Annotated in this window: 113 protein-coding genes, 2 tRNA genes, 1 other RNA gene and 1 pseudogene (2 of these 117 cut by a window edge); 57 read left to right on the top strand and 60 right to left on the bottom strand. The window is 56.6% G+C overall.

Annotation, left to right across the window (positions count from 1 at the left end):
• On the bottom strand, positions 1–657 hold the 5' portion of the coding sequence (gene hemA, locus E7738_RS03590; protein WP_394516110.1) for a glutamyl-tRNA reductase. The gene continues 600 nt to the left of window position 1, outside the view; only the first 657 of its 1,257 coding nucleotides appear in the window; its start codon is at positions 655–657; the stop codon falls past the left edge of the window.
• Between the two features lie 216 nt (positions 658–873).
• Here hemA and lolB point away from each other — a divergent pair, with 216 nt between their 5' ends.
• The 4 genes from lolB to E7738_RS03570 all read left to right on the top strand — a co-directional run bounded on the left by lolB (position 874) and on the right by E7738_RS03570 (position 4,834).
• Entirely contained in the window at positions 874–1,500 is a 627-nt protein-coding gene (gene lolB, locus E7738_RS03585) for a lipoprotein insertase outer membrane protein LolB (RefSeq protein ID WP_058757488.1), read from the top strand.
• A complete protein-coding gene (gene ispE / locus E7738_RS03580) occupies positions 1,497–2,354 on the top strand; it encodes a 4-(cytidine 5'-diphospho)-2-C-methyl-D-erythritol kinase (protein ID WP_058771206.1) in 858 nt (285 codons plus the stop codon). The genes lolB and ispE overlap by 4 nt, the downstream gene beginning before the upstream one ends.
• Before the next feature lie 137 nt (positions 2,355–2,491).
• A complete protein-coding gene (gene prs, locus E7738_RS03575; RefSeq protein WP_006118899.1) occupies positions 2,492–3,439 on the top strand; it encodes a ribose-phosphate diphosphokinase in 948 nt (315 codons plus the stop codon).
• Positions 3,440–3,664: 225 nt separating this feature from the next.
• Positions 3,665–4,834, top strand: coding sequence for a GGDEF domain-containing protein (locus E7738_RS03570; RefSeq protein WP_058771205.1), 1,170 nt, complete (start codon positions 3,665–3,667; stop codon positions 4,832–4,834).
• On the opposite strand, the gene ychH is transcribed toward E7738_RS03570, so the two are convergent.
• On the bottom strand, positions 4,831–5,109 hold the full coding sequence (gene ychH, locus E7738_RS03565) for a stress-induced protein YchH (RefSeq protein ID WP_021509933.1): 279 nt from the start codon (positions 5,107–5,109) through the stop codon (positions 4,831–4,833). The genes E7738_RS03570 and ychH overlap by 4 nt on opposite strands.
• Before the next feature lie 261 nt (positions 5,110–5,370).
• Between ychH and pth the strand changes: the two genes are divergently transcribed.
• The 3 genes from pth to E7738_RS03550 all read left to right on the top strand — a co-directional run bounded on the left by pth (position 5,371) and on the right by E7738_RS03550 (position 8,170).
• Positions 5,371–5,958 carry an aminoacyl-tRNA hydrolase gene (gene pth / locus E7738_RS03560; RefSeq protein WP_394516109.1) on the top strand — a complete coding sequence of 196 codons (588 nt, stop codon included), beginning with the start codon at positions 5,371–5,373 and terminating at the stop codon, positions 5,956–5,958.
• Between the two features lie 107 nt (positions 5,959–6,065).
• Complete coding sequence (gene ychF, locus E7738_RS03555) at positions 6,066–7,157, top strand: redox-regulated ATPase YchF (protein ID WP_021509931.1); 1,092 nt, start codon at positions 6,066–6,068, stop codon at positions 7,155–7,157.
• 398 nt (positions 7,158–7,555) lie between these two features.
• Positions 7,556–8,170, top strand: a complete 615-nt coding sequence (locus tag E7738_RS03550; protein WP_058757532.1) for a Fic/DOC family protein — start codon at positions 7,556–7,558, stop codon at positions 8,168–8,170.
• Here the strand turns inward: E7738_RS03550 and E7738_RS03545 are convergent.
• The 5 genes from E7738_RS03545 to uxuA all read right to left on the bottom strand — a co-directional run bounded on the left by E7738_RS03545 (position 8,167) and on the right by uxuA (position 13,588).
• Entirely contained in the window at positions 8,167–8,337 is a 171-nt protein-coding gene (locus tag E7738_RS03545; protein ID WP_260640202.1) for a hypothetical protein, read from the bottom strand. The genes E7738_RS03550 and E7738_RS03545 overlap by 4 nt on opposite strands.
• 260 nt (positions 8,338–8,597) lie before the next feature.
• Positions 8,598–9,374: a Uxu operon transcriptional regulator gene (gene uxuR / locus E7738_RS03540; RefSeq protein WP_031280188.1), complete on the bottom strand. Its 777-nt coding sequence runs from the start codon at positions 9,372–9,374 to the stop codon at positions 8,598–8,600.
• A gap of 74 nt (positions 9,375–9,448) precedes the next feature.
• Positions 9,449–10,867 carry a glucuronate isomerase gene (gene uxaC, locus E7738_RS03535; RefSeq protein WP_394516108.1) on the bottom strand — a complete coding sequence of 473 codons (1,419 nt, stop codon included), beginning with the start codon at positions 10,865–10,867 and terminating at the stop codon, positions 9,449–9,451.
• Positions 10,864–12,345, bottom strand: coding sequence for a fructuronate reductase (locus E7738_RS03530; RefSeq protein ID WP_394516107.1), 1,482 nt, complete (start codon positions 12,343–12,345; stop codon positions 10,864–10,866). The genes uxaC and E7738_RS03530 overlap by 4 nt, the downstream gene beginning before the upstream one ends.
• A 64-nt stretch (positions 12,346–12,409) precedes the next feature.
• Positions 12,410–13,588 carry a mannonate dehydratase gene (gene uxuA / locus E7738_RS03525; RefSeq protein WP_394516106.1) on the bottom strand — a complete coding sequence of 393 codons (1,179 nt, stop codon included), beginning with the start codon at positions 13,586–13,588 and terminating at the stop codon, positions 12,410–12,412.
• A 364-nt stretch (positions 13,589–13,952) separates the two neighbouring features.
• Between uxuA and E7738_RS03520 the strand changes: the two genes are divergently transcribed.
• The 5 genes from E7738_RS03520 (at position 13,953) to gap (ending at position 20,574) form a co-directional block, all read left to right on the top strand.
• Positions 13,953–15,254: an MFS transporter gene (locus E7738_RS03520; protein WP_021509925.1), complete on the top strand. Its 1,302-nt coding sequence runs from the start codon at positions 13,953–13,955 to the stop codon at positions 15,252–15,254.
• A gap of 11 nt (positions 15,255–15,265) precedes the next feature.
• Positions 15,266–17,659: a glycoside hydrolase family 31 protein gene (locus tag E7738_RS03515; protein ID WP_394516105.1), complete on the top strand. Its 2,394-nt coding sequence runs from the start codon at positions 15,266–15,268 to the stop codon at positions 17,657–17,659.
• 247 nt (positions 17,660–17,906) lie between these two features.
• Positions 17,907–18,158: a hypothetical protein gene (locus E7738_RS03510; protein WP_394516104.1), complete on the top strand. Its 252-nt coding sequence runs from the start codon at positions 17,907–17,909 to the stop codon at positions 18,156–18,158.
• A 347-nt stretch (positions 18,159–18,505) separates the two neighbouring features.
• Positions 18,506–19,486 carry a GlxA family transcriptional regulator gene (locus tag E7738_RS03505; RefSeq protein ID WP_059009576.1) on the top strand — a complete coding sequence of 327 codons (981 nt, stop codon included), beginning with the start codon at positions 18,506–18,508 and terminating at the stop codon, positions 19,484–19,486.
• Between the two features lie 77 nt (positions 19,487–19,563).
• Positions 19,564–20,574 carry a type I glyceraldehyde-3-phosphate dehydrogenase gene (gene gap, locus E7738_RS03500; RefSeq protein WP_394516103.1) on the top strand — a complete coding sequence of 337 codons (1,011 nt, stop codon included), beginning with the start codon at positions 19,564–19,566 and terminating at the stop codon, positions 20,572–20,574.
• A gap of 38 nt (positions 20,575–20,612) precedes the next feature.
• Here the strand turns inward: gap and E7738_RS03495 are convergent, their stop codons facing one another.
• On the bottom strand, positions 20,613–21,407 hold the full coding sequence (locus E7738_RS03495; protein ID WP_058757432.1) for a helix-turn-helix transcriptional regulator: 795 nt from the start codon (positions 21,405–21,407) through the stop codon (positions 20,613–20,615).
• An 86-nt stretch (positions 21,408–21,493) separates the two neighbouring features.
• On the opposite strand from E7738_RS03495, the gene E7738_RS03490 reads away from it, so the two are divergent.
• A complete protein-coding gene (locus E7738_RS03490) occupies positions 21,494–22,669 on the top strand; it encodes a YbfB/YjiJ family MFS transporter (protein WP_394516102.1) in 1,176 nt (391 codons plus the stop codon).
• Between the two features lie 5 nt (positions 22,670–22,674).
• Here the strand turns inward: E7738_RS03490 and phoA are convergent, their stop codons facing one another.
• The gene (gene phoA / locus E7738_RS03485) at positions 22,675–24,081 is read right to left on the bottom strand and encodes an alkaline phosphatase (protein ID WP_394516101.1); all 1,407 of its coding nucleotides are present in this window, start codon (positions 24,079–24,081) and stop codon (positions 22,675–22,677) included.
• A 245-nt stretch (positions 24,082–24,326) separates the two neighbouring features.
• On the opposite strand from phoA, the gene E7738_RS03480 reads away from it, so the two are divergent.
• Positions 24,327–24,414, top strand: a tRNA-Ser gene (locus E7738_RS03480).
• Positions 24,415–24,462: 48 nt separating this feature from the next.
• Positions 24,463–24,593, top strand: a non-coding RNA gene (locus E7738_RS03475) — RtT sRNA.
• Between the two features lie 253 nt (positions 24,594–24,846).
• On the opposite strand, the gene E7738_RS03470 is transcribed toward E7738_RS03475, so the two are convergent.
• The 3 genes and pseudogenes from E7738_RS03470 to E7738_RS03460 all read right to left on the bottom strand — a co-directional run bounded on the left by E7738_RS03470 (position 24,847) and on the right by E7738_RS03460 (position 27,310).
• Positions 24,847–25,251 (bottom strand): hypothetical protein, encoded by a 405-nt coding sequence (locus E7738_RS03470; protein ID WP_394516100.1) that lies wholly within the window; start codon positions 25,249–25,251, stop codon positions 24,847–24,849.
• Between the two features lie 138 nt (positions 25,252–25,389).
• Positions 25,390–26,700 carry a hypothetical protein gene (locus tag E7738_RS03465; RefSeq protein WP_394516099.1) on the bottom strand — a complete coding sequence of 437 codons (1,311 nt, stop codon included), beginning with the start codon at positions 26,698–26,700 and terminating at the stop codon, positions 25,390–25,392.
• Positions 26,701–26,759: 59 nt separating this feature from the next.
• Positions 26,760–27,310: pseudogene (locus E7738_RS03460) on the bottom strand (DUF6246 family protein).
• Between the two features lie 1,042 nt (positions 27,311–28,352).
• Here E7738_RS03460 and hxlB point away from each other — a divergent pair.
• Positions 28,353–28,913, top strand: coding sequence for a 6-phospho-3-hexuloisomerase (gene hxlB / locus E7738_RS03455; protein ID WP_241798915.1), 561 nt, complete (start codon positions 28,353–28,355; stop codon positions 28,911–28,913).
• A gap of 161 nt (positions 28,914–29,074) precedes the next feature.
• On the opposite strand, the gene E7738_RS03450 is transcribed toward hxlB, so the two are convergent.
• The 7 genes from E7738_RS03450 to putP form a co-directional block, all read right to left on the bottom strand.
• A complete protein-coding gene (locus E7738_RS03450; protein ID WP_021509915.1) occupies positions 29,075–29,212 on the bottom strand; it encodes a hypothetical protein in 138 nt (45 codons plus the stop codon).
• A gap of 199 nt (positions 29,213–29,411) precedes the next feature.
• Positions 29,412–30,416, bottom strand: a complete 1,005-nt coding sequence (locus E7738_RS03445) for an XdhC family protein (protein ID WP_241798914.1) — start codon at positions 30,414–30,416, stop codon at positions 29,412–29,414.
• 98 nt (positions 30,417–30,514) lie between these two features.
• Positions 30,515–31,303: a phosphate starvation-inducible protein PhoH gene (phoH, locus tag E7738_RS03440; protein ID WP_021509913.1), complete on the bottom strand. Its 789-nt coding sequence runs from the start codon at positions 31,301–31,303 to the stop codon at positions 30,515–30,517.
• 574 nt (positions 31,304–31,877) lie between these two features.
• Positions 31,878–33,158, bottom strand: coding sequence for an iron uptake transporter deferrochelatase/peroxidase subunit (gene efeB / locus E7738_RS03435; protein WP_241798913.1), 1,281 nt, complete (start codon positions 33,156–33,158; stop codon positions 31,878–31,880).
• A gap of 2 nt (positions 33,159–33,160) precedes the next feature.
• Positions 33,161–34,279 carry an iron uptake system protein EfeO gene (gene efeO / locus E7738_RS03430; protein WP_136547029.1) on the bottom strand — a complete coding sequence of 373 codons (1,119 nt, stop codon included), beginning with the start codon at positions 34,277–34,279 and terminating at the stop codon, positions 33,161–33,163.
• 51 nt (positions 34,280–34,330) lie between these two features.
• Positions 34,331–35,164, bottom strand: coding sequence for an iron uptake transporter permease EfeU (gene efeU / locus E7738_RS03425; RefSeq protein ID WP_021509909.1), 834 nt, complete (start codon positions 35,162–35,164; stop codon positions 34,331–34,333).
• Positions 35,165–35,420: 256 nt separating this feature from the next.
• The gene (putP, locus tag E7738_RS03420; RefSeq protein WP_394516098.1) at positions 35,421–36,905 is read right to left on the bottom strand and encodes a sodium/proline symporter PutP; all 1,485 of its coding nucleotides are present in this window, start codon (positions 36,903–36,905) and stop codon (positions 35,421–35,423) included.
• 445 nt (positions 36,906–37,350) lie between these two features.
• Between putP and putA the strand changes: the two genes are divergently transcribed.
• Positions 37,351–41,295, top strand: coding sequence for a trifunctional transcriptional regulator/proline dehydrogenase/L-glutamate gamma-semialdehyde dehydrogenase (putA, locus tag E7738_RS03415; RefSeq protein ID WP_394516327.1), 3,945 nt, complete (start codon positions 37,351–37,353; stop codon positions 41,293–41,295).
• A gap of 155 nt (positions 41,296–41,450) precedes the next feature.
• On the opposite strand, the gene E7738_RS03410 is transcribed toward putA, so the two are convergent.
• The 8 genes from E7738_RS03410 to E7738_RS03375 form a co-directional block, all read right to left on the bottom strand.
• Complete coding sequence (locus E7738_RS03410; RefSeq protein ID WP_058774543.1) at positions 41,451–42,533, bottom strand: acyltransferase family protein; 1,083 nt, start codon at positions 42,531–42,533, stop codon at positions 41,451–41,453.
• Between the two features lie 413 nt (positions 42,534–42,946).
• Entirely contained in the window at positions 42,947–43,699 is a 753-nt protein-coding gene (gene tcyN / locus E7738_RS03405; protein ID WP_058780700.1) for an L-cystine ABC transporter ATP-binding protein TcyN, read from the bottom strand.
• Positions 43,696–44,364, bottom strand: a complete 669-nt coding sequence (gene tcyL, locus E7738_RS03400; RefSeq protein ID WP_058757420.1) for a cystine ABC transporter permease — start codon at positions 44,362–44,364, stop codon at positions 43,696–43,698. The genes tcyN and tcyL overlap by 4 nt, the downstream gene beginning before the upstream one ends.
• Positions 44,364–45,164 carry a cystine ABC transporter substrate-binding protein gene (gene tcyJ, locus E7738_RS03395; RefSeq protein ID WP_394516097.1) on the bottom strand — a complete coding sequence of 267 codons (801 nt, stop codon included), beginning with the start codon at positions 45,162–45,164 and terminating at the stop codon, positions 44,364–44,366. The genes tcyL and tcyJ overlap by 1 nt, the downstream gene beginning before the upstream one ends.
• Before the next feature lie 150 nt (positions 45,165–45,314).
• Positions 45,315–46,301 (bottom strand): D-cysteine desulfhydrase, encoded by a 987-nt coding sequence (locus tag E7738_RS03390; RefSeq protein WP_238561864.1) that lies wholly within the window; start codon positions 46,299–46,301, stop codon positions 45,315–45,317.
• 131 nt (positions 46,302–46,432) lie between these two features.
• Positions 46,433–46,936 carry a flagella biosynthesis regulatory protein FliZ gene (gene fliZ / locus E7738_RS03385; protein ID WP_031280184.1) on the bottom strand — a complete coding sequence of 168 codons (504 nt, stop codon included), beginning with the start codon at positions 46,934–46,936 and terminating at the stop codon, positions 46,433–46,435.
• 49 nt (positions 46,937–46,985) lie between these two features.
• Positions 46,986–47,708: an RNA polymerase sigma factor FliA gene (locus E7738_RS03380; protein ID WP_021509900.1), complete on the bottom strand. Its 723-nt coding sequence runs from the start codon at positions 47,706–47,708 to the stop codon at positions 46,986–46,988.
• 143 nt (positions 47,709–47,851) lie between these two features.
• Positions 47,852–48,820 carry an HNH endonuclease signature motif containing protein gene (locus E7738_RS03375; RefSeq protein WP_021509899.1) on the bottom strand — a complete coding sequence of 323 codons (969 nt, stop codon included), beginning with the start codon at positions 48,818–48,820 and terminating at the stop codon, positions 47,852–47,854.
• 320 nt (positions 48,821–49,140) lie between these two features.
• Here E7738_RS03375 and rfbA point away from each other — a divergent pair, with 320 nt between their 5' ends.
• The 3 genes from rfbA to rfbD are packed head-to-tail and all read left to right on the top strand — an operon-like array spanning position 49,141 to position 51,423.
• Positions 49,141–50,007: a glucose-1-phosphate thymidylyltransferase RfbA gene (rfbA, locus tag E7738_RS03370; RefSeq protein ID WP_125310830.1), complete on the top strand. Its 867-nt coding sequence runs from the start codon at positions 49,141–49,143 to the stop codon at positions 50,005–50,007.
• A 1-nt stretch (position 50,008) separates the two neighbouring features.
• On the top strand, positions 50,009–50,557 hold the full coding sequence (rfbC, locus tag E7738_RS03365; protein ID WP_262264743.1) for a dTDP-4-dehydrorhamnose 3,5-epimerase: 549 nt from the start codon (positions 50,009–50,011) through the stop codon (positions 50,555–50,557).
• Positions 50,542–51,423, top strand: coding sequence for a dTDP-4-dehydrorhamnose reductase (gene rfbD, locus E7738_RS03360; RefSeq protein WP_166711594.1), 882 nt, complete (start codon positions 50,542–50,544; stop codon positions 51,421–51,423). Before rfbC ends, rfbD begins: the two co-directional genes overlap by 16 nt.
• Positions 51,424–51,455: 32 nt before the next feature.
• Here the strand turns inward: rfbD and E7738_RS03355 are convergent, their stop codons facing one another.
• From E7738_RS03355 to E7738_RS03335, 5 genes are all read right to left on the bottom strand, one after another.
• Positions 51,456–52,607, bottom strand: a complete 1,152-nt coding sequence (locus tag E7738_RS03355; RefSeq protein WP_021509895.1) for a DegT/DnrJ/EryC1/StrS family aminotransferase — start codon at positions 52,605–52,607, stop codon at positions 51,456–51,458.
• Positions 52,608–52,791: 184 nt separating this feature from the next.
• The gene (locus E7738_RS03350) at positions 52,792–56,304 is read right to left on the bottom strand and encodes a glycosyltransferase (RefSeq protein ID WP_394516096.1); all 3,513 of its coding nucleotides are present in this window, start codon (positions 56,302–56,304) and stop codon (positions 52,792–52,794) included.
• 170 nt (positions 56,305–56,474) lie between these two features.
• A complete protein-coding gene (locus E7738_RS03345) occupies positions 56,475–57,407 on the bottom strand; it encodes a flagellin N-terminal helical domain-containing protein (protein ID WP_058757414.1) in 933 nt (310 codons plus the stop codon).
• A 238-nt stretch (positions 57,408–57,645) separates the two neighbouring features.
• Positions 57,646–58,578: a flagellin N-terminal helical domain-containing protein gene (locus E7738_RS03340; protein ID WP_394516095.1), complete on the bottom strand. Its 933-nt coding sequence runs from the start codon at positions 58,576–58,578 to the stop codon at positions 57,646–57,648.
• A 199-nt stretch (positions 58,579–58,777) separates the two neighbouring features.
• On the bottom strand, positions 58,778–59,710 hold the full coding sequence (locus E7738_RS03335) for a flagellin N-terminal helical domain-containing protein (protein WP_058771164.1): 933 nt from the start codon (positions 59,708–59,710) through the stop codon (positions 58,778–58,780).
• Between the two features lie 235 nt (positions 59,711–59,945).
• Between E7738_RS03335 and fliD the strand changes: the two genes are divergently transcribed.
• The 4 genes from fliD to E7738_RS03315 all read left to right on the top strand — a co-directional run bounded on the left by fliD (position 59,946) and on the right by E7738_RS03315 (position 62,980).
• A complete protein-coding gene (fliD, locus tag E7738_RS03330; RefSeq protein WP_238561862.1) occupies positions 59,946–61,352 on the top strand; it encodes a flagellar filament capping protein FliD in 1,407 nt (468 codons plus the stop codon).
• A gap of 12 nt (positions 61,353–61,364) precedes the next feature.
• Positions 61,365–61,766, top strand: a complete 402-nt coding sequence (gene fliS, locus E7738_RS03325) for a flagellar export chaperone FliS (protein ID WP_021509889.1) — start codon at positions 61,365–61,367, stop codon at positions 61,764–61,766.
• A 2-nt stretch (positions 61,767–61,768) separates the two neighbouring features.
• A complete protein-coding gene (gene fliT, locus E7738_RS03320; protein ID WP_088516921.1) occupies positions 61,769–62,128 on the top strand; it encodes a flagella biosynthesis regulatory protein FliT in 360 nt (119 codons plus the stop codon).
• 177 nt (positions 62,129–62,305) lie between these two features.
• The gene (locus E7738_RS03315) at positions 62,306–62,980 is read left to right on the top strand and encodes a class I SAM-dependent methyltransferase (protein ID WP_058757411.1); all 675 of its coding nucleotides are present in this window, start codon (positions 62,306–62,308) and stop codon (positions 62,978–62,980) included.
• 69 nt (positions 62,981–63,049) lie between these two features.
• Here the strand turns inward: E7738_RS03315 and yedD are convergent, their stop codons facing one another.
• Positions 63,050–63,511, bottom strand: a complete 462-nt coding sequence (yedD, locus tag E7738_RS03310; protein ID WP_159377220.1) for a lipoprotein YedD — start codon at positions 63,509–63,511, stop codon at positions 63,050–63,052.
• A gap of 207 nt (positions 63,512–63,718) precedes the next feature.
• Here yedD and E7738_RS03305 point away from each other — a divergent pair, with 207 nt between their 5' ends.
• From E7738_RS03305 to E7738_RS03290, 4 genes are all read left to right on the top strand, one after another.
• A complete protein-coding gene (locus E7738_RS03305; protein WP_058771162.1) occupies positions 63,719–65,263 on the top strand; it encodes a methyl-accepting chemotaxis protein in 1,545 nt (514 codons plus the stop codon).
• Between the two features lie 9 nt (positions 65,264–65,272).
• Positions 65,273–66,565, top strand: coding sequence for an ABC transporter substrate-binding protein (locus E7738_RS03300; protein WP_394516094.1), 1,293 nt, complete (start codon positions 65,273–65,275; stop codon positions 66,563–66,565).
• A gap of 73 nt (positions 66,566–66,638) precedes the next feature.
• On the top strand, positions 66,639–66,962 hold the full coding sequence (locus E7738_RS03295; RefSeq protein WP_058776037.1) for a DUF6388 family protein: 324 nt from the start codon (positions 66,639–66,641) through the stop codon (positions 66,960–66,962).
• A 337-nt stretch (positions 66,963–67,299) separates the two neighbouring features.
• Positions 67,300–67,539, top strand: a complete 240-nt coding sequence (locus E7738_RS03290; protein ID WP_021509882.1) for a DinI-like family protein — start codon at positions 67,300–67,302, stop codon at positions 67,537–67,539.
• A 17-nt stretch (positions 67,540–67,556) separates the two neighbouring features.
• On the opposite strand, the gene E7738_RS03285 is transcribed toward E7738_RS03290, so the two are convergent.
• Positions 67,557–67,823 carry a hypothetical protein gene (locus tag E7738_RS03285; RefSeq protein ID WP_021509881.1) on the bottom strand — a complete coding sequence of 89 codons (267 nt, stop codon included), beginning with the start codon at positions 67,821–67,823 and terminating at the stop codon, positions 67,557–67,559.
• Positions 67,824–68,042: 219 nt separating this feature from the next.
• Between E7738_RS03285 and E7738_RS03280 the strand changes: the two genes are divergently transcribed.
• Positions 68,043–68,633 carry an acyltransferase gene (locus E7738_RS03280; RefSeq protein WP_233210692.1) on the top strand — a complete coding sequence of 197 codons (591 nt, stop codon included), beginning with the start codon at positions 68,043–68,045 and terminating at the stop codon, positions 68,631–68,633.
• 24 nt (positions 68,634–68,657) lie between these two features.
• Here E7738_RS03280 and E7738_RS03275 read toward each other — a convergent pair whose 3' ends face one another.
• The 3 genes from E7738_RS03275 to E7738_RS03265 form a co-directional block, all read right to left on the bottom strand.
• Positions 68,658–69,167: a hypothetical protein gene (locus E7738_RS03275; protein ID WP_394516093.1), complete on the bottom strand. Its 510-nt coding sequence runs from the start codon at positions 69,165–69,167 to the stop codon at positions 68,658–68,660.
• Between the two features lie 82 nt (positions 69,168–69,249).
• A complete protein-coding gene (locus tag E7738_RS03270) occupies positions 69,250–69,579 on the bottom strand; it encodes a hypothetical protein (protein ID WP_104093185.1) in 330 nt (109 codons plus the stop codon).
• Positions 69,560–69,949 carry a hypothetical protein gene (locus tag E7738_RS03265; protein WP_031280179.1) on the bottom strand — a complete coding sequence of 130 codons (390 nt, stop codon included), beginning with the start codon at positions 69,947–69,949 and terminating at the stop codon, positions 69,560–69,562. Before E7738_RS03265 ends, E7738_RS03270 begins: the two co-directional genes overlap by 20 nt.
• A gap of 141 nt (positions 69,950–70,090) precedes the next feature.
• Between E7738_RS03265 and E7738_RS03260 the strand changes: the two genes are divergently transcribed.
• Entirely contained in the window at positions 70,091–70,726 is a 636-nt protein-coding gene (locus tag E7738_RS03260) for a S24 family peptidase (protein WP_394516092.1), read from the top strand.
• A 57-nt stretch (positions 70,727–70,783) separates the two neighbouring features.
• On the opposite strand, the gene E7738_RS03255 is transcribed toward E7738_RS03260, so the two are convergent.
• Positions 70,784–71,032: a hypothetical protein gene (locus E7738_RS03255; protein WP_394516091.1), complete on the bottom strand. Its 249-nt coding sequence runs from the start codon at positions 71,030–71,032 to the stop codon at positions 70,784–70,786.
• 243 nt (positions 71,033–71,275) lie between these two features.
• Between E7738_RS03255 and E7738_RS03250 the strand changes: the two genes are divergently transcribed.
• On the top strand, positions 71,276–72,487 hold the full coding sequence (locus E7738_RS03250; RefSeq protein WP_058776032.1) for a diguanylate phosphodiesterase: 1,212 nt from the start codon (positions 71,276–71,278) through the stop codon (positions 72,485–72,487).
• A 36-nt stretch (positions 72,488–72,523) separates the two neighbouring features.
• Here the strand turns inward: E7738_RS03250 and E7738_RS03245 are convergent, their stop codons facing one another.
• Both E7738_RS03245 and E7738_RS03240 read right to left on the bottom strand, forming a co-directional pair.
• Complete coding sequence (locus E7738_RS03245; RefSeq protein WP_058771156.1) at positions 72,524–72,745, bottom strand: hypothetical protein; 222 nt, start codon at positions 72,743–72,745, stop codon at positions 72,524–72,526.
• Between the two features lie 241 nt (positions 72,746–72,986).
• Positions 72,987–73,250, bottom strand: a complete 264-nt coding sequence (locus E7738_RS03240) for a biofilm/acid-resistance regulator YmgB/AriR (protein ID WP_058757399.1) — start codon at positions 73,248–73,250, stop codon at positions 72,987–72,989.
• A 538-nt stretch (positions 73,251–73,788) separates the two neighbouring features.
• Here E7738_RS03240 and E7738_RS03235 point away from each other — a divergent pair.
• The 3 genes from E7738_RS03235 to E7738_RS03225 all read left to right on the top strand — a co-directional run bounded on the left by E7738_RS03235 (position 73,789) and on the right by E7738_RS03225 (position 74,603).
• Complete coding sequence (locus tag E7738_RS03235; RefSeq protein WP_058757398.1) at positions 73,789–73,989, top strand: hypothetical protein; 201 nt, start codon at positions 73,789–73,791, stop codon at positions 73,987–73,989.
• Between the two features lie 169 nt (positions 73,990–74,158).
• Positions 74,159–74,344: a hypothetical protein gene (locus E7738_RS03230; protein ID WP_058785645.1), complete on the top strand. Its 186-nt coding sequence runs from the start codon at positions 74,159–74,161 to the stop codon at positions 74,342–74,344.
• Between the two features lie 85 nt (positions 74,345–74,429).
• Positions 74,430–74,603 carry a hypothetical protein gene (locus tag E7738_RS03225; RefSeq protein ID WP_158251397.1) on the top strand — a complete coding sequence of 58 codons (174 nt, stop codon included), beginning with the start codon at positions 74,430–74,432 and terminating at the stop codon, positions 74,601–74,603.
• 45 nt (positions 74,604–74,648) lie between these two features.
• Here E7738_RS03225 and fliE read toward each other — a convergent pair whose 3' ends face one another.
• On the bottom strand, positions 74,649–74,960 hold the full coding sequence (gene fliE, locus E7738_RS03220; RefSeq protein ID WP_021509871.1) for a flagellar hook-basal body complex protein FliE: 312 nt from the start codon (positions 74,958–74,960) through the stop codon (positions 74,649–74,651).
• Positions 74,961–75,237: 277 nt separating this feature from the next.
• Between fliE and fliF the strand changes: the two genes are divergently transcribed.
• From fliF to E7738_RS03145, 15 genes are all read left to right on the top strand, one after another.
• Positions 75,238–76,956: a flagellar basal-body MS-ring/collar protein FliF gene (gene fliF / locus E7738_RS03215; protein ID WP_211725780.1), complete on the top strand. Its 1,719-nt coding sequence runs from the start codon at positions 75,238–75,240 to the stop codon at positions 76,954–76,956.
• On the top strand, positions 76,953–77,945 hold the full coding sequence (gene fliG / locus E7738_RS03210; RefSeq protein WP_021509869.1) for a flagellar motor switch protein FliG: 993 nt from the start codon (positions 76,953–76,955) through the stop codon (positions 77,943–77,945). Before fliF ends, fliG begins: the two co-directional genes overlap by 4 nt.
• Positions 77,938–78,642 (top strand): flagellar assembly protein FliH, encoded by a 705-nt coding sequence (gene fliH / locus E7738_RS03205; protein ID WP_021509868.1) that lies wholly within the window; start codon positions 77,938–77,940, stop codon positions 78,640–78,642. Before fliG ends, fliH begins: the two co-directional genes overlap by 8 nt.
• Entirely contained in the window at positions 78,642–79,997 is a 1,356-nt protein-coding gene (gene fliI / locus E7738_RS03200) for a flagellar protein export ATPase FliI (RefSeq protein ID WP_021509867.1), read from the top strand. The genes fliH and fliI overlap by 1 nt, the downstream gene beginning before the upstream one ends.
• Before the next feature lie 24 nt (positions 79,998–80,021).
• Positions 80,022–80,465: a flagellar export protein FliJ gene (fliJ, locus tag E7738_RS03195; RefSeq protein WP_021509866.1), complete on the top strand. Its 444-nt coding sequence runs from the start codon at positions 80,022–80,024 to the stop codon at positions 80,463–80,465.
• A complete protein-coding gene (locus E7738_RS03190) occupies positions 80,462–81,727 on the top strand; it encodes a flagellar hook-length control protein FliK (RefSeq protein WP_394516090.1) in 1,266 nt (421 codons plus the stop codon). Before fliJ ends, E7738_RS03190 begins: the two co-directional genes overlap by 4 nt.
• A gap of 130 nt (positions 81,728–81,857) precedes the next feature.
• The gene (gene fliL, locus E7738_RS03185; protein WP_021509864.1) at positions 81,858–82,343 is read left to right on the top strand and encodes a flagellar basal body-associated protein FliL; all 486 of its coding nucleotides are present in this window, start codon (positions 81,858–81,860) and stop codon (positions 82,341–82,343) included.
• A gap of 4 nt (positions 82,344–82,347) precedes the next feature.
• The gene (fliM, locus tag E7738_RS03180; RefSeq protein ID WP_021509863.1) at positions 82,348–83,355 is read left to right on the top strand and encodes a flagellar motor switch protein FliM; all 1,008 of its coding nucleotides are present in this window, start codon (positions 82,348–82,350) and stop codon (positions 83,353–83,355) included.
• Positions 83,348–83,758, top strand: coding sequence for a flagellar motor switch protein FliN (gene fliN, locus E7738_RS03175; RefSeq protein ID WP_127834278.1), 411 nt, complete (start codon positions 83,348–83,350; stop codon positions 83,756–83,758). The genes fliM and fliN overlap by 8 nt, the downstream gene beginning before the upstream one ends.
• Before the next feature lie 2 nt (positions 83,759–83,760).
• Positions 83,761–84,156: a flagellar biosynthetic protein FliO gene (fliO, locus tag E7738_RS03170; RefSeq protein ID WP_058757392.1), complete on the top strand. Its 396-nt coding sequence runs from the start codon at positions 83,761–83,763 to the stop codon at positions 84,154–84,156.
• Entirely contained in the window at positions 84,156–84,890 is a 735-nt protein-coding gene (gene fliP, locus E7738_RS03165; RefSeq protein ID WP_031280176.1) for a flagellar type III secretion system pore protein FliP, read from the top strand. Before fliO ends, fliP begins: the two co-directional genes overlap by 1 nt.
• A 41-nt stretch (positions 84,891–84,931) precedes the next feature.
• Positions 84,932–85,201 (top strand): flagellar biosynthesis protein FliQ, encoded by a 270-nt coding sequence (gene fliQ, locus E7738_RS03160; RefSeq protein WP_010618647.1) that lies wholly within the window; start codon positions 84,932–84,934, stop codon positions 85,199–85,201.
• Positions 85,201–85,989, top strand: a complete 789-nt coding sequence (gene fliR / locus E7738_RS03155; RefSeq protein WP_021509859.1) for a flagellar biosynthetic protein FliR — start codon at positions 85,201–85,203, stop codon at positions 85,987–85,989. Before fliQ ends, fliR begins: the two co-directional genes overlap by 1 nt.
• 627 nt (positions 85,990–86,616) lie before the next feature.
• Entirely contained in the window at positions 86,617–87,252 is a 636-nt protein-coding gene (gene rcsA, locus E7738_RS03150) for a transcriptional regulator RcsA (protein WP_021509858.1), read from the top strand.
• Between the two features lie 163 nt (positions 87,253–87,415).
• Positions 87,416–89,119, top strand: a complete 1,704-nt coding sequence (locus E7738_RS03145; RefSeq protein ID WP_021509857.1) for a methyl-accepting chemotaxis protein — start codon at positions 87,416–87,418, stop codon at positions 89,117–89,119.
• A 242-nt stretch (positions 89,120–89,361) separates the two neighbouring features.
• On the opposite strand, the gene dsrB is transcribed toward E7738_RS03145, so the two are convergent.
• Together dsrB and E7738_RS03135 are read right to left on the bottom strand one after the other, a co-directional pair.
• Entirely contained in the window at positions 89,362–89,559 is a 198-nt protein-coding gene (dsrB, locus tag E7738_RS03140) for a protein DsrB (protein WP_010618650.1), read from the bottom strand.
• Between the two features lie 67 nt (positions 89,560–89,626).
• Positions 89,627–89,785 carry a YqaE/Pmp3 family membrane protein gene (locus E7738_RS03135; protein ID WP_021509855.1) on the bottom strand — a complete coding sequence of 53 codons (159 nt, stop codon included), beginning with the start codon at positions 89,783–89,785 and terminating at the stop codon, positions 89,627–89,629.
• Between the two features lie 316 nt (positions 89,786–90,101).
• Here E7738_RS03135 and E7738_RS03130 point away from each other — a divergent pair, with 316 nt between their 5' ends.
• The 3 genes from E7738_RS03130 to E7738_RS03120 all read left to right on the top strand — a co-directional run bounded on the left by E7738_RS03130 (position 90,102) and on the right by E7738_RS03120 (position 92,739).
• Positions 90,102–90,335: a YodD family protein gene (locus E7738_RS03130; RefSeq protein WP_058757390.1), complete on the top strand. Its 234-nt coding sequence runs from the start codon at positions 90,102–90,104 to the stop codon at positions 90,333–90,335.
• A 359-nt stretch (positions 90,336–90,694) separates the two neighbouring features.
• The gene (locus tag E7738_RS03125) at positions 90,695–91,492 is read left to right on the top strand and encodes a mannosyl-3-phosphoglycerate phosphatase-related protein (RefSeq protein ID WP_104188850.1); all 798 of its coding nucleotides are present in this window, start codon (positions 90,695–90,697) and stop codon (positions 91,490–91,492) included.
• Between the two features lie 26 nt (positions 91,493–91,518).
• Positions 91,519–92,739 (top strand): glycosyltransferase family protein, encoded by a 1,221-nt coding sequence (locus tag E7738_RS03120; RefSeq protein ID WP_021509852.1) that lies wholly within the window; start codon positions 91,519–91,521, stop codon positions 92,737–92,739.
• On the opposite strand, the gene dgcQ is transcribed toward E7738_RS03120, so the two are convergent.
• The 6 genes from dgcQ to E7738_RS03090 all read right to left on the bottom strand — a co-directional run bounded on the left by dgcQ (position 92,736) and on the right by E7738_RS03090 (position 96,799).
• Positions 92,736–94,388 (bottom strand): cellulose biosynthesis regulator diguanylate cyclase DgcQ, encoded by a 1,653-nt coding sequence (gene dgcQ, locus E7738_RS03115; RefSeq protein ID WP_104188848.1) that lies wholly within the window; start codon positions 94,386–94,388, stop codon positions 92,736–92,738. The two genes, E7738_RS03120 and dgcQ, sit on opposite strands and share 4 nt — an antisense overlap.
• A gap of 133 nt (positions 94,389–94,521) precedes the next feature.
• Entirely contained in the window at positions 94,522–94,701 is a 180-nt protein-coding gene (locus E7738_RS03110; protein ID WP_010618657.1) for a YodC family protein, read from the bottom strand.
• A gap of 181 nt (positions 94,702–94,882) precedes the next feature.
• Entirely contained in the window at positions 94,883–95,017 is a 135-nt protein-coding gene (locus E7738_RS03105; RefSeq protein ID WP_254919505.1) for a hypothetical protein, read from the bottom strand.
• 36 nt (positions 95,018–95,053) lie between these two features.
• The gene (locus E7738_RS03100) at positions 95,054–95,965 is read right to left on the bottom strand and encodes a DUF808 domain-containing protein (RefSeq protein WP_058757386.1); all 912 of its coding nucleotides are present in this window, start codon (positions 95,963–95,965) and stop codon (positions 95,054–95,056) included.
• A gap of 11 nt (positions 95,966–95,976) precedes the next feature.
• Positions 95,977–96,252: a hypothetical protein gene (locus E7738_RS03095; RefSeq protein ID WP_021509848.1), complete on the bottom strand. Its 276-nt coding sequence runs from the start codon at positions 96,250–96,252 to the stop codon at positions 95,977–95,979.
• 70 nt (positions 96,253–96,322) lie between these two features.
• Complete coding sequence (locus tag E7738_RS03090) at positions 96,323–96,799, bottom strand: very short patch repair endonuclease (RefSeq protein ID WP_058757385.1); 477 nt, start codon at positions 96,797–96,799, stop codon at positions 96,323–96,325.
• 156 nt (positions 96,800–96,955) lie between these two features.
• Between E7738_RS03090 and dcm the strand changes: the two genes are divergently transcribed.
• Both dcm and E7738_RS03080 read left to right on the top strand, forming a co-directional pair.
• Positions 96,956–98,353 (top strand): DNA (cytosine-5-)-methyltransferase, encoded by a 1,398-nt coding sequence (dcm, locus tag E7738_RS03085; RefSeq protein ID WP_104188846.1) that lies wholly within the window; start codon positions 96,956–96,958, stop codon positions 98,351–98,353.
• Positions 98,354–98,503: 150 nt separating this feature from the next.
• Positions 98,504–100,087: a methyl-accepting chemotaxis protein gene (locus tag E7738_RS03080; RefSeq protein ID WP_394516089.1), complete on the top strand. Its 1,584-nt coding sequence runs from the start codon at positions 98,504–98,506 to the stop codon at positions 100,085–100,087.
• 40 nt (positions 100,088–100,127) lie between these two features.
• Here the strand turns inward: E7738_RS03080 and E7738_RS03075 are convergent, their stop codons facing one another.
• Positions 100,128–100,373, bottom strand: coding sequence for a hypothetical protein (locus tag E7738_RS03075; RefSeq protein WP_021509844.1), 246 nt, complete (start codon positions 100,371–100,373; stop codon positions 100,128–100,130).
• A gap of 70 nt (positions 100,374–100,443) precedes the next feature.
• The gene (locus E7738_RS03070; RefSeq protein WP_058757381.1) at positions 100,444–101,148 is read right to left on the bottom strand and encodes a phosphohydrolase; all 705 of its coding nucleotides are present in this window, start codon (positions 101,146–101,148) and stop codon (positions 100,444–100,446) included.
• A gap of 579 nt (positions 101,149–101,727) precedes the next feature.
• Between E7738_RS03070 and E7738_RS03065 the strand changes: the two genes are divergently transcribed.
• From E7738_RS03065 to E7738_RS03055, 3 genes are all read left to right on the top strand, one after another.
• Positions 101,728–102,408, top strand: a complete 681-nt coding sequence (locus E7738_RS03065; RefSeq protein WP_058771148.1) for an ASCH domain-containing protein — start codon at positions 101,728–101,730, stop codon at positions 102,406–102,408.
• A 238-nt stretch (positions 102,409–102,646) separates the two neighbouring features.
• Positions 102,647–103,423 carry a DgsA anti-repressor MtfA gene (gene mtfA / locus E7738_RS03060; protein WP_264443040.1) on the top strand — a complete coding sequence of 259 codons (777 nt, stop codon included), beginning with the start codon at positions 102,647–102,649 and terminating at the stop codon, positions 103,421–103,423.
• 103 nt (positions 103,424–103,526) lie between these two features.
• Positions 103,527–103,602 (top strand) — tRNA-Asn (locus E7738_RS03055).
• 57 nt (positions 103,603–103,659) lie between these two features.
• Here E7738_RS03055 and ybiX read toward each other — a convergent pair.
• From ybiX to E7738_RS03010, 9 genes are all read right to left on the bottom strand, one after another.
• Entirely contained in the window at positions 103,660–104,337 is a 678-nt protein-coding gene (ybiX, locus tag E7738_RS03050; protein ID WP_058771146.1) for a PKHD-type hydroxylase YbiX, read from the bottom strand.
• Positions 104,338–104,388: 51 nt separating this feature from the next.
• Positions 104,389–106,674, bottom strand: coding sequence for a catecholate siderophore receptor Fiu (locus tag E7738_RS03045; protein WP_264443033.1), 2,286 nt, complete (start codon positions 106,672–106,674; stop codon positions 104,389–104,391).
• A 348-nt stretch (positions 106,675–107,022) separates the two neighbouring features.
• Positions 107,023–107,190, bottom strand: coding sequence for a hypothetical protein (locus E7738_RS03040; protein WP_021313248.1), 168 nt, complete (start codon positions 107,188–107,190; stop codon positions 107,023–107,025).
• A 288-nt stretch (positions 107,191–107,478) separates the two neighbouring features.
• Complete coding sequence (locus E7738_RS03035) at positions 107,479–108,669, bottom strand: cytochrome c biogenesis protein/redoxin (RefSeq protein WP_394516088.1); 1,191 nt, start codon at positions 108,667–108,669, stop codon at positions 107,479–107,481.
• Between the two features lie 136 nt (positions 108,670–108,805).
• The gene (locus E7738_RS03030; protein WP_127834284.1) at positions 108,806–110,116 is read right to left on the bottom strand and encodes a sensor histidine kinase; all 1,311 of its coding nucleotides are present in this window, start codon (positions 110,114–110,116) and stop codon (positions 108,806–108,808) included.
• Positions 110,113–110,853 carry a response regulator gene (locus E7738_RS03025; protein WP_021509836.1) on the bottom strand — a complete coding sequence of 247 codons (741 nt, stop codon included), beginning with the start codon at positions 110,851–110,853 and terminating at the stop codon, positions 110,113–110,115. The genes E7738_RS03030 and E7738_RS03025 overlap by 4 nt, the downstream gene beginning before the upstream one ends.
• 73 nt (positions 110,854–110,926) lie before the next feature.
• Positions 110,927–111,922 carry an alpha/beta fold hydrolase gene (locus tag E7738_RS03020; RefSeq protein WP_283342671.1) on the bottom strand — a complete coding sequence of 332 codons (996 nt, stop codon included), beginning with the start codon at positions 111,920–111,922 and terminating at the stop codon, positions 110,927–110,929.
• 17 nt (positions 111,923–111,939) lie between these two features.
• Positions 111,940–112,392, bottom strand: coding sequence for a DUF6130 family protein (locus tag E7738_RS03015; RefSeq protein WP_159377232.1), 453 nt, complete (start codon positions 112,390–112,392; stop codon positions 111,940–111,942).
• A 236-nt stretch (positions 112,393–112,628) separates the two neighbouring features.
• On the bottom strand, positions 112,629–112,721 hold the end of the coding sequence (locus tag E7738_RS03010; RefSeq protein ID WP_264239954.1) for an aspartate/glutamate racemase family protein. The gene runs 654 nt beyond the window's last position; only the last 93 of its 747 coding nucleotides appear in the window; the start codon falls outside the window, past its right edge — the gene reads right to left on this strand; it ends in the stop codon at positions 112,629–112,631.

The raw sequence follows: 112,721 nt of genomic DNA, 5'->3' as shown, positions 1-112,721 counted from the left end.
CGCGCGTTCGCGCGTGCGGTTGGCGATCATCAGTTTACGCACGCTGTGTTCGCGCAGGTGACGCGCCACCAGTTCGATGGTTTCACCGGCACCAACCAGCAGCACGTTAACGCTGCTGAGTGATTCGAAAATCTGACGGGCTAAGGAGCAGGCAGCAAAGGCGACCGACACCGCGCTGGCGCCGATTTCGGTTTCGGTGCGCACGCGCTTGGCCACCGAGAAGGTTTTCTGGAACATGCGTTCCAGCTCGCTGCTCAGCGCATGGTCGCGCGAGGAGTCAGCATGGGCTTTTTTGACCTGACCGAGAATCTGTGGCTCGCCCAGCACCAGCGAGTCGAGTCCGCTGGCCACGCGCATCAGGTGGCTGACCGCCGCGTTGTCCTGATGCCAGTACAGGCTGTTGCGCACGTCATCTTCACGTAAGTCGTGATACTCGCACAACCAGCGCACCAGCTGCTCCTGCAGATCGGTCTGCTGCTCTACGCTGAGGTAGAGTTCCGTCCGGTTACAGGTAGAAAGCACCACCCCGCTCTGCACCATCGGCTGAGACAGCAAGCTGTTCAGCGCCTGGTCCAGCGTGTCTGGCGTGAACGACACACGTTCGCGCAGCGCAACAGGAGCGGTTTTGTGGTTGATTCCGAGAGCAAGCAGCGTCATGGTAATTCGGGTTGGGAAGTCCCAATAATTGTCAGGTTTTGTGCTGCGCATTCTACAAGATGCAACAGATCAAGAAAAGCCATACAAAGCCTATGACTGTAATAAGATTAAACTGATCGTGCGCAATTATCCTGACATCGCCATTGACGGCACAGAGACGGATGGTTAGCGTTACCGGTTACGACGTAAAAACGTGTCTGAGGAGACGACCACGTGATGCATTTGCCCCCGCGCCAGCTGTTGCGCCTTTTGCCCCTTGCCAGCGTGTTGCTGGCTGCCTGTAGCATCAATAAACCCCAGCAAGGTCCCGGTCCCAGCACGACATCACCGCAGTGGCAGCAACACCAGCAGGCGGTAGCGAAAATTACCCAGTACCAGACGCGCGGCGCTTTTGCCTATCTGTCGGATAAGCAGAAGGTTTACGCCCGCTTCAACTGGCAGCAAACAGCCGCAGACCGTTACCGTCTGCTGCTGACTAACCCGCTCGGCAGCACAGAACTGCAGCTCGACGCGCAGGGTTCGGTGGTGCAGATTGTCGATAACAAAGGCAAACGCTACGTCAGCAACGACGCGGAGAAGATGATTTCCCAGCTCACCGGCATGGATATTCCGCTGGCGAACCTGCGTCAGTGGATGATGGGGCTGCCAGGCGACGCCAGCGACTACCAGCTGAACAATAATTATCAGCTGCAAAGCCTGACCTACAGCCGCAACGGCCAGCAGTGGAAGGTGACTATCAGCGATTACGACAGCAAGGTGAACCCGCCGCTGCCGGCCAACCTCGAACTGACCGAAGGCGGTCAGCGCATCAAACTGCGCATGGATAGCTGGACCACACAATGATCACCACCTGGCCCGCGCCGGCAAAGCTCAACCTGTTTCTCTACATTACCGGCCGTCGTGCAGACGGCTACCACAATTTGCAGACGCTGTTTCAGTTTCTCGATGTTGGCGACACCCTGGAGATTACCCCGGATCACAGCGGCAGTATCACCCTGCTGACGCCGCTCGACGGTGTGGCCGATGAAGACAACCTGATCGTGCGGGCGGCGCTGGCGCTGCGCGCCGCAGCGGCGGACAAAGGCACGCTGCCGCCGCAGGCCGGTGCCCGGATCGCGCTGGAGAAGCGCCTGCCGATGGGCGGTGGTCTGGGCGGTGGCTCGTCTGATGCAGCGACGGTGCTGGTGGCGCTGAACCATCTGTGGCGCACCCAGCTCAGCGTGGATGAGCTGGCTACGCTTGGCCTGCGTCTCGGTGCCGATGTGCCGGTATTCGTGCGCGGCCACGCGGCGTTTGCCGAAGGGGTCGGCGAGCAATTGCAGCCCGCAAATCCTGCGGAAAAATGGTATCTGGTGGCGCATCCTGGTGTCAGCATCGCTACCCCGGATCTGTTTCGCGATCCTGAACTGACGCGCGATTCACCAATACGCACATTAGATGAACTGTTGCAGCGTCCTTTTCACAATGATTGTGAAGCGGTAGCAAGAAAACGTTTTCGTGAGGTTGATGCGCTGCTTTCCTGGCTGCTAGAATACGCGCCGTCGCGCCTGACAGGGACCGGCGCTTGTGTGTTTGCTGAATTTGACACCGAGTCCGCTGCTCGTCAGGTGCTGGAGCTTGCCCCGAAATGGATGTGCGGATTTGTGGCGCGTGGGCTTAATCTCTCGCCGTTACAGCGTACCCTTTCCGGGCTCTAAGCGTAAACGTGACAGTGTCACCCTGTTCCAGACACTGCACGTGACGCATTAACACACCCGTATGAACAGGCTCAAATGTATTCGCCGGTTATTTTTGAGCGGTTCATTCTCTGGACGCCAAGCCTGAGGTTCTTCTCGTGCCTGATATGAAGCTATTTGCTGGTAACGCCACCCCGGAACTAGCACAACGTATTGCCAACCGCCTTTACACCAGCCTCGGAGACGCCGCTGTCGGCCGTTTCAGCGATGGCGAAGTAAGTGTACAGATTAATGAAAATGTACGCGGTGGTGATATTTTCATCATCCAGTCCACCTGTGCCCCCACCAATGATAACTTGATGGAGCTGGTTGTGATGGTCGACGCACTGCGTCGGGCTTCTGCTGGTCGTATTACTGCTGTAATCCCTTACTTTGGCTATGCCCGTCAGGACCGCCGCGTGCGTTCTGCCCGCGTGCCAATTACCGCCAAAGTTGTGGCTGATTTCCTCTCCAGCGTCGGCGTGGACCGTGTACTGACGGTTGACCTGCACGCTGAACAGATCCAGGGCTTCTTTGATGTCCCGGTGGATAACGTGTTCGGTAGCCCGATTCTGCTGGAAGATATGCTGCAGATTGGTCTGGAAAACCCGATTGTGGTTTCGCCGGACATCGGTGGCGTAGTGCGCGCTCGCGCTATCGCCAAACTGCTCAACGACACCGACATGGCCATCATCGACAAACGTCGCCCGCGTGCGAACGTGTCGCAGGTGATGCACATCATCGGTGACGTTGCCGGTCGTGACTGCGTACTGGTCGACGATATGATCGACACCGGCGGTACGCTGTGCAAAGCGGCTGAAGCACTGAAAGAGCGCGGCGCGAAACGCGTGTTCGCTTACGCCACCCACCCAATCTTCTCTGGCAACGCGGTGGAAAATCTGCGCAAATCAGTGATTGATCAGGTGATTGTTTGCGACACTATTCCGCTGTCGGAAGAGATGAAGTCGCTGCCAAATGTGCGTACGCTGACGCTGTCTGGCATGCTGGCCGAAGCCATTCGTCGTATCAGCAACGAAGAATCGATTTCGGCGATGTTCGAACATTAATTGTTCGCGAAAAACCGGGCGCCCTGCCCGGTTTTTTATTGCCTGTGGGCGGAGTAACATCCCGATAAAGCCGCTTCCGCCGCCACTATTTGCGCGATAAATGGCCTCAAAATCCACCAATCTCCCCGCCTTCCACTCTTTTTATCAGACAAGCGCATCCGGGCTTTAGCGGTCCAGTGATTAGTGATATTTTTCACCACACTTTTGCTGAGAACTCCGACCACCATGCCACTCGACATTTATACGTTGTTTATTTGCGAGCTCTACGTGCTGGGGTTTCTGAGCATTATTTTGATTTTTGCCTGGGTCGGGGCGCAGTACGACCGGGTGCTGGGTTTTACCACCCTGACGCTAATACTGACGCTTGCCGCCGTGCTGCTCAGCAGCCTGCGCAGCGCCGGTTTGCACTTTTTGCCGGTGGCGGTCGGGAATGTCATCATGCTGCTGGCCTACGGCACCCTGCTCAACGCCTTTCGTACTTTTTGCCGCCTTCCGCTCGGTTTTTGCTGGATCACCGGCGCGCTACTGTGGGCCCTGCTTTGTGCCTTTCCGCAGTTCTATCACGGCCAGCCGAAACGCGTGCTGGTCATGTGCCTGCTGTGCATCATCTTTACTGCCGCGCTGATTCGTCTGCTGTGGCAGGCACGCGCCACGCTGACCGTCACTTTCTGGCCCGCGCAGATACTGCTGTGGATCCACTTACTGTTCCATATGGCGCGCATTTTCCTTGACGATGCGGTGGCCACCCCCGTTCCGGGTGCCATTGGCGGTTCCGGCTTTTCGGTGTATGTGATTCTGGAGTCGATCCTCTTCGTCATCGGCCTGACCTTCACCATTCTGGCGATGGTCAATGAGCGTACGCAGATCGCCCATAAGCTGGCGTCGCTGCACGATCCGCTTACCGGCGTCTGGAACCGGCGCGCACTGTTTGAAGCCGCAGAAAAACTGCTGCTGCGCCACGCACGTTTGCCGCAGCCTTATATTTACAGTGCTGTGCTATTCGACCTCGATCATTTCAAAAGCATCAACGATCGCTATGGCCATCAGCAGGGGGATCGGGTGCTGGTCGATTTTTGTCAGGTGGTAAAAGCGTTAATGCCGGTTGAAGGTCAGTTTGCCCGGCTGGGCGGTGAGGAGTTTGCCGCGTTGCTTCCTGGCGACAGTGAGCAGGCGCAGCGCATATGTGAGCGTATCCGGCTGGCGACACAGCTGTCGCTACCCAACGACATCGGCTATACGGTGAGCATTGGCTTTGCCACTGCCAGCCAGCGGCATCAGGCGTTTCCCGCCCTGCTGGCGCTGGCTGATGAAGCCTTGTATCGCGCTAAAGCCGCCGGACGTAACCGCGTCGAAGGTTATCAGACGCCGCAGGCGGCAATGGCGGAAGCCGGTTAGTGCGTTGAGTGGTGATCGCGACGGCAGCGTTTGTCACCGTAGTGACGCAGCCAGTAATAGCGGTCTTCCACCCTCTCCCGCCCGCTGACGCGTGCGCCGACCAGCCACAGTAGCGCACCCACGAAAATACTGAACATCGCTCCATGCGCGAGGAACTGTGGCAGGTTGACCGACGGTAGCTGGTTAATGATGGAATACCCCACCCCGAGCACCATGGTTAACAAGCCGAGACACATCAAACCATTACCGACGGTGCGGCAGTGTTGACGTTTCATGATTCACCTCCATCCTTTTCAGCAACGCAGAAAACAGCACGTTTGGTTAACTGGCCATAAGTTTAGGCAATGGCTGGCGGTTAAGATGCGTACAGGATCACACATCCTTCACAATGTCTGACAAAACTTTACCGCCAGCACCTTGATTTCGATAGAAATTGATTAGTCACCTTTGGTCATTAATCTGTCATTGCGCCCTTTGTCATCCCCGCCGGCAGGCAGTAAACTATCGCCCTTTCGCAGCGAGACAGGATAAACATCGTGAGCAGCATTAAACTGATTGTGGGGCTGGCCAATCCCGGCGCTGAATACGCGGCAACGCGCCATAACGCTGGCGCCTGGTATGTGGATTTACTTTGCTCGCGCCATAATCAGTCCCTCAAAGAGGAGCCGAAGTTTTTCGGCTACACCGCGCGCCTGTCGCTGGCCAGCGAGGATGTGCGCCTGCTGGTGCCCACCACCTTTATGAACCTGAGCGGCAAAGCGGTGGCGGCGATGGCAACGTTCTATCGCATTACGCCGGAAGAGATTCTGGTGGCACACGATGAAATGGACCTGCCGCCGGGCGTGGCGAAATTCAAACAGGGCGGCGGCCATGGCGGTCATAATGGCCTGAAAGACATCATCAGCAAGCTCGGTAATAACAACAATTTTCATCGCCTGCGCGTCGGTATCGGCCATCCGGGCGATCGTAACAAGGTCACCGGATTTGTGCTCGGCAAGGCACCGGCCAGCGAGCAGAAGCTGATTGACGAGGCGGTCGATGAAGCGGTGCGCTGCACCGAACTGTGGCTAAAAGAAGATAAGATTAAGGCGATGAACCGCCTGCACGCCTTCAAAGCCAGCTAAGCCAATTCCCGCGCCGCCGCAGGGAATTCTGTGTATAATGCGCGAAAATTTTTGAATCAGTCGGCGCTGTCTGCCAGCGCTGCACACTCAGTGAGAAAGGTAAGATCATGGGATTTAAATGCGGTATTGTGGGCCTGCCGAACGTCGGTAAATCCACCCTGTTCAACGCGCTGACCAAAGCGGGTATCGAAGCAGCCAACTTTCCGTTCTGCACCATCGAACCCAACACCGGCGTGGTGCCGATGCCTGACCTGCGCCTCGATCAGCTGAGCGAGATTGTTAAGCCACAGCGCGTGGTGCCGACCACCATGGAGTTCGTGGACATTGCTGGTCTGGTAAAAGGTGCGTCGAAAGGTGAAGGCCTGGGCAACCAGTTCCTGACTAACATCCGCGAAACTGAAGCCATCGGCCACGTGGTACGCTGCTTTGAAAACGACAACATCATCCACGTCTCCGGTAAAGTAAACCCGGCAGAAGATATTGATGTCATCAACACCGAGCTGGCGCTGTCGGATCTCGACACCTGCGAACGTGCCATTCAGCGCTGCCAGAAGAAAGCCAAAGGCGGCGACAAAGATGCTAAGGCGGAACTGGCCGCGCTGGAGAAGTGCCTGCCGCATCTGGAAAACGCCGGTATGCTGCGCTCGCTGGCGCTGGACGCCGATGAGAAAGCAGCCATCCGTTATCTCAGCTTTCTGACGCTGAAGCCGACCATGTACATCGCCAACGTCAATGAAGACGGTTTCGAGAACAACCCGTATCTCGACCAGGTGCGCGCCATTGCTGAAGCCGAAGGCTCAGTGGTGGTGCCGGTCTGTGCGGCAGTGGAATCGGACATCGCCGAGCTGGAAGATGAAGAGCGCGACGAATTCATGGCCGAACTGGGCCTGGAAGAGCCGGGCCTCAACCGCGTGATCCGCGCCGGTTATGCCCTGCTCAACCTGCAGACTTACTTCACCGCAGGCGTGAAAGAAGTGCGTGCCTGGACCATCCCGGTTGGCGCGACCGCACCGCAGGCAGCCGGTAAAATCCACACCGACTTCGAAAAAGGCTTTATCCGCGCTCAGACCATCGCGTTCGAAGATTTCATCACATACAAAGGTGAACAAGGCGCGAAAGAAGCCGGCAAAATGCGTTCAGAAGGTAAAGAGTACATCGTGAAAGATGGCGATGTGATGAACTTCCTGTTTAACGTCTAAATAAAATGTGTTGTCTCATGAGGTTTCACCGAGCCTCATCAAGAGCGCAATAACTATAAAATCCACGCAATTGCGTGGATTTTTTATTACATGCTTTTTACGGGCGGGGATAAATTGCCAGCGCCAGTCACATCGCACTCTTTACGGCGGCTGGTCAAAATCTCGGCTGCAGCGCTACTTATAGCTCCCCTTACCGAACCACATTACCTGTTTGATCGAAACGGGCAACCGGGCTGATGCTATTGAGGTACAGCCTGGCTGCAACCAACGGTACTCCCTGGATATACAGCAATTTAACTTATCCTGATGAACGAAAGGTTTCGAGGCAGGATTGGCTGATAAACCTGATGGACCTAAATATACTTACGCTTCGTTTGTCATTATTACAGAGCGCACTCATGAGCCGATACCATGTTGCTGGCAGTGAAGGTAAGTTTGAAAAAGACTCAGGCGAGCAGGTCATGGCCAATAAGCTGGGGCTCACCGATTCCACTGAGATGAACGAGGCAGAACTTGTTCTGTTAGAACAACTCTACCAGTCAGTTTTTGAAGAAAACTTTCCCGAAGGGAAACTTAACGTCGCGCTACTAAAAAGCTGGCATCGCCGCTGGCTGGGTAACATCTACGAATGGGCTGGACAAGAGAGAACGGTCAATATTAGCAAGGGTGGTTTTATGTTTGCGCCTTCAGCACAATTGCCAAAACTGCTGAACGAATACAACAAGTATCTTGCCCATTACACGCCCTGTAACGTCATGGAAGAAGAAGAACTCATCATTGCTATCGCCGTTACCCATGTCGAGCTGATACTTATACATCCCTTCAGAGAAGGAAACGGACGTTTGTCGCGGCTGTTAGCGGATGTCATGGCGGTTCAGGGAGGATACAAACCGCTGGATTATCAAAGCTGGGAGCAGAATAAAACCCAGTATATTTCGGCTATTCATGCTGGTATGTCAATGGACTACGCGCCAATGAAATACTGGGTCAGTCGGGCATTGAGAAGGCACTAAGCCAGGCGAAGATGCGCGAATTTTTTGCGCGCGGCTTCCAGTGAAGCCTCGACGCTAGCTGAAGACTGGCCGGTTTCAACAGCCGTTGACGTCGCTACTGAGCGAATGATGTCGGAGCGAGAAGGTTTAGCATAACCTGAATGCGCTTTTTTTCTGTTGTTGGTCATTAAGCCCTCTCTACATCAGTGCAGTTGCGTAAGACACCATAGCCTCAAGAGTATATCAAAGCTTTGAACCAACATCACGTTCCCTTCTGGCTCGGCAAGCTGATGTCCCATCAGGCTTCAAACAATCTCATGAGCCCGGTAAATAAACCCCACGCAAGGCGATGAATCGCGCCGCTCCGGCTATTGTGCGAATTGCGGTTTCATTGACTGAATGGCAGCAACGCGGCCGCGCGAATGATTACTGAAGCAGCTACGCCAGGCTAATTATCCGATCCGTTAGTGGCATACAGCGGCCATGACTCAAACAGGTAGCCGTCGAAATCAATATCATCCACATCGGAGAACTCCAGCAGCAGCTGCTTGACGTTTTCCAGGTGCTGCCACATCGCCTGTTTCGCGGCGCGCGCGTCTTTCTTGATTAAGGCGGCGAGGATCTTTTTATGATCGTCGAGCCACTTTTTGCGGTAGTTGGTGTTGATCAGATGCCGGTGCAGCTGGCTCCACATCACATTGTCTTCCCGCCACTGCCAGGATTGTTTGAACAGCTCCACCAGCATGCTGTTGTGCGTGGCTTCGGCAATCGCCAGATGAAAATTACGATCGCCGTTTTCACTGTCGTTCACCGCGCCTGACGCCAGTTCGCGCTCTTCCAGCGCCAGCGCCTGGCGCATTTTGATAATGTCTTCACGCGTCGCCTGTAACGCAGCGAATTCGGCGATATTACTCTCCAGCAGCTGGCGGGCCTGCAGCATCTCAAACGGCCCGGCCGCATTGCAGGCGGTTTGCGCAGCGGCACGCGGTGCCGGCGTGTCGTTGATCACGTAAATGCCTGCGCCACGCCGCACTTCAATTAACCCTTCCAGCTCCAGCATAATCAGCGCCTCACGCACCAGCGTGCGCGTAACGTTCAGCAGCATCGCCAGTTCACGCTCTGGCGGCAATCGCTCGCCAATCGCGTACTGTTTCTGCGTAATCATGTTGCGAAGCATCTCGCCCACTTCCTGATAGGGTCGCTGTGCTGAAGCTTGTGGTTTCATAACGCTCTTTTCTGCTGGTTCAGACATTAGGCCGCCAAATTTTCTACCCTGCACTATAACACAGGGCGTGATTTTCACCGTGGGTTAAGGCTGAAGTAGCGTCGGGCGTTATGGAAGCAGATATCCTGCAACATCGCGCCCAGCGCAGCTTCATCGTGCGGCACAATGCCGTCACGCACCCACTCGCCAAACAGATTACACAGAATGCGGCGGAAGTATTCGTGCCGCGTATAGGAGAGAAAACTGCGCGAATCGGTCAGCATGCCAACGAACTGACTGAGCAGCCCCATCTGCGCCAGCTGCTCCAGTTGCCGCAGCATGCCGTCACGCTGATCGTTGAACCACCAGCCAGAGCCGAACTGCATCTTGCCCGCCATCCCTGCGCCCTGAAAGTTACCCGCCATGGTAGCCAGCACTTCGTTGTCACGCGGATTGAGGCAGTAAAGAATGGTTTTTGGCAGCTGGTCATTGGTGTCCATCGCGTCCAGCAGGCGCGCCAGCGGCCAGGCAACAGGATGGTCGCCGATGGAGTCGAAACCGCTGTCCGGGCCGAGCTGACGGAACATGCGCGTGCTGTTATTGCGGATCGCACCGATATGTAACTGCATCGCCCAGCCACGGCGGGCATACTCCGCGCCCAGCCACACCAGCACAGCGGTACTGAACTGCGCAATCTCCAGCTCGCTCAGCGCCGCATTGCTGCGGCGTCTGGCGAGAATGCCATCCAGCACGCTGTCGGCTGGCACCGCAGCATAGCGCAGGGTTTCAATGCCGTGGTCGGCGGCACGGCAGCCATGGGCGGAAAAGTGGTCCAGTCGGCGCAGTAACGCCACACGCAGCGCATCAAAGCTGTCGATACTGACATCTGCGGCGGCTTCCAGCCGGGTCAGGTAATCGGTGAATCCTTCCAGTTCAATCTTGAACACCCGGTCCGGACGCCAGCTCGGTGCCACCTCAATATCAAAGCTGCTGTCTTCAGCTATCTGACGATGGTACTGCAGGGAGTCGATCGGATCGTCAGTGGTGCCCACCATACGCACGTTCATCTGGCGCATGATGCCGCGCGCGGAAAATTCAGGCGTGGCCAGCTTCTCCGCACACTCATGCCAGATGCGTGGTGCGGTTTCTGGTCCAAACAGCGTGTCTGTGATACCAAACGGCCGGCGCAGCTCCAGATGCGTCCAGTGATAGAGCGGATTGCCGAGCGTTTTTGGCACGGTCTGCGCCCAGGCCAGATATTTATCGTAATCGCTGGTAGTGTTACCGGTGATCAATGATTCCTCTACACCCGCCGCGCGCAGTGCGCGCCATTTGTAGTGATCGCCCTCCAGCCAGATTTGCCCGAGGTTGGCAAACTGTCGGTCTTCTGCAATCTCCTGCGGATTGAGGTGGCAGTGGTAATCATAGATCGGCATCTGCGCCGCCACGTCGTGATACAGGCGACGCGCCACCTCGCTGTGCAACAGAAAATCGTCATCCATAAAACGCTTCATTTGGCCTCCGGATTGAGGGATGCAACCGCGGCTCTGGCACCCTGCTGGCACAGGCGGTCATAGGTGTGTTGCAGGGCGGCAACAAAGGCCGGATTGGCGGGTAAGTCGTCCGCGAAAATCTCGTTAATGCCCAGCAGCGCCTGCACGCGGGCGGGCCCTGAAGGGAACTGCTGATTAATCCGCTCAAACTTAGCGACCAGCGGGTCAGCCACCGGGTAGCGCTCGCCCTTTTCGTCTTCGCCGAGGATATAACGCATCCAGCCCGCGATGCCGAGCAGCAGATGCCGGCAGTCACTGCCGTGGTGCAGATGATAACGCAGCGAATCCAGCATGCGCTGTGGCAGTTTCTGACTGCCATCGCTGGCAATTTGCGCCGTGCGATGGCGCAGCGACGGATTACTGAAGCGCTCAAGCAGTTGATGCGCATACGCGTTGAGATTGCTGCCTGCTGGCATCGTTAGCGTGGCACGCTGTTCAGTCAGCATCAGCGACAGCGCGGCCTGACGGTAAGCGGGCAGCTGCATGGTATCAGCGATAGTTTCACAACCGCCGAGGTAGCCAAGATACGCCAGAAACGAGTGCGTGCCATTCAGCAGACGCAGTTTCATCAACTCGTAGGGGGCGACATCCCGAACAAATTGCGCACCAACGCGCTGCCAGTCGGGACGTCCCGCCACGAAGTTATCTTCAATCACCCACTGACGAAACGGTTCGCAGGCGACACCGCAGGGATCGGCGATGCCCAGCAGCCCGGTAATCTCGCGCTGCGTCTCTTCCGTCACGGCCGGCACGATGCGGTCAACCATGGTGCAGGGAAATGTAACCTGTTGCTCAATCCATGCCGCCAGCGCCGCATCCTGCCGTTGTGCCAGACCGATGACCGCAGCCCGCGCGACGTGGCCGTTATCACGCAGATTGTCGCATGACAGCACGGTAAAAGGCGCTAACCCGGCTTCACGCCGCAAGCGCAGCGCCTCAACGATAAAGCCAATGGCGGATTTCGGCTGCCGGGGATGGGCCAGATCGTGCACGATCAGCGGATGGGTGCTGTCCAGTTCGCCGGTTGCGCCATGAGTGCAATAGCCTTTTTCGGTTATCGTCAGCGAGACGATGGCGGTTTCCGCGCGGGCAAGCGCGTTAAGAATGCCGTCACAACCGTCCAGCGCCGGGTGCAGCGCTGAATGCACGGAACCAATGATTTTGACGTCATGACGCGTCGCACCTTGCTCGGTGACGCTGTAGAGCAAATTCTGCTCGCGCAATTGTTCCACCAGCTTTCTGCCGCTGGCCGACATCAGGTTGACCTCGCAAATGCCCCAGTCGCTGTCGCTTATCTCCAGCAGATGGTGCTGATAGAGCGCCTGGTGCGCGCGATGAAACGCGCCGCAGCCGATGTGCACGATGCGCGGCACCAGCCGCTGCTGCTGCCATGCGGGCCGCGCCACTTTAATGCTGGCGTCGGCAAGGTTGTGTTGCATGTGAACTCCTCAGTGTCCGGCGCGACTGCGCGTCCGCCGGGCAAGCGGTACAGGGCGACCAGCGTCAGAAAAAGGCGCGGTGTATCGCCAGCTCAACGCCACGAATCTCAGCCAGACCTTTCAGCCGGCCAATCGCGGAATAACCCGGGTTAGTTTCCTTATGTAGATCGTCCAGCATCTGATGCCCGTGGTCGGGCCGCATCGGGATCAGGTCTTCCTGCCCCGCATTACGACGGCGCTGCTCCTCTTCGGCAATCGCTTTGATCACCGCAAACATATCGACATCACCGCCAAGGTGCGCGGCTTCGTAGAAAGTTTTGGGGTTGGCTTCACGCCGGGTTGAGCGCAGATGGGCAAAATAGATGCGCGGCCCAAAACGTTTCACCATGCCGGCTAAATCATTTTCCGCCAGCACGCCGTAGGAGCCGGTACACATCGTGAAGCCGTTGGCCGGACTGTCGATGGTGTCGATCATCCACTGCAGATCGTCGGCATTGGAGACGATACGCGGCAGGCCGAGGATCGGGCGCGGCGGATCGTCCGGATGTACCGCCATGCGGATACCGACCTCTTCAGCGACCGGGATAATGCCGCGCAAGAACGTGGCAAAGTGCTCGCGCAGCCGGGCTTTGTCGATGCCGTCATAGCGCGCCAGCTGAGCACGGAACTGCGCCAGCGTGTAGCCCTCTTCCGCGCCAGGTAATCCGGCGATGATGTTACGCGTCAGCCGCAGCTTGTGCTCTTCGCTCATGCTGGCGAAGCGCGCAGCGGCCTCGGCTATCTCGTCAGCGCTGTAATCATTTTCTGCGCCCTGGCGCTGCAGGATATGCAGCTCAAATACCGCAAATTCAATCTGATCGAAGCGCAGCGCTTTCGCGCCATCCGGCAGCTCGAACGCCAGATCGGTGCGCGTCCAGTCCAGAATCGGCATGAAGTTGTAGCACACGGTGTGGATGCCGCACTGCGCCAGATTGCGCAGCGACTGCTGATAGTTGCTGATCCACTGCTGGCACTGCCCGCTGCCGGTTTTGATCTCCTCATGGATCGGCACACTCTCCACTACCGACCAGACCAGCCCGGCCGCCTCAATCATCGCTTTGCGCTGCAAAATCTCCTCCACCGGCCACACCTCGCCGTTAGGGATGTGATGCAGGGCAGTCACAATGCCGGTAGCGCCCGCCTGTCGGGCATCGGCGAGTGAAACGGGATCGTCAGGGCCATACCAGCGCCAGGTCTGCTTCATGTCGTTCTCTCCTGCGGGCCTGAGCATCATCCTCAAAGCCCTTCCATTTTGGTTGACCAATTTTACAAGCGAAGCGCTTTATGAGTCATAAAAAGTGCCTGCGCAGCGTCAAATTCGGCTTTTCACCGCCGGAAGTCAACCTGATAAATGATTTTGGTTAACCAGATCACAAATACCGCATCAGGCTGGCGACCACCTGGCCTAACTGTGGTTCACTCCCGGCGGATAGGTAAAACAGGACGCATCACGCCACGCCCGGCAATCAAGGGCCAGGGGTTATGCGCTGGCCGGTATGGACTCCACCTCCGGCCAGGCAGTCACAGACGTTGCTCACACATGCTGTTAATAATGAATGGAGAATCCGATGAACCGCAGTTTGAATCCAGGGATTGCCGCAACCGGCACGAAACGCGTCATCCGTCATCTGCGCTGGTGGGTGCTGGTGCTGTTTCTGGCCGGCGTCACCGTCAACTACATTACCCGTAACTCGTTAGGCATTCTGGCCCCCGAGCTGAAAACCAGTCTCGGCATCACCACAGAACAATATTCATGGATAGTCGGCGCTTTTCAGCTGGCTTATACCTTCTTTCAACCGATCTGCGGCTGGCTGATTGACGTCATTGGCCTCAAACTCGGCTTCTTCATCTGCGCCACCATCTGGGCGCTGGCCTGTCTGTTCCATGCCGGCGCCGCCAGCTGGTTGCACCTGGCCATTTTGCGCTTTGTCATGGGCGGAGCTGAAGCGGCCGCCACGCCGGCTAACGCCAAAGTGATTGGTGAATGGTTCCCGAAAAAAGAGCGTCCGATCGCGGCCGGCTGGGCCGGCGTCGGCTTCTCGATTGGCGCCATGCTCGCACCTCCCATCATCTACTTTGCCCACGCCTCGTTCGGCTGGCAGGGCGCATTCCTGTTTACCGGCTGTCTGGCTCTGGGCTGGGTGGTGCTGTGGTGGCTGTTGTATCGCGATCCGGAACGTAACCCGAATCTCAGCAGCGATGAGCTGGCCTTTATTCGTCAGGATAATGAGCCACCGGCGGTCAAACTGCCCTTTTTCAAAGCCCTGAAAACCGTCTCCAGAAACAAGCGTTTTTACGGTATCGCCATTCCCGCTTTTATGGCTGAACCGGCATGGGGCGTGCTGAGCTTCTGGGTACCGCTCTATCTGGCAAAAGACCTGGGAATGGACCTGAAACAGATTGCCATGTTCGCCTGGCTGCCGTTCCTCGCGGCGGATCTCGGCAGTGCAGCCAGCGGCTACCTGACGCGCATCTATACCCGGCTGTTTGGCTTCAGGCAGGTAAATTCCGTTGTCGCCAGCTCGGTCACCGGCGCCTTTCTGATGCTGTCGCTGGCACTGGTGGCGATGACCAAAGACCCCTATGTCGCGATTGCCCTGATCTCAATTGGCGGTTTTGGTCATCAGATCATCTCCTGCATGTTAAGTGCGCTGGTGGTGGAAAAATTCGATAAGGGCCAGATGGCCACGGTGAATGGCATGCGCGGCTCATTTGCCTGGATCTCCAGCTTCCTGTTTTCGCTGGTGATTGGCGTGACGGCTGACAAAATCGGCTTTAACCCGCTGTTTGTCGCCATGGGCTTTTTTGACCTGATCGGTGCAGTCTTCCTGATTGCGTTTATTGCTGAGCGTCGTTCAGCGACCCAATGAAGTAGGTAACGATGAAAACCTTAAAAAACTGGTCTTTAGCCCATTCTGATCGTCACCATGTGGTGCTTAACGTCGATGGCAAACACCATCTGTGCCTGTACGTGCTGGAAAAAGGTCTGTTCCGCGTGGTGATCAAGCGCCACGGCAACTACAGTCTGGACCGCACCTGGAGCATTGCGCCGGAACAGGATGTTCCATGGGAAGGGCGTCCGCGCGACAGCCTGGCCGGGTTTAGCCTGCCCGGTTTTACGCTGGAGGAAGAAGCCAATTGTCTGACCATCAGTACCGACACGCTGCGCGTGATAGTGCGTCAGCCGCTGGCGCTGGAGTGGCAGTACCGTGATGCCGCAGGCGACTGGCAACTGCTGACCGGCGATCGCCCCACCAGCGCCTATCAGATCAACGCACACGGCGACGGCGTGGCGCACTATCAGCGCCGCATGGCGGACGACCGCTACTACGGTCTGGGCGAAAAAACTGGCGATCTGCAACGCAACGGCAAACGCTTTGAGATGCGTAATCTGGATGCTATGGGTTACAACGCCTCCTACACCGATCCGCTGTACAAACATGTGCCCTTCACCCTCACGCGGCGTAACGACGTCAGCTTTGGCCTGTTCTACGATAACCTCAGCACCAGCTGGTTCGATCTGGGTAACGAGCTGGATAACTATCACCAGCCGTATCGCCGCTGGCAGGCGGAGAGTGGCGATATCGATTACTACCTGTTTGTCGGTAAGCGGGTGCTGGATATCACCAAAACCTTCGTGCGCCTGACCGGCAAAACGCTGTTCGGCCCCAAATGGAGTCTGGGCTACAGCGGCTCGACCATGCACTACACCGATGCGCCGGACGCGCAAAACCAGCTGATGAACTTCATCCGCCTGTGTGAGGAGCACGCTATTCCGTGCGACTCCTTCCAGCTCTCTTCGGGTTATACCTCGATCAATAACAAGCGTTATGTGTTCAACTGGAACTACGACAAAGTGCCGCAGCCGGAAGCGATGAGCGAGGCATTTCACGATGCCGGGCTGCGCCTGGCGGCCAACATCAAACCCTGCCTGCTGCAGGATCACCCGCGCTATGAAGAAGTCGCGGCTCAGGGACTGTTTATCCGCGATTCGGAAGAAGATGTGCCAGAGCGCTCGGTGTTCTGGGATGATGAAGGATCGCACCTCGATTTCACCCATCCGCAAACGGTGGCCTGGTGGCAGGAGAACGTCACCCGTCAGCTGCTGGAAAAAGGCATCGACGCCACCTGGAATGATAACAACGAGTATGAAGTCTGGGACGGCGAAGCGCGCTGCCACGGCTTCGGTACGCCGATTGCCATCAAGCATATTCGCCCGGTGATGCCGCTGCTGATGATGCGCGCCTCGATGGAGGCGCAACAGCGCTTTGCCCCCGAACAGCGACCGTTCCTGATTTCGCGCTCCGGCTGCGCCGGGATGCAGCGCTACGTGCAAACCTGGAGCGGCGATAACCGCACCAACTGGACCTCGCTGCGCTACAACATTCGCATGGGCCTCGGCATGAGCCTGTCCGGCTTGTATAACGTCGGTCACGATGTCGGCGGCTTCTCGGGCGATAAACCCGACGCAGAACTCTTTGTGCGCTGGGTGCAGAATGGCGTCATGCATCCGCGCTTCACCATTCATTCGTGGAATGACGATCACACCGTGAATGAGCCGTGGATGTATCCTTCGGTCACGCCCGCGATTCGGGCGGCCATCGCGCTGCGCTATCGCCTGCTGCCGTATCTTTACACGCTGCTGTGGCAGGCGCATGCGGACGATGAACCGATGCTGCGCCCGACGTTCCTCGATCATGAACACGATGCCCAGACCTTTGCTGAGTGTGATGAATTCCTGCTCGGCCGCGATCTGCTGGTCGCCAGCGTGGTGGAACCCGGCCAGCGTGAACGCCGCCTGTGGCTGCCCGACAACCAGACCGGCTGGTATGATTTCGCCACGCAGCAGTGGTACAGCGGGGGTCAATGGATCACCTTGCCTGCGCCCCTGGAAACGCAGCCGCTGTTGGTGCGCGCAGGTGCGGCACTGCCACTCAGCGAGCGTATTGCTCACGTCGACGCCGCGGCAGACGATCGTCGCACGCTGCAGCTCTATCCGTTGCAGGGCAAAGGCGTGAGCCGCGGCGAACTGTTCGAAGATGATGGCGAATCCTGGGGTTATCAGCAGGGCAATGCGCTGTGGCTGCAATGGGAAATGCGTTGCGAAGCCACAGCCATTCACCTCACGCTGCGGCGCAAAGGTGACTATCAGCCGGCATGGCAAACGTTGCAGATTGCCCTGCCCGCCGGTGAACAGCGTGCGCTGTTTATCGACGGTGTCGCCGCAGACGCTGCGTCAGCCGACGTGACGCTGGCTCAGATTTCCCGCAGCTGATAAACCACAAGAGCGCACCGATGTCGGGTGCGCCTGATTACCTTCATCGCAGCCCGCTTTTCTCTCCCTCAGCAGCTTGCGCCACCACGATATCTGCCCGTTTTCTGTCCCGACGTTATCCCGCTAATAAATCTATCCGGTTTAAGCAATATTCAACTGTGGCGCGCTATTAGTCATTAAGACAACATTAACCGGATAATTCCCGACTTCTCAAAGGGCCTCTGTGATGAAAAGATTGCTGTTACCGATGATAGCTTTACTTGCCAGCCACGCCACCCTTGCCGCCGACGGTCAAATCACGTTCGTCGGCGCGATTGTTGAACCCTCCTGTGATTATGCCGTGACGCGCAGCGTCTCGCTGAACTGCACGCGCGAAGGGATTAAAAAGAGCGAAACCCTGCAGGTTAATGGTGCCGCGCGTGAATTACCTTACGCGCTGGGCACCGCGCACATTACCCGGGAGCGTGGTTTGACTTTTCTGCAGGTTGAATATAATTGATGGTTTTAAGTCTGATTTACTCAGCTGCTCATTATCGTAGTCATTATCACTGCCTGGCAAAGGAATGCTTTATAAAATAGAGTTTCTCTTAACCCATCCTGGCATTTCACTTCCAAAATAACAGGCACCTGATTAATCTGGCATTCAACGCTTCAGTCTGCAGATATTTTTAACTGCACGATGATGGATATAAGATCATTTGCGACATCATGATTTTATATAAATATAGCGCCTGAACCAACAGGCCGGAAACGCCCCGTCTGATGGCCGCGGCCGGGTATTCAGCTCGCGCGCCTGATAGCCCATAGCACATTGACTTCTTTCGTGGTGCAGGTACATTTTACGCCATGAAAACCTTTCTGATTATTGTCCCGGACGGCGGCATGCTGTTCGAAGCGGCGGGTATCGCCGACATCCTGATGCACGCCAACCTGCACCTGCCGGTGGGCGTGGCTGGCGCACGCTATCGCATCAGCATTGCGACCACGCAGCCGCACCAGGTGATCCACGGCCAGTCTGGCCTCAATCTGCTCGCCGACCTCAAACTGGCTGAACTCGATCCGCGCGAACGCTGGGACACCATCATGATTACCGGCCGCGGTGATAACCCCGAAGAACGCAACATGGTGGTGGACTGGATTAAGCTGGCTGCCCCGCAGGCGCGCCGCGTGGTGTCGATTTGCGGGGCGGCGATGCTGCTGGCGGAGGCGGGATTGCTGGATGGCCGGCGCGCCACCAGCCACTGGCGTCTGCTGGACACGCTGCAGGCCAGCTATCCGCGCGTGCAGGTTGAAGGCGGCCCGCTGTATATCCAGGACGGCCCAATCTGGACCTCTGGCGGCGTCAGCTCCGGCTTCGATCTGACGCTGGCGCTGGTAGAGGAAGATTTTGGTTTCAGCGTGGCGCGCGACATCGCGCAGGATATGGTGATGTATCTGCGTCGTCCCGGCGGCCAGATGCAGTTCAGCCGCTTTCACCTGCAGTCCGTCAGCGAGTCGGGGCCGATTGCTCAGTTGCAGAGCTGGATCGCCGCCCATCTGGCGGAAGACCTGTCGGTGGAGAAACTCGCAGCCCAGGTGGCGATGAGCCCGCGTAACTTTACCCGCGTGTTCAGCCGCGAAACCGGCGTTTCACCGGCGCGCTATGTGGCAGAAGCGCGGCTGGCGGCGGCGCGCGAGCGGCTGGAGCAGACGCGCGAGACGCTGGAACGCATCGCCATCGCCACCGGCTTTGGCAGCAGCATCAACCTGCGGCGCAGCTTCGAGCGCCAGCTGCATCTCACGCCTAACGAATATCGCCAGCGCTTTCACAGCCGCAAAATGGCGTAAAGTGATCCTTTTTTGTCGTTTACGCCAGTGCACGCCAGGCCTACAGTGACTGCAGTAACTTCACTAAGGAGTCAGTCATGATCAAGTTAGGCATTAACGGTTTTGGCCGTATCGGACGTAACGTATTCCGCGCCGCGCTGGGCAGCAGCGACATCGATATTGTGGCGATTAACGATCTCACCGACAGCAAAACGCTGGCGCATCTGCTGAAGCACGACTCCCTGCTGGGTCGGCTGCCGGCAGAAGTCAGCGCTGGCGACGGCGAGCTGCGCATTGATGGCAAACCAGTGCGAGTGTTCAGCGAGCGCGATCCGGCCAATATTCGCTGGCGTGACGTGGGCGTGGATATCGTCATCGAAGCCACCGGCTTTTTTACCGAGCGTGACAAGGCCGCGGTGCATATCACGCACGGCGGCGCCAAACGCGTGATCATCTCTGCGCCGGGCAAAAATGATGATTTGACGATTGTGATGGGCGTCAATGACCAGCGCTACGATCCGCAGCAGCACTTTGTAGTGAGCAACGGCAGCTGTACCACTAACGGCCTGGCGCCCGCCGCGCAGGTGCTGCATCAGGCGTTTGGTATTGAGCACGGTCTGATGAACACCACCCATGCCTACACCAACAGTCAGGCGCTGCACGACCAGCCAGAGAAAGATCTGCGCGGCGCGCGTGCGGCGGCGCTGTCGATTGTGCCCTACTCCAGCGGCGCGGCTAAAGCGCTCGGCCGGGTGATTCCGGAACTGGAAGGCCGCTTAACCGGTTACTCGCTGCGCGTGCCGGTGCCGGTGGTGTCGGTAGTGGATCTGACGGTGACGCTGAAACGCGACGTGACGGCCGAAGAGGTGAATGACGCCTTTAAAGCCGCTGCTGCTGCCGGTCCGCTGCAGGGTATCCTCGGCTACAGCGATGAGCCGCTGGTTTCCAGCGATTATCAGGGCGATGCGCGCTCATCGATCATCGACGGCTTATCGACGCTGGTGATTGGTGGCAACCTGGTGAAGATCCTTGCCTGGTACGATAACGAATGGGGCTTCTCCAACCGTCTGGTTGACCTCGCGCGCCTGATGGCACAGCGCGGTCTGTAATCTCCCCGGCGGCGTGCGCCCGACCTGCGCACGCCGCGCTAATGCGCCAGATAGAAGATCAGATGCATTCCCGGTGCCTGCTCAATTTGCAGCGAGGTAAAGGTATATGTCTGCATCCTGCCTTCGACATCAATCAGGGTTTTATTACCCGCGCCGATTTTCCCCACATCATGGTCATTCCACAGCGTGCGAAACCCGGCGCTGCGCGCCAGCAAATCCTCGATCACCACTTCGAATTCCTGCGCCTGATTGCTGGCGGCATAACCGGCGCGAAACGCCGACAGCGTATGGCGCGCCGCCTCTTCCCAGCCATGAATGCGCTGCTGGTAGGCTTCACTGATGAACATTAGCTTGAGCGAGTTGCGATCCGCCGGCGGCAGGGCCGCCCAGTCGACAATCAGCGACTGCGCCGCCGGATTCCAGTAGACAATATCCATGTTGGCGCGGCGCACAAACGCCGGATGCGGGTCCAGCGCATCCACCATCGCCCTCACCTCAGGCGGCAATTCATGGCTGAAGGGTTGCGAATGTGCGTTACCAAACACCAGCGCTTCAAGATACTCCTGCTCGGTGACCGAGAGCTGTAGCACTTTGCCGATGCGCTGCAGCGCGGCGGGCGAAATACTGATGTCGCGACCCTGCTCGAGCCAGGTGTACCAGCTGACGCTGACCGCTGCCAGCTGTGCCACTTCTTCGCGCCGCAGTCCGCTGACGCGCCGGTTTTGCCGGCTGAAGCCATAGATCTGCGGATCAATACGCGCGCGCTGGCGGGTAAGGAAGTTTTTTACATCTTCACCACGCGATTTGACGGCCTGGGTATGACCTGTAGTCATAGGATAAACCACCCCATTTTTCACTGACTGATTGACATTTACTATCACCGGACAGAGTAAGGTATCTCAGCGGAGTAAAGCAAAGTATGTCAGCAGATTCAGTTTCCGCCGGACGGCAAGCAGTCCGGCACACCCGGGTGAGCCTGATCACCATGCTCACCGGCATGGTGACCCTGATTGTGGTAATGGGTATCGGCCGTTTTTCACTCACGCCGCAGATCCCGCTGATGATCGCCAACGGTCACCTGACGCTCTCCAGCGCTGGTGTGCTGGCAGCGATGAATTACATCGGCTATCTGCTGGGCGCACTGCACGTGAGCCGCATCACCGCCCATCACGTGCGCTACCTGAAGGCCGGTTTGCTGGCCACCGCGCTGGTGACCCTGCTCTCCGGCTTTAGTCATGCCTGGGTGCTGCAGTGCCTGTTCCGTGTGGTGGCGGGTATCGGTGGTGCCTGGGCCCTGATTATCGTCACCTCCTGGACGCAGATGGTGCTGGCACAGCAGCAAGCCCCGCGCATGTCCGCCGCGGTATTTGCCGGCCCGGGAGCGGGCATCACCCTGAGCGGCGTGCTGGCGTGGCTTATCACCCGGTTACACCTGAATGACGATCGCGCCTGGCAATGCTATGGCGTGGTAGCGCTGGCTGGCGTGCTGCTGCTGTGGCGCGCGCTGCCCGCGTCGCTCCCCGCCCGGCAGCGGGAAAGTGCGCCGGCGGCACCGGGTAGTGCGGTAAAACGGCTATGGCTGGCCTATACGCTGGCCGGTTTCGGCTACATTTTACCCGCGACGTTTTTGTCACAAATGGCGCACAGCCTGTTTGCGCAGGGTCAGCTGGCAGCGCTTTTCTGGCCGCTGTTTGGACTTTGCGCAGTGGCTGGCGTGGTGCTGATTATGCTGTTTTCAGCGCGCCTGAATACGCGCCTCAGCCTGGCGTGGGTTATGATCCTGCAGGGGCTGGGCGTGGCAAGCGGCGTGCTCATCCCGGGCGTGAGCGGGCTGCTGATCTCAACGGTGATAGTCGGGCTGGGGTTTCTTTCGATTATGCAGCTGTCGATGCAGCTGGCGCGCGCCGTCTCCAATATCAGCGTGGCAAAAACCGTGGCGATATTGACGTCAGGCTATGCCACTGGCCAGCTAATCGGGCCGCTGATCTCCGCCGCCAGCGTGCAGATTTTTGCTTCCCTGCACCCCGCGCTGCTGCTGGCCGCTGGCGGACTGGTGCTGGGCGGACTGCTGGTGCTGCGCATCCGCCCGCACTGACGCGCTTACTTCAATGCCATCGCCTGCTTTAGCGTGAAGAACAGGTCGGTCTGATCGGTCAGGCCGACCACATTCGCCGCGTGCGGACCGTAGGCCGCGATGCGCAGCTGGGTGCCGGTGTGCTCCTGGGAATCCTCTTCCGAGTTACCGTAGCTGATGGTCATCACTGCGCCATCTTTGGTGTTGAGCGCCTGAGTCAGACCCGGCGCTTTAGTGCCGTTTTCGACGATCTGGCTGCTGTGCGCGTGATCGGCGGTGACCACCACCAGCGTATCGCCATGCTCGCGCGCATACGCCAGCGCCACCTGCACCGCCTCATCTAAATCGACGGTTTCACCAATCTGACCGCACGGGTTGGCGGCGTGATCCTGCTTATCAATCGACGCGCCCTCCACCTGCAGGAAGAAGCCGTTGTCGTTGTGGCTGAGCAGGTCGATGGCTTTTTGCGTCATCTGCGCCAGGGTTGGCATTGATGCCGGACGATCTTTGTTGACCTCACAGGTCACCACCGGTTTATCCAGATTACCGTGATAGCTGGCTTTCGGCCCCTGCCAGCGCACCGGCATGTTGCCCTCCGAGAACAGCCCCAGCAGTGGCGTCTGTTGATTCGCCTGCTGTACCGCATTCAGCGCGGCAAGATTATCGACCAGCTGGAACCCCCGTATTTCGGCCTGCTCGCGCAGGGTTTTGCCCTGATAGTCGCCCGCTTTAGCCCGCTCAGCGAAAGATTTGGCACCGCCGCCCAGCGTGACGTCGGGACGGGTTTGCAGCAGCTGCTCGCTGATCGATCCTTTCCCGCCCTGCTCCAGCGCGTTACCCGGACACAGCTCGCTGGTTTTTTCCGGGCCGTAGCATTTGCGCGAGGTAACGTGCGCCATCAGCGCGGCCGGCGTGGCATCCTGCAGTTCTGCGGTCGAGACGTTGCCGGTGGCTTTACCGGCTGCTTTGGCCAGCTCAAGCAGCGTAACCTGATCTGTGCCGTTGACATCGACGCCAATCGCGCCGTTATAGGTTTTCGTGCCGGTGGCCCAGGCGGTGGCCGACGCGGCAGAATCCGTTACGTAGTTTGGCTTGTGCGTTTTCTTGTCCAGCGAGTAATGGGTGTACTGGCCGGTGAGCGGCAGCGCATCAATACCGGGAAAGAAGCCGCCGGCCCCCATCGCCTGATTGCGCGCCGCGGTGATTTCGGAATCGCCCATGCCATCGCCAATCAGCAGGATGACATTCTTCGCCGTGCTATTGCTCAATGAGGCTTTCAGCGCCTCGGTCTGGTCACCGCTCAGGCGACGCGCGCCGCCGTGCTGGGTAATATCGCCAGTGGCTGCGCGTTGATAGCTGGTGCTCTCTGCCAGCGCGGACGGGGTGGTGAGTGAAGCCAGCAGAGAGAGCGTGAAAAGAGGCAAGCGTTTCATTTATCAGCATCCTTATCCGTAGATATAACCAAATGTTTCCGCCGACAAGTCTGCGACAGTGCGGTGACACTTTTGTGTCAGTTAAGGAATGTTTTGATGACAAAAGCGGCAAAGTGGAGAGGCTTAAGGCAATCTGCGCAGAGGTTAAGCGAATAGAAAAAAAGGAGAAAATAGCCCTTGACCCTTATCGCTGAACTCCCTATAGTAGCGCCCCGTTGACCCAGTGCGGTCAGCAAACAAAATGTGGTGAGGTGTCCGAGTGGCTGAAGGAGCACGCCTGGAAAGTGTGTATACGGCAACGTATCGGGGGTTCGAATCCCCCCCTCACCGCCATCATTCAGAGAAGAGCCTGTACGCAAGTACGGGCTTTTTTCTTTTATATTCTCCAGGCGTGGGGGGGGGATGAGAATCCCCGATGGGGGTTCGACAACTGGCGCATGCCAGTTGGACAGCGGAGCCTGCGACGCTGCCCGCAGGGTGAGCGAAGCGAATCAATCCCCCCCTCACCGCCATCATTCAGAGAAGAGCCTGAACGCAAGTACGGGCTTTTTTCTTTTATATTCTCCAGACGTGGGGGGATGAGAATCCCCGATGGGGGGTTCGACAACTGGCGCATGCCAGTTGGACAGCGGAGCCTGGGACGCTGCCCGCAGGGTGAGCGAAACGAATCAATCTGACGGTACGTGAAACTTGTAAGGGGGCTTGTTGGCCGCTGTAATGACCGCAACTATGGCCATTGCACCCAAAATCAGTTTCTTCATATCCTTATCCTTTTTGATGTAAGAAGTATCGACCTTTGACTTCGGAAAGGTTTATCGTCCCTCCCTTCCAACCTTCAGAGAGCATTTTCTCTTTCAGGGTAGTATCTCTTTCGGCCTGCTTATAACGCCGTAATAGAACACCTAATTGGTCATAGCCGACATTCGTTGGTCTGACGAAAGTTCTGGGATGAGGATACGGGCCAATGATCTGCTCGTATTCGTAAATCTGGTAATGGGCCTGCGCAATCAAAGCATCCATCACGATGTCCGAAATGCTGACCATGTATTCACAGGCGCTGATTGCAATCCTTAGATGCTTTTCATCACCACGCAGTCGGTAATGCGTTTTAACAGCCCCGGTTAGGGTAAAGTGCAAATCGACGACTTCTAAGAAGTTCTTTTTCAGCACCTAATCTCTGAACCATGCGACCTTTTGAGGAGCAAAACCCTGAAGCTTCATATCCCTATCCCCATAAGTAACAGTGGGGAAATCGTAGCATGGAGTAAACGCAAACCGCTCAACTTTACAGGTATGAGAGGTATAATTTCACGAACCAGCTAGGGAATCAGGGTGAGGTATCTCGTCCATTACTTCATCAGCGTCGCAATTGTCGATGAAAAAGTAAAGAGTTGAATCCACAATTTTTAAACGCCTAGTTCCTTGGTCATAATCAAAAAGCGGAGGGACGATATTTTGATTGGTTTGTAGGATAGATAGCCTTTTTAAGGTACCTGTAACGTCGGACGTCCTAACATTTTCAGGATGAGAATGAATCTCTCTTATTAATTCCTGAAGTGTTTTCCTTTCGATTCCGTCTTTTAGTTCTACATAACTACGACTTAAAAGAACTTGTACGAGATAATACTGTAGATACAAAGCTACTGCATCTTCGCTAGGCCTTCTACTCCTGCTGCCAGCAGCAATTGACTCAAGGCTTCTGACATGTCTAGATGAATACTCAGCAACTTTTGCAAATATAGCTGACTTTAAAATTTCTTCATCTGTTAACTCTTCAAATTCCAAGAGTACACTTTTAACTCCTGACAACTCACAAAATTTCTTGAGTAACTCTTGCACCACAGCGACACTACCATGAGCCTGATGAAAGATTTTATTCTTAATGGTGTCATCAATAGCAATATTTAGAGCTTTTTCCCCAGCCTCCGCAATTCTAGCAAAATCTGTTTCTTCCCATGGCTCCACTGGAACTTCGGCCATACGATCCTGCAAATCACCATTGAATTGTATTAGTCTGTTGTTCTCACGCCAAACGCCAAGTATTATGAAACGTATACCCATCTCTTCAAAGGTGCGCAAATCAAATGCCAGTTGCCCTTGAACCTCAACAGAAAGATAATGAAAATTTTCCAAAACTAAAAACTTTTCACCGCCACCTACAGATAAAAGCAACTCTCCAACATCCTGCGCCGCAGTTAAATTGAACTCAATTGGCCTTGTGGTAGTTTGAGTTTCTCTACCAGCCTTACCCTCCCCACCTAGCTCAACATCTGCTTTCGCCAAGAAAGGTAAAATAGCCGAAAATGTTGTTTTAGCTGATGCGGTAGCTTCTTTAGAATTGGTTGTAGACTTTTCTGTAGTAATCTCAATGCCGAACCCACGCAGAAACGCTCTGTAAATATCTTCTGCGCTGCTGGTAGGTCCACAGTGGTAGGTTGACCTCTGCTCCTCAGATAAATGCCTTTGTAATAGGGCAGTCTTACCTTGTTTAGATGAGCCATAAATAACAATTTGCTTTGTTGTTGCTAGTGCATCAGACAGAGCCTGATCAACCGCGTCACGTTCAATATAACTGGCTACCGGATCTTTTGAGACACCAAAAACATTATTTAAATGCATAAAAATCTCCTTTTTGATGCCGAAAACTATACCACGCTAAATATAATTTACATACATTGTTATATGGTGCGATTGTAAATTATTTCTCGCTTACCCTTCCTATTTATATAGTCATCAGCCACAGCGTCATACTCTTCTTTCGTAAAGCCCTTCGGCTCAGGAAACTTCGCAGCAAGCAGCATCTGAAACTCTGTCATGGTCAGCTGCTCCGCCTCCTCGCGCCTCATGCCGAGGTGGGTTCGCGCTGCGTTGATGTACTCGAAAGCATTGAATTCAGATGACGCCTGACCTCCTTCATGGCGCTGCAGTTTCCTTACCTTAGCCTTGCTGATGATTCCATGCTGTATGAGTGACTATGCAATCAGCACCATACCAGTGACTGGCATCAAGCCTTTACGGTAGACGAATAGCCACTTACCGGACTTTCCCGGCCTTAACTCGCCAATCAGGGTGCTGATATCTTCATCGCAGCACGCCGTCAGCACATTCATAGCAGCGTATACAACCTGCTTACTGGACTGCGGGCGGCTCAGATAACTCGCCAGGCAGGAATACCGCCAAAAGCAGCGACAGAGCGCCTCACCAGTGATGATTGCTCATCATTATGCAGGTCGAAGAAGGCCTAAACTATCTCCTGCGGGTCGCAGATTCGCATCATGTTTGCAAATGACGGTCTTAAGAAATAGTCATCCTCACCCACTGTAATCAGGCATTTGCCTATCTCTTTTGCCGGGGTCATAGTTTCTCCAGAATCATTATCAAGGGCAGTTGCAGCCGCCATTTGTAATGGTTACGAACCCGTAACTGTAACTGCGCAGATGACTACGATGGGCACCTGTCAAGGCCGACGATCAAAACCGGCAGCGAATAACGGTGTGATTTTCAGAAAAATGCACGTGTAGTGCACGTGAAAAAAGATCCTTTTGTGAAATCATTTAATATCAATTATTTACGAAGGAATAAACGCAGGTTCGTATCCCCCCTCACCGCCATTATTCAGAGAAGAGCCTGTACGCAAGTACGGGCTTTTTTCTTTTATATTCTCCAGGCGTGGGGGGATGAGAATCCCCGATTGGGGGTTCGACAACTGGCGCATGCCAGTTGGACAGCGGAGCCTGCGACGCTGCCCGCAGGGTGAGCGAAGCTCACCAATCCCCTCTACCATTTGTAACAAGACTTCAGGCGGACAAAACCGCTTGTGAATTGATTACAGAAACACAGACCTACAAAATCAGCAAAAAAATGCACGTGAAATGCACGTGCACTTTGATGCCATGAAAGCCTCTGACTATCGACAGAAGCTTTTTCACTTTTATTCTCCTTGCAGCACCGACCCCGCGATCTGGCGATTGCGCTACCCCATTTGATGCCACAATCCATCACAAATCTGCCCACCAACTCTGCACACTCACCGCTTTTGTGCCACAGGACGCATAATCGAAAGATCCCCTTTCGCTGCAATATCGCGTGGGCAGCGGACCGTGTACTCTTACCGGAAATTCTGCAGGGTATCCTTTTCATCCACTGATGATGTCTTTGAATTAAGAGGGAATGCACGATGACCAGACTGAAAAAGCACCGGCCCTGTTCCGGCCACTCTTTTCGCTGTTTAATGAGACGGACGAACGCTCACGTGACGGGAGAGCGTTAACATGGCCGTTCAGTCAAATGTCACCCATATTCTTACCGAACTCGCGCATAACGCCCGGCAGATAGATGAGAGCCAGGCGCAGGCATTGATCGCACAAATTCGCAGCGCGAAACACATTTTCCTGCAGGGTGCCGGGCGCAGCGGCATTGCTATCCGCGCGTTCGCTAACCGCCTGTTGCATCTGGGTTTCTCTGTCAGCATGGTGGGTGAAATCTCGTCACCCCACTCCAGACCAGGCGATTTATTGATTATTGGTTCTGGCAGTGGCGAAACCGCGAGCCTGAAAGCGCTGGCGCTGAACGCCGTTGAGCGCGGTGTCGATGTGGCGCTGATTACCCTGAAAGCAGATTCAGGCATCGGCAGACTGGCCAAATGCGTGTTGGTATTACCCGGCAACGTTAAAACCGATAACGCACGTAGCGCCGGACGATTCTCGCAGCCAATGGGCTCGGCCTTTGAGCAACTCTGCTTCATTACCTGTGACGCCATGGTGCTTGAAATCATGCATCAGTGCGGTGAAACCAGCGAGAGCATGTTCAGCCGCCATGCGGACTTCGAATAACAGCATAACGTGTTTCCCGAACGTCGCTGATTTATACGCGGCAAATCTGACACCGAAACCCTGTGTGGTGATACGGTATCGCCGCTGACACGGGTGTGCAGGTTAGATAATTTATTTTGTTTATATTTAAGCGTAATTGATTTCCCTAGTGCCGGACTTAGTTATTGATGTGGATAAGGCCACGCATGATCGAGGCCGGTTGATGACAGGATCCCCGTGACGGCCAGCCAGGCGATCACCAGCGCGAAGACAATAATTGCTGTAATTTCAATTGATTTAATCCAATGACGCTTAGCCATAAATACCCCTTCTCAGTTCAGGTGTTTGTACACGCTTCTCTGAAGATAAGGTGTTACCGGTAAAGCGCAAGCGTTGAACACATCATGAAACATAAAGCACAGCTTATTGATTATTTGCGGCGCGAAAATTTGGCATAGCCGTTTGCCCGTCTGCTGGCATCCTGGTGCATCCGGGTTTTTCGTGGGATGAGTGATGTGATCATTCAGACGCTGCGTGCACCGGGCTAAGCGCATCCGTTGCCGCTAACCCATTTTTGTGACGCACAATATCCGCCATGATTGCCAGCGCGATCTCCGCCGGGGTTTTGCTGCCGATATCCAGCCCAACCGGTGCGTGAATGCGCTGCAACTGCGCCGGCGTCAGCTCCGCAATCGCGCTCAGGCGCGCTTTGCGTTTTGCGCTGTTGCGCTGCGAGCCCATCGCACCGAGATAAAACGCCGGCAGATTAACCGCTTCCATCATGGTGAGATCGTCAATACGCGCATCATGCGTCAGCGAGAGGATCGCCGTAGCGGCATGGCAGCCCTCGCGTTCCAGATACACCGCCGGAAACTGCTGCACCAGTTTGACGTCCGGCGCCAGTTCGGCCGCCATATTGCTCAGCACCTCTTCACGGTGTTCACAGACGATGGTTTCGAATCCCAGCGCCAGCGCGAAGTTGGCACAGTAAACGGCGACGCTGGAGAGTCCGGCAAGGATCAGGCGCGGCGCGGCACTCAGGGTCAGAACGATTTCGCTGTCAGTGACCTGGGTATGGGTGCGCCGGGTATAAGGCGCCGGTTCGAGCGCGTGACACGGCTGCGGCAGCGTCAGGCGTTTGGTGATGGCTCGCGCGCCGGTCAGCGCATCCTCCAGCTGCTGTAAGTAGCCCAGCGTGGCGGCACCGGCAGGCAACCGTTCGACCAGAATATCCAGTACGCCGCCGCACGGCAGCGCGCGGTCAGGCATGTCGCCCCCCTCACCGTAGCGCACCAGTTGACTGGCGGCAGAGAACGCCTGCTGCTGAACGCGGGTGATAAAATTCTCCTCGACGCAGCCGCCGGAAAGGGAACCGCTGTAGCGCCCATCGGCGCGAATCACCATCATCGCGCCCGGCGGGCGCGGCGATGATCCGTACGTGCTGAGCACGGTACACAGCCACACCGGCTGCGCTTCCGCCCACTGCTGCGCCATCCTTACCACCTGCACATCAAGAGAGTGCATGACTTTCTCCGCTCATCGTTTCCGCCCTTTTTCGTCCCGTAAGCATAGCAATGAAAAACCCGGCCGCAGCCGGGTTGAGATTAGCTATTTTTTCAAGGTTAACTGTAAGCATGCAGCGTACGCTGGCACAGTGCCGAGCGAACGCAGTCGTCTTTACCGAAACGCACCACGCCAATCATCTCATCCTCTTCGAAGCGCGCCAGCGCATCGGCAAGGCCAGATTTGACGCTGGCGGGCAGGTCGCACTGGGTGACATCACCGTTGACAATGACCGTGACGTTTTCACCCAGGCGGGTCAGGAACATCTTCATCTGCGCAGCGGTGACGTTTTGCGCCTCATCCAGAATCACCACCGCATTCTCAAAGGTACGTCCGCGCATATAAGCGAAGGGCGCGATCTCTACCTTGGCGATTTCGGGTCGCAGGCAGTACTGCATAAAGGAAGCGCCGAGACGTTTAACCAGAACGTCGTAAACCGGTCGGAAATAGGGGGCAAATTTCTCGGAGATGTCTCCTGGCAGGAAACCGAGATCTTCATCCGCCTGTAAAACCGGGCGCGTCACAATGATCCTTTCGATGTCCTTATTGATCAGGGCCTCGGCTGCTTTCGCAGCGCTGATCCAGGTTTTACCGCAGCCGGCTTCACCGGTCGCGAATATCAGCTGTTTCGTTTCTATGGCATTAAGATAGTGCGCCTGAGCATCGTTTCTGGCCTCAATTGGTGACCGGTCACGCACATCGCGCGCCATGCCAATTGCATCCAGCCCACCCATCTGCACCAGCGAAGTGACCGATTCTTCTTCACGCTGACGATGACTGCGAGAGTCACTGCGAAGCACTCGGCGGGCTTCACGACGCGCTTTGATCACTGCTTTCTGTCTTCCCATAGTGGCACCTTACAGTTGGTTTCATTTATCGCGGCGGATCACCCGCGGCGATGATTTGAACGCTTTAGAGGTTTTGTTGGCTTCCTTGTAAGCCGTATCGAGCCAGTGAGAAAAGTGTGCAACAACGCCGAAACGCTGCCGCGCACCGGTAAACATCGGAAAAGAATTCGAAGGCGATAAAAGAAAAGTGAAGAGGATTCTCACGCGGGAGGCAATCCCCCGCAGCGTACTGCGCTAGCTGAAGTGTATTTAACTGTCCGTATAAGGACCGGGCCATGCGCGAACTCCAGTGGACTTAGCCACACAACTGACAACGCTATGACTAAAGTTCATCATATTTCCGCCGATTTGCAACACTATTTTTACTTTACGGCAAAGAAAACCCGCGTGGCGCTGCATCAGCCCGGTGCGCTTAAATTAAATTAATATTAATATTCAGTAAGATAGGTAATTCAGCACTTAACAAACTGTTTCAGAAAATTCGGACATGACAGCGAGACAGGAGAAATTTAAGGCGGGCTTAACAGCAGCGCCTGGCACCGCGAACGGCGAACAAGCGCTGTACATTAATTAATCAGGCTTCGAGCAACGGCTGCCCCAGATAATGATTTTTGTCCGCCACACCGGGCAAAACAAAAAAGTATCCGCCGCCGATGGGACGAATATATTCTTCCAGCGCTTCGCCGTTGAGTCGTTTCTGCACGGTAATAAAGCCTTTGCTTAAATCGTGCTGATAACAGACGAACAGCAGCCCCATATCCAGCTGCCCTGCCCCGGTAATCCCCGAGGAATAGCTGTAGCCGCGCCGCAGCATCAGGCTGCTGTTGGTTTGCGGCGTGCGCGGATTGGCGAGCCGGATATGCGCATCCAGCGCGATAATCTCGCCGTCCGGATCGCGGGCGTAATCCGGCACGTCATGCTCGTGCTGCATCCCCAGCGGCGCGCCGGACAACTTCTCACGACCAAAAATGGTTTGCTGCTCGCCCAGCGGCGTGCGGTCCCACATTTCAACGTGAAAACGGATGATGCGCACTGCCTGATAGCTGCCGCCGTGCGTCCACGCCGGTTCCTGCTGTTCTGGTGTCACCCACAGCAGCTGGTCCATCAACTGCGCATTATGCGTATCCGGATTGGCGGTACCATCTTTGAAACCCAGCAGGTTGATCGGCGTTTCGCGCCCTTTGCTGCGTGCAGCGTGATCGGCGATAAAGCCGTCGCGCCGCCAGCGCACCGCCAGCAGATCCGGCGTGTGCTTGATGATATCGCGCAGCGCGTGAATCACCGTATCCTGGGTATTGGCGCAGATCTGAATCAGCAGGTCGCCATGACACTGTGCGGCGTCGAGCGAATCGTTGGGAAAGCGTGTCATCGTCTGCAGCTGGCTGGGCTTATGCGCGGCCAGCCCGAAGCGCTCGTCGAACAGTGAATGCCCCACCGACAGCGTCAGGGTCAGGTTATCGGGCGCAATGTCCGCACCCAGGATGCCGGAGTCGAGCGGCGGCAGCTGCGGATTGGGCACCGCCGGCGCCGGTCCGCCGTGGGTGAGAAAGGCAAAGCGCTGCGTCAGCAGCCGCAGCAGGCGTTCCAGTTCAGCTTTATCACTGGCCAGCACATCAAACGCCACCAGCATCATAGATGCCTGCTGCGGCGTCAGGATGCCGGCCTGATGAGCGCCGTAAAACGGTTGCGCCTGCTGGCGCGCGTCGGGTGCAACCGTGCCAGGTGAGAAACTCTCTGCCGCGCTGGCGGCATGGAACGGACAGCCGCCGCCCAGTGCCGCCGCGCCACCCAGCATGCCTAATCCCTGTAACAGACGACGACGCGACGGTTGCGCCGCGTCATTTTTTTTACTCATGATTAATCAAGACCTAAAGTGCCGCGCAGCAGGGAGAGATCTTCCGCCAGCGTGGTGATGGGCCCTTTCAGCGCATTGCGGTCGCTGGTGGTCAGCTTTTCATAGGAGGCAAAACCGTCTTTGGTGCGGTATTTGCTGAGAATGCCATCCACCTTCTTAAAGTTCGCGTCCACTTTCGCCAGCAGCTGCGGATTGGCTTTTTGCAGCAGAGGACGCAGCAGATCAACGATTTTCTGTGCGCCGTCGATGTTGGCCTGAAAATCGGACAGATCGGTACGGCTGTAGCGATCTTCCTCACCGGAGATTTTGCTGGACGCCACCTCTTCAATCAGGCCTGCCGCGCCACCGACCACTTTCGCCGGCGGGAAGGCCAGCTCGCTGACGCGGGTTTGCAGATCCTGCACATCCTTATACAGCTGGTCAGCGAACGCGTCCGCGCCTTTGGTGGTATTGTCGGCGAACAGCAGTTTTTCCAGCCGGTGGAAGCCGGTAAATTTCGGATCTTCCGCTTTTTTCTCGAAGTCATCTTCACGCGCGTCAATGCTGCCGTCGAGGTCGGAGAACAGTTCGGCAATCGGCTCAATGCGCTCATAGTGCACGCGCGTCGGCGCATACAGCGCTTTGGCTTTTTCCACGTCACCGGCTTTTACCGCGTCGGTAAAGGCTTTGGTGCCGGCCACCAGCGCGCTCACCTCGCCCATCACGTAGACTTTGTAATCGGCAATCGGCCCGACCAGCTGCAGCACGTCTGGCTTGCCGCTGCTGGCGGTTTGGCTGTCACCGCTGACCACCAGCTTGCCTTTCGGATTGGTGAGCAGGCCGCAGGTCATGTCATATTCACCCGCTTCCAGGTTGGCGGTGAGCTTCTGGCTGAAGCCGGGCGCGATGTTTTCGCGCTCTTCCACCACCATCACGCCTTTAAGGATTTCCCACTCCAGCGCTTTCTGGCTGTTGTTTTTGATGATGAACTGGGTTTTACCGGCCTGCACGTTGAGCGACATCGGCTCGCACTGCTTGTCAGTGACCGTCACCGTGACCTGCGGTACGGCAGCGGCAGAAGCGGCACCGGACAGCGCCAGCATGGAGAGCAACAGCGCCTTACGGCGGAAGCGAATCGTCATAGTCATATCCCTGTTACATGAAGGTACAGGCGCACGCGCGCCTGCGAAAAGTTAGCGCACCGACCGTGCGGCGCTGGGTGCCGGACGCGCCGGGAAGAAAAACAGCAGCAGCGCCGGGATCAGGTAAATCAGCCATACCGCGACTTCGCTGACGCTCGGCGCTTCCTGATAACCCAGAATGCCTTCCAGCAGCGTGCCAAAGATCGAATGGGTCGAGAGCGTGTTGCTGAAGTCAAACGCGGTCGCCTGGAAGTGGTTCCACAGTCCCGCCTCGTGGAAGGCGCGGATCGCCCCCGCCGCCAGTCCGGCCGCCACCAGCAGGATGAACAGGCTGGTCCAGCGGAAGAAGTGCGCCATATTAAGCCGCACGCCGCCGTAGTAAATCAGCATGCCGAGCACGATGGCGGTCGCCAGACCCAGCACCGCGCCAATCGGCGGCGCATAACCGACATCCTGGGTGAAGGCCGCCAGCAGAAAGAACACCGACTCCAGCCCTTCACGCGCCACGGCGAGAAACACCATCAGCACCAGTGGCAATCCGCTGCCGCCCGGCTTCTGCAGCGCCTGATCGACGGATTTTTCCAGCGTGGCTTTGATATTGCGCGACACCTTACGCATCCAGAACACCATTGAGGTGAGGATCACCACGGCAATCACCGCCACGATGCCCTCGAACAGTTCCTGCTGTTTCTGCGGGAACTCACCGGTGGTTTCGTTGATGAAAATACCGAGCGCGAGACACAGCGCCGCAGCGATAAACACGCCGGCCCACATCGCAGGGAACCACTGGCTGCGCTGGGTGCGTTTGAGATAGCTGGCAATCAGGCTGACGATGAGTGCTGCCTCAAGACCTTCGCGCAGCATAATGAGAAAGGGAACGAACATCACCAACCTCTTGAATGTTAAGGAGGGTAAACCTTAGGTAAAAATACGTAAAGTGCGAACGATATCGATTATCATTATCGCGAATGAAAATACAAGTCACCGCGCGAAATTAATTTTGCTTTTGCGGGTCAGGGTGCGATGCGGGAAAGTCAGGGTGGAGTGACAGATTAGGCGATAAATCGCGCGCAGAGGACGTGACACTAACAGTGCGGGGAGCACGGCACACGCGCTCCCCGCTTTACTCAGGCCATCACCCTTATTTGGTGTTGTATTCCGCTTCGGCAGCAATAAAACGTTGCTGCGCTTCAGCCGACGGTTCGCGACCGGCCAGACTTACCAAGACAATCGCGATGCTGGCAAACAGGAAGCCCGGGATGATTTCATACAGATTGAGCCAGGCGTACTGCTTCCAGATCAGCACCGTGGCGGCACCGATAATCATGCCGGCCAGCGCGCCGTTGCGCGTCATGCGCTTCCAGCACACGCCGAACAGCACCACCGGACCGAATGCGGCACCAAAGCCTGCCCAGGCGTAGCTCACCAGGCCGAGCACGCGGTTCTCCGGGTTGGAGGCCAGCGCAATCGACACCAGCGCGATCACCAGCACCATTAAACGGCCAACCCATACCAGCTCTTTCTGGCTGGCATTTTTACGCAGGAAACCTTTATACAGGTCTTCGGTCAGTGCGCTCGAGCACACCAGCAGCTGACAGCTCAGGGTCGACATCACCGCCGCCAGAATAGCTGACAGCAGAATACCGGCGATCCACGGGTTGAACAGAATGCGCGCCAGCTCGATAAACACGCGCTCGCCGTTTTCGCTTACGCCCGCCGCCTGCTCCGGATGGTTCTGGAAATAGGCGATACCGAAGAAGCCCACCGCAACAGCACCGGCCAGGCACAGGATCATCCAGGCCATGCCGATGCGGCGCGCGGTGCGAATAGAACGGTGCGAGTCTGCGGCCATGAAGCGCGCCAGAATGTGCGGCTGGCCGAAGTAGCCGAGGCCCCAGCCGAGCAGTGAAATCACCGCCACGAAGTTGAGGCCCTTCAGCATATCGAGGTTTTCCAGGCTTTTCGCTTCAATCACGGCCAGCGAATCATCCAGGCCACCGACGGCGATAATCACAATCACCGGCGTCAGAATCAGGGCAAAAATCATCAGGCTGGCCTGTACGGTATCGGTCCAGCTCACCGCCAGGAAGCCACCCACCAGCGTATAAAGAATGGTTGCTGCCGCGCCAGCCCACAGCGCGGTTTCATAACTCATGCCGAAAGTGCTTTCAAACAGGCGCGCACCCGCCACGACGCCCGAGGCACAGTAAATGGTGAAGAAGATCAGGATTACCAGTGCCGAGATGACGCGCAGAATTTTGCTGTGGTCTTCGAAGCGGCTGGTGAAAAAGTCTGGCAGGGTTAAGGCGTTATTGTGATGCTCGGTCTGCACGCGCAGGCGACCCGCAACAATTTTCCAGTTCAGCCACGCGCCAATCGTCAGGCCGATGGCAATCCAGCTCTCAGAGATCCCGGAGAGAAAAATCGCGCCCGGCAGTCCCATCAGCAGCCAGCCGCTCATGTCCGAGGCCCCGGCTGACAGCGCGGTCACCACGCTGCCCAGGCTGCGACCGCCCAGAATATAGTCGTCAAAGTTTTTGGTTGAGCGGTACGCGATAAAACCAATCAACACCATCCCGAGGATGTAAATGATAAATGTCACCAGCATCGGTGTACTTACTGTCATCTGTCTCTCCACTTATTATTTGATCTCTTAAGAGAAATCTTTTTCCTGCGTTACCGGAACGGGATAACGTCAGGGCTTTACCGCATCCAGAGAAAGCGATTTCTCATAAGGCGCGGTATCCTGCCGCAAAGGTGCGACGCGCACAATGCATTTAACACAGCTGTTACCTGGGTTTCACCTGACTTTGCATTTTTCATGCTCACAGGTTGCGCCTGTTCACATTTTAAGTTGCACCTGATGTCAGCCAGGATGCGTTTTGTTGCGGTGGGTTGCAACTCTGGCGAGATTCTTGCAGCAAGTTCTGTGCCGCTTTTGCTGCGTTAACAAAAAAGGCGGTTAAAAACGTGCAACCGAGGTCACATTTAACACGGTTGCACAAAGTTGCAACATGAGTGATAGTGCAGCCCACGCTGAAGTTGATTCACACTTTGAGGACGAGGAAATCATGGGAACCACCACCATGGGGGTGAAGCTGGATGAAGCCACCCGCGATCGCATTAAACTGGCGGCGCAAAAGATTGACCGCACGCCGCACTGGCTGATCAAGCAGGCAATTTTTAACTATCTCGGCCAGCTGGAAGCGGGAGAAACGCTGGCGGAGATCCCGCTGCAGCTGAATGATGCCGCAGACGATGAGCGTGTGCCGGAAGAGAGCTTCCAGCCTTTCCTCGACTTCGCCGAACACATTTTGCCGCAGTCGGTCAGCCGCTCGGCCATCACCGCCGCGTGGCGTCGTCCGGAGACCGATGCGGTGCCGATGCTGCTGGAGCAGGCGCGTCTCCCTGCCCCGCTGGCAGAGAAAACCCACCAGCTGGCATACAGCCTGGCGGACAAGCTACGGCACCAAAAAGGGGCAACCGGACGCGCCGGCATGGTGCAAAGCCTGCTGCAGGAGTTCTCGCTCTCGTCGCAGGAAGGCGTGGCGCTGATGTGCCTGGCGGAAGCGCTGCTGCGTATTCCTGACAAGCCCACCCGCGATGCGCTGATCCGCGATAAAATCAGCAACGGCAACTGGCAGTCCCATCTGGGCCGCAGCCCGTCGATGTTCGTCAACGCCGCCACCTGGGGCCTGCTGTTTACCGGGCGTCTGGTCTCCACGCACAATGAAGCCAACCTGTCTAAATCGCTGAACCGCATCATCGGCAAGAGCGGTGAACCGCTGATCCGCAAAGGCGTGGATATGGCGATGCGCCTGATGGGCGAACAGTTCGTCACCGGCGAAACCATCGCCGAGGCGCTGGCCAACGCGCGCAAGCTGGAAGAGAAAGGCTTCCGCTATTCGTATGACATGCTGGGCGAAGCGGCACTCACCGCCAGCGATGCCAAAGCCTATCTGGTCTCTTATCAGCAGGCGATTCACGCGATTGGTAAAGCCTCCAACGGGCGCGGCATTTATGAAGGTCCGGGCATTTCCATCAAGCTGTCGGCGCTGCATCCGCGCTACAGCCGCGCGCAGTATGAGCGGGTGATGGAAGAGCTTTACCCGATCCTGAAATCGCTGACGCTGCTGGCGCGCTCGTATGACATCGGCATCAACATCGATGCCGAAGAAGCCGATCGCCTGGAGCTGTCGCTCGATCTGCTGGAAAAACTCTGTTTTGAGCCGGAGCTGGAAGGCTGGAACGGCATCGGTTTCGTGATTCAGGCTTATCAGAAGCGCTGCCCGTTTGTGATTGATGCGCTGGTGGATCTGGCGCAGCGCAGCCGCCGTCGTCTGATGATCCGTCTGGTGAAAGGCGCTTACTGGGATAGCGAAATCAAGCGCGCGCAGATGGAAGGCCTTGAAGGCTATCCGGTTTACACCCGCAAGGTGTACACCGACATCTCCTACCTCGCCTGTGCGCGTAAACTGCTGGCGGTGCCTAACCTGATTTATCCGCAGTTTGCCACCCACAACGCCCACACGCTGGCGGCGATCTACCAGCTGGCGGGCAACAACTACTATCCTGGCCAGTACGAGTTCCAGTGCCTGCACGGCATGGGCGAACCGCTGTACGAGCAGGTGGTGGGCAAAGTGGCCGACGGCAAGCTGAACCGGCCGTGCCGGATTTATGCGCCGGTCGGTACCCACGAAACGCTGCTGGCCTACCTGGTGCGTCGCCTGCTGGAAAACGGCGCCAATACCTCGTTCGTCAACCGCATCGCTGACAACACGCTGCCGATTGACGAGCTGGTGGCCGATCCGGTGGCTGCGGTGGAGAAAATGGGTGTCGCAGAAGGCGCCATTGGCCTGCCGCATCCGAAGATTCCGCTGCCGCGCGATCTGTATGGCGACAAGCGTGTTAACTCTGCCGGTCTGGATCTGGCCAACGAACACCGCCTGGCGTCGCTCTCCAGCGCCCTGCTCTCCAGCGCCAGCCAGCCGTGGCAGGCTCAGCCGATCATTGATGGCGAGCTGGGTAGCGGCAGCAGCCGCGCGGTGATCAACCCGGCCACGCCGGCGGATATCGTCGGCAGCGTGCGGGAAGCCACCCCTGAAGAGGTCTCCTGTGCGCTGGATGCCGCGGTCAATGCCGGACCAATCTGGTTCGCCACGCCGCCGCAGGAGCGTGCCGCGATTCTTGAACGTGCCGCCCAGACAATGGAAGACCAGATGCAGCAGCTGATTGGTTTGCTGGTGCGTGAGGCAGGTAAAACCTACAACAACGCCATTGCCGAAGTGCGCGAAGCGGTGGACTTCCTCTACTACTACGCCGGCATGGTGCGTGACGATTTCGATAACGAAACCCATCGCCCGCTCGGTCCGGTAGTGTGCATCAGCCCGTGGAACTTCCCGCTGGCGATCTTCACCGGCCAGATTGCCGCCGCCCTGGCGGCCGGCAACAGCGTGCTGGCAAAACCCGCCGAGCAGACGCCGCTGATTGCCGCGCAGGCGGTGCAGATCATGCTGGATGCCGGCGTACCGGCCGGCGTGCTGCAACTGCTGCCCGGCCAGGGCGAAACGGTGGGTGCGCAGCTGACCGGCGACGAGCGGGTGCGCGGCGTGATGTTCACCGGCTCAACCGCAGTCGCCACCCTGCTGCAGCGCAACCTGGCTGGCCGTCTCGATCCGCAGGGTCGCCCGACGCCGCTGATCGCCGAAACCGGCGGCATGAACGCCATGATCGTCGACTCTTCAGCGCTTACCGAACAGGTGGTGGTGGATATCGTGGCGTCCGCGTTTGACAGCGCCGGTCAGCGCTGCTCGGCGCTGCGTCTGCTGTGCATCCAGGACGATGTGGCGGACCACACGCTGAAGATGCTGCGTGGTGCCATGGCCGAATGCCGCATGGGCAATCCGGAGCGTCTGTCGACCGACGTCGGTCCGGTGATCGACGCTGAAGCCAAAGCCAACATCGAGCGCCATATCCAGGCGATGCGCAATAAAGGCTTTACCGTGTATCAGGCGGTGCAGGAGCATCCGCAGGACAGCAAAGAGTGGCACAGCGGCACCTTTATCAAACCGACGCTGATTGAGCTCGATCAGGTCAGCGATCTGGATAAAGAGGTGTTCGGTCCGGTGCTGCACGTGGTGCGCTTTGCGCGCAACAACCTGCCGCAGCTGATTGAGCAGATTAACGCCTCGGGCTATGGCCTGACGCTCGGCGTGCATACCCGAATCGATGAAACCATTGCGCAGGTGACGGCCGGGGCGAAAGTCGGCAACCTGTACGTTAACCGTAACATGGTTGGCGCGGTGGTTGGCGTGCAGCCGTTCGGTGGCGAAGGCCTGTCGGGCACCGGTCCGAAAGCCGGCGGTCCGCTCTATCTCTACCGCCTGCTGGCCCATCGTCCGGACGGTGCCCTGCGCATCACCTTTGATCGTCAGGATGCCGAACGGCCGGTGGACAGCAGCGTGCGCACCACGCTGCTGAGCGCGCATCAGGCATTGCAGAGCTGGGCACAGGATAAGCCGGAGCTGCTGGCGCTGTGTCAGCGTTACGATGCGCTGAGCCAGGCCGGGACCGTGCGACTGCTGCCAGGCCCGACCGGTGAGCGCAATACCTTTACGCTGCTGCCGCGCGATCGGGTACTGTGTATCGCGGACAATCAGCAGGATGCACTGATTCAGCTGGCGGCGGTCACCAGCGTCGGTAGCCAGGCACTGTGGCAGGATGACGAACTGCATCGGACGCTGCGCCAGTCGCTGCCGGCCGCGGTGCAGGCACGCATCACGCTGGCGAAAGATATGCTGGCGGCGGAGTTTGATGCGGTGATCTATCACGGCGATGCCGATCAGCTGCGCAGCCTGTGCGAACAGATTGCCGCCCGCGAAGGCGCGATTGTGTCAGTGCAGGGCTTTGCCCGCGGCGAGACCAATCTGCTGCTGGAACGTCTGCTGATTGAGCGCTCGCTGAGCGTCAATACCGCGGCCGCCGGCGGCAACGCCAGCCTGATGACCATTGGTTAAGTAAAGCAGGATCGCCATGGATGGCGTAATGGAGATCGGTGAAGGACACCGCAAGTTGCAATAAGGTCGTAGCGGCGCGATTCATTGTGCGATGAATCGCGCCGCTACGAAACGTTCCGTCGTTTTTGTACCATTTTAAAACTTACCTGCGCACATCACGCCACCGACTTACTGCGTTTCAAACCAATCAGCGTCGGGAACACAAACAGCGACTGCCCCAGCCCGCGGTTGGTCAGCGACCACACCGCCACCGAACACAGCGAACAGATGCCGACAATTGCCAGCGGATAGAAGCACGCCCACAGCAGCGCAAACCACGCCTGCTCAAACAGATGATGGCGCTGCGCAAACAGAATCGCTGACATGCCGAAGAACTCAATAAAAATGCGGTGGATAACGTAGATCTGCAGCGTGTTGCGGCCAATCCAGTTGAAGTAACGCATGCTGAAGTGCGCGTTGAGCCAGCGGCACGCCGCCACGCTCACCAGCACCGCGATGATGCACATGAACAGGCTCTTATCGAGGCCAAAAATCACGTGCAGGCCGGACAGTGCGGCCAGCGCGGCCCACGGCAGAAGGTTCTCGCGGCGCAGCTGACTCAGGCGCAACATCAGCGGGCTCCAGAACGCGCCCAGCAGGAAGAACAGGAAATACTGCGCCACGCTCTGCGGTCCCCAGTAGGGAATGATCTTCTCCACCGCCAGATAATTCAGCACCACCGCCGCCACCAGCAGCGCCACTTTGTGCTGACGGAAGATTTTGGCGCACAGGAAGTAGATCGCCAGACCGTACAGGTACCACGAGGTACTCATCGCCAGGAAAGTCAGCTTAAGGAACTCCAGCAGCGAACCGGCGTAAGCCGCGTTGAGGTTCTGCGAGATACGCTGGCCGGTGATTTCAGTCGAAATGCCGACAATCGACCACCACTGAATAAAGCCCCACAGCACATAGAGATAGAACAGATTGGTAATGCGGCTGGTAAATACCTGTTTCCACGGTCGGTTGAGAATGCCGTTGGTGGCAAGCAGGCCGGAGACGAAGAAAAAGGCGGGCATACGCAACGGTGATAACACCGTATTAAACTGCACCCATATTTCCGCCGGAATCCAGCCGGCGCTGAGATATTTAACCGTGCCTTCAAAGCCGGGTAATACGGTGTGGTAAAGTACCACCAGCAATATGCACACCCCTTTCAGGGTATTCACCCATGCAATATCTTCTTTTCTGGCGTTATTCATATTTTTGACTCCTGCTGCGGTGTAGGTCTTAAAGGAGAAAAATGAAGAAACAGGCAGTGAAGCCTTTATGGTTATTCAACGATTATTCAACAAGCAGCAGGGGCTGACTCTAGCGAAACTCCTAAAACTTTTTCGCTGGTCCTGATATAACAATACTTTACAGTACCAGAGATACATTGACCGCCCGACGGGTTAGCCGTGAACGACTGTTATTTAAGCCTTCATCCGGATCGTTATCCTCAGATTATGTGGTGAATGTGGCGGGGAAATTAAGAACATTCCGCACGCGGGAAAGCCAGCTATTAATTCTGTGGCACAGAAATAATTTTAATAATGCGTCAAAAAGGTAAGCGCGGCATTTAATATTTTGCTAGCGGGGAAATAATTCGGGCCAGCGAACCGGCCCGGAGAGATTATTGATTGAGAAACTTGTCGAGAAATTGCCGGGTGCGTGCCTGCTGCGGATTACTGAACAGCGCTTTCGCCGGGCCCTGCTCCACAATACGCCCCTGATCCATAAAGATGGCGCGATCGGCGACGTCACGCGCGAAGCTCATCTCATGCGTAACGATCACCATAGTGCGTTTCTCCTGCGCCAGCGCGCGGATGGTGCTGAGCACCTCGCCCACCAGTTCAGGATCCAGCGCCGAGGTTGGCTCATCGAACAGAATCACCTGCGGACGCATCGCCAGCGCCCGGGCAATTGCGACGCGCTGCTGCTGACCGCCGGAAAGCCGGCGTGGAAAACTCTCTTCCTTACCGTGCAGACCAACCTTCTCCAGCAGCGTGCGCGCGCGCGCAATGGCTTCCGCCTTCGCTTCGCCTTTGACGATTACCGGCCCTTCAATGATGTTCTCCAGCACCGAACGGTGCGGGAACAGATTGAAGTTCTGGAACACAAAGCCGACCTGCTGGCGCAGCTGCCGCACTTTATCCTTCTGCTTATGCAGGCCGAGGCTGGCGTCGATGCTGATGTCACCGACTTTGACCAGGCCGCTTTCCGGCACTTCCAGCAGATTAATACTGCGCAGCAGCGTGGTTTTGCCCGAGCCGCTCGGACCGATGATGGCCACCACTTCGCCGGGCGCGACATCGAGGTCGATGCCGTGCAGCACCGTCTGGCCGTGAAACTGTTTCACCAGCTGACGGACTTCAATTGCACTCATCTTGCCTCCCGATCCTGACGATTGACGTGCGCTTCCAGCCGGTTTTGCAGCGCCGACAGCACCGTAGCCATCACCCAGTAAATCAGCGAGGCCGCCAGATACATGGTGAACACTTCCAGCGTGCGCGAGGTGATCAGCTGCGCCTGCCGGAACAGCTCCGGCACCTGAATGGTGGCCGCCAGCGAGGTATCTTTCACCAGGCTGATAAAGCTGTTACCGAGCGGCGGCAGCGCGGTTCGCGCCGCCTGCGGCAGAATAACGCGACGCAGCGTCTGCCACGGCGTCATGCCGATACTGGCGGCCGCTTCCCACTGACCGCGCTCAATAGCCGCAATCGCGCCACGCAGCGATTCCGAGGCATAGGCCGCGGTGTTAAGTGACAAACCAATCATGGCTGACGGAATCGGGTCGAGCTCAATGCCAAACTGCGGCAGACCGTAGTAGATCATAAACAGCTGGGCGATCAGCGGCGTGCCGCGAAAGATCGACACATAGAAACGCGCCAGCCAGTTGACCGGCCAGAAGCGTGACAGGCGCATCAGCGCCAGCACGAAGCCGAGTATCAGGCCGAAGAACATCCCGCCGATACTCAGCTGCAGCGTGAACAGCGCGCCTTTCAGCAGAAAAGGTGCTGAATCCAGCACCAGCTGTAAACTTTCCTGCATTATTTCGTGACGTCCGCGCCGAACCACTTCTCAGACAGCTTGCTCAGCGAGCCATCTTTCTGCATGTCGCCAATCGCACCATCAATCGCTTTCAGCAGCGATTCATTGCCTTTGCGCAGCGCCACGCCCGCTTCCAGACGGGAGAACGCCGGGCCAGCCACCGCCATGGTATTGCCGGTTTTTTTCACCAGATCCAGCGCGGCTAAGCGGTCGACCAGAATGGCATCAACGCGGCCTGAACGCAGATCCTGATATTTGGTTGGGTCATCATCATAGGTACGGATATCCACGCCTTTGACGTTGTCGCGCAGCCACTGCTCATAGTTAGAACCGAGACCCACGCCGACTTTCTTGCCGGACAGATCTTCCGGTTTGGTGATGGAGCCCGCGTTCTTCTTCAGCGTCAGCGCCTGCACGCCGGAGATGGTGTACGGCGTGGAGAAGTCATACTTCTTCTTGCGCTCGTCGGAGATGGTCACCTGGTTGATCACCACGTCGATACGTTTGGAATCCAGCGAGGCCAGCATACCGTCCCATTTGGTCGGTTTGAGATCCGCTTTCACGCCGAGGTGTTTTGCCAGCTCCTGGGCAAACTCGACTTCAAAACCGGTCAGCTTGCCGTTTTCATCCTGGAAGCTGAACGGCGGATAGGTGCCTTCCAGCCCGACGCGCAGCTCACCTTTGCTCTTGACCTGCGCCAGCAAATCTTCTGCCGCAAAGCTTTTTACGTTCACGCCCGCCACCAGTGCGACCGCCATCATTCCCATCACCAGCTGGCGACGAATCGGAGAGAAAGCCATGTTTACCCCATTATTGTGATGTGTTGTGTGCTTATGGTTAATTAACGCTCATTTTGGGCGCGGCGTGCTTTATCTCGCAATAAAGGGTGCCGCTCCGGCATGTGCTCTTTGTAATAACCGCTGGATTATAAACCTTTTTTTGCTGCTGTCTCATACCGAAGGATGATAAGCAAATAACGCTGGTGCGCCGCCGGTATGCACAAACAGCAGCGGCCCTTCCCGGCGGAAACGGTTCTGGCTGATGCCATCAATCAGACCCGCCATCGCTTTGCCGGTGTAGACCGGGTCGAGCATAATGCCCTCCAGCCGCGCCAGCAGGCGCACCGCTTCCATGCCTTCGTCATTGGGTTCGCCGTAGCGTGGCGCAAAATAGTCATCCCACAGTGTTACCGGCGCACGCGCTTCCAGCTCCAGCTGCTGTGCCAGCGCGCTGCGAATGCGCTCCACCATCGGCAGCTGCGCCTCGACCTTGCGCGACACCGTCACGCCCACCAGCTCGCTATTCGGCAGCAGCTGTTCCAGACCGACCGCCAGCCCGGCATGCGTCCCGGCACTGCCCGACGCCACCACCACCGCAGCGAAATCCACCACGCCTTCGCTTTGATGGGCAATCTCCTGCGCGCATTCGACGTAGCCGAGCGCGCCAAGCGCATTCGAGCCGCCCACCGGCACAATGTAAGGCCGGAAGCCCTGCGCTTCCAGCCGTTCTGCCTGCTCTGCCAGCTGTTGCGGCGGATTGTGCAGCGCATCAACCATCACAACCTCGACATCCATCAGGTCCAGCAGCAGGCGGTTGCCGTTGCTCAGATAGTTGGCGGCGTCGGTGCCAATCGGGTTCTCCAGCAGCGCCACGCACTTCAGGCCCAGACGCGCCGCCACGGCTGCCGTCTGGCGCACGTGGTTGGACTGGATCGCGCCGGCGGTCAGCAGCACATCGGCGCCTTCACGCAGCGCATCGGCAGCGAGAAACTCCAGTTTACGCAGCTTGTTACCGCCCAGCGCCACCGGCGTGACGTCATCACGTTTAATAAAGATATCGCGTCCGAGGTAATCAGACAGGCGTGGCAAATGCTCTAACGGCGTCGGTGCGCCAAGCAGTTCAAGACGGGGAAACTGGTGCAGAAGATGTAAGGACAATGCAGCCTCCATTCGGGCAATGTGCAGTTATCCCTACAGTGTTGCAGAAGATGAGAAAAGTCGCATCCGGAATTGATCGCGACGCGCCCCGGTTGCTGGCATGCTCACCAGTAACCGGGGTTGAATCACCCTTAGCCGCGCTGCCAGCCTAAGAACTGGTCATATTTGCGCAGTGCAATACGGTAGTTATTGTTGCCCGCATCGGGCAGATCGTTTTGCAGACACTCATGCCAGCTGTTGCCCCGTAACCTTTCTGCCGGGAAATTTTTCGCTTTCAGCATGTCATCAAGACGACGCAGACGCACCACATATTCACGAATGGTACTGTGACTCATCTCGGTCTGCTCAAACAGATATTGTTTGAACGCCATGATATCGAAGTAATTCGGATGGGTATTACAAAAAATATCGCTGCAGAAACGGCACAGCGCCGTCAGTTCCGGCTGGAGTTTCATCCATACCTGATCGTCAATCATCTGGTCCATGCGTGCGATGGCCTCTTTATTGATGATCTGGCCGCGGAACACTAACGCCATACGGTCTAAAACTTTGCCACAGTGTGAACAGTTGCTTTGGCTGTGTTTGTAGTCTTTAAGGTAGCGACTTAACGGTCTGGCTTTAACTTTGGCTCCCATTGCTGAGTCCCCGGTTTTTTTATTTTTGGTTCCCCAGGAACTGAGTCTGTTAGCGCGCTCCCGTCAAACGGGCCCGCAGGCGTTTGATCGCCTGACTGTGCAACTGGCTGACGCGGGATTCCCCCACTTCCAGCACCGCGCCAATCTCTTTCAGGTTCAGTTCTTCCTGGTAGTACAGTGTGAGCACCAATTTTTCGCGTTCAGGCAACGCCTCAATCGCTTCAATCACGCGTTCACGCAGGTTTCCTTCCATTAACTGATGCAACGGGTTGGCTTCCTCATGCCCCTCCGTGACCAGTTCCGCACTGTCGCCGTGTTCTTCCCGATACTCGTCGTACGAGAAAAGCTGGCTGTTATTGGTATCCAGCAGAATCTGCCGGTACTCTTCCAGCGAAACATTCAACCGCTCAGCCACTTCCTGCTCGGTAGCCGCGCGCCCCAACGCTTGCTCTACCTGATGCATGGCGCCGGCCACCTCGCGCGCATTACGACGTACGCTGCGTGGTGCCCAGTCGCGGCTGCGCAGCTCATCCAGCATTGCGCCCCGGATACGCTGCACGGCGTAGGTGGTAAAGGCGGTGCCCTGCAGCGCGTCATAGCGCTCCACGGCATTCAGTAAGCCAATACCACCGGCCTGCAGCAGATCGTCAAGCTCAACGCTGGCTGGCAAACGCACCTGCAGGCGCAGCGCTTCATGCCGCACCAGAGGAACGTAGCGCTGCCAGAGCGAATGTTTATCCATCACGCCATCGGCGGTATAGAGATCGTTCACGTTGACTACCCTGCGTTAATAAAGTTATCGGCATGATTATCCAATTCTGTAGCGGTTTCGATTGGCAGAATAGGCAGGCAAAAGCGAGGTTATTTCAAATTTGTTATGGATGGCGGTGGATCGCACCGCCATTGTGCGCAGGTTCAGCGCAGATTACGCAGCCGCTGCCTTGTGCCAGGCGGGACGGCGTCCCACAGCGCACAGGTTTTGCCCTCAAGCGCCTGATAAAAAGGGCTAATGGACTCGTCGCATTCCAGCGCGGAATTAAACAGCACCTGACCGGTTTCTGCGTCAATGCTAATCATTTTGTTGATAAACAGCCGCTGCAGGTCGCTGCGCAGGAACAGGCCATTGTCGACGCTGTTATCCGCCAGAAAGCCCTCTTCATTCTCCTGGGTGTCGATATGGCAGGCTTCCACCCACGGCCAGCTGTGGCGCTCGGTTAAGCGCGTGCCGGTAATAATGCAGGCACCATAGCGCGCCTTCACCGCCGCGCTGAACTCCGCCTGGCTGGCGCGCTGGAACACTTTCGCCTTGACGCGCCGCCCCACTTCAGTACCCGGCATTACCGCGCTGGGCATTTTCTGCTGCGGCGTGCTGAGCACCACTAAAAACTGTATTTTGCGTGACAGTGGGAAACACGGATGCGCCTGCGGATCGAACAGCTGCCAGTACTCATCCTCTTCGGTCTGACGCATCAGCACCAGCTTGAAACCGCGGCTGTTGAGCAGGTTTTGCGCTTCCGCCGAGCGGGGATCGAGCATCGCGTAGACCCGGGTTTCGCCGATCACTTTCCAGCGTCCGCTTTTACGCGCTTCATCGTTACGACGAAAATAGAGAAACGCCTGCTGGTTTTTAAGGTAATGCTCGAAGCGGCGCAGGTAGTTTTTGCGCTCGTTATCGTCGGAGACGAACAGCAGATCCTCCAGCGGACTGTTCAGCTCCTCCTGCGCAAACAGCGCGCGGATCACCAGGTTGCGGTAGCTGGTTGACGGGCTGAGCAACCCGCGGGCGGTGAGTTCCTTCTCATCAGGATGCTGCTGCGCATAGCGCAGCGCGATCTCATCGAAGGTCAGTTGCTCACCCGGTAACAAGTCATAATTGAAGCGCATAGACACCCCAGAAACAGGAAAAATAGAGCGTAAAAATTGGAATGATTCTGAAGAGGGTTATCGGCAGTTCTCACCCAGGCTGTAACAGGATGGTTACTTTTTTGAGGTTATGATGCGCAAGGGGAAATCGTCTGCCGCACAACAGCCCAATTTGATTTAGCTCAGCAGGAAAGCCCACGCGCTGCTTTTCTCTCCTTCCGCTTATCCCCGGCAATGCCCGCTTTTTTATCGGTTATTCGCGCCATCAATTATTCCTGCGCGCTCGTATGCTCACAGCATGACTCTGTGGAGAGCAGAGACGCGTAATAAGGAAGGCAATGATGAAAGGTATAGTGCTGGCGGGCGGGACAGGTTCCCGCCTGCATCCTGTAACCTGCGGCGTATCGAAGCAGCTGTTACCGGTTTATGACAAACCGATGATTTACTATCCACTTTCGGTGCTGATGCTGGCAGGCATTCGTGACATCCTGGTGATTACTACCGCTGAAGATCTGGCGGGATTCCAGCGTTTGCTGGGCGACGGCAGCCATTTCGGCGTCAATCTGCAGTTCGCGGTGCAGCCATCGCCCGATGGCCTGGCGCAGGCGTTTATCATCGGTGAGTCTTTTATTGCCGGTGAGCGCTGCGCATTAGTGCTGGGCGATAACATTTTCTTTGGTCAAAGCTTTGGTAAAAAGCTCGAAGATGTGGTCGCGCGACCGCAGGGTGCTACGGTATTTGGCTACCAGGTGATGGACCCTGAGCGCTTCGGCGTGGTGGAATTTGATAAGCAGTTCCGCGCGCTGTCCATTGAAGAAAAACCGCTACAGCCAAAATCGAACTATGCCGTCACCGGCCTCTATTTTTACGATAAAAATGTCTGCGCCATGGCGCGGGAAGTTCGCCCTTCTCACCGCGGCGAACTGGAAATTACCACCCTCAATCAGATGTATCTCGACGATGGGTTGCTTAACGTTGAAGTGCTGGGACGTGGCTTTGCCTGGCTCGACACCGGTACCCACGAGAGCTTACTCGAAGCGTCACACTTCATTCATACCATTGAAAAGCGCCAGGGCTTCAAAATTGCCTGTCTGGAAGAGATTGCCTGGCGCAAGCGCTGGATCGGCAGCGAATCGCTGCTGCAGCGCGCCGCCTATCTCGGCAAAACGCAGTATGGTCACTATCTGAAGATGCTGGTGGAGGAGTGAGATGGAGGTCATCACCACGAAAATTGCTGATGTCAAAATTATCCAGCCTAAAGTGTTTGGCGATGCCCGCGGCTTCTTCCTCGAAACCTTTGAGAAGCGGCGTTATCAGCAACTGCTGGATATCGACCTGGATTTTGTGCAGGACAACTACTCCCGTTCGGCGCGTAACGTGCTGCGCGGGATGCATTTTCAGAAAACCCAGCCGCAAGGCAAGCTGGTGCGCGTGGTACGCGGCGCGGTGTTTGACGTTGCCGTCGATATCCGTGCGGATTCGCCCACCTTTGGCCAATGGACCGGGCTGGAGCTGTCTGAAGAGAACAAAACCCAGTTGTGGATCCCGCCGGGTCTGGCACACGGTTTTGTGGTGCTCTCCGAGGTCGCTGACTTCGAATATAAATGTACTGATTACTACAACCCACAGGATGAAGCCTGCCTGATGTGGAATGACGCTGAAATTGCGGTGCAATGGCCGGTAGCGACGCCTCTGCTATCGGTAAAAGATCAACAAGGACTCTCCCTGCAGGAGTTAGTGCAATGCGCGTTTTGTTAACCGGTGCTTATGGCCAGCTTGGCCGTTGTTTACTGGATCGGGTGCCGGCAGAGTGGGTGCTGCTAGCCTGTGGCTCTGCCGAGTTAGATATTACCGACCGCCCGGCGGTGGAACGGGTGGTGAAGAAATTCCGTCCCGATGTGATCATCAATGCCGCCGCATATACCGCGGTCGATAAGGCTGAAACCGACCGTATCCGCGCCATGAAGGTCAACGCCATCGGCCCGGAAAATCTCGCCATCGCCGCTCACCAGCAGGGCGCCCGCTTGATTCATCTCTCCACCGATTACGTGTTTGATGGCAGTAAAAAAACGCCTTATACCGAAAGCGATCTGCCCTGCCCGATTAATTTCTACGGCCTGAGCAAATGGGAGGGTGAGAAACGCGTATTCTCAGTGCTGCCGGACGCCGTAGTGATTCGCACCTCGTGGGTGTTCAGTGAGTACGGTGCAAACTTTGTCAAAACCATGCTGCGGCTGGCAGAAACCCGCAGCGAAATCAGCGTGGTGAACGATCAGTTCGGCTGCCCGACCTATGCCGGCGATCTGGCACAGGCGATTATCACCCTGGCATCCCGCGCGGAAGCCGCCGGCGTTTATCACTACTGTGGCGATGTGGCGGTCAGCTGGTGCGAATTCGCCCAGGCGATTTTTGTGGCCGCGCAGCGGGATGTGCTGGTGAAAGGGATTGGCAGTGCGCAATATCCGATGGCAGCGGCAAGGCCGGTAAATAGCGTACTGAATACCGTGCGGATAGCGGCGCTGGGGGTTGAAGCATCGGACTGGCAAAACCGCGTGCAATCCGCCTGCTTAGCCGGTGATTCAGCCATCGTTCAGCCCGTTCCTGACATCACCGCCCTGCAATAAATATAAAACAAGGCGTCTCAGACGCCTTGTTATTATCCCACCAGAGGTAACGCGCGGCTTGTTAGCTTTTGCTCAGCCAGGCGGTGAATGATTTGCACAATATTGTCAACTTCGGCCAATGCTAAGCCAGGATAGACCGGCAAACATAACACGCGCTGAGACATTTGTTGTGCAATCGGTAAGGCCGCTTCATCAGCGCTAGGTAATCCACGATACATTGGGAAACTGGTGATCAGCGGATAGAAATAACGGCGGGCAATAATGTTGTGCTCACGCAGATGGGCATAAAGCTCATCACGACTCAGCGGAAAATCTTCGGTTACCATCACCGGCAGATAAGAGTAGTTCCATTCAACATCAGCCGGAATATGCGGCAGCGTAATGCCATCGATTTCCGCGAGCAAATCATAGTAGTGCGCCTGAATACGCGCCCGCTCCGCTAATGCCTGGTCGATGTGCTTTAACTGCAGCAGGCCAAAGGCCGATTGCACCTCGTTCATCTTGCCGTTAATGCCGGTCGCCACAATGGTGGTTTCATCTGCAAAGCCAAAATTCTTCAGGTAATCGATGCGCTTTTTGGTTTTAGCATCCGGGCAAATAATTGCGCCACCTTCAATGGTATTGAAAACCTTCGTTGCGTGAAAACTTAAAATCGACAAGTCACCATAATTCAATATGCTGTTGCCGTTTTTACGGACGCCAAAGGCGTGAGCCGCATCGTAAATGACTTTCAGCCCGTACAGGTCAGCGATGCGCTGAATATTCTCCACGTCGCACGGATTGCCGTAGCAGTGCACCGGCATAATGGCTGTGGTTTGCGGTGTAATGGCCTGCTCTATTTTGGAGGCATCGATATTACAGCTTATCGGGTCGATATCGACAAACACCGGGGTTAACCCATTCCACAACAGAGAATGCGAGGTGGCGACAAAAGAATAAGGTGTGGTGATGACTTCACCGGTAATACGCAACGCCTGCAGTGCCGTCAGCAACGCCAGCGTGCCATTGGTAAATAAGCAGAGATGCTCAACACCTAAATAGCGTGCCAGCTCCTGTTCAAGTTGCTGATGGAAGGGCCCGCCGTTGGTCAGGACTTTATTCTGCCAGATCTGTTCAAGGTAAGGCATGAACTCTTCCAGCGGTGGCATAAGCGGGCTGGTTACATACACAGGTTTATTATTCATAATCGTTCACCTCAGCAGAGTGCCTTTTCACACCAACCCACTCTTGAAGGTTATCAGCCGGGTCATTCCCTGCAGAACAGGTATTCGCCTCAGCCAGTGATGAGGCGGTGAATGACCGCAGAGTGTGGTGTTATCCAGATAGATTGAAACTGCATTGACCCGCTGCGGTGCAGCAGGTCAAAAATTAACGCTTCAGCGTCCAGGCTTGTGACCAGCTTTGCAGGTTCTCGCCTTCCAGCATCCAGTCCTGGCGAATTTCCTGCTGCAGCCTGGCGCCCATTTGGGCACTCGCTGCGGGGTCCAGCAGATGCATATTGATGGCGTCCACCCAGTCTTTGTGGCGGTTCTTCACGCGCGTGACGGTTAAATCACCGCGATAACACGCCACATCACTGCAAATCACCGGAATGCCGCAGGCACCATATTCCATCAGGCGCAGATTACTTTTACAGGTGTTGAAAAAGTTATCTTCGACAGGCGCTAACGCCAGGTCGAGATTAAGCGAAGCCAGTTTGGCCGGATAACGCTCAATTTCTACGCCGTGGTGATATTCATGAATAAAAGGCCGCAGCTTTGGCGGGCACATGCCAAAAAACACCCATTCAACGTCATTAGCAAAATGGCGCACTACATCGACAATCATTTCCAGATCGCCGGTATGACTGGAGCCCCCGGCCCAGCCAACGCGTGGTTTTTTTCCCTGATTGCGCAGCGACTGCAGCTTGCCCCACCAGTCATGCGAAAGACGGTTTTTACGCACCACAATATCGTGGTGCATATCCGCGAACGCTTCGGCTAGGGGTTCGGTGGATACGACAAAGCGATCCATATAACTCAGGCTGCGCCGCATCAATTTTTTAACATCGTTGCCAAACTGTGAGCGATGATGATTTTTGAGCGGAATATTGGGCAGGTAGTCGTCGAGCTCATAAATTTTGAACGCCTGCGTATGCTTACTGACTTTCTCCAGCCATTCATGGAACTCGGCGTCAATCCGACGCTGGAAAATCAGGCTATCGGGCGCGAAGCGATTGAGCTCGGCAACATTTATCAGCGTGGAGGATAGTTTGCCATCCACCAGGCCGGCATCGCGCATCGCCTCATAGGGCTTGATGATGCGATAGTAACCACAACCGGCAAAATCAGCCATGAAAGGCATAACCACCGGCAATGGCCGCCACGAAAGCGGACGCCATGTCAGTTCGCTGTCGGAGGACACGCTAAAGTTGATGTTATTGAGCGTCAGGTTGGGGTTATACGCCGGATCCTGGGTCACGATGGCCTGCCATTTCTGCAGCTGACGATCTTCCTCCTGGCTTCGACTCTGCGTGTCGATCGTCAGTTCAGGATTAACCTGCCGCAGCATACGCACGTACGGTGTCCAGACCGTCATCAACCCGGCTTCGCGCACGCGCAGACAGAAGTCGACATCGTCGAAATGCTGCAGCGTCTCATCCAGCCCCTCAACGGCGCGAAACACCTCGGTACGCACCATCATCAGATCGCCTGACACCGCGCTGTAGTTCTGGTCGGCTTGCAAACGCGCCATGTGTCCCGCGGTTTCATGGCTCTCACCATAGAACGGCTCACCTACCAGGCCGTTAATCCCCAGCACATAACCGGCGTGGCGTACCTGGCCATTTGCGTAGATTTGCCGGGCGCCAACAATAGCGACTTCCGGACGTTGGGCATGGTTAAGCAGATTTTCCAGCCAGCTGTTATCAAGCATGGCCAAATCGCTACTCAGCAGCAGCAGGTAATCGCCTCTGGCCACAGCGGCGGCGGCATTGACCATTCTGGCGCGATGAAAACCGCCCTCAATCTGCAATGTGCGAATGCGTGCCGGGTCGATCTCAGCGATACCGCGCAGCCATTCGTCCTGGGCGGCACTTCCGCCCTGAGCAGAAACCAGGAGCAATTCATAATTCTGTGAGGCGGTTTTTTCCATCAGTGAGGTGACGCAACTTACCAGGTTCGGGAGGTGATTACTCACCAGAACGATGATGGAAACCGGGGCCGACTGCGGGTGACCATAATGCAGCTGATAAACATTATGTGGGCTCAGGCTGACATCGGCCTGTGCGTAGCCGCGGTGCTGCAGGTGGGTGCGGATGAGGGCGCGCTCTTCATCCACCGGCTGTCGTAATGAGGCGGTCTGCACTAACGGCTCAGCCAGATGCCCAATCACATTAAAAGGCTGGCTTTCGATGGTGCGCAGAATCACGTCCAGTTCAAAACAGCCCGGCCAGTGCGTGGCAAACCCGCCAGTCTGTTGCAAAAATTCGCGGCGGAACAGCCAGTGGCAGGCCATTCTCGATGGGTTACTGAGCAGCAGGTCAAGATTAAAGTCAGGGCGGAAGGATGCGCCAACCGGACGGCCATTGACCGGATACACCTCATCGGCATAAATCAACTGGCAATGACCGACCTCCGGCAGCACCGTTCCCAGCGCCTGCAAACCTGAGGTATACAGCTGACTGCCGGCCCGTAATACTATCAGCCAGTCGAAATGTCCCTCTTCGGTCAGCGTGTTGAGCGCAGCAACTACCTGATTGTCGCGCACATCAATACGCTGCACAGAGGCCGGAATAAACGATTGATACGGTGCCGCCAGCACCACCGGCTGCAGGCTCAGGCCGGCCACAGAGACATCCAGGCTGGCCTGTGTCAGCAGCCACTCGGTCTCAGTCGCGTCGCGAACATCAATCACCACGGCAATACGTGCGACCGGCTGACTGGCAAGATGCTGTGCAATCAGCTGTTGTTCGATGGGCCGCAGTGTGCGTTGACGGAACCACTCGGCAAAATGGCTCTCTACCCGCGCATTCTGCAGCGCCGTTGTCAGGTCAAACGGCTGGAAGTCCTGCTGGCTGCGCAGCGTGGCGTGACGGATCCAGCCCTGCGGCAGCTGCTCATCATACCAGCCCAGTTTTTTGATCTCTTCCGGAAAGCGCTGGTGAGACTGACTGGCTATATTGCCATCGAGGCGCGCTTCCTGACTGGTTTGCTCACGCGAGATACGAATCTGCGCCAGCACCTGCGGTAAATAGACCAGATGACCATGACGTAGCAAGCGCAGGTAAATCACCAGATCGGCAATGAACGGTAGCCCTTCATCGATCAACGCATGCAGCTCGCGCGGTTCGTCCACCAGCTTGCGCAGCGCCGCGCTGCGCACTAAAACGGCACTGGGTTCACCGATAAAGTTGTTCAGGAAATCAGCCTGCCAGCGGGCCATATCCTGACCATGAAAAATCGTGTCTTCTAATACCGGCGATACGCTGTAAATCTCGTCTGCCATCGCTTTACCGACGGAATCAATGCGATTACGTCTGGCTGTCGCCATCACCGCTTGCGGCACCTGCGACAGCGCCGCGACTAATTGCGACACGGCCTGCGGCAGAAGTACATCATCATCATAAAGGAATTTTACGTATTCGCCTTTGGCGCAACGTATTGCCTGACTGAGGTTGGCGATTTCGCCTAATGCGGGATGATGATGCTGGTAATAGATGGGAAATTTACTGTTTACCTGATACGCACTAACAATATCCTCGATTTTTGCATCAGGGCAATCATCGCCAATGATGATTTCACAATGAGGGTAATCCTGTGCTAATGCACTTTTCAGCGCCAGTTCAAACCAGGTGGCTTTATAAGCAGGAATGATTATGCTTACCAGTGCGTTCGCGTTCATTGTCGGTTGTATCCTCAGCCTCGGCGATAACTCACGTCTGTGTGACGTCTCTTTCAGCTCAGAATACGCGGCGCGCCTGGAAACAATCGCGCCATTATCCAGTAAAAAAGCGGTTAATCCCGCCCATAAAAAAGGCCCCCAGTTGGGGGCCTGATCTGCGTAAGAAAGAATTAACGCAGCAGAGATAGCATGGTCTGTGGCACCTGGTTGGCCTGCGCCAGCACCGAAGAACCTGCCTGCTGCAGGATCTGCGCGCGCGACATGTTCGACACTTCTGTCGCGTAGTCAGAATCCTGAATACGGCTGCGCGCAGCTGACAGGTTGTTCACGGTGTTGTTCAGGTTGGTGATGGTTGACTCAAAGCGGTTCTGTGAGGCACCCAGCAGGCTGCGCTGTGAGTCAACAGATTTGATGGCCGCATCAATGTCTGCCAGTGGCGTGGTGCCGGACGCTGCGCCAGACGCGCCGCCGGTGACTGCGCCTTTCAGCACGTCAAAACCAACGGCTTCAGTAGAGCGCGCGGTACCGTTAACGGTATCGCCTGAGGTCATCGCTCGGGTGTTCAGCGCGGTGCCGCTGGTGCCGGCTTTCGCCAGGTTATAACCATCGCTGGAGCTGATGGTGATGGCGATGGTTTCGCCATCTTTTGAACCCACCTGGAAGCTGTAGTCGGTAGAGCCGGAACCGGTGTTCAGCACTTTGATGCCGTTGAAGTCGGTCTGCGACGTTACGCGGTTGATCTCTTCCATACGCTGGTTAACTTCAGCCTGGATGGAGTCGATGTCTGAGGCCGAGTTCGAGCTGTTCTGCGCCTGCACGGTCAGGTCACGCACACGCTGCAGGTTGTTGTTGATCTCGGACAGCGCACCTTCAGCGGTCTGAGCCAGTGAGATACCGTCGTTGGCGTTACGGGCAGCAACGGTCAGACCGTTGATGTTAGAGGTGAAGCGGTTAGCAATCGCCTGACCTGCAGCGTCATCTTTTGCGCTGTTAATACGCAGACCAGAAGAGAGACGCTCAATAGCGGTACCCAGAGAAGCCTGAGACTTTGACAGGTTGTTCTGAGTCGTCAGCGACAATGTGTTGGTATTAATCACTGCCATAGCAAGTTTCCTTTATTAAGAGAGATAATTCAGCCCTTCAGGCCTGCGGTTCAACACCGTATTAAAGTTATCGACAGGCTGCGCAAAAACTTCACTCTTTTTAATATTGATTTTGTCGTCTTTGCAGACAAAAAATAGATGTTAATAATCAGAAAATTAGCAACGAGGCTGTGGCTACCCTCTTCCGGAAATAAAAAAACGGAGCCAGCTGGCTCCGTTGAAGTCTGCGCGTTTGCGATTAACGCAGCAGAGACAGCATGGTCTGTGGCACCTGGTTGGCCTGCGCCAGCACAGAAGAACCTGCCTGCTGCAGGATCTGCGCGCGCGACATGTTCGACACTTCGGTCGCGTAGTCAGAATCCTGAATACGGCTGCGTGCAGCTGACAGGTTGTTCACGGTGTTGTTCAGGTTGGTGATGGTTGACTCAAAGCGGTTCTGTGAGGCACCCAGCAGGCTGCGCTGTGAATCGACGGCTTTGATAGCGGAGTCGATGTCTGCCAGAGGCGTGCTACCGGTAGCTGCACCAGACGCGCCGCCGGTGACTGCGCCTTTCAGCACGTCAAAACCAACGGCTTCAGTAGAGCGCGCGGTACCGTTAACGGTATCGCCGGAAGCCATCGCACGGGTGTTCAGATCCGTACCGCTGGTGCCGGCTTTCGCCAGGTTGAATTTGTCGCTTGAGCTCAGGGTGATGGCGATGGTTTCGCCATCTTTCGCACCCACCTGGAAGCTGTAGTCGGTAGAGCCGGAACCGGTGTTCAGCACTTTGATGCCGTTGAAGTCGGTCTGCGACGTTACGCGGTTGATCTCTTCCATACGCTGGTTAACTTCAGCCTGGATGGAGTCGATGTCTGAGGCCGAGTTCGAGCTGTTCTGCGCCTGTACGGTCAGGTCACGCACACGCTGCAGGTTGTTGTTGATCTCGGACAGCGCGCCTTCAGCGGTCTGAGCCAGTGAGATACCGTCGTTGGCGTTACGGGCAGCAACGGTCAGGCCGTTGATGTTAGAGGTGAAGCGGTTAGCAATCGCCTGACCTGCAGCATCATCTTTGGCGCTGTTAATACGCAGACCAGAAGAGAGACGCTCAATAGCGGTACCCAGAGAAGCCTGTGACTTGGACAGGTTATTCTGCGTGGTCAGCGACAAGGTGTTAGTGTTAATGACTGCCATGATGTTTATTCCTTAACTGATGATGAATTCAGGTCGAAAACCCGTGGCGTTCTCGCCGTCGCCAAAATTTATCGGCAGCCGCTGCGTAAGCTTTAATGATGATTTCATTAAAATTAAGCGGTAAGTAACGATCGAAGAAAATCTCAGCAGCAGAAATAAAAAAGGGCCCCATGCGGGGCCCGGTCTGTGCGCGAGAGAATTAACGCAGCAGAGACAGCATAGTCTGTGGCACCTGGTTGGCCTGTGCCAGCACAGAAGAACCTGCCTGCTGCAGGATCTGCGCGCGCGACATGTTCGACACTTCTGTCGCGTAGTCAGAATCCTGAATACGGCTGCGCGCAGCTGACAGGTTGTTCACGGTGTTGTTCAGGTTGGTGATGGTGGACTCAAAGCGGTTCTGTGAGGCACCCAGCAGGCTGCGCTGTGAGTCAACAGATTTGATGGCCGCATCGATGTCTGCCAGTGGCGTGGTACCAGAAGCTGCACCAGATGCACCACCGGTCACTTTACCTTTGAGTACGTCAAAGCCAACAGCTTCAGTTGAACGCGTGGTACCGTTAACGGTATCGCCGGAAGCCATTGCACGGGTGTTCAGATCCGTACCGCTGGTGCCGGCTTTCGCCAGGTTGTAACCATCGCTGGCGCTGATGGTGATAGCGATGGTTTCGCCGTCTTTTGAACCCACCTGGAAGCTGTAGTCGGTTGAGCCGGAACCGGTGTTCAGCACTTTGATGCCGTTGAAGTCGGTCTGCGACGTTACGCGGTTGATCTCTTCCATACGCTGGTTAACTTCAGCCTGGATGGAGTCGATGTCTGAGGCCGAGTTCGAGCTGTTCTGCGCCTGCACGGTCAGGTCACGCACACGCTGCAGGTTGTTGTTGATCTCGGACAGCGCGCCTTCAGCGGTCTGAGCCAGTGAGATACCGTCGTTGGCGTTACGGGCAGCAACGGTCAGGCCGTTGATGTTGGAGGTGAAGCGGTTAGCAATCGCCTGACCTGCAGCATCATCTTTGGCGCTGTTAATACGCAGACCAGAAGAGAGACGCTCAATAGCGGTACCCAGAGAAGCCTGAGACTTGGACAGGTTGTTTTGCGTGGTCAGCGACAATGTGTTGGTATTGATAACGGCCATGATAAATTCCTTGAGTCAATGAGTTGAGATTCTATCGGGCTTTTGGCCCGGGGCCATTCAGCTTGCTTTGGTTATCGTCGGTACCTGAGAAAACCTTAGCTATTTTTTTAAACCCCGAAAACAGGCCCTTATCCCTTCTTTATTTGCCTCATTGTTTTTTTATATTTTGTCTAATATTTTTCCGCTCACTGCCGATACCCTCCTCAGTGATTATCCACCTATAAAGGATTACAACATGGCAAGTGTAAGTAACCTCAATGCTGGTAATAGCCTGGGTTTGAGCGATCTGTATGACCAGCTTGAAACGGCAGAAAAAGCCAACCTGACGCCAATTACAAATCAGCAAACCTCTTATAAAGCCAAGCTGACAGCATGGGGCGTCGTGCAAACGGCACTGGCGAAAGTCCAGACAGCTGCCGCTGCGCTCAAAGACACGTCTGCAATTGCCTCAACAAAAGTCAGTAGCACCAATACCGCGTTCACCGCCACGCTGGCCAATGATGCGGCGGCCGGTAACTTTTCGGTTGAAGTCACCCAACTGGCTAAAGCGCAGTCGCTGCTGTCGAAAAGCGCGACCAGTAAAGATGGCGATTTAGGCGATTCCAGCCTCGCCTCGCGCACCATCACCATTACGCAACCGGGTCAGAAAGACCCAATGACCATCACGCTGAGCAAAGATCAAACCAGCCTGACGGACATTAAAGATGCCATTAATAAACAGCAGGGCAGCGTTACCGCCAGTATCATCAAATCCGATGACAATACCTATTATCTGGCCCTGACCTCGCGTGATACCGGCACCACCAATGAGATGACAGTTTCTACCGATGACAGCGCCCTGGCGCAGTATATTGGTTTTACCAAAGGTGGCAGCAGCAATGGCATGACGGAGCAGGTAACCGCTGCCGACGCCAAACTGAGCATCAACGGCGTCGCCATCACCCGCAGCAGCAACACCATTACTGATGCGCCGGAAGGCGTCACGCTGAATCTGACCAAAACCAATACCGGCAGCCCGGAAACCTTATCCGTCACCAAGGATAATGCGCCGATGATCGCCGCAGTGCAGGCTTACGTTGACGCGTACAACTCGCTGCAGACCACCATCAGTAACCAGACCAAATATACCGCCGTGGATCAGGGCAGTACCTCGCAGGACTCCAGCAATGGCGATCTGTTAGGTGATGGCACGCTGCGTAACATTCAGACCAGCCTGCGCTCCAAGCTGTCCACCAGTGCCCAGAGCGGCGGCAGCATTTCCCTGCTGTCACAGATTGGCATTACCCAGGATGTAAATGGCAAGCTGACCGTCGACAGCACCAAACTGAACAAAGCGCTGGATGAAAAATCGGCGGATGTGGTCAGTTTCCTGTCCGGTGACGGCAAAACCACCGGCTTTGCGACGCAAACCAGTAACTATCTGGATCAGATTTTAGGCAGCAATGGCTCTGTACAGAATGCCACTGACGGCATCAATAAAACGCTGAAAAAACTGTCTGACGATTACGATCGGGTAAACGCACAGATTACCGCCACTATGGCGCGCTACAAGACCCAGTTCACGAACCTCAATACGCTGGTCTCATCCATGACCCAGACTCAGAACTATCTGACGCAGCAGTTCGCGAACATGAGCAGTTAACAGGAGTTAAATATGTACGCTAAATCGGGAACGCAGGCCTACGCACAGGTCGGTCTGGAAAGTGCCGTGTTAAGCGCCAGCCCACATCAGCTGGTGGTTTTACTGTTTGATGGCGCGCTCAGCGCCATGAAGAAAGCCACCATTCTGATGGATCAGGGCGACATTCCCGGTAAAGGCCAGGCGCTGTCGAAAGCCATTAATATCATTACTAATGGCTTACGCGCCGGGCTGAACCATGAAGCCGGTGGAGAGATTTCTGCCAATCTGGATAATCTTTACGAGTACATGACCCGCCGTCTGCTGGAAGCCAACCTGCACAACGATCCGGCAGCGATTGCGGAAGTCGAGCGCTTGCTGAGCAACATTGCCGACGCGTGGAAACAAATTGGTCCTCACGCCGTTCAGGAAGCGTAACCATGACTTCAGATAACGACCTGCTGCAGGGGTATCAGCGTTTGCTCAGCCTGAGTAATCAGATGTTGAAACAGGCGCGCCAGGGGCACTGGGATGATTTAGTGGCCAATGAGGCAGTTTACGTGAGCAGCGTTACGCACGTAGCGCGCGACCGCGATACCTCCGCCCTGCCTGCTGCGCTGCGTGTCCAGTTACGGCCCATGCTGAAGCAGGTGATGGACAATGAGCTTGAGATTAAGCAGTTGATGGCGACCCGCATGGAAGAACTGCGTTCGCTGGTCCAGCAAACCACGCAGCAACAGAAAGTCACCAACGCGTATGGTCGTTTTTCCAGTCAGGTGCTTTACCCCAGCGATTTATAATCCTCTCTGTCAGGGAGACGCTGTTCTCCCTGGATTCTTACCGCCCCGCCATGCTAAGCGTTTAATTACCCCCTTAAACTGAGCCTTATTACCGCCTTGAATGATGGCAACTGTGGCACATTTAACGCAGACCTTTTCAGCCTTGCCGGCTGCATTCTCTCTTTATAAGGCAACAACATGCTCGATATCGCGGATTTAAAAGTTTTTTTTCAGGAGCCTGAAATACAGCAGCTCATCGATGACACCTGGGATAAGGTCGGTGATGCTCTGGCACAGGCGCAGGCAGAATTACCGGCAGAGCTGGCCATGGCGCGCCGTGAACTCTCTTTCCATAGCCATGTAAAATGCCTGGGTTATCTTTGCTGGTTACTCGAGCATAATAATGTGGCGGGTGACATCATTGAAATCGGCGTGTGGAAAGGGAAATCGACGGCTTTCATGAATGAAATTTGCCAGCATAAACGTCGCATTATCAGCATCGATCCCATGGAGCTGGCAAATCAGGAAAGTGAGCTGCGCTTTTATCACGAAAAGCTGTTTCCCCAGGTTAATCTCATCCGTGGCTACTCTGAATTAAGTATTGAGCGGGTGCAGGCCCTTAATCCGCGTACCGTATTACTGCATATTGATGGCGGACACGAAGGCCGCCATGTATTGCTCGATTTCCTGTTATATTCGCCCACCCTGGTGCAAGGCGGCTTTATCGTCTTTGACGATTATCGCGATCACCAGTATTCACCGCAGGTCGGTCCTGCCGTGGATTTATTACGCGCGGGTGGCTATTTTAATGGTTTCGATGTGATTGGCAGTTTGCCCGGCTTTGAAAACAGCTATTTATTGCAGAAGCGATAACCGTTCCAGCCTGATGAAATGTCCTCTCCCGCAGTCGGGAGAGGAAGAAAAGCATTTCAGCTCTGTCCCTTATTTCTCTGCCGAGACCGGCCTGAGAATCTGCGGCTCAATATCCTGAATCACCGCATCGCCAGGGCGCTTTGCCACTTCGTCCAGCGCCTGCTGGCACTCGACGGTTGGGCGTTCCACTTTACGCAGCGTCAGGCCATCGTAGTGCAGCTCACCGTTCTCCAGCGAGAGCGGCATCACGCGCGCCTGACGGTTAACGTTAACCCAGTCATCATCCAGGCGCGTCAGCTTGCCTGGTTTGGCAATCACCCGCTGCCACTGGCGGCAGTCAAGGGTAGTGCCATCAGCGCTGACGATCAGGCTGGCCATAGCCTCGCTGCTGATCAGCTTGCTCTGCGGCCCCATCGTCTGCCAGTTACCCTGCAGTTCCAGCGGTGCCGGGGTTTTTACCGCTTCGTCATAACTGTTGATTTGCGCACAGCCGCTCAGCGCCAGCGCGGCCAGTACCATCCACTTTTTCATCTTCGGTCCCTACACTCGCATCAATGGCGGCTACGTTATAATGTTTTCCCGGCGTGACGCAAGGTATCTGCGGTGGAATCCCCCTTCTCTTTCTCCGGCGCCCTCAAGCTGTTCAACTCTTCGCCGATAACCTGATGTGAAGTCTAAAGCACCTGCACCCATAACAATATTGACGACTTACTCACCCTGGTTTCGGAGAACGCTGTTATGCGATTGACCCTTCGCGCACGTCTGGCTGCGATTGTCAGCCTGCTGTGCCTGTTACTGATTATTGCTGCCGTCTGGGGAATTATCGGCCTGCGCGCTGCCGATCAGCGCGCGCAAAATGCCTATCAGAACGAGCTGCTTCCGCTGCAATACTCCTCACGCCTGTACCGCATGGTGCAGGAGCAATCCGCTACCCTGTTCGATGCGCTGCGCTACTGGACCGACAGCAGTGAAGTGGAAAAACGCCTGGCGCGCATTGCGCAGTACGGTCAGCAAATCAACGCCGATCGCCATACCTGGCAGCAGCTGGCGTTTGATGCGCAGACCAAACCGCTGAGCCAGCGCTTCCTGACCCATCTCGACGGCTGGCAGGGTGCGCTGCATGAAGCCGGTGAGCTGCTGAAAGGCGGTAACCCGTCCGCCGCACTGGTGGTCATCGAAACCCGCCTGCGCAGCGGCAGCCAGTTGCTGCAGCAGGACATTGACCAGCTGGATGCGCTGATGCGGCAGCATGCGCAGACGGCCTGGCAGCAGGGCAACCGCGACTACCTGCTGGCACGCAATAGCCTGATCGCCATCCTGCTGTTGGGTCTGAGTCTGGCGCTGGTCTCCGGCTGGCTGCTGATCCGCTCGATTAACCGTTCCATCGCCCAGGCGCGCGAACTGGCGGATGCCATTGCCGGCGGCGAGCTCAATCACCGTATCGGTACGGTAACGCGCGATGAGATGGGTGAACTGATGCAGGCGCTGCTGCGCATGGATGTGCGGCTGGCGGAGATCGTGCGCGAGGTGGGCGAAAGTGCCCATGCACTGAGCGATGCGGCACGCCAGATGGCGGATGGCAACGACGACCTGTCGGAGCGCACCCACGCGCAGGCCAGTTCGCTGGAGCAGACTGCGGCCAGTATGGAGCAGATGACCGCCACGGTGAAACACAACGCGGACAACGCCGCGCAGGCCAATGAGCTGGCAAGCGATGTGCGCCATCAGGCCGAGCGCGGCAGCGGTGTACTGCGCGACGCGGTGAGTGCGATGGAGGAGATTGAATCCTCCAGCAAGCGCATCGCGGATATCAACCGCGTGATTGATGAAATCGCCTTCCAGACCAACCTGCTGGCACTGAATGCGGCGGTAGAAGCGGCGCGCGCCGGGGAACAGGGACGCGGCTTCGCGGTAGTGGCGTCAGAGGTGCGACAGCTGGCGCAGCGTTCGGCCGGTGCCGCACAGGAGATCAAGGCGCTGATCGATGCCAGCGTGGGTAAAGTCGAAGCCGGCAGCGCGCTGGTGCAGCGCTCTGGCGAGATGCTCAACGACATCAACCACGGCGTGGCGCGCATGGTGGATATCGTTGGTGAGATCGCTGTGGCCAGCCGCCAGCAATCCAGCGGCATTGAGCAGGTGAACACCGCAGTAATCCAGATGGACGGTGCCACCCAGCAGAATGCATCGCTGGTGCAGCAGGCCAGCGCGGCCAGCCAGACGGTGAGCCAGCATGCCGGTTTGCTGGTGGAAAAAATGGCGTTCTTCCGCCTGCAGCAGCCATAAGGAGCCGCCATGAAGCGTACCATAATTGCGCTGCTGGCCGCGCTGCCGCTGCTCAGCCAGGCCGCCACCACGCTCAATATCGCCACCATTGCCAATGGTGACATGACTATCATGCAGCAGCTGTCGAGCCGTTACGAACAGCAGCATCCGGACGTGAAACTGCAGTGGCACGTGATGGATGATGGCGCCCTGCGCCAGGCGGTGCTGGCAGCCATGAACAGCGGTGACGCAAAATTTGATGTGATTACCGTGGGTACCTATGAAGCGCCGCTGTGGGGTAAAAAAGGCTGGCTGGCGCCGCTTAATAACCTGCCGCCAGAGTATGACAGCGACGATCTGCTGACGCCGGTGCGCAAAGCACTGTCCTGGCAGCAAACGCTGTACGCGCTACCGTTTTACGGGGAAAGCAGCATGACCTATTACCGCAAAGATCTGTTTGCGGCGAAAGGGCTGACCATGCCGGACGATCCCGACTGGACCGACATCAAAAATTTCGCGGCGAAACTCACCGATCCTCAGCACGGTATCTATGGCCTGTGCCTGCGCGGCCAGCCCGGCTGGGGCGATAACGTGGCCCTGCTCACCACCATGGCCAACGCCTATGGTGCGCAGTGGTTTGACGATCGCTGGCAGCCGACGCTGAATTCGCCAGAGTGGCGCGAGGTATTGACCGATTATCTGGCGATGGTGAAACAGGACGGTCCGCCGGATACGGCCAGCAATAGCTTTGGCCAGATCCTGCATCTTACCGCACAGGGAAAATGCGCGATGTGGATCGACAGTACCGTCGCCGCCGGGCTGCTGATTAACCCGCAGATTTCGCTGGTAGCGGACAAGCTGGCGTTTGCGCCGGCGCCGGGCGGCATTACGCGCAACGGCTCGCACTGGCTGTGGTCGTGGGCGCTTGCGGTACCGGCTAACTCACCGCAGCGCGCTGCCGCCGTGGACTTCATCAGCTGGGCGACCTCGCGGCAGTATATTCAGCAGGTTGCGGATACCGTCGGCTGGGGAGCGGTGCCACCCGGCAGCCGCAACTCCACCTACCAGCAGCCAAACTACCAGCGCCTGGCGCCTTACGCCGCTCAGGTGCGCAGCGCGATTGAATCCGCCACCGTCGATCAACCGACATTGAACACCGTACCTTACACCGGTGTGCAGTACGTCAGTATTGCTGGCTTTGATCAGATGGGTAACGCCGTCGGGCAGAATCTGGCGGCGCTGCTGCAGGGCAAGCTGACGGTGGACCAAACGCTGGAAAAAAATCAGCAGGACGTGACGCGCCTGCAAGCCGCACAGCAGTAAACATTCGGGGTTCCTGACAAGTCGCCGTGTGCGGGTTACACTAACGCGCAATTTGACCGGCAGGAACCCCCGAATGAAAACCCCTGAAGAGTATTACGCCCTGGCCCGCAGCCTGTTTTTCACCGCCCACCCTGATTTTCAGTCCGCGCTGGATGAACTGAGTGAGAGTGATGCGCGCGCCGCCAATATGTCCCTGCGTGAACTGCGCGCGTGGCACGCCGAGCGCATCTATGCCGCGTTTCTGCGTCAGAAGAAGCTCGACGGCATTCTGTTCTCCATCCAGCTGGCGGAACCGGATAAAGCAGTTGCTGCACAAGCGATTGAAACCTATCTGAAATCTCACGCGGAAGCGTTAGGTATGACGTGGGAAGAGTTCTGTATTAAGAACGAGTTATAAGCGATGCACTGATAAAAAGGCGATCGGAGAGAAATTTCCGGGGAAAAAGTTGTACAAGATGGGAAAAGTTGTATAACTTAATACTCACGACGACTGTCGTCGATTGTCCTTGAACGAAAGGTGCTATTGCACCGCCTCTGGAGGTGTTGCTGGATTTCCACCTCCAGAGGTTCGATTTTTTGCGTAGGCCCTCTGCTTTTGCCCGCTTTGTTCCCCTGTCGTTGCATCTTTACGCCGCGCTGTTTCACCCGTATGAAAATAATTGCCGCCATGCCGCTTGTCACTGGTTTTATTTACAGTAATATGACGCTCCCACTTTGATTACTGGAATGCCCTGATGTTTGTGGAGCTGATTTACGACAAGCGCAACGTAGCCGGTTTACCGGGCGCGCGCGAAATGATTTTGCAGGAGCTGGAGAAACGCGTGCAGCGCGTCTTTCCGGATCTGGAGGTGCGGGTTAAGCCGATGGAGCGTAATGCCATCGAAACCGATATGAGTAAAAACGACAAGGCGACGATTGCGCGTATTGTTGAAGAGATGTTCGATGAAGCCGAGATGTGGCTGGTGGCCGATTAGGCCACCAGCTGCCGCGTTTAGCTTTCCTGCTCGCTGTGATTGATGGCGATTTCCAGATCCTGAATCGCCTGATCGATATCATCCAGCAGCTGTCCCTGCTTGTTGATCAGCGCATCGAAACGCGTGGCGTACTCTTTATCCTTATACTCCCCGGCATCAAAGGCCAGCCAGTGGCTGGAAAGCGTCTCAGTGTTGGTCTGCGCATAGTGACGCATCTCTTTTAGCTGTGAGGTGACATCACGCAGGTAGTCAGTTTTGGTTTTGATTGCCTCTGTATCACTCATGCTATTTTCCTTTTTGCTGATAAAGCCAGTTAAAATAACGCCTGAGCAATTAAAGTTAGCAGATAATAGCGAAGCCGCCTGCAGAATTATCTTAACTTAGTCTCCATTCGTGGCTGATTGCGATGAATTGACGTCAGATTTAGCGCTTTTCTTTCGCTACAGACTGTTGCCTTCGCACCTATAATGGCACCCCAGCCCCGATCATCCGGAGAATGCACTGTGTCGACTGAACCTTTCAATCCTGGTTATTACACCGAACATGAGCTGAACAGTTTCGGCTTTAAACACGTCGGCAGGCAGGTCATGGTGGCAAAAAACTGCACCATTATTGGCCTGCACAATATCACCCTTGGCGATCACGTGCGCATCGACGGATTCTCGACCCTCGTGGCTGCCGGCGATGGGTATCTGACGCTTGGCTCCTACATTCATATTGGCGGTTACTGCGCCGTACTGGCGGGTGCCGGTGTGGAAATGGCGGATTTCTCGGGGCTTTCGCAGGGCGTAAAAATCTACTCGAAAAGTGATGACTACAGTGGGGAATTCATGACCAATCCCACCGTGCCTGCCCACCTGACCGGCGTCACCTCGGGGAAAGTGGTGCTGGGCCGACATGTTATCGTCGGTTCGCAATCCATTATTATGCCAGGCCTTAGGCTGGCAGAGGGAACGGCGGTAGGCGCCAATTCACTGATAACGCGCGATACCGAAGCGTGGTCGATCTACTTCGGCTCGCCCGCTAAAAAGATTAATAGCCGGCAGCGAAATCCGCTGGAACTGGAAAGGCAGATCACGCGACCGAACGGGTGATCAGGGCATCCCTGCCCGTCTGAATTACAGATACTTCTTCGCCAGCGCAATCAGTTCATCCTTTGCGGCGCTGCCCAGCTTCAGCACGCTCTGTTCAACAAAGCTGAAAGCCTGGACAAAGTCCTTCACCCCGGCGCTGATATCCTGCGCCACCGCATCACTGGCGGCAGTAGCAGTAACTGGCGCGTCGGGGACAGCAACCGGTGCGGCGGCCTGCGCGTTGCGCACGCCAGGCGTGGCGGCCGCTGAGGCGCCTGCGCTGGCCGAGCCGTTCGCCAGCGTATCCTGCGTTGCCAGCTGCTGATCGAGATCGACCGGAGCATCCGCATGAAACGGTTGCTCAGCGCTGGCTGGCGCTGCCGGTTGCGCGGCTGGCGTTGCGGCTGCCGGCGGCGTTGCTGGCTGGGCAACGCTGTCAGCTGCGCTGTCAGCGGCAGCTGGCGCGCTGGCCGTTTCGTTGGCAAAACTCTCCAGCGGTGACAATTCCTGTTGCGCCGCAGCGCTGGTTGGGTTGATGACAGTTTGATCGCTCATAATTTTCTCCTTATTGCTAAATAAAGACCGCAGTTGATGCAAACGGACTGCGATCCGCTCGGTAATACGCATCAGGTCCTCCTTAGCGCCGCTGCTGTGGCGCGGTTTGCTGCCCGGCCGGCGGCGTGGAGGGCGTTGTGGTGTGGCTGGCGCTGCGCGGCGGCTGAGCATCCAGCTTTTTCTGCAGCTCAACCAGCTGGCTGGTCAGTTCGGCGACCTTTGCTTCGCGTCGATCGGAGATCGCCCGGTACTGCTGGCGAATCTCCTCCACGCGCCGGTTGGCGTCGTTATTGACGTAAAGAAACAGAATGGTCATCGCCACACACAGCAGCGATAACAGCATCAGCAGGCCACCCAGCATCAGATGACGGCGGTGGCTTCGCACCAGCAGTTCACTGTTTATCTGCACCATCGCGGTTCTCCTCCAGAGTGGTGATCAATTGATTAATCTGGCTGCGAAACTTATCGCTGTGCTCGGCTTCGGTGGTCGCCAGCAGGATACCGAGTGCGTTCTTAATCAAACGCAGATCGGTCTCCAGCGATGAGATACGCCGCAGGTTTTTGTCGTGACGGATACGCAGTTCATCGTTTTCCTGGCGCATCAGCGCATGGCTCTCCTTGAGAAGCAGCACCTGCTCTTTGTAGCTGGTGATGATCTCGCCGCCCGCGCGATTGCTGGTGACGATAGACGCGATCCCCGCCATCAGGGGTTTCCAGAACACCGCTGCCGCGCCACCGCCAAGCAGCAGTGCGCCTACGCTGGTGACCAAACTACTCTCCATGCCCTACCTCTCTCACCTGGCGAGGGTTAGCCGGACACCCCGCTGACCTCCCTCGCCAGTATCACGGCCAGCGGCATATTTAAGTTTACTTTAAATAATGATTTTAAGTATACTTAAGTCAAGCCTGGAGGAGTTGTCAAGATGATGAAAAAAGAATCTGGTGGTGAGCGCATTCGCCAGCGCCGTAAGGCACTGAAATTAACGCAGCAGGCGCTGGCCAATGGCATTGGCGTGTCGCACGTTGCGGTTTCGCAGTGGGAGAAAGAAGAGACGGTGCCGCGTGGTGAGCATCTGCTGCGGCTGGCGGAGTTGCTGCAGTGTAGCGCGGCGTGGATTATTGATGGCGACGGCCAGCCGTTTGCCAGTACGCACGCTTCCCCCGCTCTCACTGCCGTGCCGCTGGTCACGCTGGTGCAGGCCGCGGACTGGCTGAATGAGCAGCGACTGCAGTGGCAGCAGGAGGCCGTCCGCTTTCTTTACAGTGACGAAGCGCTGAGCGACAGTGCGCTGGCGGTTACGCTGGAAGATGACGCCATGAACCCGGCGTATCGCGCCGGCGACCGGTTGATTTTTGATCCGCAACGCGTGCCCCAGCCGGGCGATGTGGTGCTGGCGCGGGTTGACGACGTCGCGATGGTGCGAATTATTCGGATGCACGACGAGCAAATTTTCTCGTTACGGCCGCTGAACGAAGATTTTCCCGTGCAGCAGAGTCAGAAAAGTTCGCTGGAACTGATTGGCACGCTGGTGGAAATGCGGCGGCGCGGCAGCCGCTGAAGCAGCAAAAAACCCGCCACGCGGCGGGTCAAATCCAACAAAAGACTACGGCAAAAATCACAACGTGTCGGTGAGATGATCGACGATCACCCTTCCCTCGGTATCGGTTTGCGTTATACGGTAACTAACGCGATAAGAGCGACGGTTACTCAGTTTATCGAACAGCGCCACGCTGCCCTTTTGCTCACCGTTGGCACCGACAATGTGCCATTCGGTGACATCTTCCTGTCCCCGGTTATGCAGGCGTAACAAGCTCTGCTCAACTAAACGATCGCTTTCATCAATCTTCAAATAATCACGCAACATCTTTATCACCTCCGGTTAACCCGGCTAACGATACGCTTTTCATTTATCCTTTCAATCGAATTTATTTATCGTTAATCTCGCTGGCCAGCGGTTGAGTTAAAATTCCACCTGGCGTGCCCCGCCAGCCGCTTCGGTTAAGTGGAATTTAATAAAATAGTTAACGATTACGCGTCTCAGCGCTGGACAGAACCTGCCGTCTGGCTGTTAATGTAAGGCAAAATAACGATAGCGCCGGACAATCTCATGCTGACTACCATCCTTTACCGCAGCCATCTCTATGATCACGTTCCCATCAAAACGCTGGAGGATATGGTTGGCAAAGCCAATAAGAAAAACGAAGTTTCAGATGTCACCGGCATTCTGTTGTTTGATGGACGACATTTCTTCCAGCTGCTTGAAGGGCCCGATCAGGCCGTTCAGGGCATTTACGACCGTATCTGCCGCGACGCCCGCCATCACAATCTGGTGGAGCTGATGCATGACTTCGCGCCAGCCCGGCGCTTTGGTAACGTCGGAATGGAGCTGTTTGACCTGCGCGAGCATGACAAATCCAGCGTACTGCAGGCGGTGCTGGATAAAGGCACGTCGCGTTACCAGCTGACCTATGACGACCGTGCACTGCAGTTCCTGCGCACCTTCGTTGAGGCGCGGGAAAAAGAGAACTATTTCGAGATCCCGCCGGCGAATACCTGGGAATTTATCACTGATGCGGAAAGCCAGCGTCAGCTGGAGAGTCTGCACCATTATGTGCAGGATTGCCGGTTTGCGTTTCAGCCGATTGTTGATCCCTTCTCGCGGCGTATTACGGCCTATGAAGCACTGATTCGCACGCCGGACGGCGGTTCACCTCAGGAGTACTTCTCTGCGTTTGGCGGTGATGCGATTTACCATGCTGATATTCAGTCCAAAAGTCTGGCCTTCAACCTGGCGAAAAATCTCGGCCTCGGCGAGCAGACGCTGACCATCAATCTGCTGCCGATGTCACTGGTCACCGTCCCGAATGCGGTGGATTTCCTGCTGCAGGAAATCGCGGCCAACGGTCTGGTACCGGAGCAGATCGTGGTGGAAGTGACGGAGAATGAAATCATCTCGCGTGCTGAAGAATTTACGGCAGAAGTAAGAAAACTTAAGGCGGCCGGTATCAGCCTGGCGCTGGATGACTTTGGTGCCGGGTTTGCGGGGTTGTCGCTGCTGTCTAAATTCCAGCCGGATAAGATCAAAATCGATCGGGAAATCATCAGTGACGTGCACAAAAGCGGCCCAAAACAGGCGATTGTGCATGCCATTATTAAGTGCTGCGCTTCGCTGGAGATCGCGGTGATTGCTGAAGGCGTGGAGAAAGCCGAGGAGTGGATGTGGCTGGAAGCGGTCGGTGTCAGTCAATTCCAGGGCTATCTGTTTGCCCGCCCACAGTTTAATGGTTTCCCGGCAGTAGCCTGGCCGGAGATTAAGTAACCGGCAAAGCTGACCGCCGTAACGGCGGTCACAGGCTTAACACTCAGTCTCACGCGCCGGTTCTTCCAGCCGTTCACTGAGCACTACGTACTTCATCATCTCAAAGGTACGCTGCGTCATTGGCACCGCGCTGCACGGGCGAAACCAGCCAAACTGCTTCTGGTACAGCCACACTTCCGGATGACGCTCGCCATCTTTAATCCAGTAATAACCATCATTCATAGGTTTGCCCAGCGGCCTGCGCCGCGAATCAGACATTCATGCGTGCCCGATAAAGTGATACGCCCTCTGGCGTAATGAGTAACCCTGCTTGCATGAAAGCTTACTCCAGCTAAATACTGTAGCAGAGAATAGAGGCAATTGTGCATTTCACGCTGGGCTTATTCAGGCAGGAAACGAGACGCGAAGAGAATAAATGCCCCTAAGCTAAGGGGCGAAACAAACAGGCAACTAAACGTCCGTGTTTCGGCAATGGAGTGGAGTACGACAGACACAGGTTTCAGGAAGCGATATCGTCAGGCGTGCGCTGAACAATAAGTTCCAGTGCCTGGCGATAAATATCCAGCTGAACCACGTCATGTTCAGACTCTAATCGCTCCAGCAGCGCCAGAATAATATCTTTATTGCTCACGCGCAGTTTCACCGCCGCCAGCTGTTTGTAAATCAGCGCGATGACCTCTTTTTCACTGGCATATTCTGAACCCGCGTGCTGGAAATATTCTGACAATTGAGACTCTGCTGACGTCGATGCATTCTGTTTCATAACAAGCCTCATCGGGTAAGCTGCAGTGCAAACTGCAGTGATTAATCGGTTACTCAGGTTAAATTTTTGAATCAGCACAGGTAAAAAAGCAGCCTCTGAAAGTGGAAATCCACAACACCTTCAGAGGCGATGCAAAGCATCATTCGTTACGTGTGACTGACTGCCACAAGCGAGAAGTTATACAAAGATGGAAAACTTGTACAACAATTTAGTTAGCATTTCGTGTGGTCAGAGGAGATTTGCACAATAATTTTGCCATTCTCTTCAACAATAAATCACCATTTTTGCAGGAAAAATCATGCGGTTAACCTGAATAAAATATCAGGCACTGTGCTAAGCCTCTCTTTCTGCTCAACAAAATTATTTTTACTCCTTGCTGACGCGTGCACTTCTATACAGCCCCCATAAACTTGTACAACTTTGCAAAACTGTACAATTTAGCCGTTCTGCGTGTAGAGTGTGAAAACGATTACGGCCGCCAGAAACGGCCAGCGATCAGCTAAAATTCATCACAACAAAACCCCTACTGGAGAGAAAGATGAAACAACACGAAACCAACAAGGAGCGTAAAAACGAGGGCGAGGTACACAAGGGTTTACCGGAAGCCGCGCCGCATGCAGGTAATGCTTATGAGGAAGATGATCATCCAGCCCATGATGATGCTCGTGAGCACGGCGAAATCCCGCGTACACGCGATGACAGTCAGGATGACAAAAAAGATCCTTATCAGGATCAGTAAAATACCTTCGATGATATCTGGACCGACCCACCGGATGTTATTTTCGTGGCCGCTGACTGCTGGCGTTAATAAGCGAAGCGGCAACCGAGATTGATCATTGAGTTTAATTAAGACATTATTTTGCGGAAATTAGAGAAGGCGTGCCTTCATTCATTTCTGGAGAGCACTGATGGATACGGGTTTTTACTGGGTAGGCAGCAGCACAACTGAGCCTGAGGTATGGTACTGGGATGCTGGACGCGGTTTTTATCGCCCGATGGAGCCGATACCGCTTTCTCTGCCTCGTTTTAAATCTGCCGGTTTTAAACTTCTCAGTGGCAAACTGATGCCACCGGAAGAGGTGCAATCTGCTTAGGTTTTCGTCTGCAGGTGAGAATATTGTCAGTTACGCTGTTAAGCGCAGCGTAGCTGAACTATATTCCTGTGAGGAGGACATGATAATGCAGGAAGGATTTTATTGGGTGCAGCGCGGCGCAGAACAGCCAGAAGTCTGGTTTTTCTCAACCAGTGGAGAAGGTGCCTGGTTTGAACCCACCAAAAACGATGCCATCAGCAAGCAACGCTTCGCTGAACAGGGCTACAGGACGATCAGCGAAAAACTGTCACTGCCCTGACCCTGACGAAACCGCCTCTCTCAGGCGGTTTTTTATTGCGCGCCGCTAGACCTGCATGCTCATGATCTCGCTGTAGGCATTCACCAGCTTGTTACGCACCTGAATCCCCATCTGCATCGAAATCGACGATTTCTGCAGATCGACCATCACATCATTCAACTGGATGCCCGGTTTACCCAGCTCAAAATCCTGCGCCTGACTGCGCGCAGCGGTCTGGGTGGCGCTGATTTTATCCAGCGCGGCTTTCATGGTGGCACCAAAATCGAGCTGACTGGCGGACTCGGTCGGTTTGCCACTGGCCTGCAGTGACGTCAGCTGCAGCTGCTGCAGTACGCCATCAATTGCCTGAATTGACATTGCCTGTACCTCATAGATGAAGGGTTCTTTTTTTCACGGAGGAAAAGTTAACACACTGTCAATAGGACAAAGGCGCTAAATGACTGCAAAAAACCCGGCTTATCCAGCCATCGAAGTGACACGATTCATCAAATAATGCCAGGCATTAGATTGGAATTTCATTTTTTCCCCTACCCCGTCGGCCAGCTACACGGCATCAACGGGCGGGGATGCGTATCAGGGAGTCAGTTTTGTCACCTACATACACCCGGTCAATTATGTCAGGCAGGAATTGGTCATGAATGCGAGTGCAGCCGCCACACAGGATACAGCAAAGAAAGGCTTTAATGACCTTCTCGCCCGCCTGCGCGCAAATCCGCGTATTCCATTAATCGTTGCTGCCGCGGCCGCTATCGCCGTGGTTCTGGCGCTGGTGCTGTGGGCCAAAGCGCCCGACTATCGCGTTCTCTATAACAACCTCTCTGATGAGGATGGCGGCGCGATTGTTACCCAGCTCACCCAGATGAACATCCCTTACCAGTTCGCTGAAAACGGCGGCGCCCTGATGGTGCCCGCCGATAAAGTGCATGAGCTGCGTCTGCGCCTTGCCCAGCAGGGACTGCCGAAAGGGGGTTCGGTAGGCTTTGAACTGATGGATAAAGAGAAGTTTGGTATCAGCCAGTTCAGTGAGCAGATTAACTACCAGCGTGCGCTGGAAGGTGAGCTGGCGCGCACCATCGAAACGCTCGGACCGGTGAAGAGCGCGCGCGTGCATCTGGCGATGCCAAAACCGACGCTGTTCGTGCGCGAGCAAAAATCTCCGTCTGCCTCAGTAACGCTGAACCTGCAACCGGGCCGTGCGCTGGATGAAGGCCAGATTCAGGCGATTCAGCACATGGTCTCCAGCAGCGTGGCCGGTCTGCCACCAGGCAATGTGACCGTGGTCGATCAGGCGGGTCGCCTGCTGACGCGCTCCGACAGCGAAGGCCGCGATCTTAATGATGCCCAGCTGAAATACGCCTCCGAAGTGGAAGCACGCTATCAGCAGCGCATTGAAGCCATTCTGAATCCGATTCTCGGTCAGGGTAATGTGCATGCGCAGGTGACCGCGCAGATTAACTTTGACCGCAGCGAGCAGACGGACGAGAAGTATCAGCCGAATGCGAACCCGAATAACACGGCGATTCGCTCACGCCAGACCAGCACCAGCGATCAGAACGGCAGCCCGTATCCGGGCGGCGTGCCGGGTGCGCTGTCGAATCAGCCTGCGCCGGCCAATACCGCGCCGGTCACCAACCCGCAGCAGCAGAACAATAACAACGCTAACGGCCAGCAGAACAACAACGCGCAGAATGCCGGCACCTCGACCAGCACCGCGCAGAGCAGCGGCCCGAGCAGCTCCAGCCGCAACGATACGGTGAACTACGAGCTGGATCGCACCATTCGTCACACCAAACTCAACGTCGGTGACGTGCAGCGCCTGTCGGTCGCCGTGGTGGTCAACTACCGCGATGACGGCAAAGGCAAAGCGGTGGCGCTGAACGATCAGCAGATCAAGCAGATTGAAGATCTGACCCGCGAAGCGATGGGCTATTCGCAAACACGTGGCGACAGCGTCAACGTGGTGAACTCGCAGTTCAACACCACCGAGCCGACCGGCGGCGACCTGCCCTTCTGGCAGCAGCAGTCGTTCTTTGATCAGCTGATGACCGCCGGTCGCTGGCTGCTGGTGGCACTGGTTGCCTTCATCCTCTACCGCAAAATGGTGCGTCCGCAGCTGCTGCGTAAACGCGAAGCCGAGAAAGCCGCCGCCGAAGCCGCCGCTGCCCGTGCTGCCGCGCGTGAAGAAGAAGCCGCTTACAGCGTCCAGATCAATAAAGACGAGCTGGACCAGGAGCGCAAATCTAACAACCGCATGAGCGCCGAGGTGATGAGCCAGCGCATCCGCGATATGTCTGAAAACGATCCGCGCGTTGTGGCGCTGGTTATCCGCGAATGGATGAGTAACGAACTATGAGTCTGACCGGTACTGAAAAGAGCGCCATTCTGATGATGACCATTGGCGAAGAGCGTGCGGCCGAGGTGTTTAAACACCTCAACCAGCGTGAGGTACAGCACCTCAGCGCCGCGATGGCCAGCATGAAACAGATTTCGCACAAGCAGCTGACCGAAGTGCTGCGCGAGTTCGAAACCGATGCCGAACAGTTTGCTGCGCTGAGCCTCAACTCCAACGACTACCTGCGTTCGGTGTTGATCAAGGCGCTGGGCGAAGAGCGCGCCTCCAGCCTGCTGGAAGATATCCTCGAAACACGCGAAACCACCAGCGGCATGGAAACCCTCAACTTTATGGAGCCGCAGGCGGCGGCGGATCTGATCCGCGACGAGCACCCGCAGATTATCGCCACCATTCTGGTACACCTGAAGCGCGGCCAGGCGGCGGATATTCTGGCGCTGTTCGACGAGCGTCTGCGCCACGATGTGATGCTGCGTATCGCCACCTTCGGCGGCGTACAGCCAGCGGCGCTGGCAGAGCTGACCGAAGTGCTCAATGGCCTGCTGGATGGCACCAACCTCAAACGCGCGAAGATGGGCGGCGTGAGAACCGCAGCGGAAATCATCAACCTGATGAAAACCCAGCAGGAAGAAGCGGTTATCGAAGCAGTACGCGACTTCGATGGCGAGCTGGCGCAGAAGATCATCGACGAGATGTTCCTGTTCGAAAACCTGGTGGAAGTGGACGACCGCAGCATCCAGCGTCTGTTGCAGGAAGTGGAGTCCGAGCAGCTGCTGATTGCCCTGAAAGGCGCCGAGCAGCCGCTGCGCGAGAAATTCCTCAAAAACATGTCGGCGCGTGCCGCCGATATCCTGCGCGACGACCTCGCCAACCGTGGCCCGGTCCGTATGTCCGCGGTGGAGAACGAACAGAAAGCAATCCTGCTTATCGTGCGCCGTCTGGCGGAAGCAGGCGAGATGGTAATTGGTGGTGGCGAGGAAACCTATGTCTGATGCCTTTTCCGCCCGTGCATGGCAGCGCTGGCAGCCTGATGATTTAGGCGCACCGCAGCCGCCCGAACCTGAACTGCTGCTGGCAGAGGAGCCGGACAGCGACCTCGTGCTGAGCGAGGAAGATGAACAGCAGCAGCAGCTGGAACGTCTGCAGCAGCAGATGCGTAAAGATGCGCAGACGCAGGGCTACAGCGAAGGTTATCAGAAAGGCTTCGCCGAAGCGCAGCAAAACGGCTATGACGCCGGGTTCCAGCAGGGACTGGCCGATGCCCAGCAGCAGCAGGCTCCGTTACAGGCGCGTATGCAGCAGCTGGTCACCGAGTTTCATCACACGCTGGAAGCGCTGGATAGCGTGATTGCGTCGCGCCTGATGCAGCTGGCGCTGGAAGCGGCGCGCACGGTGATTGGCCAGGCGACGCAGGTGGATGGCAGCGCCCTGCTGCGCCAGATCCAGCAGCTGATTCAGCAGGAGCCAATGTTCAGCGGCAAACCGCAGCTGCGCGTGCACCCGGACGATCTGCAGCGCGTTGAGCAGACGTTGGGCCCAACGCTCGATTTACACGGCTGGCGTTTGCTGGCCGACAGTTCGCTGCATCCCGGCGGCTGTAAACTCAGCGCCGAAGACGGCGATCTGGATGCCAGCGTCGCCACGCGCTGGCAGGAGCTGTGCCGTCTGGCGGCACCGGGAGCATTCTGATGACGTCACGCCTTTCGCGCTGGCTGGGCGCGCTCGACAGTTTTGAAGACCGCATCAGTCAGGTGCAGACGGTGCGCCGCTACGGCCGCCTGACGCGCGCCACCGGTCTGGTGCTGGAAGCCACCGGCCTGCAGCTGCCGCTGGGCGCCACCTGCATTATTGAGCGCCACGACAACGGCACGATTACCGAAGTGGAAAGCGAAGTGGTCGGCTTCAACGGCCAGAAACTGTTTCTGATGCCGCTGGAAGAGGTCGATGGCATTCTGCCCGGCGCGCGCGTGTATGCCCGCGTGCACGGCGATCACAGCGGTAAACAGTTGCTGCTGGGGCCGGAGCTACTTGGTCGCGTGCTGGACGGCAGCGGCAAGCCGCTGGATGGCCTGCCCGCGCCGGAAACCGGCTACCGCGCGCCGCTGATCACCGCGCCGTTCAATCCGCTGCAGCGTACGCCGATCCACGATGTGCTGGATACCGGCGTGCGGGCAATCAACGCCCTGCTCACTGTGGGCCGCGGCCAGCGTATGGGGCTTTTTGCCGGCTCCGGCGTGGGGAAATCGGTGCTGCTCGGCATGATGGCGCGTTACACCAAAGCCGACGTCATCGTGGTGGGCCTGATTGGTGAACGTGGCCGCGAAGTTAAAGAGTTTATCGAGAACATTCTTGGCGCCGAAGGGCGCGCGCGCTCGGTGGTGATCGCCGCGCCGGCCGACGTTTCGCCACTGCTGCGTATGCAGGGGGCCGCTTATGCCACGCGCATCGCCGAAGATTTCCGCGATCGCGGTCAGCACGTGCTGCTGATCATGGACTCCCTCACCCGCTACGCCATGGCGCAGCGTGAGATCGCGCTGGCGATCGGCGAGCCGCCGGCCACCAAAGGCTATCCGCCATCGGTGTTCGCGAAGCTGCCGGCGCTGGTAGAACGCGCCGGCAACGGCATTCACGGCGGCGGTTCAATCACCGCGTTCTATACCGTACTGACCGAAGGCGACGACCAGCAGGACCCGATTGCCGACTCGGCACGCGCTATTCTCGACGGCCACATCGTGCTGTCGCGTCGCCTGGCGGAGGCCGGTCACTATCCGGCCATTGATATTGAAGCGTCGATCAGCCGTGCCATGACCTCGCTGATTGATGAAACCCACTATGCGCGCGTGCGCCAGTTCAAGCAGTTGCTCTCCAGCTTTCAGCGTAACCGCGATCTGGTGAGCGTCGGCGCTTATGCCGCAGGCAGCGATCCGATGCTGGACCGGGCCATTAAGCTCTATCCGCAGATGGAAGCTTTCCTGCAGCAGGGCATTTTTGAACGCAGCGATTATGACGATGCCTGTCTGCACCTGCAGGCGATGTTCGGCTAACGCCGCCCAACTTGAGGTAACGCGATGAAGACAGCCAATGCGATTGATACGCTGCGCGACCTGGCGGAGCAGGATCTGGAACAGGCGGTGATCCACCTCGGCGACATGCGTCGCGGTCAGCAGCAGGCCGATCAGCAGCTCAGCATGCTGCTCGATTACCAGGATGAGTACCGTAATAAGCTCAATCAGGATATGTCCGGCGGCATCGCCAGCACGCGCTGGAGCAATTATCACCAGTTTATTCAGACGCTGGAAAAAGCCATCGAACAGCATCGCCAGCAGCTTAATCAGTGGAACCAGCGGCTGGAACAGGCGCTGAGCAACTGGCGTGAAAAGCATAAGAAGCTGAATGCCTATCAGACGCTGATTACCCGCGCGGAAGAGAACGCATTACGACAGGAAAGCCGTCTCGATCAGAAACGGATGGATGAATTTGCCCAACGGGCCGCATTGAGGAAAGGCGAATGAACACGCTGCCAACACTGCTGACACAGCTTGCTAAAACCGGCAAAGCACAACCTTCATCGGCAGTGGACAATCTGTCCGCTGCTGACACCCTGCCGCAGGGATTTATTACTGAGCTGGGCAACCGCCTGCTGACGCTGGTTAAGCAGCAGGGAAATGGCGCGCAATCCGCTGATCTGGCGGCAGAAATTGACGCTAAAAACGTCACAAAAGCGTCATTAAGCGCCCTGCTGCAGGCACTGGACAAACCAGAGGCGTTAAACGCACTTTTACAGCCGGAAAACACTAAAGCCGGACTGAAATCAGCCGATGATAATGACAAGCGCGCAGCAAGTTCGTTAACTGCCAGCGACTTACAGAATGTGCAGGCGCTGTTTGCCATGTTGCCAGCGGTGGTCGAAAACCGCAGCAGCCCGCCAGCGGATAACAGCACCGCGCTGGAAACCCGGGGTGAGGCGCGCACCAGCTTAAACGCTGCGTTACTTAACAGTTCGCTGCAAAGTGTGCTGAAAGAGGAACAGGCGAAGCCGGATGGACAGCCATCTAAAGGCAGCGATGCGCTGACCAGCCTGACCGGTGTCAGCCATAGCCCGGTGCAGAGCGCGGCCGCCAGCGGCACGCCGGCCAGCAACAGCGGTATGACGCTGGATGAGAGTTTTCAGCAGGTGCTGAGCACGCTGAGCAAACCGGAAGAGCGGCGCGAGATGCCCAGCAGCCATGACAGCAGCGCGCCGGCCATCAGCAGCCCGCTGAGCAGTACAAGTCCGCTGGTCAGCACCACGGCCAGCACCAGCAGCGCGCCTTCCACGCCGATGCTGAATGCGCAGCTGGGCAGCAACGAGTGGCAGCAGGCGCTGAGTCAGCAGATTGTGATGTTCAGCCGTAACGGCCAGCAGAACGCCGAATTACGTCTGCATCCGGAAGACCTCGGCGCGATACAGATCAGCCTGACGCTGGATAAAGATCAGGCACAGTTAACAATGGTTTCCAGCCACAGCCATGTGAGGGCCGCGCTGGAAGCGGCGCTCCCACAGCTGCGTACGGCGCTGGCGGAGAGCGGCATTAACCTGGGACAGAGTAACGTCAACAGCGACGCCTTCGCACAGGGCCAGAGTTATCAGGGCCAGCAGGAAGGACGTCGCGACGGCCAGTACGGCAGCTTTACCCTCTCCCAGGACAGTGACAACGAGATAACGCCTATTGCCGTCCCGGCAGCCCTCCAGGCGCGCGCGACCGGCAACGGCGCTGTCGATATCTTTGCCTGACAGCGACTAAACGCTGAAGGTAAGCGTAAAACCCGCGTCTTTTCTTCCCATTGTTTGACTTAAGACGCGGGATAATCTGTCCAGGTAAGCCGAGAGGCTTGCCCATAATTCACAGGAAGTAACTGCAAACATGTCTGATAACGCGAAAGCTAAAGGCCGCAAACGTTCATTACTAATTCCGGTGTTACTGATTGTAACGCTGGCCGCTTGCAGCGTGGCAGGCTATGCAGTCTGGCGAATGATGAATAAACACGAGGGTGACAAGCCGGAGGCTGCCAAAGTGGAGCCACCGCCCGCCCCGGTATTTTTTGCAATGGATACGTTTACGGTTAACCTGGTCAATCCCGATAACGATCCCGATCGCGTGCTGTACGTAGGCTTTACCCTGCGTCTGCCGGATGAGGATACCCGTCGTCGGCTGAATGACTACCTGCCTGAGGTGCGCAGCCGTTTGCTGCTGCTGCTTTCACGTCAGAGCGCCAGCGCGCTGGCAACCGAGCAAGGCAAACAGGCCCTGGTTGAACAGATCAAACAGGTGCTGGCGCCACCGCTGGTAAAAGGTCAACCTGCGCAGGTAGTCAGTGACGTGCTGTTTACCGCCTTCATTTTGAGGTGACTTAATGGGCGATAGCATTCTCTCCCAGGCTGAGATTGACGCGCTGCTCAATGGCGACAGTGACAGTGCGGAAGTAGAGAACAGTTCCAAAGGGGCCGATGGCGATATCCGCCCCTATGATCCCAATACCCAGCGTCGCGTGGTGCGCGAGCGTCTGCAGGCGCTGGAGATCATCAATGAGCGTTTTGCCCGTCATTTCCGTATGGCGCTGTTCAACCTGCTGCGCCGCAGCCCGGATATCAGCGTTGGGGCAATCAAGATTCAGCCGTACCATGAGTTTGCCCGCAACCTGCCGGTGCCAACCAACCTGAACCTGATTCACCTGCAGCCGCTGCGGGGGACTGCGCTGGTGGTGTTCTCGCCGAGCCTGGTGTTTATCGCCGTGGATAACCTGTTTGGCGGCGACGGTCGTTTTCCGACCAAAGTGGAAGGCCGTGAGTTCACCCACACCGAGCAGCGCGTGATTCGCCGCATGCTCAAGCTGGCGCTGGAAGGCTACAGCGACGCATGGAAAGCCATTTATCCGCTGGAAGTGGAATATGTGCGTTCTGAAATGCAGGTGAAGTTCACCAACATCACCACCTCACCGAACGATATCGTGGTCAACACGCCGTTCCAGGTGGAGATTGGCAACCTGGTGGGTGAATTCAATATCTGTATTCCGTTTTCGATGATTGAGCCGCTGCGCGAGCTGCTGGTCAATCCACCGCTGGAGAACTCGCGTCAGGAAGATAACCACTGGCGCGACAATCTGGTGAAACAGGTGCAGCACTCGGAGCTGGAGCTGATTGCCCACTTCGCTGAAACGTCGCTGCGTCTGTCACGTATTTTGCAACTGAAACCTGGTGACGTCCTGCCCATTGAGAAGCCGGACCGCATCATTGCCCACGTCGACGGCGTACCGGTACTGACGAGCCAGTATGGCACGCTCAACGGCCAGTATGCGCTGCGTGTAGAACATCTGATTAACCCGATTTTGAATTCGCTGAATGAGGAACAGCCCAATGAGTGACAGCAAAAAACCGTCCGATGATATCTCTGCGGACGATCTGTGGGCTGAAGCGATGAACGAGCAGGCGGCGACCAGCAGTACAGCGGAGCCAGGCGATAACGTATTTAAGTCGCTTGAGGCCAGCGCCGCTAGCGGCTCGCTGCAGGACATCGATTTGATCATGGATATCCCGGTCAAACTGACCGTGGAACTGGGTCGTACCAAGATGACCATCAAAGAGCTGCTGCGCCTGACGCAGGGTTCGGTGGTGGCGCTTGACGGCCTGGCCGGCGAGCCGCTGGACATTCTGATCAACGGCTATCTGATCGCGCAGGGTGAAGTGGTAGTGGTGAACGACAAATATGGCGTGCGCATCACCGACATTATTACCCCGTCCGAACGTATGCGTCGTCTGAGCCGCTAATCATGTTAAAAAACGCGCAAACCGTGCAGCCCGCTCACGCCCAGCCGGTGGTGTCTACCAGTTCGGTCGTCGGGCAAGTCAGCAGCGTGCTGGCGGTGATCGTGCTGCTGATTCTTGCCTGCGGCTGGCTGGCAAAACGCCTCGGCTTTGCGCCGAAAGCGGTGAGCGGTCAGGCGCTGAAAGTCAGCGCCAGCGTGCAGGTTGGCCGTCAGGAGCGGGTGGTGATTGTTGATACCGCCGATGCGCGTTTAGTGCTGGGCGTCACCGCTCAGCAGATCACCCATCTGCACTCGCTGCCGCCGCTGCCACCGGAAGCATCCCTGCCCGTCAGCGCGGCGCCGCAGGATTTTCGTCAGCTGTTTCAGAACCTGGTTAAACGTCCCGGAAAACCCCAATGATGCGTCGATTGCTCCCTCTTCTGCCGCTGCTGATGCTGCTGGCACCGGCTGCCCATGCGCAGCTGCCGGGTTTGATCAGCCAGCCGCTGGCCAATGGCGGCCAGAGCTGGTCGCTGCCGGTGCAAACGCTGGTCTTCATTACCTCGCTGACCTTTATTCCGGCGGTGTTGCTGATGATGACCAGTTTCACCCGCATCATTATTGTGTTTGGTCTGCTGCGTAACGCACTGGGCACGCCATCCGCGCCGCCGAATCAGGTGATGCTGGGTCTCGCGCTGTTCCTGACTTTCTTTATCATGGCGCCGACCTTCGACAAGATTTACACCGATGCCTATCTGCCGTTCAGCCAGGACAAAATCAGCATGGACGTGGCGATCGACAAAGGTGCCCAGCCGCTGCGTGAGTTCATGCTGCGCCAGACGCGCGAAGCCGACCTGGCCCTGTTCGCCCGTCTCGCCAACAGCGCGCCGATTCAGGGGCCGGAAGCGGTGCCGATGCGCATTCTGCTGCCCGCCTATGTCACCAGCGAGCTGAAAACCGCTTTCCAGATTGGTTTCACCGTCTTTATTCCGTTTCTGATCATCGACCTGGTGGTCGCCAGCGTACTGATGGCGCTGGGGATGATGATGGTGCCGCCGGCCACGATTTCGCTGCCGTTTAAGCTGATGCTGTTCGTGCTGGTGGATGGCTGGCAGCTGCTGGTGGGATCGCTGGCGCAAAGTTTTTACTCCTGAGTGGCTTTCCGCCCTCACCTTTCTCTCGACAGGAGCGCAACATGACACCGGAATCGGTAATGGTAATGGGCCAGGAAGCGATGCGTATCGCCCTGATGATGGCCGCTCCGCTGCTGCTGGTGGCGATGGTGAGCGGTTTGCTGATCAGTATTCTGCAGGCGGCAACGCAGATTAACGAACAGACACTGTCGTTTATCCCGAAAATTCTTGCCGTTGCGGCCACCGCCGTGGTGGCCGGACCGTGGATGCTCAACCTGATGCTGGACTACATCCGTACCCTGTTCAGCAACCTGCCTTATATCATCGGCTAATGGTCACCCTCGACAGCAGCCAGCTGGTGCACTGGGTGGCGCAATTCTTCTGGCCGATGGTGCGTTTGCTGGCGCTGTTTGCCAGCGCGCCGCTGCTGAATGAACGTTCGATTCCAAAACGGGTCAAAATTGGACTGGCGGTAGTCACCACCTGGATTCTGATGCCGCTGCTGCCGCCGGTCGAAGTGACGCTGTTTACTCCGGCGGGCTTCTGGATGCTGGTGCAGCAGTTGCTGATTGGCGTGGGGATTGGTCTGACCATGCAGCTGGCTTTTTCTGCCGTGCGGCTGGCCGGTGAGATGATTGGTCTGCAGATGGGTCTCTCTTTTGCCACCCTGCTCGACCCGAACAGCCGGATCAACATGCCGCTGCTGGCCCGTTTTCTCGACATGCTGGCGATGCTGCTGTTCCTGACCTTCAACGGTCACCTGTGGTTGATCTCGTTACTGGTGGACAGTTTTCACACGTTGCCGATTAACGATCAGCCACTCAACGCCAACGCCTTCATGGCGCTGACCAAAGCCGCCAGCTTAATTTTCCTTAATGGCATGATGTTAGCGCTACCCCTAATAATTCTGCTCCTCACGCTAAACCTGGCACTAGGTTTGTTAAACCGCGTTTCACCTCAGCTGTCGGTTTTCGCCATCGGCTTCCCAATCACCTTAACGGTAGGGATCCTGAGTCTGGGTATGATGATGCCGTTGCTTGCACCTTTCTGTGAACATCTGTTCGGTGAAGTCTTTGATTTACTCGCGCAGTTTGTATCAGAACTTTCCCCTGCCCGTTGATTAACGATACTGTTAACCTTCTTATACGATAGTTAAGTAATCAAAAACATTCTGTGCATTTTTCGAACCATATTTTTCAGAAATCAACTGAGGATATTCTGATAAATGCGCATTTATGGTGAAAATTATTCTTATTAAACGGCGCTTCGCGTATTTTAGTCAGACGATTCCTAAGCCGGTTAAGCCGGTGAATCGGTTGATAAAATGCTCAAAGGGCTGTTTTTAAACAAAAAAAATATTACAGCGATTTTTCTTGTCTAAATCCCTTTTTTCCGGCATTGTCAACACTCGCTGAAACGTCACACTTTCGCGATTCAAATGTTTTTAAGAATTGTCCTATCAGATTTGTCTGTGACTTGCGCGATAGTGACAGGGCTCTCAAAACAGAGCGAAAGAAACACATAAACCAAATTCCCGGCGATTCCCACTATCGCGGGGACAAGAGTGACGTGGAAGTAACACAATAAACTTCGCAGAACGGGTCAGGGACGAGTCAAGATGGCGCAGGAATGCATTACGCCAGTCTGCCGAGCAGAATAAAAAAGTGTCTTTGGAAATCTCTCTCGTACCGCAAACGCGTATTCATCGTTGATTTAAACGGATAACAAATTGGTGAGGGTCGCTATAATGCCAACGATTATTATGGATTCATGTAACTACACACGCCTGGGTTTGTCAGACTATATGTCGGCAAAAGGAGTCAAAAAGAAAAATATTACTTCCGTGTCTGACATCGAACAATTGCAACAACGGTGTGAGCAATTAAAACCGGGCGTAGTATTTATTAACGAAGAATGCTTTATTCACGAATCCGATTCCAGCGATCGCATTCGTTCTATTATCATGCAGCATCCGGATACGCTATTCTTTATTTTTATGGCGATCTCGAATATCCATTTTGAGGAATACCTCTACGTTCGTAAGAACCTGATTATTACGTCAAAATCGATAAAAACATCGACACTGGACTCCCTGCTGGGCACCTACCTGCAAAAGAAACTCAATGCGTCACCGCGCATTTCTGCCGGGCTGGATATTCATCCACTGACATTGAGCCAGACTGAATCGAATATGCTGAAGATGTGGATGTCAGGTCATGACACCATTCAGATTTCGGATAAGATGCAAATCAAAGCGAAAACTGTTTCGTCACATAAAGGCAATATTAAACGCAAAATTAAAACGCATAATAAACAGGTTATTTATCATGTGGTGCGCCTGACTGATAATGTTACCTCGGGCATTTATGTCAACGTGCGATAATTTCACCCACCGATAATACGCTTTGTGGTCAAGGCCAGTCCCCGCGACTGGCCTTGATTATTTTTGAGCGTTTTGCGAGCGCGATCCCACTTCCCCGCTAAGCTTTTATCCCCTGCTGCCGATGCTTGTTTTCAGAACCCCTTACCACTATGAGAGCAAGGAAATGAAAACAGCATCGATAGATGAGCAACATAAGCTCAGCATCTGGCAAAACCTACGCCTGATGCCTCTGTTCAGCATGATCTTTGGTGGCATTCTGCTGCTTTTTGCCCTGTGCATTGGACTCGCCAGCTACTTTCTGATTCAGAGCAATAATTCCCTCAATGACGCCACCGATGAGATTCAGGTGCGCATGGGCATTTCTAACAGCTCAAACCATCTGCGAACCGCACGCCTTAATGTACTGCAGTCGGGCGCGGCGGCGCGCATCGGTGAAATGGATGGCTATCGTGCCGATCTGGCGCGCACCGAAACGCGCATTAAGCAGGCGCGCGAGGGCTTCAAAATTTATATGGATCGCAAAATGAAGACGCCGGCTGACCTGGCGCTCGACGGTCCGCTCACCACCAGCTTCAACGCCTATATTGATAAAGGCCTGAAGCCGATGATCGAATCGGCGAAACAGGGCAGCTTTGAGGGGATTGTCGCGCAGGAGACCGATGTCACCCGCAAGCTGGATGATGCCTATAATGCCGTGCTGCTGAAGGCGATTAAGATCCGCACCGAGCGCGCCGAAGCGATTAACGCCGAAGCGGCGCATCAGTCGCGCGTCGGTTTTATCGCGATGGCTGCGGCTTTTGCCGCCGCGCTGCTGCTGGTGCTGCTCACCTTCGTATTCCTGCGCCGCGTGGTGATCAATCCGCTGCGCCTGTCGGTGGGTCGCATTGAGCGCATCGCACAGGGCGATCTCACCGCCCCCGAGCAGGCCTATGGTCGCAACGAAATTGGCAGCCTGCTGCACAACCTGCAGCTGATGCAGGCGTCGCTGGTGCGCACCGTTGGCACCGTCCGGGAAGGCGCGGTGGCGATTTATCAGGGCTCCAGCGAGATCTCCGCAGGTAACACCGATCTGTCATCACGCACCGAGCAACAGGCTTCTGCGCTGGAGCAGACTGCCGCCAGCATGGAGCAGCTCACCGCCACGGTGAAGCAGAACGCCGAAAACGCCCATCACGCCAGCCAGCTGGCCGCCGATGCGTCTGGCAAAGCGCGCAGCGGTGGTGAACTGGTGAGCGGTGTGGTGAAAACCATGAATAACATCTCCGGCAGCTCGAAGAAAATCGCCGAGATCACCAACGTCATTAACAGTATCGCCTTCCAGACCAATATCCTGGCGCTGAACGCCGCGGTAGAAGCCGCACGCGCCGGGGAACAGGGCCGTGGCTTCGCCGTGGTCGCCAGTGAAGTGCGCAATCTGGCGCAGCGCAGTGCGCAGGCGGCGAAAGAGATTGAGTCGCTGATTGCCGAGTCGGTGGATTTGATCAGTAACGGCTCGCATCAGGTCGGTGAAGCCGGCAGCACCATGGGCGAGATTGTCGAAGCGGTGCGCCGCGTTACCGACATTATGGCCGAGATTGCGGCAGCGTCTGATGAGCAGAGCCGTGGCATTCAGCAGGTCAGCCTGGCGGTGACAGAGATGGATAACGTGACGCAGCAGAACGCTTCGCTGGTGGAGGAAGCCTCTTCAGCCGCGGCTTCGCTGGAAGATCAGGCCGGTAAACTGACGCAGGCGGTGGCGGTGTTCCGCCTGAATGATACGCCGGCTTCGCTGGTGGCTGCTGCGCCACAGCCGGCGCTGAAAGCCCCTGCGCTCGCTCCACGTCCGACGCTGGCTGCAGCGGGCAATGATAACTGGGAGACGTTTTAAGAGGAGTGAGCTGGGGTGCGGTATTTTTCCCTCACCCCATCCCTCTCCCGCTTGCGGGAGAGGGGGCTGTCAGTGCGGCTGTTGAGTATGGCTTTCACACAACGCTTCAGGAACAACTTATTACTAAGCATCGTCGCTGAACGGTTCCCTCTCCCGCAAGCGGGAGAGGGTTAGGGTGAGGGTGAGGGCAACCTGAGAGCAACCTGAGAGCAACGTGAGGGCAATCTAATCGCAAAACCACACTACCCTTCCCCCGCATACGGCTCGACAAACACGCCTTCGGCGTGATCGCTCTCATTAAAGAACCAGATCCCCAGCGGGTAATCCTCCAGCGCCACCAGATACATGGTGCCCTCATTAAAGCCTTCCACAGCCAGCACAGTACCGACGCGACGTGGGCCGCCGTCGGTTTTTACCGTTACCCGGTCATTGACCTTCATTGATTTCTCTCCAGAAACAGTCCTGCGCATAGTGTAACGGAAGATAGTCAGCGCTGCCTGATCGCGATCAGCGTCGGGCGATTACCCACACCGCATGCACGATGCCGGGGATGTAACCACACAGCGTCAGCAGAATGTTGAGCCAGAAGGCGCCGCCAAAGCCGACCTGTAAAAACACGCCCAGCGGTGGCAACAGAATGGCAATAATGATCCGAATTAAATCCATACTAACTCCCTGATAACCATAATAATCAACCAGCTGTAAGCATAGCTGCTTTACGCCAGAATGGGGAATGCAGCGGGTAAAGAAGTGTCAAAGCCGGGCTTTTCACTTTCTTAACGTTTCCCGGAAAGACTTTTGACGCGGCACCCTCGTACACTTGTCATCACTGCACCAACCCCAAAGGGGCAGTCAACCTAAAAGTAACAAGGATTTTTGCCCGCGCAGCGCGGGCTTTTTTTTGCCCGTTTCCCGTCCACGTCCCTCGCCCGCTGTCACCGTCTATACTTGTCAGGAATCCGTTTGCCTCCGGGAGGCTGTCATGGCTACAGCAAAAGAGTACAGCGATAACGTGCAGCGCGAAGTGAACATCGACGTGGACGCGCTGCTGGAAGCGATTCAGAAAAAAACGTCAGGCGAAGTGCAGGAGTTTATGCAGGCTGAAGATGCGCACCGCGTGAAGGTGAATGGCGAAGCGTTTGACTCCTACACCGAACTGGCCGAGGCGTTTGAACTTGATATTCGTGATTTCACCATCACTGAGGTGAACCGCTGAAATCGATTTCAAAAAAAGACCCGGCACGCTGGCCGGGTTGAAAAAAGAATAAATTCGTTACACCAGGAAAATCTTAACACCGCTTCAGAGTACGCCTTAGCTGAAGTAAGACAAGTCTCAATTCTGCACGCAATTCGAACAAATCTGCATAATCATGCACTGCTGTTACCGAAAACATCGCGCTACGGCTGACATTCTGCATGCACAAAACGTGCAGCCGCTTCGGTATCTGGCTTATGTTTTAAGAATTATCCTGGATAGTGGCCGCGCCGGCGGCAAGGAAAAGTGTGATCGTGATTACGCTATTATACTGATTACACGTCGCTTTACGGATGCCTTTGGGCGTAAGGAGTGTATTGATGATCCCGTTAGATTCCTCCCTGCTGATCGTGACCGATCTCGATGGTTCGCTGCTCGATCATCATGATTACAACTGGCAGGCCGCTAGCGAGTGGCTGGCGCGTCTTAAGCAGCAACAGATTCCGCTGGTGATTTGTTCGAGTAAAACCGCGGCCGAAATTATTCCGCTGCAGAAGCGGCTGGGCATTGCCGGTGCGCCCTTTATCGCGGAAAACGGCGCCCGCGTTGCCTTTAGCGGGGAAGCGCAGATTGCCGAAGAGCCCGGCGCCGATTATCTTGCGCTCTGTGCCACGCTCAGCAACCTGCAGGCGGATTTTCGCTTCACCGGCTTTCATGACTTCAGCGACGCAGAAGTGGCCCGTTTCACCGGCCTGACACTGACGGAAGCCAGCCAGAGCCGACTGCGCGATGCGTCTGAAGTCATCGTATGGCGCGATGATGAAACGCGGCTCGACGCCTTCCGCGCGGCGCTGGCCGGGCATCAGCTGGCCCTGACGCAGGGCGGACGTTTCTGGCACGTGATGCCGGCGGGCAGCGGTAAAGGCGTGGCGCTGGAACAGTTATTGCAGCAGTTGCAGCAGCAGGAAGGCACGAAGCGCACCACGATTGGTCTGGGCGATGGCCCTAACGATGCGCCGATGCTGGAGCGCGTCGATTATGCCGTGGTGATTAAAGGTTTCAGTAAAACCCCGGTGGTGCTGCAACGCAGCGATCATCACAACGTTTACCACACCGCTCACGTTGGCCCTGAGGGCTGGCGCGAAGGTCTGGATTACTTTCTTGCCCAACCTGAATAACGGCAGCTGACCAGAAGGATGAGACGATGAGTGATTTTTACCAGAACGGCGTAATTACCAACTTTCATAATCTCACCCACCGCAACGTGGAGTCGCTGGAAAAAGAGATGGTGCGCTTTGCGCGCAAGCGCAAAATGGGGCTGATTCTGCCCTCGCTGTTTTCCGAGCTGGAAGGCCCGGCGCTGGATAATATCGTCAACGAACTGGCGAAAGTGCCCTATCTGGAGGAGATTGTGATTGGCCTCGATCGTGCCGATCGCGATCAGTTTCTTTTCGCGCGCGAGTTTTTTTCTCGCCTGCCGCAGCGCCACCGCATTTTGTGGAACGATGGCCCGCGGCTGAAAGCGCTGGACGCCGAGCTGGATAAAGAGGGCCTGTCGCCCAGCCAGCCCGGCAAGGGGCGCAACGTGTGGTTCTGCACCGGCTACACACTGGCCTCCGACCGCTCGCAGTGCGTGGCGCTGCATGACTGCGACATCGTGACCTATGAGCGCGGCATGCTGGCACGTCTGCTCTACCCGCTGGCCAACCCGGCGTTTCAGTATGAATTCTGCAAAGGTTTCTATGCGCGCGTTGCGGACGGTAAGCTTAATGGCCGCGTCGGGCGTCTGCTGGTGGGCCCGCTGCTGCGCTCGCTGCAGAAAGTCTACGGCCATTCGGAGTATCTCGACTATCTCACCAGTTTCCGCTATCCGCTGTCCGGCGAGTTTGCCATGCGCACCCACGTGCTGAACGGCATCAAAATCCCTGGCGACTGGGGGCTGGAGATTGGCGTGCTGTCAGAGATTTATCGCAATTACACCACGCGGCAGACCTGCCAGGTTGAAATCGCGGACAACTATGACCATAAGCATCAGCCGCTGGCGGAAGAGGATGGCACCGGTGGCCTGAAACGCATGAGTAACGATATCGTGCAGTCGCTACTGCGTAAGCTGGCGACAATGGGCGTGCCGCTCACCAGCGACTCGTTCCGCGTGCTTAAGGCCACCTATTATCGCAACGCGCTGGACATGATGGAGATCTACAACCACGAAGCCACCATGAACGGACTGAAGTTTGATCAGCACATTGAAGAAGCGGCGGTCGAGATGTTCACTCAGGCGATTCTCGACGCCGGCCAGTCTTTCATCGAGCGGCCAAACGAGAAACCGTTTATCCCCAGCTGGAGCCGCGTGCAGTCGGCGTTCCCCGATATCCTGCAGCGCATCTACCAGGCGGTAGAAGAGGATAACGAGGGCAAAGTCTAACCAGCCGCGCACACCCGATTGCGACCGCCGCTTTTCGCCAGATACAGGCGGTGGTCCGCTACCGCCTGCAGACTTTCTGCATGGTAACTGCCCTGCTCAGTACTGCAGCTGACACCTGCCGACAACGTAACGCTAAAGGTGGTGCTGGCGTTGACCAGAATGGTTTTGGCCGCCAGCCGGCTGCGGATACGCTCTGCCACGCCCTGCGCCTCAGCCAGCGTGGTGTGCGGCAGCACGATACAAAACTCCTCGCCGCCGATGCGTCCGGCCACGTCGTAAGGGCGCAGCGTATGTTTGATGACGCCGGCCACGCGCATCAGCGCCTGATCACCCGCGTGATGGCCCCAGCTATCATTGACCTTTTTGAAATGATCAATATCGAGCTGGATCACCGCCAGCGGCTGTTGCTGCTGTTCGCAGCGCCGCGCCAGCGCGATAAACTGGTCGAAAAAGGCGCTGCGATTAAGCAGGCGCGTCAGGCCGTCATAATTAGCGCGCCAGGCCAGTCGCGCCGAGAGATCTTCCAGTCGCCGCACCAGGCGGAAAATCACCTGATGCGCTAGCGCCAGTAACAGCACGAACAGCAGCCACATGCCCAACAGAAACAGCGCTACCCGCCCCAGCTCCTGCGCCAGCCCCTGGCGCAAGCTCTGCACGTTGATTAGCCAGGCATCGACATTTTTTAACTTAACCCAGCTGGCCAGCTGACTGCCCAGCCACAGTGTTCCGGCCGGCTGCAGGTGAATCGCCTGCATCAGCTGGCCGCGCTGCGCGGGGGTCAATGCCACATCGTGCGGTGCCGGCAGCCGGGTGATCTCGTTGAGTGCGCGATCTTCGAGCACCAGCTTGCCCTGCAGCACGCTGTGACGCGACTGGTGCAGCAATGCATTTATTCGCTGCTGGGTGAAGTCCATCGACAACACGCCGTACCAGTGCTGATGGGCGATCACCGGTGCGCTCACCGTCAGCATCAACCCTTCGTTGAACTCCCCCTGATAGGCTTCGGTCCAGTGCCATCGCGTCTGCGGCGCCCGGCCCGGCTGCTGGTCGCGAAAATAGGGTCGCTGCGTCATGGTGGCGTAACTTTGTGCCAGCTCCTGCGCGTCGCGCGGCGGACGTGAGCTGATGTAATAGCCCGCGCGCGAGGTGTACCAGAAGCGTGAATGAAAGTCCTGCGCCTCATCGCTGAACTGCATGATAAAGCTGAACTCCAGCGCAGCGCGCAGCTCGGGCAGCAGATAAGTATCATCGCGCTGCAGCAGCGCATCACGCTGCAGCCATTCGTCGCTGACGCCGTTAATCGGCATACTGCGCAGGTTAGCGATCTGCAACTGCCACACCGGCTGATGGCGCAACTGCTGAAAACGCTGCAGGGCGTGCTGACCATAATCGGCATTCAGCGGGTGCGTCAGCGCGTAGCTGAGCATCCGCTGATAGTAATTAAGCTCGTCCAGACTCTCCTGAAAGCGGCTATCGAGGCTGCGCTGGATCTCGGACAGCTGGGCGCGCTGCCGCTGCTGATAGTTATTTTTTAATTCCAGCGCTTCATGGACGGTGAGAAAAAGTGAAAAGAGAAAGACCGCCAGAAAACAGAGATGCACGCGCAGCGCAGGCGTCATGCGGCGTGATGACAGTGGCGAGATTGGCATCAGTAGCCAGGCTCCGGATAACAACGAATTGAAGAAGTGTAGTCAGGCGGGAAAACGGCGTACAGGCAGAGATCAGGAAAAACGTGAAAAGTGACAATGACATCGGGACGGCGCGCTGACCGTCCCGAGGGGCTCAGCTGGCCAGCTGGCGCGCGGCCGACAGATGCGTCAGCTCATCACTGCGGAACGCTTCGCGGCGTACACTGTAGCCATCATACCAACGACACTCTACCATTCCGCTGGCATAGCCGGTCACCACCATGGTGGGTCCGCCCTGTTTGTGCTGAACTTCGTCACTGATTGCAAAGGTCATACCGCGCCCTCCCTTCTCACCGTTGATTGAACGGATTAAGGTATAGCAGCTGTGCGCGTTTTTTGCCTATAGGATATTGCTATTACTGTGACAAATTCGGAATAAGCAGTGAAAAATGCCGTAAATAAACAAAGCCGATAAAAGTTATTATCGGCTTTGAACGATTTTCCCGGGTGGAAAATCAGATTTTGCAGCCTTCGCAGTCGGCTTCGTCGCTGATATCTGCCGGCACTTCACTGGCTTTTTCTGCCGCTTTGGCTTCCGCCTGCTCCAGCTGTGCATCGATATCAAATTCAAACATATCGTCGTTCATCATCGTTCTCCTGACCCGTGATTAGAAATTTCCTGCGCTTTATACCGATTTACCGCGCAGCTTCGCAACCAGATTTACCACTAACAGCACAATCGACCCAACAATAAAGCCCAGCACCAGATTCGCGCCGTTGCTCAGCAGCATGGAAACCACACCCGGGAAGCCGCTGCTGTACTCTTCAATAGCATGATGCAGCGGCGCGATACCGTGCACGATAATGCCGCCGCCCACCAGGAACATCGCGACGGTGCCAACCACCGACAGGATTTTCATCAGCCACGGTGCCAGCGCCAGCAGCGCGCCGCCGGTGGCCTGCGCCAGCGTGGAAGACTTCTCACGCAGCCAGTAGCCGAGATCGTCAATCTTAACGATCATCGCCACAATACCGTACACGCCGATGGTCACCAGAATGGCAATACCGGCGAGGATTAACACCTGATTGAGCAGCGGCGCATCCGACACAATGCCCAGGGTAATCGCCACAATTTCAGCCGACAGAATGAAGTCGGTGCGCACTGCGCCTTTCACCTTATCTTTTTCGAACTGGCGCGGGTCCTGCTGCGCCAGATTATCCAGGCGCTTTTGCCGCGCTTCCGGGCTCTTCTCCGCTTTGTCGTGGTGCAGGCTGTGCAGCACTTTTTCCACTCCTTCAAAGCACAGATAGGCGCCGCCAATCATCAGCAGCGGCGTAATCAGCCAGGGCGCAAACGCGGAGATCAGCAGCGCCAGCGGCACCAGGATCAGTTTGTTGATAAACGAGCCTTTCGCCACGCCCCACACCACCGGAAGCTCACGATTGGCCTTCACGCCCGTCACCTGCTGTGCATTTAGCGACAGGTCATCGCCCAGCACGCCGGCGGTCTTTTTTGCCGCCACTTTGCCCATGACGGAAATGTCGTCGAGCAGCGTGGCAATATCATCCAGAAGAGTCAGTAAGCTGGTTCCTGCCAAAATGTCATTCCTTATTCCGGTTCGTGATCCTGACAACAGGGGCACCGCTCAATCGCCGTCACCGTCATATCGGCGATGCCCGCACAGTCCCATTCGACGCGTAACGTTTTCCCGTGCAGATCGTCGGCGTGCAGATACTTGCTCACCGGACTTTCTGTCATGCCGCTTATCTCCTCGGTGGCCACCAGCGTATCGTCCAGGTAAATGCGCGCCGTGGCATGGGCATTGACCATGCGCTCGTCGCGCAGTTGATACAGGCGTCTGACCGTCAGTTTGATGCTGCTCATGCTGGTGTTCCGCGTCCCAGAGAAAACGCTGATCTAAACTGTTATGGCAGGTAAAAGCAATCACCCTGCCTTAATCCGCCCGATAGTGATGCAATCCCTGATGATCGATCTCGCTGCTGTGCGTGGCGGCCAGCAGCCACTCTTCCAGCCGCTCCACCAGCGCTTCATCTTCCAGCCGCAGTTTGCCGCGCAGCGCGCATTCCCAGACGATCAGCACCTTCCAGCCGCTTTCCTGCAGCTGCTGCACATAGCGCCGGTCACGCTCCACGTTACTGTTGATTTTGCCGCTCCAGAATTCGGTACGCGTGGCGGGCATTTTGAACAAATAACAGTGGTGACGATGCCAGAAACAGCCGTGCACAAAGATAATGGCTTTGTGCTGCGGCAGCACAAAATCCGGCCGGCCCGGCAGCGCTTTATCCTGTACGCGAAAGCTAAAGCCGCGATCTTTCAGCAGCAGCGCAATACGCTGCTCAATCGCCGTATCCTGATTGCGAATGGCGCGCATATTTTTGCTGCGAATATCATGCGAGTGGACGTCTGCCATGGCGTCTCCTTTTTTGCGGGCTTCTTCAACTTTAGCGCGTTGAGGCAAAAGCGAAAGTTTGTGCGGAGCAGATTGCGAGACGCCGCGCAGCCATCGTTAATTTCCACGCCGCGCCAGGAGTGGTAGCATAGCCGCTTCACTGTTAAGGAAAAACGCATGCTTGCACTCGATCCCGCCGCGACGGCTTCGCCCTCCCCGCACTCCGCTGATGATGACGCCACCGCGTTACTGCTGCAGGTACTGGATATCTACGCGGCCCGCGATCTGGTGGTCATCCTGAGCGAGGCCGGCGGCCGCGACTGGAGCATTACGCAGCTTAACCGTATTCGCGCGGGAAAAAGTGCCGCGCCCGCGCTGTCAGCGGCGGAGGTCGCCCGTCTGCAGGCGCTGCTGCCGTCGCGACCGGCGCATTATGACAATCCCCGCTTTCAGTTTATCGATCTGTTTGCCGGCATCGGGGGTATTCGCCGCGGCTTTGAGCAGATTGGTGGCCAGTGCGTATTCACCAGCGAGTGGAATAAAGAAGCGGTGCGCACCTATAAAGCCAATCACTACAGCGATCCCGCCCTGCATCAGTTCAACAGTGATATCCGGCTGATTACCCAGCCGGCCGGTTTGCCGGATGAGCAGGCGATTTATCAGCATATCGATAAGACGATTCCCGACCATCAGGTGCTGCTGGCCGGCTTTCCCTGTCAGCCCTTTTCGCTGGCCGGCGTCAGTAAGAAGAATGCGCTGGGTCGCGCGCACGGTTTTGAATGTGAAGCCCAGGGCACGCTGTTTTTTGATGTGGCGCGCATCCTCGCCGCCAAAAAACCGCCGTTTTTCGTGCTGGAGAATGTGAAGAACCTCAAGAGCCATGATAAAGGCCGCACCTTTGCCATTATTATGGCCACGCTGGATGAGCTGGGTTACGACGTCGCTGACGCGGCTGACGACTCATCGCCGGATGCCAAAGTTGTCGATGCGCGTCACTTCCTGCCACAGCACCGCGAGCGCATCGTGCTGGTGGGGATCCGGCGCGATACCGGCCTGAGCGAGGGTTTTTCGCTGCGCGCGCTGGCGGCGCTCTATCCGCCTGAAGTTCCGCCGCTGCACAGCCTGCTGGAGCCGCAGCCGGCGGCAAAATATACCCTGTCGCCCACGCTGTGGCACTATCTCTACCAGTATGCGAAGAAGCATAAAGCCAAAGGCAACGGTTTTGGCTTTGGCCTCAACGATCCGCGCAATCCGCACTGCTGCGTGCGCACGCTGTCAGCGCGCTACTATAAAGACGGGTCGGAAATCCTGATCGATCGCGGCTGGGATCACGCGCTGGGCGAACAGGATTTTCAGCAGGCCGCGAACATGGCGCGCCGCCCGCGCCGACTGACGCCGCGTGAATGTGCCCGCCTGATGGGCTTTGAAGCGCCGGGCGAAGCGCGCTTCCGCATTCCGGTCTCCGACACACAAGCCTACAAACAGTTTGGTAACTCGGTGGTGGTGCCGGTGTTCGCCGCCGTAGCGAAACTGCTGCTGCCGCTGATTGAGCAGCACGCGCGTCAGCGCCGCTGAAAACGCAGCCGCGCTTCACGCCCCGGTTTTCCGCCCCGCAATTTGCTTTAGTAACGCGCGATGTGCTGTTTTGCTGCACATCGCGCGCACTGTCACCGGACTGTCACGCATCAAACCAATACTGCGTTTTATTTTTTGCGGAGCTGTTTGATGTCTCTCCTGTCTGTAATTTCCCTGCGGCTGCGACCTCGTTTTACCCTGCGTCTGCCCGTCTGGCTCTCCAGCCTGCGCAGCCAGTTCATGCTGTTTATTGTACTGTTTTGTCTGCTGCAGTTTGCCGGGGTGCTGTTGCTCAACCAGCACGTGAATCAGACGCAACACTCATTGCAGCAGGCCAGCCAGCTGCGCGAACGGCTGGCCCTGCTGGATAAAGCACGCATTGAGCTACTCACCGCCAGCGACAACAGCCATCGTGCCGGTATTTATCTGATGCAGGACCAGCAGAGCGGTTCGGTCGACAGCTGGAAAAGCCTGGCGGCGGCGGCCACTACCTCATTGCAGCAGGCGCAGCAGCTGTTTGCTGCCTATCAGGCGAAAAACGATAGCCCGCTGGCACAGGGATTCGTGCTGCTGGCTGGCGGGCTGCAGGAGCAGCTGAAAGGGCTGGCAGCCAATGATATCAACGCATTTTTTATGGTGCCGATGCAGGCTTTCCAGCAGCAGTTCAACGATGCCTGGTTTAGCGAAATCGAACAGGCCAATCAGCAGCTCGGCAGCGTCAACCAGCATTCGCTCAGCACGCTCAAGCAGAGCCGCAATCTGGCGCTGGCGATCGCCGCGTTATTGATGGCGCTGCTGGCCGCCGCGCTGCTGATGCACGGCGTGTTGCTGCCGCTGCGTCACGCCAACGCCCAGCTGGCACAAATCGCGAAGGGCGATCTGGTCGCCAGCCCGGCGCCGACGCGTCGTCAGTCGCTGGAAACGCGCCAGCTGCTCCTGTCCATCGATACCATGCGTCAGGGTTTGCAGCAGATCGTCAGCGACATTACGACGGTAGCAACCCGGGTGGCGGCCGGCGCTGACGAGATGCAGCAGCATAATCAGCAGGTGATGCAGCAGCATCAGGCGAAAAATGCCAGCTTCCATCATCTGTCGCAGCGGCTGCATCGCGTGTCAGAAGAGGTGGAAAAAGGTGCACACTTCTCGCAACAGGCGACGCACGACGCGCAGTCCGCGGATGCGCTGATGCGTCACTGCGCCCATGAAGTCGACAATATGGAACACCAGATGCAGCAGATCGTCGCGGCCGCCGGCGATATCGCTGGCATCGTCGGCATGCTGGACAGCCTGTCGATGCAGACGCGTCTGCTGTCGCTTAATGCGGCGATAGAGTCTGCGCATGCTGGCGCTTACGGGCGCAGTTTTTCGGTCGTCGCCAAAGAGATGGGATTGCTGTCGCAGCAGAGCGGCGCATCCACGCGGCAGATCGACGGTTTAATCCAGCACACGCAGCAGCACGTGCAGGATGGCTTTGCGAAGGTGCAGGCGCTGGAAGTGCTGTTTGCGCGGATTGGCCAGGCGGTATCAGGCGTGGTCAGCCAGCTGAATGAGCTGCAGGATAACAGTACGGCGCAGAGCCATCGCGTGAGCAAAATTGCCCGGGAAGTGGTGGAAATGAGTCTTCAGCTCCAGCAAAACGAAGCCCTGACTGATCAGCAGGTGCAGGCAGCGGCGCAGCTGAGTGAACTTTCAGCGCGACTGACGCAGCGCGCGCAGCAGTTCCGCGTTAGCTAAGGCGCAGAAAGAAAAAACCCGTCAGCGACGGGTTTTCGTATTATTTCTTTTTCTTACTTTTCTTCAGCAGTGCACGCACCTGCTTCAGCTCGGCGGCGCTCAGTTGATCGCCCGCCTCTTCAGTATGCAGGCTGTCGACGGCCGGTGGCTCAACGGCATCTAAACTGGCCTGCAGGCGGTTAACGATCTCCTGGCTCATGGAGATTTGGTTATCAGCGGCTAACTGTTTAATGTGCTCTTTCAGCGCCGGGTCAATTTTAATGGTTAAGTTAACGGTCTCGGTCATCTTCACACTCCCTCTTGATTTACAACAACGTAGCGGAAGCAGATGAAAGTTAACAGACTGTCATAAAAATTTAATATTGTGCCGGTATGGGACTGAAATCGCGTAACACGGACTCATCAATATCGGTCAGATTCCCCTGCAGTTCGGCGCACAGCTTCGCCATATAGCGGACGAGAAAATCGGCGTTGTGTTCCGCCAGCAGACGGCCGGTTTCCGTCTGCATGGTCTGCGGCAGGCTCAGCAGTTTCTTCTGGAAATGATCCAGCGTCCACTTTACGTCATCCAGTTCACGGTCTTTACCCAGCGGATCGTCGCTGTCGAACAACGGCCGTCCCAGCGCACCTGCGGTATAGAAAACGCGCGCAAGGCCAATCGCGCCTAATGATTCGAGACGATCGGCGTCCTGAACGATCTTCGCTTCTAACGTTTTTGGCGTAATGCGGGCGCTGAAACTGTGGGCCTGCACCGCATGCGCCACGCTGTCCAGCAGCGCTGAGGGGAAGTCCGGAAAATCCTGTTGCAGAATGCGGCGCGTCTCTTCCGCCGCGTAAGTCGAAGCCAGATGGCGCTCCGGATGGTTTTTCGGCAGGTTCACCACATCGTGGAAATAGCAGGCGGTCAGCACCACCAGCGGATCGGCATTGGTGTTTTGCATAATGCGGGCCGCGCTCATCCAGACGCGGCGCAGGTGCGCGATATCATGGGCTTTATCATCGTGCAGCCAGTTCAGCTGCAGCCAGCTTTCGTAACGGTGTTGCCAATGGGTCAGTGACATCGTGCTTCTCCTGTTATTGCTATTATTTCGCACCGGGTACGGCTTACGCCCATCATAGCGGCCCGGTGATGACACTTTCTTTACACCCTTCCCGGATGTCCAGCGCAAAAAAATGCGATCCCGATCATGTTATAGCGCTGTTAAAGCCGCTTGCCCAGTCGCGATACGGTTTTCAGTATTTCCTTAACCTGTTTTAGTTAAGCCACTCTGTTTAATTTCGGTGATGCATTTCCCGCTGGGTGAATTTTCAGCATTGCCAAAGGTCCAGTTTAGCCTGTCGCAACCCCAGCATTAAAACGTCCATTTGCATAGCGACATAATCTGAAAAGATTCCCATTGCGACCGTTATAACGTACTGTATAGGGGAAATTTACGGCTCTCACCTGTACCCGGAGCCTTCGTCAGCACACTGTTTGCTTATGAGCCATTTTTAATACCGGAAGCGGCAGTTATTGCCCGATAATAAGGCGACAAATTATTAAGCAAATTGATTCAAACCCATTATGCTAATGCTCTCATCCGAGGATACGGATGTTTCGTCGAAGTTCTCCGGGTACGTGATACAACATGAGGTACATAATGAAAGAACGGCCGATTCTTTTTTCCGAACAGCGGGTGCGCGCCCTGCTGGTTGGCCAGCAAACTCAGACCCGGCGCATTATGAAAACTCAGGCGTTTGGCCCGGGACAGGATCATCATGAAGGCGTGCACGCGTTTGATGTCAGCGCTAATCATCTGCATGGCTATAAGCTGATGTCGATGGCGGACATTGGCGCCCAGTGCCCGTTTGGCCAGGTCGGCGATCGCCTGTGGGTGCGTGAAACCTGGCGGGGTCCGATTGTGCCTGAAGCGCAGCTGGCGGAATACGAGCGCGATCCGCTGCCGTTCCGCAATCCGGCGTTTTGCCAGTATCGCGCCGACAGCCATGAACTTGGACAACAGGAAGAAAATCAGCAGGTCGCCGAGCAGTTTGGCTGGCAGACCGCCATCCATATGCCGCGCTGGGCCAGCCGCATCGATCTGGAAATTACGGCGGTACGCGCGGAGAAAATTCAGGACATCAGCGAAGACGACATCATGGCGGAAGGCGTGCAGACCGATTCGCACTTCCTCAATAATTTCTTCACGATGAACATGAATTCCGAATCGCCGAAAGAAGCTTACCGCAAGGCGTGGCAGAAGCAGTACGGCGCCACCAGCTGGGAGGTAAATCCCTGGGTTTGGGTCATCGCATTCCAGCGTGTGGAGCGTGAAGGCTAACCGTTTGCCCTCTTCCGTACGGAAGAGGGCGTCGCCTTTTGCGCGATTCAGTGAATCACCAGCCCTTGCCCCCTCACCGGCGGCACAGCGTGCCCCCTTTCCCACCTTGCCAGTTTGCAATCCCTGTCACAGACAAATCCGCCGCTAACAGGTTGAATAAGCGGCTTTGATTCCACGCTGGCAATTTTTCGTCTGCCGCGTCAGGATATGATTTCCGCCCTGCAGAGTGAGTGACGCAATGATCAAATGGCCGTGGCGTGCACAAAAAGATGCTGCCGTGACTGCCCTGCCCTGGCAACAGGCGCTGGGGCAGCCGATCTTTTCTCTGCTGAACAGCGACGAACAGCAGGCGCTGGTAGCACTGGCGCAACGCTTCCTGCTGCAGAAAAAAATCACCCCGCTACAGGGGCTGGAACTCAGCGAGCTGCGGCTGGCTCGCCTGTCGTTGCTGTTTTGCCTGCCGGTATTGAAGCTGGGTCTGGAATGGCTCGACGGCTTCCACGAAGTGCTGATCTACCCGGAGCCGTTCAGCGTTGACGATCGCTGGGAGGACGACAGCGGCCTGGTGCACCACGCGCCGGCCGTGCATGCCGGCCAGAGCTGGACGCAGGGACCGGTGGTGCTGAACGCGCTGGACATCCAGGACTCATACGATCTCTCTGGTTACAACCTGGTGATCCACGAAGTGGCGCACAAGCTCGACGCGCGCGGCAGCGGTTACACCAGCGGCATCCCGGCCATCGCGCTGCGCGATGTGGCCAGCTGGGAGAAAGATTTACTGCAGGCGATGGCCGAGATTGAAGCGGAAGTGGAGCTGGTGGGTGAACAGGCCGCGACCCTCGATCCCTATGCCGCCAGCGATCCGGCGGAATGTTTTGCCGTGCTGTCGGAGTACTTTTTCAGCGCCCCCGACCTGCTCGCCAGCCGTTTTCCGACCATGTATCGCCACCTGCAGCAGTTTTACCATCAGGATCCGCTGGCGCGTCTGGCGCAGCAGGCACCGGAATCTGCTTAAATCACGATCGCTTTGCCGCTTTGCTAGCCAGTTGAATACAAATGTGTTTTTAGCGGTTGACACCCACAGGGGCTGCCATTAATATTCGCCTCGTTCCAACGATTCCTCTGTAGTTCAGTCGGTAGAACGGCGGACTGTTAATCCGTATGTCACTGGTTCGAGTCCAGTCAGAGGAGCCAGATTTAAAGAAGCCCGCTCAGGGAAACCTGAGCGGGCTTTTTGTTATTGCGTGACGACTAAACCTCCGTCCAGCCGCGCAGCAGGTTGTGGTACATATTCAGCAGCGACAGCAGTTCTTCGCTGTCACCGTGGCGCGCTTTCAGGCTCTGAATGTTGCGGTCCAGTTCAAACAGCATCGCGCGTTGCTTATCATCGCGCACCATCGACTGAATCCACAAAAACGAGGCGACCCGCGCGCCGCGCGTGACCGGCGTGACGCAGTGCAGGCTGCTGGAGGGATAAAGCACCAGGTCGCCTGCCGGCAGTTTTACGCGGTGCTGACCGTAAGTATCCTCGATCACCAGTTCCCCGCCCTCGTAGCTGTCGGGTTCACACAGAAATAGCGTGGCGGAGAGATCGGTACGCATCCAGCCGGCCGCGCCATTGTGGCGTACCGCACCGTCCACGTGAAAACCGTAGGTTTCCCCCTGCTGATAACGGTTGAACAGCGGCGCAGAAAGCGTGCGCGGCAGCGCGGCGGCAAAGAAGAGCGGATGGCTATTCAGTGCCTGAAGCACTGCAGCCTGCAGCCGATCATAGAGTGGCGTGCCGGTGTCAATCTGCTGGTTATTTTTTACGGTCGCGCCCTGGCTGCCGACCGTCGCCCGTCCGTCAACCCAGTCAGCCTGCTGCAGCTGGGCGGTAAAGTGCGCCAGCTGTTCAGCGTTAAGCACGGCAGGAATGTGATACATCATCGCGGAGTTCTCGCCATTAAGCGTGGAGCGTGAACGCCCCACGGTTGACCATCAGAAATGCACGTTAGCCGTCAACAGGAAGGTACGCGGCTCGCCCGGATGATAGCGGTAGCCACTCTTGTTGATCGATGCCACATAGTTGGTATCAAACAGGTTATACACGTTGAGCTGCAGGTCGAGGTTATTGTTGACCTTATACCCGAGCTTCGCGTCAGCCACCCAGTAGCCTTCGGTGTGATCCGGCGTGCCCACGGCCCCATCGCTGCCGCGACGCAGGCTGCCAACGTAACGTGCGCCCGCGCCCACCGACAACGCATCAGTGGCCTGATAGTTGGTCCACAGCGTAAAGGCGTGCTTCGGCGTATAGGCCAGCGCAGATGAGCCATCCTGCGCCACGCTGGCACCTTCACGCACCGACGCGTGCTGCATGGTGTAACCGGCAATGATTTCCCAGTCCGGCGTTATGTTGCCGGTTGCTGAGAGTTCATAGCCTTCCACGCGCTTCTTGCCGGTTTGCGAGTAAGTGCCGTCATCATTGGCATCGACCTCATTTTCGATGTCGGTGCGGAACAGCGCGGCGTTCAGCAGCAGTCGCTTGTCCAGCACCTGCCACTTGGTGCCCACTTCGCTGGATTTGGCCTTCTGCGGTTTAAAATCAGTACGGTTGGCGCTGTTGCCGCTGCCACCCGCCGCCAGCGCGAAGCTGCTGCCACCCGGCGGCTGCTGGGAAATGGCGTAATTCACATACAGGTTGCCCTGTTCGGTCAGACGATAGAGCGCCCCCGCTTTCCAGTTCACCAGATTGCCGGATTTCGCCGTGTCCACCGTGGTCACCGGCGTATTACGCGCCACGCCCGCCGGACAAGCCAGCGCGCCGCGTCCGGTGCCGCCACAGGCCGTCGCGCTGTCGTACTCGGTGTGATAGTTGTCGAGACGAATGCCGCCGTTCAGCTCAAAGTCAGAGGTAATCGCCAGCGTATCAAATGCATAGATACCAAACGTGTCAGTCTGCCCGTTAGCGTTCGCACCGTTGCGGTCCAGACCGCCAATCGAAATGCTGCTGATGGGATGGTAGATATTCACCGCAGGTGGGGTCAGCGCGTTGACGCCATAGGTGGTCTGGTTTTCACGCGTGAACTCTACGCCCGCACTCACATCATGCCCGACGGAACCGGTGGCAAATTTCGAGGTGATATTGGTCTGGTTGGTGAGAATACGGTTGCTGATATCTTTGGTGTTTGCCAGGCGCGACCAGCGCCAGCTGCCCACATCGTTCGGGTTGGGTGCAGTAATGTTACTGGCTCCCCCCATCACCGCCGTCAGCAGATACTCCTGCTTCACCCGCGACCAGCGCGTGGTGTTGCGCAGCGTGGTGTTATCGCTCAAATCGTGTTCAAAGCGCAGCGTGGCACTGTCGGTGGTCGACTTGTCGAAATCAGAATCGGTGCCGTAGTAGTTGCTGGTGGCGACCTTGCCGGAATTGTTCAGCGCAGCATAGGCGGCAGACGGTGCCGAATAGCCTGGCAGACCAACGGTCGGAATACCGCCGTCCGGTGTGTTGTTCTGGTGGACGTGCAAATAGTTGACGTACAGCCGCGTTGCGGTGTCCAGCCCCAGCGCCAGCGAAGGCGCGACGCCATAACGCTCGTTCTGGATGTTGTCACGCGCCGCATCATGGGTTTTCTCACCCATCAGGTTAAGGCGAAACGCCGCATTGTCGTTGATTGCCTGGTTGTAATCGAGCGTGCCGCGGCGCATCCACGCGCTGCCGGCGCTGACTGACGCGTCAAGCCCGGTATCCAGCCGCGGTTGTTTGCTGATCATATTGATCGAGCCGGATGGCGCGCTGCGACCATAGTCGGTGCCGGAAGGCCCTTTGATCACTTCCACCTGCTGCGTGTTGAAGGTGTCACGCGTGACGCTGGCGATGTCGCGAATGCCATCCACGTAAATGCTGTTGGAGGTATCGACTCCGCGCATGTACACCGCATCGCCGGTGGTTGAGCTGCCGTTTTCCCCGGCATAAAACGCCCCGACGCCCGGCACGTTTTTCAGCGCGTCGGTCAGATTTGTGACGCCCTGATCTTTAATAACCTGATCCGGAATCACCGTCATGGTGCGGGTGGTATCCACCAGTGGACGGGTAAATTTGGGATCGGCCGAGGCATTTGGCGCGTACAGCGAAGGCGTGCGCGCTTCAACCACCAGCGTATCATCAGATTTTTTGCCGGAGTTATCGGCCCCCAGCGCCGCAGCCGGCGAAATACCAATACAAAACCCGGTGAACAGGGTCAGCGAATTGAAGCTACCAAACGGCAGCTGGCGATTTTTATCCATGTTAAAAGGTGAGTTTCTTATCGTTATTAACGCACTCATTGTCTTAACCGCACCTGCCATTCAGGCATCGCACTGAATCAACACGGTTTTCCCAGACAACACCTAAATGATAACGCCAATGGTTATCATTTACCTTTATATTCTTACACGCACACTGCCGCTTGGGAATACTTTTCTTTACGTTAAAATTACGAAATCAATACAATTGAACAAACCGGCGGGACGTTACGGCAATTTTTTCATCAGGCGGGCAAACAGCATAAAAAAACCCGCTCGGCGTGAGCGGGTTTTTAGTCTGGCGTGCACAGTTCATTCCAGTAGCAATAGCGCATGCGCTGGTGGCGGCGGTTATCGTTCATAGTAGCGATACACGGAAGGATGAAACTCCACGCCGTACAGCTGGCTGATCGGGATCAGCAGATCGATATGCTCACCGGGGTCGAATTCGCGCCCGTCAGGGGTGGCGGCTTTGCTGGCTGCCAGACGCGCCAGCCACTGCTGCAGGATCTTCTTCATTGTCAGCTTCTCCAAAAAAGGTTAACGCTGACAGTAAACCCCAGCCTGGACGCGGAACCAAACGACAAGTTATGCGTAGGATTACTGTATTTTGCATATCGGGGTGGTAAGGGGGCCTGCGCCATGATGGTCACCCTGAAGGGTGACCTTGCGGGCTGGGAGGTCCCCGGCAATGCCGCACGCTGTTTGCCTGATAGTCCCTGTGTCACCCCCGGCTTTCAAAGTCATAGCCCGCGAACCACAACCTAAATGAGAAGCAGTGGCGGCGCGGGCGGGTCGCCAGACCTGTCATGCACGCGCCTCTTTCAGCAACTGCTGAATCACCCTCTCCTGCTCTTCATAGTTGCCTTCACCAAACGCGGTGTAGCGCAGCTGGCCATGTGCATCAAAGATGTAGTGCGCGGGCCAGTACTGATTACCAAAACGGTTCCAGATGCTGTAATGGTTATCCGCCACTACGGTGTAGGGCAGCTGCCAGCGCGTAATCGCGCGCTTCAGCGCCTTTTCATCGCGCTCCCACGGGTACTCCGGCGTATGCACACCCACAACGACCAGTCCGTCACGTTGATACTTACTGGCCCAGTCGCGCACGTATGGCAGCGTATGCTGGCAGTTAATGCAATCCCAGGTCCAGAAATCGACCAGTACCACTTTGCCCTTTAACGTGGCAGGCGTCACCGGCGCCCCGTTCAGCCACGCCGTGCCCCCCTCCAGCGACGGCAACGCGCTGCTGGCTTGCGGCAGGCTAACCGGCTCCAGGCGCACTTTGGGTGCCGGCGTGGTCAACCACTGGCTCAGCTGCTGCTCCAGCTTCAGGGCAAAAGCGGGCGCTGCCTGCAGCTGGCTCTGTGAGCCGGTAACAATCACGCCCACCGAGGCGAGCATCAGCACGCCCGCCGCCTGACGCAGCCGCGCACTCATCGCCAGCCCCGGACGCAGTCGCGCCACCAGCGATCGTCCGGCGAAATAGAGCAGCGCCAGCATCAGCGCGGCACCGCTGCCATACGCCAGCAGCAACACGCCTACCGACAGTGGATGATCGCCCACGACGGCCAGGCTGAGGATCGCGCCCAGCACCGGTCCGGCACAGGGCGACCACAGCAGACCGGTTGCCAGGCCCGCCAGCAGCGCGGCGAGCACCCCGCTACGCCGCTGGCTGGCATCGTTGAGGCGATTACCCAGCGCGACAAACGGCCGGGTAACGCGTTGGGCGATGCGCGTGGAGATTAACGTCAGTGCGACTATCGCCAGGAACAACAGCGCCAGGTCGCGACCAATGCTGGTGACCTGACTGACCCAGTGGCTGGTAAGCGATACCAGCAGCGCCACCAGCGTGAACATCAGGACCATGCCGCTCAGCAGCGCCAGCAGCTGTCCGCGACGACCGCGTACGCTGGCAAATACAAAAGGAATAATCGGTAAGGTACAGGGGCTGAGCAGCGTCAGCATCCCGGCGAGAAAAGCGATAAGCAGTGTCATAGAGAACCTCATACGGTGGATAAACGTCTGCGCGTCCGGCAGTACGTCTATTACATCCACCGCATGTGTTCAGGCTGTGTCGGGGAAACGCCGTTTTGTCGGGTTATGTGTGTAGCGGGCAGGCAGATACATCAGGTTACACATCCTGCTGCTGCAGGATGATGCACGCTTCCAGCCCGCCAGCTGCCCGGTTACGCAACTGCAGGCTACCCGCCATCTGGCTCACCAGCTGGGTGGCGATCGCCAGGCCGAGCCCGGTCCCGCCGGTGTGGCGATTGCGCGAACTCTCCACGCGGTAGAAGGGCTCCAGCACCGCCTGTAACGCCTCCTCCGGGATGCCAGGCCCGTTATCACGCACCCGAATCTCTACGCTGTCACCCTGGGGCGAACAAAGTTCAACCTCCGCTTCGCCGCCAAACTTGAGCGCATTGTCGATCAGGTTGGTCATGATGCGCCGGAGTGCCTGCGGCCGCACGGCGAAGGTGTCATGGCCGGTGCACGGCACAAAGTTCACCGCTTTACCGACATCCTGATAGTCACAGACGACGCTATCCAGCAGCGCGTTGAGGCTGACGCTCTGGCGCTTCTCCTCCAGCACTTCCGATGAGCGTGCATAGGCGATGCCCTCGCGCACCAGACGGCTCATGTTATCGAGATCGCTCAGCAGTTTGTCGCGCAGCTCAGGCTGCTCCGCCATCTCCACCCGCAGCTTCATGCGCGTGATCGGGGTTTGCAGATCGTGGGAGATGGCCGCGAGGATTTGCGCACGCGCTTTGAGGTGATCCTGAATCCGCAGCTGCATCGCGTTAAACGCACGCGCCGCCTGCTGCACTTCATCCGGGCCATTCTCTGCCATCAGCTGTGCGTGGCTGGCGGCCGGTTTGAGCGCATCAACCGCCTGGGTAAAGCGCACAAACGGTCGCACCACCTGCCGCACCGCCAGCCATGCGCAGCACAGCAGCAGCAGGAGCTGACCCATCAGCACCAGCGGCAGCCAGCGCGCAATCGCCGGCATGCGCGGCCAGAGATCGAGCGTGAGCGGCGCGCCGTCATGCAGCGTCAGATGCACCTGAATATGCTCCCGCGGCCCCGGAATCGCATGAATGCTCATCTGATAGCGCCCGCCAAGCGTCTCCTGCAGTGAGCGTACCGCGTCGCGCGTGCGCCAGCTGGAGGGATACGGCCCCGCTTCGCCCGGCGACAGACTGTAGCGATAGTTGCCGCGCGCCAGCTTCGCCAGCCAGCCCGGACGCTCGTCCGCCGGCAGGCGATCGAGGATTGCCACGCTGGTCGCCACATCGTACTCCAGGTTGCCCAGCATCACGCTTTTAGCGCTGCTCATGCGTTCTATCAGCAGGCTTGCCAGCGTGAGAGTATTCGCCAGCAACAACCCGCCCAACACGATAATCAGCAGGCGTGACAGCAGCGATCGCGGCCATAGCCTCATTGATGCGCCTCTTTGATCACCACCGTGCTCGCCAGTACGTAACCTTCGCTGCGTACCGTTTTGATGTAGGCCGGTTCACGGGCATCTTCGCGTAACCGCTGGCGCAGCCGGCTAACCAGCAGATCGATCGAGCGCTCAAACAGCTCTGCGTCGCGGCCCTGCGTCAGGTTGAGCAGCTGATCGCGATTCAGCACGCGCTGCGGATGGTCGAGAAACACGCGCAGCAGGCGGTACTCTGCGCCACTCAGCGCCACAATCACGCCGTCGCTGTCCAGCAGATGGCGCGCGGAGGTATCCAGCTGCCACTCGCCAAAAGCAATGATGCGGCCGGCCCCGGTAATATGTAAATTTGGCGGCAGCGCCCGGGTACGGCGCAGGATCGCTTTGATGCGCGCCAGCAGCTCACGCGCCACAAAGGGTTTGATCAGGTAATCATCCGCCCCCATCTCCAGCCCGAGAATGCGATCGGTCTCTTCGCTGCGGGCAGTAAGCATCAGTACCGGCAGGTTCTGCCGGGGATCGCTGCGCAGCTGACGGCACAGCGTCAGGCCATCGTCACCCGGCATCATGATATCCAGCACCACCAGATCCACCAGGCTGCTGCTCAGCACGGCGCGCATCTCGCGGCCATTGGCCGCACCGGTGGCACGGTAACCGGACTTAATCAGATAGTCGGTTATCAGTTCGCGGATATCCCGATCATCATCCACCACCAGAATGTGATCAACGTGCTCCAAAACAGCCTCCTGTCAGCCACTTATGCAAAAAAGACCGGCACGCGATGGCCGGTCCGGGTCGTGAATTACTCCGCTACAGTGCGGCCGCATCCTCAACGGCTTGCACAAACGCCTGCGGGGCTTCCGCTGGCGGATTGTGTCCGATATTGCCCGTGAAGGTGCGATGCTGGTACCTGGAGCTGAACCTGGTGCGGTACGTCTCCGGTGCCGGGTGCGGCGCCCCGTTATTATCCCCTTCGATGGTGATGGTGGGGACGCGAATTGTCGGTAACGTGGCTAATGTTTTCTCATAAGCGGCATATTTTTGCTCGCCTTTTTCCAGGCCCAGGCGCCAGCGGTAGTTGCTGATAGTGATCGCCACCTGATCCGGATTATCCAGCGCTTTGGCGCTCTGGTTAAAGGTGGCATCGCTGAATTTCCAGCCGGGCGATGCCTGCTGCCAGATCAGTTTCGCAAAGTCGTGTGTATGGGCAGCATACCCCTGCTGACCGCGCTCAGTGGCGAAATAGAACTGATACCACCACTGCTGTTCCGCCTGTGGCGGCAGCGGTTTTTTACCCAGCTGCTGGCTACTGATCAGATAGCCGCTGACCGACACCAGCGATTTTACCCGTTCAGGCCATAGGGCCGCGACGATGTCCGCCGTGCGTGCGCCCCAGTCAAAGCCGCCCAGCACGGCCTGTTTGATATTGAGCGCATCCATCAGCGCCACGACGTCCGCTGCGATTGCCGAAGGCTGGCCGTTACGCGGCGTTTTATCCGACAGGAAACGCGTGCTGCCGAAGCCGCGCAGATACGGCACGATCACCCGATACCCTTTTGCCGCCAGCGCCGGTGCCACCTGAGCATAGCTCTGGATATCGTACGGCCAGCCGTGCAGCAAAATCACCGCCTGGCCGTCACGCGGACCGATGTCCACATAGCCTGTGTTCAGCACGCCCGCGTTGATCTGCTGCACGTGGCTGAAGTCAGCAGCGTAATCGTGTGAGGCCGGGGTGGCGGCAAACGCGGTGCCTGCCGCCGTGAGAACCAGCGTTGCCAACAGAGTCTGACGTAACAGTGTTTTCATAATTTATCTCCGGGTCATCAGTGCGGTGCAATCTGTACGGGCACGTTAAAGGTGATGGTTTTGCTGTCGATCGGTTTATGCGTAGGATCGGCAAGAATAATGGTGACCTTGTGCGGCCCGACAGGCAGACCGACCAGAATCACCGGCTCACCGCTGGTGTCCGCCCAGTGCCACGGGTTGTCATCCACGATGACGTGAATGTGGCCGATGCGCGGCGTGATTTTCAGCGCTTCCTGGCCAAACACTGGCTCGATGCGCAGGTTTTCTGCCCGGTACTGGATAAACACCGCGCCCTTGCGCAGCGGTCCGGCCAGCGGCGCATCGACAATTAATCGCGCAGGCGGCTGGGGATGATCCAGTGGCGCCACGGCTGCCGGGCCGAGCACGTCAGCAGCGCTCAGTCGCTCCGCCCAGGCACAGGTCGCAGAGGCGCCCATCAGTAACGTTGAAATAAACAGTCGGGTTAACATCGTGGTATCTCCATGCATTCGGTTGATGCGTACAGAAGACCACGGCGATGTATAGCGGATATGTACAGACTGGCGGGTTATGCAACGGCGTGTGTGCTGTGTGGCGGGAGATACAGTGTGATACAAATTGGTGTTTACCCCGCCCGGGGGAAAATCAAAGCAGGATTTTCACAGGCCCGGGGGCGGGAAAATTAATGAGATAAGTGGCCCTTCGTCGTGGAAATAATTCGTCCGCCTTAATCACGCAGGCGGCGAAATGATATGGCGCGCAAAGCGGCACGCGCGAGAGCTTCACTAGAATCAATTAACGTCATTTCCTGCCAGATCGC

Source organism: Pantoea sp. SGAir0430 (assembly GCF_043549295.1).
The sequence above is the reverse complement of the archived record's forward strand: the minus strand, read 5'-3'. Positions and strand labels throughout refer to the sequence as shown.

What these genes read in the sequence shown, in the direction of transcription:
- E7738_RS03105 (WP_254919505.1), bottom strand. Translation starts at nt 95,017, where the DNA reads ATGATGAACGACGATATGTTTGAATTTGATATCGATGCACAGCTGGAG.
- E7738_RS03110 (WP_010618657.1), bottom strand. Translation starts at nt 94,701, where the DNA reads ATGACCTTTGCAATCAGTGACGAAGTTCAGCACAAACAGGGCGGACCC.
- tcyN (WP_058780700.1), bottom strand. Translation starts at nt 43,699, where the DNA reads ATGAGTGCAATTGAAGTCCGTCAGCTGGTGAAACAGTTTCACGGCCAG.
- E7738_RS03305 (WP_058771162.1), top strand. Translation starts at nt 63,719, where the DNA reads ATGCGATTGACCCTTCGCGCACGTCTGGCTGCGATTGTCAGCCTGCTG.
- E7738_RS03515 (WP_394516105.1), top strand. Translation starts at nt 15,266, where the DNA reads ATGAAAACCTTAAAAAACTGGTCTTTAGCCCATTCTGATCGTCACCAT.
- fliM (WP_021509863.1), top strand. Translation starts at nt 82,348, where the DNA reads ATGGGCGATAGCATTCTCTCCCAGGCTGAGATTGACGCGCTGCTCAAT.
- E7738_RS03340 (WP_394516095.1), bottom strand. Translation starts at nt 58,578, where the DNA reads ATGGCAGTCATTAACACTAACACCTTGTCGCTGACCACGCAGAATAAC.
- lolB (WP_058757488.1), top strand. Translation starts at nt 874, where the DNA reads ATGCATTTGCCCCCGCGCCAGCTGTTGCGCCTTTTGCCCCTTGCCAGC.
- gap (WP_394516103.1), top strand. Translation starts at nt 19,564, where the DNA reads ATGATCAAGTTAGGCATTAACGGTTTTGGCCGTATCGGACGTAACGTA.
- fliD (WP_238561862.1), top strand. Translation starts at nt 59,946, where the DNA reads ATGGCAAGTGTAAGTAACCTCAATGCTGGTAATAGCCTGGGTTTGAGC.
- E7738_RS03135 (WP_021509855.1), bottom strand. Translation starts at nt 89,785, where the DNA reads ATGGATTTAATTCGGATCATTATTGCCATTCTGTTGCCACCGCTGGGC.
- E7738_RS03035 (WP_394516088.1), bottom strand. Translation starts at nt 108,669, where the DNA reads ATGACACTGCTTATCGCTTTTCTCGCCGGGATGCTGACGCTGCTCAGC.
- E7738_RS03335 (WP_058771164.1), bottom strand. Translation starts at nt 59,710, where the DNA reads ATGGCCGTTATCAATACCAACACATTGTCGCTGACCACGCAAAACAAC.
- ybiX (WP_058771146.1), bottom strand. Translation starts at nt 104,337, where the DNA reads ATGATGTATCACATTCCTGCCGTGCTTAACGCTGAACAGCTGGCGCAC.
- E7738_RS03070 (WP_058757381.1), bottom strand. Translation starts at nt 101,148, where the DNA reads ATGTCACTGACCCATTGGCAACACCGTTACGAAAGCTGGCTGCAGCTG.
- fliJ (WP_021509866.1), top strand. Translation starts at nt 80,022, where the DNA reads ATGAAGACAGCCAATGCGATTGATACGCTGCGCGACCTGGCGGAGCAG.
- uxuR (WP_031280188.1), bottom strand. Translation starts at nt 9,374, where the DNA reads ATGAAACCACAAGCTTCAGCACAGCGACCCTATCAGGAAGTGGGCGAG.
- E7738_RS03545 (WP_260640202.1), bottom strand. Translation starts at nt 8,337, where the DNA reads ATGACCAACAACAGAAAAAAAGCGCATTCAGGTTATGCTAAACCTTCT.
- E7738_RS03445 (WP_241798914.1), bottom strand. Translation starts at nt 30,416, where the DNA reads ATGCACTCTCTTGATGTGCAGGTGGTAAGGATGGCGCAGCAGTGGGCG.
- E7738_RS03225 (WP_158251397.1), top strand. Translation starts at nt 74,430, where the DNA reads ATGCAGGAAGGATTTTATTGGGTGCAGCGCGGCGCAGAACAGCCAGAA.
- E7738_RS03230 (WP_058785645.1), top strand. Translation starts at nt 74,159, where the DNA reads ATGGATACGGGTTTTTACTGGGTAGGCAGCAGCACAACTGAGCCTGAG.
- E7738_RS03015 (WP_159377232.1), bottom strand. Translation starts at nt 112,392, where the DNA reads ATGTTAACCCGACTGTTTATTTCAACGTTACTGATGGGCGCCTCTGCG.
- E7738_RS03295 (WP_058776037.1), top strand. Translation starts at nt 66,639, where the DNA reads ATGAAAACCCCTGAAGAGTATTACGCCCTGGCCCGCAGCCTGTTTTTC.
- E7738_RS03265 (WP_031280179.1), bottom strand. Translation starts at nt 69,949, where the DNA reads ATGGAGAGTAGTTTGGTCACCAGCGTAGGCGCACTGCTGCTTGGCGGT.
- tcyJ (WP_394516097.1), bottom strand. Translation starts at nt 45,164, where the DNA reads ATGGCTTTCTCTCCGATTCGTCGCCAGCTGGTGATGGGAATGATGGCG.
- hxlB (WP_241798915.1), top strand. Translation starts at nt 28,353, where the DNA reads ATGGCCGTTCAGTCAAATGTCACCCATATTCTTACCGAACTCGCGCAT.
- efeO (WP_136547029.1), bottom strand. Translation starts at nt 34,279, where the DNA reads ATGACGATTCGCTTCCGCCGTAAGGCGCTGTTGCTCTCCATGCTGGCG.
- efeU (WP_021509909.1), bottom strand. Translation starts at nt 35,164, where the DNA reads ATGTTCGTTCCCTTTCTCATTATGCTGCGCGAAGGTCTTGAGGCAGCA.
- E7738_RS03315 (WP_058757411.1), top strand. Translation starts at nt 62,306, where the DNA reads ATGCTCGATATCGCGGATTTAAAAGTTTTTTTTCAGGAGCCTGAAATA.
- dsrB (WP_010618650.1), bottom strand. Translation starts at nt 89,559, where the DNA reads ATGAAGGTCAATGACCGGGTAACGGTAAAAACCGACGGCGGCCCACGT.
- E7738_RS03450 (WP_021509915.1), bottom strand. Translation starts at nt 29,212, where the DNA reads ATGGCTAAGCGTCATTGGATTAAATCAATTGAAATTACAGCAATTATT.
- E7738_RS03240 (WP_058757399.1), bottom strand. Translation starts at nt 73,250, where the DNA reads ATGAAACAGAATGCATCGACGTCAGCAGAGTCTCAATTGTCAGAATAT.
- E7738_RS03075 (WP_021509844.1), bottom strand. Translation starts at nt 100,373, where the DNA reads ATGACCGAGACCGTTAACTTAACCATTAAAATTGACCCGGCGCTGAAA.
- E7738_RS03410 (WP_058774543.1), bottom strand. Translation starts at nt 42,533, where the DNA reads ATGAATAACGCCAGAAAAGAAGATATTGCATGGGTGAATACCCTGAAA.
- rcsA (WP_021509858.1), top strand. Translation starts at nt 86,617, where the DNA reads ATGCCAACGATTATTATGGATTCATGTAACTACACACGCCTGGGTTTG.
- rfbA (WP_125310830.1), top strand. Translation starts at nt 49,141, where the DNA reads ATGAAAGGTATAGTGCTGGCGGGCGGGACAGGTTCCCGCCTGCATCCT.
- rfbD (WP_166711594.1), top strand. Translation starts at nt 50,542, where the DNA reads ATGCGCGTTTTGTTAACCGGTGCTTATGGCCAGCTTGGCCGTTGTTTA.
- dgcQ (WP_104188848.1), bottom strand. Translation starts at nt 94,388, where the DNA reads ATGCCAATCTCGCCACTGTCATCACGCCGCATGACGCCTGCGCTGCGC.
- E7738_RS03375 (WP_021509899.1), bottom strand. Translation starts at nt 48,820, where the DNA reads ATGCGCTTCAATTATGACTTGTTACCGGGTGAGCAACTGACCTTCGAT.
- putP (WP_394516098.1), bottom strand. Translation starts at nt 36,905, where the DNA reads ATGACAGTAAGTACACCGATGCTGGTGACATTTATCATTTACATCCTC.
- E7738_RS03145 (WP_021509857.1), top strand. Translation starts at nt 87,416, where the DNA reads ATGAAAACAGCATCGATAGATGAGCAACATAAGCTCAGCATCTGGCAA.
- E7738_RS03030 (WP_127834284.1), bottom strand. Translation starts at nt 110,116, where the DNA reads ATGAGGCTATGGCCGCGATCGCTGCTGTCACGCCTGCTGATTATCGTG.
- E7738_RS03290 (WP_021509882.1), top strand. Translation starts at nt 67,300, where the DNA reads ATGTTTGTGGAGCTGATTTACGACAAGCGCAACGTAGCCGGTTTACCG.
- E7738_RS03520 (WP_021509925.1), top strand. Translation starts at nt 13,953, where the DNA reads ATGAACCGCAGTTTGAATCCAGGGATTGCCGCAACCGGCACGAAACGC.
- fliF (WP_211725780.1), top strand. Translation starts at nt 75,238, where the DNA reads ATGAATGCGAGTGCAGCCGCCACACAGGATACAGCAAAGAAAGGCTTT.
- E7738_RS03235 (WP_058757398.1), top strand. Translation starts at nt 73,789, where the DNA reads ATGAAACAACACGAAACCAACAAGGAGCGTAAAAACGAGGGCGAGGTA.
- rfbC (WP_262264743.1), top strand. Translation starts at nt 50,009, where the DNA reads ATGGAGGTCATCACCACGAAAATTGCTGATGTCAAAATTATCCAGCCT.
- E7738_RS03260 (WP_394516092.1), top strand. Translation starts at nt 70,091, where the DNA reads ATGATGAAAAAAGAATCTGGTGGTGAGCGCATTCGCCAGCGCCGTAAG.
- E7738_RS03095 (WP_021509848.1), bottom strand. Translation starts at nt 96,252, where the DNA reads ATGAGCAGCATCAAACTGACGGTCAGACGCCTGTATCAACTGCGCGAC.
- fliO (WP_058757392.1), top strand. Translation starts at nt 83,761, where the DNA reads ATGTTAAAAAACGCGCAAACCGTGCAGCCCGCTCACGCCCAGCCGGTG.
- E7738_RS03065 (WP_058771148.1), top strand. Translation starts at nt 101,728, where the DNA reads ATGAAAGAACGGCCGATTCTTTTTTCCGAACAGCGGGTGCGCGCCCTG.
- E7738_RS03020 (WP_283342671.1), bottom strand. Translation starts at nt 111,922, where the DNA reads ATGAAAACACTGTTACGTCAGACTCTGTTGGCAACGCTGGTTCTCACG.
- E7738_RS03040 (WP_021313248.1), bottom strand. Translation starts at nt 107,190, where the DNA reads ATGAAGAAGATCCTGCAGCAGTGGCTGGCGCGTCTGGCAGCCAGCAAA.
- phoH (WP_021509913.1), bottom strand. Translation starts at nt 31,303, where the DNA reads ATGGGAAGACAGAAAGCAGTGATCAAAGCGCGTCGTGAAGCCCGCCGA.
- E7738_RS03250 (WP_058776032.1), top strand. Translation starts at nt 71,276, where the DNA reads ATGCTGACTACCATCCTTTACCGCAGCCATCTCTATGATCACGTTCCC.
- E7738_RS03465 (WP_394516099.1), bottom strand. Translation starts at nt 26,700, where the DNA reads ATGCATTTAAATAATGTTTTTGGTGTCTCAAAAGATCCGGTAGCCAGT.
- fliT (WP_088516921.1), top strand. Translation starts at nt 61,769, where the DNA reads ATGACTTCAGATAACGACCTGCTGCAGGGGTATCAGCGTTTGCTCAGC.
- fliP (WP_031280176.1), top strand. Translation starts at nt 84,156, where the DNA reads ATGCGTCGATTGCTCCCTCTTCTGCCGCTGCTGATGCTGCTGGCACCG.
- E7738_RS03510 (WP_394516104.1), top strand. Translation starts at nt 17,907, where the DNA reads ATGATAGCTTTACTTGCCAGCCACGCCACCCTTGCCGCCGACGGTCAA.
- E7738_RS03270 (WP_104093185.1), bottom strand. Translation starts at nt 69,579, where the DNA reads ATGGTGCAGATAAACAGTGAACTGCTGGTGCGAAGCCACCGCCGTCAT.
- E7738_RS03350 (WP_394516096.1), bottom strand. Translation starts at nt 56,304, where the DNA reads ATGAACGCGAACGCACTGGTAAGCATAATCATTCCTGCTTATAAAGCC.
- fliZ (WP_031280184.1), bottom strand. Translation starts at nt 46,936, where the DNA reads ATGGGAGCCAAAGTTAAAGCCAGACCGTTAAGTCGCTACCTTAAAGAC.
- E7738_RS03285 (WP_021509881.1), bottom strand. Translation starts at nt 67,823, where the DNA reads ATGAGTGATACAGAGGCAATCAAAACCAAAACTGACTACCTGCGTGAT.
- E7738_RS03490 (WP_394516102.1), top strand. Translation starts at nt 21,494, where the DNA reads ATGTCAGCAGATTCAGTTTCCGCCGGACGGCAAGCAGTCCGGCACACC.
- E7738_RS03245 (WP_058771156.1), bottom strand. Translation starts at nt 72,745, where the DNA reads ATGTCTGATTCGCGGCGCAGGCCGCTGGGCAAACCTATGAATGATGGT.
- tcyL (WP_058757420.1), bottom strand. Translation starts at nt 44,364, where the DNA reads ATGCAGGAAAGTTTACAGCTGGTGCTGGATTCAGCACCTTTTCTGCTG.
- ychH (WP_021509933.1), bottom strand. Translation starts at nt 5,109, where the DNA reads ATGAAACGTCAACACTGCCGCACCGTCGGTAATGGTTTGATGTGTCTC.
- fliI (WP_021509867.1), top strand. Translation starts at nt 78,642, where the DNA reads ATGACGTCACGCCTTTCGCGCTGGCTGGGCGCGCTCGACAGTTTTGAA.
- E7738_RS03080 (WP_394516089.1), top strand. Translation starts at nt 98,504, where the DNA reads ATGTCTCTCCTGTCTGTAATTTCCCTGCGGCTGCGACCTCGTTTTACC.
- E7738_RS03125 (WP_104188850.1), top strand. Translation starts at nt 90,695, where the DNA reads ATGATCCCGTTAGATTCCTCCCTGCTGATCGTGACCGATCTCGATGGT.
- E7738_RS03495 (WP_058757432.1), bottom strand. Translation starts at nt 21,407, where the DNA reads ATGACTACAGGTCATACCCAGGCCGTCAAATCGCGTGGTGAAGATGTA.
- putA (WP_394516327.1), top strand. Translation starts at nt 37,351, where the DNA reads ATGGGAACCACCACCATGGGGGTGAAGCTGGATGAAGCCACCCGCGAT.
- fliG (WP_021509869.1), top strand. Translation starts at nt 76,953, where the DNA reads ATGAGTCTGACCGGTACTGAAAAGAGCGCCATTCTGATGATGACCATT.
- E7738_RS03345 (WP_058757414.1), bottom strand. Translation starts at nt 57,407, where the DNA reads ATGGCAGTGATTAATACCAACACATTGTCGCTGACGACTCAGAACAAC.
- E7738_RS03045 (WP_264443033.1), bottom strand. Translation starts at nt 106,674, where the DNA reads ATGGATAAAAATCGCCAGCTGCCGTTTGGTAGCTTCAATTCGCTGACC.
- E7738_RS03130 (WP_058757390.1), top strand. Translation starts at nt 90,102, where the DNA reads ATGGCTACAGCAAAAGAGTACAGCGATAACGTGCAGCGCGAAGTGAAC.
- uxuA (WP_394516106.1), bottom strand. Translation starts at nt 13,588, where the DNA reads ATGAAGCAGACCTGGCGCTGGTATGGCCCTGACGATCCCGTTTCACTC.
- yedD (WP_159377220.1), bottom strand. Translation starts at nt 63,511, where the DNA reads ATGAAAAAGTGGATGGTACTGGCCGCGCTGGCGCTGAGCGGCTGTGCG.
- mtfA (WP_264443040.1), top strand. Translation starts at nt 102,647, where the DNA reads ATGATCAAATGGCCGTGGCGTGCACAAAAAGATGCTGCCGTGACTGCC.
- E7738_RS03120 (WP_021509852.1), top strand. Translation starts at nt 91,519, where the DNA reads ATGAGTGATTTTTACCAGAACGGCGTAATTACCAACTTTCATAATCTC.
- E7738_RS03505 (WP_059009576.1), top strand. Translation starts at nt 18,506, where the DNA reads ATGAAAACCTTTCTGATTATTGTCCCGGACGGCGGCATGCTGTTCGAA.
- ychF (WP_021509931.1), top strand. Translation starts at nt 6,066, where the DNA reads ATGGGATTTAAATGCGGTATTGTGGGCCTGCCGAACGTCGGTAAATCC.
- E7738_RS03255 (WP_394516091.1), bottom strand. Translation starts at nt 71,032, where the DNA reads ATGTTGCGTGATTATTTGAAGATTGATGAAAGCGATCGTTTAGTTGAG.
- efeB (WP_241798913.1), bottom strand. Translation starts at nt 33,158, where the DNA reads ATGAGTAAAAAAAATGACGCGGCGCAACCGTCGCGTCGTCGTCTGTTA.
- E7738_RS03300 (WP_394516094.1), top strand. Translation starts at nt 65,273, where the DNA reads ATGAAGCGTACCATAATTGCGCTGCTGGCCGCGCTGCCGCTGCTCAGC.
- E7738_RS03530 (WP_394516107.1), bottom strand. Translation starts at nt 12,345, where the DNA reads ATGCAACACAACCTTGCCGACGCCAGCATTAAAGTGGCGCGGCCCGCA.
- dcm (WP_104188846.1), top strand. Translation starts at nt 96,956, where the DNA reads ATGCTTGCACTCGATCCCGCCGCGACGGCTTCGCCCTCCCCGCACTCC.
- E7738_RS03090 (WP_058757385.1), bottom strand. Translation starts at nt 96,799, where the DNA reads ATGGCAGACGTCCACTCGCATGATATTCGCAGCAAAAATATGCGCGCC.
- E7738_RS03355 (WP_021509895.1), bottom strand. Translation starts at nt 52,607, where the DNA reads ATGAATAATAAACCTGTGTATGTAACCAGCCCGCTTATGCCACCGCTG.
- fliN (WP_127834278.1), top strand. Translation starts at nt 83,348, where the DNA reads ATGAGTGACAGCAAAAAACCGTCCGATGATATCTCTGCGGACGATCTG.
- fliS (WP_021509889.1), top strand. Translation starts at nt 61,365, where the DNA reads ATGTACGCTAAATCGGGAACGCAGGCCTACGCACAGGTCGGTCTGGAA.
- fliR (WP_021509859.1), top strand. Translation starts at nt 85,201, where the DNA reads ATGGTCACCCTCGACAGCAGCCAGCTGGTGCACTGGGTGGCGCAATTC.
- fliH (WP_021509868.1), top strand. Translation starts at nt 77,938, where the DNA reads ATGTCTGATGCCTTTTCCGCCCGTGCATGGCAGCGCTGGCAGCCTGAT.
- phoA (WP_394516101.1), bottom strand. Translation starts at nt 24,081, where the DNA reads ATGAAACGCTTGCCTCTTTTCACGCTCTCTCTGCTGGCTTCACTCACC.
- E7738_RS03190 (WP_394516090.1), top strand. Translation starts at nt 80,462, where the DNA reads ATGAACACGCTGCCAACACTGCTGACACAGCTTGCTAAAACCGGCAAA.
- uxaC (WP_394516108.1), bottom strand. Translation starts at nt 10,867, where the DNA reads ATGAAGCGTTTTATGGATGACGATTTTCTGTTGCACAGCGAGGTGGCG.
- E7738_RS03550 (WP_058757532.1), top strand. Translation starts at nt 7,556, where the DNA reads ATGAGCCGATACCATGTTGCTGGCAGTGAAGGTAAGTTTGAAAAAGAC.
- E7738_RS03275 (WP_394516093.1), bottom strand. Translation starts at nt 69,167, where the DNA reads ATGAGCGATCAAACTGTCATCAACCCAACCAGCGCTGCGGCGCAACAG.
- E7738_RS03570 (WP_058771205.1), top strand. Translation starts at nt 3,665, where the DNA reads ATGCCACTCGACATTTATACGTTGTTTATTTGCGAGCTCTACGTGCTG.
- fliE (WP_021509871.1), bottom strand. Translation starts at nt 74,960, where the DNA reads ATGTCAATTCAGGCAATTGATGGCGTACTGCAGCAGCTGCAGCTGACG.
- fliL (WP_021509864.1), top strand. Translation starts at nt 81,858, where the DNA reads ATGTCTGATAACGCGAAAGCTAAAGGCCGCAAACGTTCATTACTAATT.
- fliQ (WP_010618647.1), top strand. Translation starts at nt 84,932, where the DNA reads ATGACACCGGAATCGGTAATGGTAATGGGCCAGGAAGCGATGCGTATC.
- ispE (WP_058771206.1), top strand. Translation starts at nt 1,497, where the DNA reads ATGATCACCACCTGGCCCGCGCCGGCAAAGCTCAACCTGTTTCTCTAC.